The organism is Phytoamicus setariae (genome assembly GCF_016722925.1).
GTDB lineage: Bacteria > Pseudomonadota > Alphaproteobacteria > Rhizobiales > Rhizobiaceae > Rhizobium_E > Rhizobium_E setariae.
The window spans coordinates 226,123-339,594 of record NZ_JAEQNC010000002.1 but is presented as its reverse complement, the minus strand read 5'-3'; the positions used below and the strand labels follow the sequence as shown (position 1 = coordinate 339,594).

112 protein-coding genes and 1 tRNA gene (2 of these 113 cut by a window edge) are annotated in these 113,472 nt (G+C 59.0%); 43 read left to right on the top strand and 70 right to left on the bottom strand.

Annotated elements, in window-relative coordinates; all coding sequences use genetic code 11:
- From JJB09_RS04320 to JJB09_RS04310, 3 genes are all read left to right on the top strand, one after another.
- On the top strand, positions 1-591 hold the 3' portion of the coding sequence (locus JJB09_RS04320) for a Gfo/Idh/MocA family protein (protein WP_201653620.1). Its footprint begins 336 nt before the window's first position; only the last 591 of its 927 coding nucleotides appear in the window; its start codon lies beyond the left edge, outside the window; it ends in the stop codon at positions 589-591.
- An 85-nt stretch (positions 592-676) separates the two neighbouring features.
- On the top strand, positions 677-1,186 hold the full coding sequence (locus tag JJB09_RS04315; RefSeq protein ID WP_201653617.1) for a TadE/TadG family type IV pilus assembly protein: 510 nt from the start codon (positions 677-679) through the stop codon (positions 1,184-1,186).
- 20 nt (positions 1,187-1,206) lie between these two features.
- The gene (locus JJB09_RS04310) at positions 1,207-1,779 is read left to right on the top strand and encodes a TadE/TadG family type IV pilus assembly protein (RefSeq protein WP_201653614.1); all 573 of its coding nucleotides are present in this window, start codon (positions 1,207-1,209) and stop codon (positions 1,777-1,779) included.
- Positions 1,780-1,798: 19 nt separating this feature from the next.
- Here the strand turns inward: JJB09_RS04310 and JJB09_RS04305 are convergent, their stop codons facing one another.
- From JJB09_RS04305 to JJB09_RS04295, 3 genes are read right to left on the bottom strand one after another with little or no spacing between them, the layout of a single operon-like run.
- Entirely contained in the window at positions 1,799-2,272 is a 474-nt protein-coding gene (locus JJB09_RS04305) for a GNAT family N-acetyltransferase (protein ID WP_201653611.1), read from the bottom strand.
- Between the two features lie 6 nt (positions 2,273-2,278).
- Positions 2,279-2,725 carry a DNA polymerase III subunit chi gene (locus JJB09_RS04300; protein WP_281431815.1) on the bottom strand — a complete coding sequence of 149 codons (447 nt, stop codon included), beginning with the start codon at positions 2,723-2,725 and terminating at the stop codon, positions 2,279-2,281.
- An 11-nt stretch (positions 2,726-2,736) separates the two neighbouring features.
- On the bottom strand, positions 2,737-4,239 hold the full coding sequence (locus tag JJB09_RS04295; RefSeq protein WP_201653608.1) for a leucyl aminopeptidase: 1,503 nt from the start codon (positions 4,237-4,239) through the stop codon (positions 2,737-2,739).
- A gap of 358 nt (positions 4,240-4,597) precedes the next feature.
- Between JJB09_RS04295 and JJB09_RS04290 the strand changes: the two genes are divergently transcribed.
- The 6 genes from JJB09_RS04290 to rsmA all read left to right on the top strand — a co-directional run bounded on the left by JJB09_RS04290 (position 4,598) and on the right by rsmA (position 12,084).
- Positions 4,598-5,767 carry an LptF/LptG family permease gene (locus JJB09_RS04290; RefSeq protein ID WP_201653605.1) on the top strand — a complete coding sequence of 390 codons (1,170 nt, stop codon included), beginning with the start codon at positions 4,598-4,600 and terminating at the stop codon, positions 5,765-5,767.
- Positions 5,764-6,852 (top strand): LPS export ABC transporter permease LptG, encoded by a 1,089-nt coding sequence (lptG, locus tag JJB09_RS04285; RefSeq protein ID WP_201653602.1) that lies wholly within the window; start codon positions 5,764-5,766, stop codon positions 6,850-6,852. The genes JJB09_RS04290 and lptG overlap by 4 nt, the downstream gene beginning before the upstream one ends.
- Positions 6,852-9,200 carry an LPS assembly protein LptD gene (locus JJB09_RS04280; RefSeq protein ID WP_201653599.1) on the top strand — a complete coding sequence of 783 codons (2,349 nt, stop codon included), beginning with the start codon at positions 6,852-6,854 and terminating at the stop codon, positions 9,198-9,200. Before lptG ends, JJB09_RS04280 begins: the two co-directional genes overlap by 1 nt.
- An 82-nt stretch (positions 9,201-9,282) precedes the next feature.
- Positions 9,283-10,230, top strand: a complete 948-nt coding sequence (locus JJB09_RS04275; RefSeq protein ID WP_201653596.1) for a SurA N-terminal domain-containing protein — start codon at positions 9,283-9,285, stop codon at positions 10,228-10,230.
- Positions 10,231-10,232: 2 nt separating this feature from the next.
- A complete protein-coding gene (gene pdxA / locus JJB09_RS04270) occupies positions 10,233-11,267 on the top strand; it encodes a 4-hydroxythreonine-4-phosphate dehydrogenase PdxA (RefSeq protein WP_201653593.1) in 1,035 nt (344 codons plus the stop codon).
- A complete protein-coding gene (gene rsmA / locus JJB09_RS04265) occupies positions 11,254-12,084 on the top strand; it encodes a 16S rRNA (adenine(1518)-N(6)/adenine(1519)-N(6))-dimethyltransferase RsmA (protein WP_201653590.1) in 831 nt (276 codons plus the stop codon). The genes pdxA and rsmA overlap by 14 nt, the downstream gene beginning before the upstream one ends.
- 102 nt (positions 12,085-12,186) lie before the next feature.
- Here rsmA and JJB09_RS04260 read toward each other — a convergent pair whose 3' ends face one another.
- The 10 genes from JJB09_RS04260 to JJB09_RS04215 all read right to left on the bottom strand — a co-directional run bounded on the left by JJB09_RS04260 (position 12,187) and on the right by JJB09_RS04215 (position 23,948).
- On the bottom strand, positions 12,187-12,543 hold the full coding sequence (locus tag JJB09_RS04260; protein WP_201653587.1) for a cupin domain-containing protein: 357 nt from the start codon (positions 12,541-12,543) through the stop codon (positions 12,187-12,189).
- Positions 12,544-12,592: 49 nt separating this feature from the next.
- Positions 12,593-13,975 carry an NAD(P)/FAD-dependent oxidoreductase gene (locus JJB09_RS04255; RefSeq protein WP_201653584.1) on the bottom strand — a complete coding sequence of 461 codons (1,383 nt, stop codon included), beginning with the start codon at positions 13,973-13,975 and terminating at the stop codon, positions 12,593-12,595.
- A gap of 27 nt (positions 13,976-14,002) precedes the next feature.
- A complete protein-coding gene (locus JJB09_RS04250) occupies positions 14,003-15,115 on the bottom strand; it encodes an ABC transporter ATP-binding protein (RefSeq protein ID WP_201653581.1) in 1,113 nt (370 codons plus the stop codon).
- Between the two features lies 1 nt (position 15,116).
- Positions 15,117-15,908: an ABC transporter permease gene (locus JJB09_RS04245; protein WP_425523679.1), complete on the bottom strand. Its 792-nt coding sequence runs from the start codon at positions 15,906-15,908 to the stop codon at positions 15,117-15,119.
- Entirely contained in the window at positions 15,908-16,726 is an 819-nt protein-coding gene (locus tag JJB09_RS04240) for an ABC transporter permease (protein WP_201654182.1), read from the bottom strand. Before JJB09_RS04240 ends, JJB09_RS04245 begins: the two co-directional genes overlap by 1 nt.
- Before the next feature lie 119 nt (positions 16,727-16,845).
- A complete protein-coding gene (locus tag JJB09_RS04235; RefSeq protein WP_201654179.1) occupies positions 16,846-17,919 on the bottom strand; it encodes an extracellular solute-binding protein in 1,074 nt (357 codons plus the stop codon).
- Between the two features lie 28 nt (positions 17,920-17,947).
- Entirely contained in the window at positions 17,948-18,628 is a 681-nt protein-coding gene (locus JJB09_RS04230; RefSeq protein WP_201653578.1) for a helix-turn-helix domain-containing protein, read from the bottom strand.
- Between the two features lie 130 nt (positions 18,629-18,758).
- The gene (locus tag JJB09_RS04225) at positions 18,759-21,974 is read right to left on the bottom strand and encodes an efflux RND transporter permease subunit (protein ID WP_201653575.1); all 3,216 of its coding nucleotides are present in this window, start codon (positions 21,972-21,974) and stop codon (positions 18,759-18,761) included.
- A 3-nt stretch (positions 21,975-21,977) separates the two neighbouring features.
- The gene (locus tag JJB09_RS04220) at positions 21,978-23,249 is read right to left on the bottom strand and encodes an efflux RND transporter periplasmic adaptor subunit (RefSeq protein WP_281431814.1); all 1,272 of its coding nucleotides are present in this window, start codon (positions 23,247-23,249) and stop codon (positions 21,978-21,980) included.
- Positions 23,250-23,423: 174 nt separating this feature from the next.
- A complete protein-coding gene (locus tag JJB09_RS04215; protein WP_201653572.1) occupies positions 23,424-23,948 on the bottom strand; it encodes a DUF1269 domain-containing protein in 525 nt (174 codons plus the stop codon).
- Between the two features lie 460 nt (positions 23,949-24,408).
- Between JJB09_RS04215 and JJB09_RS04210 the strand changes: the two genes are divergently transcribed.
- A complete protein-coding gene (locus tag JJB09_RS04210) occupies positions 24,409-25,407 on the top strand; it encodes a calcium-binding protein (protein ID WP_201653568.1) in 999 nt (332 codons plus the stop codon).
- Positions 25,408-25,528: 121 nt separating this feature from the next.
- Here the strand turns inward: JJB09_RS04210 and gmk are convergent, their stop codons facing one another.
- The 7 genes from gmk to fabD all read right to left on the bottom strand — a co-directional run bounded on the left by gmk (position 25,529) and on the right by fabD (position 32,060).
- The gene (gene gmk / locus JJB09_RS04205) at positions 25,529-26,176 is read right to left on the bottom strand and encodes a guanylate kinase (RefSeq protein WP_201653565.1); all 648 of its coding nucleotides are present in this window, start codon (positions 26,174-26,176) and stop codon (positions 25,529-25,531) included.
- A gap of 3 nt (positions 26,177-26,179) precedes the next feature.
- On the bottom strand, positions 26,180-27,067 hold the full coding sequence (locus tag JJB09_RS04200) for a YicC/YloC family endoribonuclease (protein WP_201653563.1): 888 nt from the start codon (positions 27,065-27,067) through the stop codon (positions 26,180-26,182).
- Between the two features lie 66 nt (positions 27,068-27,133).
- Positions 27,134-28,303 carry an endolytic transglycosylase MltG gene (gene mltG, locus JJB09_RS04195; RefSeq protein WP_201653560.1) on the bottom strand — a complete coding sequence of 390 codons (1,170 nt, stop codon included), beginning with the start codon at positions 28,301-28,303 and terminating at the stop codon, positions 27,134-27,136.
- A 118-nt stretch (positions 28,304-28,421) separates the two neighbouring features.
- Positions 28,422-29,684: a beta-ketoacyl-ACP synthase II gene (gene fabF / locus JJB09_RS04190; RefSeq protein ID WP_201653557.1), complete on the bottom strand. Its 1,263-nt coding sequence runs from the start codon at positions 29,682-29,684 to the stop codon at positions 28,422-28,424.
- Positions 29,685-29,792: 108 nt separating this feature from the next.
- The gene (locus tag JJB09_RS04185; RefSeq protein WP_201653553.1) at positions 29,793-30,029 is read right to left on the bottom strand and encodes an acyl carrier protein; all 237 of its coding nucleotides are present in this window, start codon (positions 30,027-30,029) and stop codon (positions 29,793-29,795) included.
- A 326-nt stretch (positions 30,030-30,355) separates the two neighbouring features.
- Positions 30,356-31,093, bottom strand: coding sequence for a 3-oxoacyl-[acyl-carrier-protein] reductase (fabG, locus tag JJB09_RS04180; protein WP_201653550.1), 738 nt, complete (start codon positions 31,091-31,093; stop codon positions 30,356-30,358).
- Positions 31,094-31,118: 25 nt separating this feature from the next.
- Positions 31,119-32,060: an ACP S-malonyltransferase gene (fabD, locus tag JJB09_RS04175; RefSeq protein WP_201653547.1), complete on the bottom strand. Its 942-nt coding sequence runs from the start codon at positions 32,058-32,060 to the stop codon at positions 31,119-31,121.
- A gap of 173 nt (positions 32,061-32,233) precedes the next feature.
- Between fabD and JJB09_RS04170 the strand changes: the two genes are divergently transcribed.
- The 8 genes from JJB09_RS04170 (at position 32,234) to JJB09_RS04135 (ending at position 40,354) form a co-directional block, all read left to right on the top strand.
- A complete protein-coding gene (locus JJB09_RS04170; RefSeq protein WP_201653544.1) occupies positions 32,234-33,280 on the top strand; it encodes an aldo/keto reductase in 1,047 nt (348 codons plus the stop codon).
- A 179-nt stretch (positions 33,281-33,459) separates the two neighbouring features.
- The gene (locus JJB09_RS04165; RefSeq protein WP_201653541.1) at positions 33,460-34,149 is read left to right on the top strand and encodes a sulfotransferase family 2 domain-containing protein; all 690 of its coding nucleotides are present in this window, start codon (positions 33,460-33,462) and stop codon (positions 34,147-34,149) included.
- Positions 34,150-34,639: 490 nt separating this feature from the next.
- Complete coding sequence (gene rpsF, locus JJB09_RS04160) at positions 34,640-35,080, top strand: 30S ribosomal protein S6 (protein WP_201654173.1); 441 nt, start codon at positions 34,640-34,642, stop codon at positions 35,078-35,080.
- An 11-nt stretch (positions 35,081-35,091) separates the two neighbouring features.
- Positions 35,092-35,340 carry a 30S ribosomal protein S18 gene (gene rpsR, locus JJB09_RS04155; protein ID WP_201653538.1) on the top strand — a complete coding sequence of 83 codons (249 nt, stop codon included), beginning with the start codon at positions 35,092-35,094 and terminating at the stop codon, positions 35,338-35,340.
- A 185-nt stretch (positions 35,341-35,525) separates the two neighbouring features.
- The gene (locus JJB09_RS04150) at positions 35,526-36,500 is read left to right on the top strand and encodes a DUF2232 domain-containing protein (RefSeq protein ID WP_201653535.1); all 975 of its coding nucleotides are present in this window, start codon (positions 35,526-35,528) and stop codon (positions 36,498-36,500) included.
- A 13-nt stretch (positions 36,501-36,513) separates the two neighbouring features.
- Positions 36,514-37,089, top strand: coding sequence for a 50S ribosomal protein L9 (gene rplI / locus JJB09_RS04145; RefSeq protein WP_201653532.1), 576 nt, complete (start codon positions 36,514-36,516; stop codon positions 37,087-37,089).
- Positions 37,090-37,345: 256 nt separating this feature from the next.
- Complete coding sequence (locus JJB09_RS04140; protein ID WP_425523684.1) at positions 37,346-38,623, top strand: cyclopropane fatty acid synthase; 1,278 nt, start codon at positions 37,346-37,348, stop codon at positions 38,621-38,623.
- A gap of 231 nt (positions 38,624-38,854) precedes the next feature.
- The gene (locus tag JJB09_RS04135) at positions 38,855-40,354 is read left to right on the top strand and encodes a replicative DNA helicase (RefSeq protein WP_201653527.1); all 1,500 of its coding nucleotides are present in this window, start codon (positions 38,855-38,857) and stop codon (positions 40,352-40,354) included.
- A gap of 45 nt (positions 40,355-40,399) precedes the next feature.
- On the opposite strand, the gene JJB09_RS04130 is transcribed toward JJB09_RS04135, so the two are convergent.
- The 3 genes from JJB09_RS04130 to JJB09_RS04120 all read right to left on the bottom strand — a co-directional run bounded on the left by JJB09_RS04130 (position 40,400) and on the right by JJB09_RS04120 (position 42,327).
- Positions 40,400-40,702: an AzlD family protein gene (locus JJB09_RS04130; RefSeq protein ID WP_201653524.1), complete on the bottom strand. Its 303-nt coding sequence runs from the start codon at positions 40,700-40,702 to the stop codon at positions 40,400-40,402.
- On the bottom strand, positions 40,699-41,394 hold the full coding sequence (locus tag JJB09_RS04125; protein ID WP_201653521.1) for an AzlC family ABC transporter permease: 696 nt from the start codon (positions 41,392-41,394) through the stop codon (positions 40,699-40,701). Before JJB09_RS04125 ends, JJB09_RS04130 begins: the two co-directional genes overlap by 4 nt.
- Positions 41,395-41,466: 72 nt before the next feature.
- Entirely contained in the window at positions 41,467-42,327 is an 861-nt protein-coding gene (locus JJB09_RS04120) for an AraC family transcriptional regulator (protein WP_201653518.1), read from the bottom strand.
- Positions 42,328-42,476: 149 nt separating this feature from the next.
- On the opposite strand from JJB09_RS04120, the gene JJB09_RS04115 reads away from it, so the two are divergent.
- The 4 genes from JJB09_RS04115 (at position 42,477) to pssA (ending at position 44,714) form a co-directional block, all read left to right on the top strand.
- Positions 42,477-42,704, top strand: a complete 228-nt coding sequence (locus JJB09_RS04115; RefSeq protein WP_201653515.1) for a type II toxin-antitoxin system CcdA family antitoxin — start codon at positions 42,477-42,479, stop codon at positions 42,702-42,704.
- A complete protein-coding gene (locus JJB09_RS04110) occupies positions 42,704-43,003 on the top strand; it encodes a CcdB family protein (RefSeq protein WP_201653512.1) in 300 nt (99 codons plus the stop codon). Before JJB09_RS04115 ends, JJB09_RS04110 begins: the two co-directional genes overlap by 1 nt.
- Positions 43,004-43,127: 124 nt before the next feature.
- Positions 43,128-43,826 (top strand): phosphatidylserine decarboxylase, encoded by a 699-nt coding sequence (locus JJB09_RS04105; protein ID WP_201653509.1) that lies wholly within the window; start codon positions 43,128-43,130, stop codon positions 43,824-43,826.
- Between the two features lie 18 nt (positions 43,827-43,844).
- A complete protein-coding gene (gene pssA, locus JJB09_RS04100; RefSeq protein WP_201653506.1) occupies positions 43,845-44,714 on the top strand; it encodes a CDP-diacylglycerol--serine O-phosphatidyltransferase in 870 nt (289 codons plus the stop codon).
- Here pssA and JJB09_RS04095 read toward each other — a convergent pair.
- The 8 genes from JJB09_RS04095 to JJB09_RS04060 all read right to left on the bottom strand — a co-directional run bounded on the left by JJB09_RS04095 (position 44,706) and on the right by JJB09_RS04060 (position 56,345).
- Positions 44,706-46,844 (bottom strand): AMP-binding protein, encoded by a 2,139-nt coding sequence (locus JJB09_RS04095; RefSeq protein ID WP_343228980.1) that lies wholly within the window; start codon positions 46,842-46,844, stop codon positions 44,706-44,708. The two genes, pssA and JJB09_RS04095, sit on opposite strands and share 9 nt — an antisense overlap.
- A 110-nt stretch (positions 46,845-46,954) precedes the next feature.
- Complete coding sequence (locus JJB09_RS04090; RefSeq protein WP_201653502.1) at positions 46,955-47,689, bottom strand: SDR family NAD(P)-dependent oxidoreductase; 735 nt, start codon at positions 47,687-47,689, stop codon at positions 46,955-46,957.
- Between the two features lie 11 nt (positions 47,690-47,700).
- Positions 47,701-49,179: an amidophosphoribosyltransferase gene (purF, locus tag JJB09_RS04085; protein WP_201653499.1), complete on the bottom strand. Its 1,479-nt coding sequence runs from the start codon at positions 49,177-49,179 to the stop codon at positions 47,701-47,703.
- A 48-nt stretch (positions 49,180-49,227) separates the two neighbouring features.
- A complete protein-coding gene (locus tag JJB09_RS04080) occupies positions 49,228-49,845 on the bottom strand; it encodes a CvpA family protein (RefSeq protein WP_201653496.1) in 618 nt (205 codons plus the stop codon).
- Positions 49,846-49,938: 93 nt separating this feature from the next.
- The gene (radA, locus tag JJB09_RS04075; RefSeq protein ID WP_201653493.1) at positions 49,939-51,342 is read right to left on the bottom strand and encodes a DNA repair protein RadA; all 1,404 of its coding nucleotides are present in this window, start codon (positions 51,340-51,342) and stop codon (positions 49,939-49,941) included.
- Between the two features lie 244 nt (positions 51,343-51,586).
- A complete protein-coding gene (locus tag JJB09_RS04070) occupies positions 51,587-51,733 on the bottom strand; it encodes a DUF1127 domain-containing protein (RefSeq protein ID WP_201653490.1) in 147 nt (48 codons plus the stop codon).
- Between the two features lie 384 nt (positions 51,734-52,117).
- On the bottom strand, positions 52,118-54,007 hold the full coding sequence (locus JJB09_RS04065; RefSeq protein ID WP_201653487.1) for an ABCB family ABC transporter ATP-binding protein/permease: 1,890 nt from the start codon (positions 54,005-54,007) through the stop codon (positions 52,118-52,120).
- 106 nt (positions 54,008-54,113) lie between these two features.
- The gene (locus tag JJB09_RS04060; RefSeq protein WP_201653484.1) at positions 54,114-56,345 is read right to left on the bottom strand and encodes a LysM peptidoglycan-binding domain-containing protein; all 2,232 of its coding nucleotides are present in this window, start codon (positions 56,343-56,345) and stop codon (positions 54,114-54,116) included.
- Between the two features lie 159 nt (positions 56,346-56,504).
- On the opposite strand from JJB09_RS04060, the gene JJB09_RS04055 reads away from it, so the two are divergent.
- Positions 56,505-57,116, top strand: a complete 612-nt coding sequence (locus tag JJB09_RS04055) for an LOG family protein (protein WP_201653481.1) — start codon at positions 56,505-56,507, stop codon at positions 57,114-57,116.
- Positions 57,117-57,128: 12 nt separating this feature from the next.
- Here JJB09_RS04055 and rarD read toward each other — a convergent pair whose 3' ends face one another.
- Together rarD and JJB09_RS04045 are read right to left on the bottom strand one after the other, a co-directional pair.
- Positions 57,129-58,052, bottom strand: coding sequence for an EamA family transporter RarD (gene rarD, locus JJB09_RS04050; protein ID WP_201653478.1), 924 nt, complete (start codon positions 58,050-58,052; stop codon positions 57,129-57,131).
- Positions 58,053-58,160: 108 nt separating this feature from the next.
- Positions 58,161-59,066 (bottom strand): LysR family transcriptional regulator, encoded by a 906-nt coding sequence (locus tag JJB09_RS04045; RefSeq protein ID WP_201654168.1) that lies wholly within the window; start codon positions 59,064-59,066, stop codon positions 58,161-58,163.
- A 103-nt stretch (positions 59,067-59,169) separates the two neighbouring features.
- Here JJB09_RS04045 and JJB09_RS04040 point away from each other — a divergent pair, with 103 nt between their 5' ends.
- A complete protein-coding gene (locus tag JJB09_RS04040; protein WP_201653475.1) occupies positions 59,170-60,342 on the top strand; it encodes an MFS transporter in 1,173 nt (390 codons plus the stop codon).
- 27 nt (positions 60,343-60,369) lie between these two features.
- Complete coding sequence (locus JJB09_RS04035; protein ID WP_201653472.1) at positions 60,370-61,404, top strand: aldo/keto reductase; 1,035 nt, start codon at positions 60,370-60,372, stop codon at positions 61,402-61,404.
- Positions 61,405-61,511: 107 nt separating this feature from the next.
- On the opposite strand, the gene JJB09_RS04030 is transcribed toward JJB09_RS04035, so the two are convergent.
- The 11 genes from JJB09_RS04030 to cysS form a co-directional block, all read right to left on the bottom strand.
- Positions 61,512-62,537 (bottom strand): leucine-rich repeat domain-containing protein, encoded by a 1,026-nt coding sequence (locus JJB09_RS04030; protein ID WP_201653469.1) that lies wholly within the window; start codon positions 62,535-62,537, stop codon positions 61,512-61,514.
- Positions 62,538-62,678: 141 nt separating this feature from the next.
- Positions 62,679-63,272, bottom strand: coding sequence for a YdeI/OmpD-associated family protein (locus JJB09_RS04025; RefSeq protein ID WP_201653466.1), 594 nt, complete (start codon positions 63,270-63,272; stop codon positions 62,679-62,681).
- A gap of 104 nt (positions 63,273-63,376) precedes the next feature.
- A complete protein-coding gene (locus JJB09_RS04020) occupies positions 63,377-63,808 on the bottom strand; it encodes a hypothetical protein (RefSeq protein ID WP_201654230.1) in 432 nt (143 codons plus the stop codon).
- A 31-nt stretch (positions 63,809-63,839) separates the two neighbouring features.
- The gene (gene cimA, locus JJB09_RS04015) at positions 63,840-65,459 is read right to left on the bottom strand and encodes a citramalate synthase (RefSeq protein WP_201653463.1); all 1,620 of its coding nucleotides are present in this window, start codon (positions 65,457-65,459) and stop codon (positions 63,840-63,842) included.
- Between the two features lie 99 nt (positions 65,460-65,558).
- A complete protein-coding gene (gene pip, locus JJB09_RS04010) occupies positions 65,559-66,518 on the bottom strand; it encodes a prolyl aminopeptidase (protein WP_201653460.1) in 960 nt (319 codons plus the stop codon).
- Positions 66,515-67,012: a GFA family protein gene (locus JJB09_RS04005; RefSeq protein WP_201653457.1), complete on the bottom strand. Its 498-nt coding sequence runs from the start codon at positions 67,010-67,012 to the stop codon at positions 66,515-66,517. Before JJB09_RS04005 ends, pip begins: the two co-directional genes overlap by 4 nt.
- Positions 67,009-67,527, bottom strand: a complete 519-nt coding sequence (locus tag JJB09_RS04000; RefSeq protein WP_201653454.1) for a GFA family protein — start codon at positions 67,525-67,527, stop codon at positions 67,009-67,011. The genes JJB09_RS04005 and JJB09_RS04000 overlap by 4 nt, the downstream gene beginning before the upstream one ends.
- Positions 67,524-67,991 carry a GFA family protein gene (locus tag JJB09_RS03995; protein ID WP_201653451.1) on the bottom strand — a complete coding sequence of 156 codons (468 nt, stop codon included), beginning with the start codon at positions 67,989-67,991 and terminating at the stop codon, positions 67,524-67,526. The genes JJB09_RS04000 and JJB09_RS03995 overlap by 4 nt, the downstream gene beginning before the upstream one ends.
- Positions 67,981-68,409: a type II toxin-antitoxin system VapC family toxin gene (locus JJB09_RS03990; protein ID WP_201653448.1), complete on the bottom strand. Its 429-nt coding sequence runs from the start codon at positions 68,407-68,409 to the stop codon at positions 67,981-67,983. The genes JJB09_RS03995 and JJB09_RS03990 overlap by 11 nt, the downstream gene beginning before the upstream one ends.
- Positions 68,406-68,645 (bottom strand): antitoxin, encoded by a 240-nt coding sequence (locus tag JJB09_RS03985; RefSeq protein WP_201653445.1) that lies wholly within the window; start codon positions 68,643-68,645, stop codon positions 68,406-68,408. The genes JJB09_RS03990 and JJB09_RS03985 overlap by 4 nt, the downstream gene beginning before the upstream one ends.
- A gap of 58 nt (positions 68,646-68,703) precedes the next feature.
- On the bottom strand, positions 68,704-70,113 hold the full coding sequence (gene cysS, locus JJB09_RS03980; protein WP_201653442.1) for a cysteine--tRNA ligase: 1,410 nt from the start codon (positions 70,111-70,113) through the stop codon (positions 68,704-68,706).
- A 396-nt stretch (positions 70,114-70,509) separates the two neighbouring features.
- Between cysS and JJB09_RS03975 the strand changes: the two genes are divergently transcribed.
- A complete protein-coding gene (locus tag JJB09_RS03975; RefSeq protein WP_201653439.1) occupies positions 70,510-70,680 on the top strand; it encodes a hypothetical protein in 171 nt (56 codons plus the stop codon).
- Positions 70,681-70,683: 3 nt separating this feature from the next.
- On the opposite strand, the gene JJB09_RS03970 is transcribed toward JJB09_RS03975, so the two are convergent.
- The 4 genes from JJB09_RS03970 to JJB09_RS03955 form a co-directional block, all read right to left on the bottom strand.
- Complete coding sequence (locus tag JJB09_RS03970; RefSeq protein ID WP_201654165.1) at positions 70,684-71,292, bottom strand: LysE family transporter; 609 nt, start codon at positions 71,290-71,292, stop codon at positions 70,684-70,686.
- A 117-nt stretch (positions 71,293-71,409) separates the two neighbouring features.
- Entirely contained in the window at positions 71,410-72,048 is a 639-nt protein-coding gene (locus JJB09_RS03965) for an FMN-binding negative transcriptional regulator (RefSeq protein ID WP_201653436.1), read from the bottom strand.
- A 138-nt stretch (positions 72,049-72,186) separates the two neighbouring features.
- Positions 72,187-72,666 carry an SRPBCC family protein gene (locus JJB09_RS03960; RefSeq protein WP_201653433.1) on the bottom strand — a complete coding sequence of 160 codons (480 nt, stop codon included), beginning with the start codon at positions 72,664-72,666 and terminating at the stop codon, positions 72,187-72,189.
- A 476-nt stretch (positions 72,667-73,142) separates the two neighbouring features.
- Positions 73,143-73,916 (bottom strand): SOS response-associated peptidase, encoded by a 774-nt coding sequence (locus tag JJB09_RS03955; RefSeq protein ID WP_201653430.1) that lies wholly within the window; start codon positions 73,914-73,916, stop codon positions 73,143-73,145.
- An 86-nt stretch (positions 73,917-74,002) separates the two neighbouring features.
- Here JJB09_RS03955 and JJB09_RS03950 point away from each other — a divergent pair, with 86 nt between their 5' ends.
- The 7 genes from JJB09_RS03950 to JJB09_RS03920 all read left to right on the top strand — a co-directional run bounded on the left by JJB09_RS03950 (position 74,003) and on the right by JJB09_RS03920 (position 78,096).
- Positions 74,003-74,467 carry an NUDIX hydrolase gene (locus JJB09_RS03950; protein WP_246748569.1) on the top strand — a complete coding sequence of 155 codons (465 nt, stop codon included), beginning with the start codon at positions 74,003-74,005 and terminating at the stop codon, positions 74,465-74,467.
- Positions 74,468-74,486: 19 nt separating this feature from the next.
- Positions 74,487-74,921, top strand: a complete 435-nt coding sequence (locus tag JJB09_RS03945) for a TIGR02301 family protein (RefSeq protein ID WP_201653427.1) — start codon at positions 74,487-74,489, stop codon at positions 74,919-74,921.
- A 104-nt stretch (positions 74,922-75,025) separates the two neighbouring features.
- Complete coding sequence (locus JJB09_RS03940) at positions 75,026-75,283, top strand: hypothetical protein (RefSeq protein ID WP_201653424.1); 258 nt, start codon at positions 75,026-75,028, stop codon at positions 75,281-75,283.
- 14 nt (positions 75,284-75,297) lie between these two features.
- Entirely contained in the window at positions 75,298-76,068 is a 771-nt protein-coding gene (locus tag JJB09_RS03935) for a hypothetical protein (RefSeq protein WP_201653421.1), read from the top strand.
- A gap of 62 nt (positions 76,069-76,130) precedes the next feature.
- Positions 76,131-76,973 (top strand): CAF17-like 4Fe-4S cluster assembly/insertion protein YgfZ, encoded by an 843-nt coding sequence (ygfZ, locus tag JJB09_RS03930; protein ID WP_201653418.1) that lies wholly within the window; start codon positions 76,131-76,133, stop codon positions 76,971-76,973.
- A complete protein-coding gene (locus JJB09_RS03925) occupies positions 76,970-77,581 on the top strand; it encodes a YfbR-like 5'-deoxynucleotidase (protein WP_201653415.1) in 612 nt (203 codons plus the stop codon). The genes ygfZ and JJB09_RS03925 overlap by 4 nt, the downstream gene beginning before the upstream one ends.
- Positions 77,582-77,583: 2 nt before the next feature.
- Positions 77,584-78,096: a tyrosine phosphatase family protein gene (locus tag JJB09_RS03920; RefSeq protein WP_201653412.1), complete on the top strand. Its 513-nt coding sequence runs from the start codon at positions 77,584-77,586 to the stop codon at positions 78,094-78,096.
- A gap of 111 nt (positions 78,097-78,207) precedes the next feature.
- Here the strand turns inward: JJB09_RS03920 and JJB09_RS03915 are convergent, their stop codons facing one another.
- Entirely contained in the window at positions 78,208-78,789 is a 582-nt protein-coding gene (locus JJB09_RS03915) for a calcium-binding protein (RefSeq protein WP_201653409.1), read from the bottom strand.
- Between the two features lie 306 nt (positions 78,790-79,095).
- On the opposite strand from JJB09_RS03915, the gene JJB09_RS03910 reads away from it, so the two are divergent.
- Entirely contained in the window at positions 79,096-81,393 is a 2,298-nt protein-coding gene (locus tag JJB09_RS03910; RefSeq protein WP_201653406.1) for a Tex family protein, read from the top strand.
- Between the two features lie 182 nt (positions 81,394-81,575).
- Here JJB09_RS03910 and JJB09_RS03905 read toward each other — a convergent pair whose 3' ends face one another.
- The 10 genes from JJB09_RS03905 to rpoZ form a co-directional block, all read right to left on the bottom strand.
- Positions 81,576-82,574, bottom strand: coding sequence for a glutathione S-transferase family protein (locus tag JJB09_RS03905; RefSeq protein WP_201653403.1), 999 nt, complete (start codon positions 82,572-82,574; stop codon positions 81,576-81,578).
- A 172-nt stretch (positions 82,575-82,746) separates the two neighbouring features.
- Positions 82,747-83,670: a GTPase Era gene (gene era, locus JJB09_RS03900; RefSeq protein WP_201653400.1), complete on the bottom strand. Its 924-nt coding sequence runs from the start codon at positions 83,668-83,670 to the stop codon at positions 82,747-82,749.
- Positions 83,671-83,682: 12 nt separating this feature from the next.
- The gene (gene rnc / locus JJB09_RS03895) at positions 83,683-84,402 is read right to left on the bottom strand and encodes a ribonuclease III (RefSeq protein ID WP_201653397.1); all 720 of its coding nucleotides are present in this window, start codon (positions 84,400-84,402) and stop codon (positions 83,683-83,685) included.
- The gene (lepB, locus tag JJB09_RS03890) at positions 84,399-85,184 is read right to left on the bottom strand and encodes a signal peptidase I (RefSeq protein ID WP_201653394.1); all 786 of its coding nucleotides are present in this window, start codon (positions 85,182-85,184) and stop codon (positions 84,399-84,401) included. The genes rnc and lepB overlap by 4 nt, the downstream gene beginning before the upstream one ends.
- Positions 85,185-85,251: 67 nt before the next feature.
- Complete coding sequence (acpS, locus tag JJB09_RS03885; protein WP_201653391.1) at positions 85,252-85,650, bottom strand: holo-ACP synthase; 399 nt, start codon at positions 85,648-85,650, stop codon at positions 85,252-85,254.
- Positions 85,651-85,794: 144 nt separating this feature from the next.
- Positions 85,795-85,959: a DUF3563 family protein gene (locus JJB09_RS03880; RefSeq protein WP_201653388.1), complete on the bottom strand. Its 165-nt coding sequence runs from the start codon at positions 85,957-85,959 to the stop codon at positions 85,795-85,797.
- 205 nt (positions 85,960-86,164) lie between these two features.
- Positions 86,165-86,626, bottom strand: a complete 462-nt coding sequence (locus JJB09_RS03875; protein WP_201653385.1) for a DsrE family protein — start codon at positions 86,624-86,626, stop codon at positions 86,165-86,167.
- A gap of 27 nt (positions 86,627-86,653) precedes the next feature.
- Complete coding sequence (locus JJB09_RS03870; protein WP_201653382.1) at positions 86,654-87,256, bottom strand: hypothetical protein; 603 nt, start codon at positions 87,254-87,256, stop codon at positions 86,654-86,656.
- A 133-nt stretch (positions 87,257-87,389) separates the two neighbouring features.
- Entirely contained in the window at positions 87,390-89,621 is a 2,232-nt protein-coding gene (locus JJB09_RS03865; RefSeq protein WP_201653379.1) for a RelA/SpoT family protein, read from the bottom strand.
- Between the two features lie 105 nt (positions 89,622-89,726).
- Entirely contained in the window at positions 89,727-90,128 is a 402-nt protein-coding gene (gene rpoZ / locus JJB09_RS03860) for a DNA-directed RNA polymerase subunit omega (RefSeq protein ID WP_201653376.1), read from the bottom strand.
- Between the two features lie 499 nt (positions 90,129-90,627).
- Between rpoZ and JJB09_RS03855 the strand changes: the two genes are divergently transcribed.
- Positions 90,628-91,209 (top strand): LabA-like NYN domain-containing protein, encoded by a 582-nt coding sequence (locus JJB09_RS03855; RefSeq protein ID WP_201653373.1) that lies wholly within the window; start codon positions 90,628-90,630, stop codon positions 91,207-91,209.
- Positions 91,210-91,273: 64 nt separating this feature from the next.
- Here JJB09_RS03855 and smpB read toward each other — a convergent pair whose 3' ends face one another.
- On the bottom strand, positions 91,274-91,753 hold the full coding sequence (gene smpB / locus JJB09_RS03850; RefSeq protein ID WP_201653370.1) for an SsrA-binding protein SmpB: 480 nt from the start codon (positions 91,751-91,753) through the stop codon (positions 91,274-91,276).
- 1 nt (position 91,754) lies between these two features.
- Positions 91,755-92,639 carry a 4-hydroxy-tetrahydrodipicolinate synthase gene (gene dapA / locus JJB09_RS03845; protein ID WP_201653367.1) on the bottom strand — a complete coding sequence of 295 codons (885 nt, stop codon included), beginning with the start codon at positions 92,637-92,639 and terminating at the stop codon, positions 91,755-91,757.
- A 220-nt stretch (positions 92,640-92,859) separates the two neighbouring features.
- Between dapA and JJB09_RS03840 the strand changes: the two genes are divergently transcribed.
- Together JJB09_RS03840 and JJB09_RS03835 are read left to right on the top strand one after the other, a co-directional pair.
- Positions 92,860-94,983 (top strand): lytic transglycosylase domain-containing protein, encoded by a 2,124-nt coding sequence (locus JJB09_RS03840; RefSeq protein ID WP_201653364.1) that lies wholly within the window; start codon positions 92,860-92,862, stop codon positions 94,981-94,983.
- Positions 94,984-95,068: 85 nt separating this feature from the next.
- Positions 95,069-95,929: an alpha/beta fold hydrolase gene (locus JJB09_RS03835; protein WP_201653361.1), complete on the top strand. Its 861-nt coding sequence runs from the start codon at positions 95,069-95,071 to the stop codon at positions 95,927-95,929.
- 58 nt (positions 95,930-95,987) lie between these two features.
- On the opposite strand, the gene JJB09_RS03830 is transcribed toward JJB09_RS03835, so the two are convergent.
- Positions 95,988-97,076: a porin gene (locus JJB09_RS03830; protein ID WP_201653358.1), complete on the bottom strand. Its 1,089-nt coding sequence runs from the start codon at positions 97,074-97,076 to the stop codon at positions 95,988-95,990.
- Between the two features lie 553 nt (positions 97,077-97,629).
- Positions 97,630-98,712: a porin gene (locus JJB09_RS03825; protein WP_201653355.1), complete on the bottom strand. Its 1,083-nt coding sequence runs from the start codon at positions 98,710-98,712 to the stop codon at positions 97,630-97,632.
- Positions 98,713-99,385: 673 nt separating this feature from the next.
- Here JJB09_RS03825 and JJB09_RS03820 point away from each other — a divergent pair.
- Positions 99,386-99,475, top strand: a tRNA-Ser gene (locus JJB09_RS03820).
- 367 nt (positions 99,476-99,842) lie between these two features.
- On the opposite strand, the gene JJB09_RS03815 is transcribed toward JJB09_RS03820, so the two are convergent.
- From JJB09_RS03815 to JJB09_RS03790, 6 genes are all read right to left on the bottom strand, one after another.
- The gene (locus JJB09_RS03815; RefSeq protein ID WP_201653352.1) at positions 99,843-100,097 is read right to left on the bottom strand and encodes a YMGG-like glycine zipper-containing protein; all 255 of its coding nucleotides are present in this window, start codon (positions 100,095-100,097) and stop codon (positions 99,843-99,845) included.
- A gap of 392 nt (positions 100,098-100,489) precedes the next feature.
- Positions 100,490-102,463, bottom strand: a complete 1,974-nt coding sequence (locus JJB09_RS03810) for a copper amine oxidase (protein WP_201653349.1) — start codon at positions 102,461-102,463, stop codon at positions 100,490-100,492.
- A gap of 50 nt (positions 102,464-102,513) precedes the next feature.
- Positions 102,514-103,644 carry a class II histone deacetylase gene (locus JJB09_RS03805; protein WP_201653346.1) on the bottom strand — a complete coding sequence of 377 codons (1,131 nt, stop codon included), beginning with the start codon at positions 103,642-103,644 and terminating at the stop codon, positions 102,514-102,516.
- A gap of 77 nt (positions 103,645-103,721) precedes the next feature.
- A complete protein-coding gene (locus JJB09_RS03800; RefSeq protein WP_201653343.1) occupies positions 103,722-105,128 on the bottom strand; it encodes an aldehyde dehydrogenase family protein in 1,407 nt (468 codons plus the stop codon).
- A gap of 112 nt (positions 105,129-105,240) precedes the next feature.
- Complete coding sequence (locus JJB09_RS03795) at positions 105,241-106,164, bottom strand: helix-turn-helix domain-containing protein (protein WP_201653340.1); 924 nt, start codon at positions 106,162-106,164, stop codon at positions 105,241-105,243.
- A 174-nt stretch (positions 106,165-106,338) separates the two neighbouring features.
- The gene (locus tag JJB09_RS03790) at positions 106,339-107,775 is read right to left on the bottom strand and encodes a coniferyl aldehyde dehydrogenase (protein ID WP_201653337.1); all 1,437 of its coding nucleotides are present in this window, start codon (positions 107,773-107,775) and stop codon (positions 106,339-106,341) included.
- A 263-nt stretch (positions 107,776-108,038) separates the two neighbouring features.
- On the opposite strand from JJB09_RS03790, the gene msrB reads away from it, so the two are divergent.
- From msrB to JJB09_RS03765, 5 genes are all read left to right on the top strand, one after another.
- The gene (gene msrB / locus JJB09_RS03785) at positions 108,039-108,539 is read left to right on the top strand and encodes a peptide-methionine (R)-S-oxide reductase MsrB (protein WP_201653334.1); all 501 of its coding nucleotides are present in this window, start codon (positions 108,039-108,041) and stop codon (positions 108,537-108,539) included.
- A gap of 34 nt (positions 108,540-108,573) precedes the next feature.
- A complete protein-coding gene (gene msrA, locus JJB09_RS03780) occupies positions 108,574-109,308 on the top strand; it encodes a peptide-methionine (S)-S-oxide reductase MsrA (RefSeq protein ID WP_201653331.1) in 735 nt (244 codons plus the stop codon).
- Between the two features lie 177 nt (positions 109,309-109,485).
- Positions 109,486-110,592 carry a calcium:cation antiporter gene (locus JJB09_RS03775; RefSeq protein ID WP_201654159.1) on the top strand — a complete coding sequence of 369 codons (1,107 nt, stop codon included), beginning with the start codon at positions 109,486-109,488 and terminating at the stop codon, positions 110,590-110,592.
- A 102-nt stretch (positions 110,593-110,694) separates the two neighbouring features.
- Positions 110,695-112,170, top strand: a complete 1,476-nt coding sequence (locus JJB09_RS03770; RefSeq protein ID WP_201653329.1) for a protein adenylyltransferase SelO — start codon at positions 110,695-110,697, stop codon at positions 112,168-112,170.
- Between the two features lie 98 nt (positions 112,171-112,268).
- Positions 112,269-112,688 (top strand): hypothetical protein, encoded by a 420-nt coding sequence (locus JJB09_RS03765; protein ID WP_246748568.1) that lies wholly within the window; start codon positions 112,269-112,271, stop codon positions 112,686-112,688.
- A 96-nt stretch (positions 112,689-112,784) separates the two neighbouring features.
- On the opposite strand, the gene cydB is transcribed toward JJB09_RS03765, so the two are convergent.
- On the bottom strand, positions 112,785-113,472 hold the 3' portion of the coding sequence (gene cydB / locus JJB09_RS03760) for a cytochrome d ubiquinol oxidase subunit II (RefSeq protein WP_201653326.1). It continues 317 nt past the right edge of the window; 688 of the gene's 1,005 nt are visible here — the last part of the coding sequence; the start codon falls outside the window, past its right edge; it ends in the stop codon at positions 112,785-112,787.

Genomic DNA, 113,472 nt, shown 5'->3' with positions numbered 1-113,472 from the left:
CTGTTTGCCAGCTGGCATTCCCGCTACGCACCGGCTGTCGAGCAGGCCAAGACCTACATCGCAGCCTCGCCGCTGAAATCTATGACGGTTACCTGGAAAGAGGATGTGCGCCACTGGCATCCCGGCCAGGCATGGATCTGGGAACCGGGTGGGCTCGGCGTGTTCGATCCGGGCATCAACGCGCTGTCGATCGTCACCCATATCCTGCCGAAGCCAGTATTCCTGACGGAAGCAACGCTTGAATTCCCGGAAAACCGCGCGGCCCCGATTGCGGCAAGCCTCACCTTTGGCAATGCCGACCGGCTGGTCGTCAACGCCGTGTTCGATTGGCGCCAGACTGGCAAACAGAGCTGGGACATCGAAGCGGAGACGGAAGCTGGAAATATGCGGCTGGCAGACGGTGGCGCAAAGCTGTTCATCGACGGTGCGCTGGCCTACGAAGCACCGGAAGAAGAATATCCGAATCTCTATCGGCGCTTCGCTTCAATCGTCAAAGCCGGGACCAGCGACGCCGACATCTCGCCGCTGACCCATGTCGCCGACGCATTCATGCTTGGACGTCGCAAGATCGTCGAAGCCTTCGAGGATTGACGATGAGCGGCACGAAGCCGCTTAACCTGCTATCAAGGCTTCGCTGATATTGTCCGGACAGTTTTTGCGCCGGAGTATTGGCCGTATGAGGGCATTTCGTCGATACATCGACAACCGGGAGGGCAGCACGGCGATAGAATTCGCCATTCTCGCTCTGCCGTTCCTGGTGTTGATCTTTGCGATCATCGAACTTGCGGTGATGTACTTTGTCGATTCGGGCCTCGACGCAGCCCTTCATAAGGCCGTGCGACAGGTCCGCATCGGCACCGCAAAAACTGCTGCCTGGGACATCAATAAATTCAAGACTGCCGTCTGCACCGACTTGTCCTATTCCTTCTCCTGCAATTCCAATCTCAAGGTTCGCGCCACCGTCATCACCGACATGAACTCCGTGACCCGCGTATCCGGCAGCATCGGCGGCACCTACAACGTTGTCGAGGATTTCAACATCGGAGACTCCGGCGACTACGTGCTGGTCCAGGCCTTTCTGCCCTGGGATCCGGTCATCAAACTCTACCCGATATCGAGCGGCCGGCTCACCGATGGCAGGTACGTTTTGGCCACAGCTGAACTCTTCAAGAACGAGCCTTTCTGATGCGGAATCGATTGCGCAAGATGACGAAAGTTGATTTCGGCGGTTTCAGGACAGCGGCACGCGCCCTTCCCGCGGACCAGCGGGGCGTATCGGCAATCGAGTTCGTGCTTATCTTCCCGATCCTGATTGCACTACTCGCAGGAACGGTCGACATCGGACAGGCCCTGATGGTCTCGCGCAGGGTGAACCTCGTTGTCAGCACATTGGGGGACATGGTCTCCCAGCAGTCGTCCTGGACATCCACCAACGTCGGCGCGATTGTTGCCGGCACGGCCACGATCATGCAGCCTTTCGATTCGGCAAAGCTGAAAATCGAACTGGCGGTCGTGGATATCGCCAGCGACCTGTCGGCAAAGGTCAACTGGTCGAAGGGCTACAATACCGCAGCGCTGCTCAAGAACACTGCCTCGCCGGTGGCAATTCCCAAGGAGATTGCTGAAGTCGGTGTCCAGTTGATTGCAGTACGGGCAACGTACGAGCTCGATACGCCATTTTCGAAATTGCTGGCGCCGGTTACCGGCGTGACCACCTATCATTACGACAAGACCTACATCATGCGCCCGCGCAACAAGGACACGGTGACGCTGGACTGATCCCCCGCAACTCCGGCACTTACGCGCGCAGGATCTTTTCCATGATGTAATTGTGAATCTTCACCTTGCGATAGGTGAAGTCGTGGCGGCGAATAAGTGCAAAACCCTTGTGCGCGAAGACCGGCCGGGCCAGTTCGCTTGCCTCCACGAAAAGCCGCTCGATATTGCACCTGCGCGCCTCCGCCTCCAATGCGTCATAAAGCTTCGACACGGCGCCCGTGCCGACGTGTTCGGGAATGCAGAAGAGATGAAAGATGTGGCCGGACCGCTCGAGGTGGCCATAGGCAATGGGATTGTCATTCTCATCGACCGCGACCAGCAGAATGTTGCCGCCATCCGCACGGCGCCTATAAACATAGGCTCGCGGAACCTTGGGCGCCCAAGCAGCGACTTGCTCCTCGGAGTAGCCCCGTAGCGCCGCCTCGCGCACCGATCGATAGAAGATAGTGGCAAGGCGCTCGGCATCGTCGGGACGGAAAGGCCGTACGAGCATGGAGAGCTACGCCTTTTTTTCCCAACGACCTTCAGGGTTTTGCTGCCAGTAGGAGAGCGAATGACCTTCGCCCTTCAACTTTTTCCACTGACTGCGCGCAAGGCCAAGCTGGCCTTCGTCATAGCCATCGAACATGAACACCACTCGCTCGTAGCCTGCCAGATCCGGCGGCTCGGCGCCATCGACGAGAAACCTGACTGCGGCTGCATTGGCGTTGGCGCCAGTGGTCGTGATCAGGACCGGCTGGGCGTCGGCATGCGCTTCGCCTTCGGTACCGTGAGGCAGAAAGCTCTCTGCACGCCATGTCCATAGATGCGCGTCAAGGGCAGCGCTCCGGTCCTGATCCACCGTCTGCACGACAACGCGCCACTTCCGTTCGACACTCTTTTCCAGCAACGCCGGAAGCGCATCTTCCATCTTCGTTTCCGTCAGATGGTAGAACAGGATGTCCAAGGCCGTTTCCTTCAGTTTTCGTAGTTGCTTCGAACCAGTTCATCGAGCAGCCGCACACCAAATCCCGACCCCCAGGACTGATTGATCTCGTCGCTCGGCGAGCCCATCGCCGTCGAGGCAATATCAAGATGAGCCCACGGCGTATTACCCACAAAGCGCTTGAGGAACTGCGCTGCGGTAATCGCTCCGCCCTGGCGGCTCCCACCGGTATTCCTCATGTCGGCAAACCGGCTGTCGATCATCTTATCATATTCGCGGCCAAGCGGCATGCGCCACAGTCGTTCATTGGCATTGATGCCGGCAATCAGAAGATTGGTCGCAAGCATGTCGTCATTGGCGAACAGACCGGCATGATAGGAGCCTAAGGCCACGCCGATCGCACCGGTAAGCGTCGCAAGGTTGATCATGAAGGCCGGCTTGAAGCGTTCGTTGCAATACCACAGCGCGTCGCAGAGCACGAGGCGACCTTCGGCGTCGGTGTTGATGATTTCGATGGTCTGGCCCGACATCGAGGTCACGATGTCGCCGGGCCGCTGGGCATTACCGTCCGGCATGTTTTCCACCAGACCGATAATTCCGATCGCATTGACCTTGGCCTTGCGCGCGGCCAGCACATGCATGAGGCCGGTAACGGCGGCCGCTCCACCCATGTCGCCTTTCATTTCCTCCATGCCTGCAGCAGGCTTAATGGAAATGCCGCCTGTGTCGAATACGACGCCCTTGCCGACAAAGGCATAGCTCTTGTCCTTCGGCTTGGCACCCATCCATTGCATCACGACAAGCCGTGGCGGACGCACCGAACCCTGGGATACGCCCAGCAACGCGCCCATGCCGAGCTTGCGCATTTCCTTTTCCGTGAGGATCTCAACCGCAACGCCAAGCGCCTCCAGCTCTTTTGCTCTCGCCGCGAATTCCGACGGACCGAGGACATTCGGCGGCTCGTTGACGAGATCGCGCGCCAGCGTCACGCCATCGGCGACTGCTGAGACAACCTCGAACTGTCTTTTGGCGGCAGTCGCGACCGACGTCACCACCGTCACCTTTATGGGCGATTTGGGCCCCGGATTTTCCTCGTCGGTCTTGACCGACTTGTACTTGTCAAAGCGATATGCCCGCAGCGTCATACCCAACGCGAAATCCGCGACTTCCTTGGCGGTAACGGTGAAACCGGGGACATCCAGATAGATCCAGACCTTGTCGGAGCCATCTAGCGACGCAGCCGCCACGCCTCCCGCTTTCAGCCAGTCGTGTCCGATCATATCCGCGGCTTTGCCCAATCCGATCCCGATCAGCCGGTCCATGGTTATGCCCGCTGGTGTAATGAGATCGAGGCGACTGTGCTTGGCAGCCTTGAATTTGGCAATCCGCGCTGCCTTGCTGAATGCTCCGGCCGGATCGACCAGATCCGCGTTCGCAATCGTTATCTGGTCCTTATCCGCAGCCGCCAGCACGACTGCGGTTCCGGCAGTTTGTTTTGCGGAACGCACGAACGAAAATTCAAAACGCGATTTCATGAAGACACCCGGCAAGACACTAAACTCTAACGTGAATCAGCATCAATAGTTTTGGATTGCAAGCGCAAATGGCACATGGCTGCGCAAATGCTCCGAGTTTCGTGATGGATCTCAACATTTTCTCTGAATATGACACAGTATCGCAAAATTTCCTCCAGTTTTCGCGCAATTTCGCTCACTACCCTGGCCTACAGGACGTCTTGAGACCTATCCACCGAGGCGTTTCGCAATCCTTGCTGGCAACAAAAGCGTGTGCACGGGCAAGCTTGATCGCCTGGCCGCTTGAAAGCCGCCGACAAAAGTGCCAAATCGGCTGCCATACGTTGACCCGCGCGAAAAACCATTTTTTGGATGCTGCATGACATTGCTGGAATCCTACATATTCCGCCGGGTCTTCCGGATGTTTCTGGTGGCACTGGTACCAGTGCTCGCCATCATCTGGACGACACAGGTTCTGTCGCGCATCAACCTGGTGACGGACAGCGGCCAGTCGATCGGCTCGTTCGCGATGCTTGCCACCTTTATTCTGCCGACAATCATTCCTGTCGTGCTGCCCTTCGCATTGATCATCGGCGCGACCCAGACGCTCCAGACAATGAACAATGACTCGGAATTTGCGGTCATCGACGGGGCGGGAGCAGCGCGCAAGACGATTTACAAGCCGGTGCTGCTCGTTGCGAGCCTGCTTTGCGTCGCGTCCTTCACAATCGACAATTTCGTCGAACCCGTATCCCGCCTCGGCATGCGCAAGACGATTGCGGCAACCTATGCCGACCTTCTGTCGTCCGTGATCGAGGAGAAGGCGTTCCGGAAAATCGACGACGGACTTTACGTGCAGATATCCGAGCGCCTCAAGGGACGAGTCATGCGCGGCCTGTTCGTGGCGGACTCGCGAGATCCCCGGTTCGAGATGCTCTATTATGCGCGCGAAGGCGCTGTCGACGAGGGCGGCGGCACGCTGATCATGAAGGACGGCGAGATCCATCGCAAGGCTTTGGACAGCTCGGTATCCATCATCCATTTCGATTCCTATTCCTTTGACCTCTCGGAGCTTTCAGAAACCCGCGGCCAGGCAAAGTTGCGCGCCACCGATCGCGATCTCGCCTTCCTCTTCAATCCCAATCCGAAAGACCCGGACTATATGGAGAAGCCGCAGGAATATCGGGCCGAACTGCATCGGCGCCTTACCGACTGGTTTTTCCCGGTGACGTTCGCACTGATCTCGCTGGCGATCGCAGGAAGCGCACACTCCCACCGCGAGCGCACAATCCATCCTCTCATTCCCGCGCTGGGCGTGGCCTTTGCCGTACGCTGGGGAGCGTTTTTCCTGGCCAACAGGATTGAAGCGTCGGCGTCGGCGATCGTGTGGCTCTACGTGTTCGTGATAGGGCTGAACCTGCTGCTGATTGCCGGCATCGTCCGCAATTCCAGGCACCTCGGAAAACGCAGCCTGATCGCCGATTTCTCCGAGTGGTTGGTTGGCCGCATCCGCCAACTCGCCCCCCGCAAGGAGGACCTGCAACAATGATGACGGGTACCCTCTTTCGCTATTTCCTCAAGCGGCACCTCTCCACCATCTTCTGGTTCTTTCTCGGCGTGGCCAGTCTGGTGTTCCTGATCGACTTCATCGAGAACTCGTCGCTGCGGGGCTCGGTACCAGGCTTCACGCTGCTCGACAGCCTGTACCTGACACTCGTGCGGATGCCGCTGATTCTGCAGCAGACCGTGCCGTTCATCATGCTTCTCGCCGGGATAACCACGCTGGTAACGCTCAATCGGCGCCAGGAAATGGTGGTCACCCGTGCGGCGGGGATTTCCGTGTGGCAGTTCATGATGCCGTTTGTGACGGGCGCCATGATAACGGGCCTGCTCGCGCTGTTCGTGCTCAACCCTATCGCCGCCGCAGGGATGCGTGTCGCCCAGCAGGTCGAATCCAGCGCAAAGGCTGCCAAACAACTCGGCCGGCGAAACCAGACAATCCCGTGGCTCCGCCAGATCACCTCCGACGACGACGTCGTCATCGGTGCGATGAACGTGGATGAAGGCGGCACCCTGCTTCGCGATGCCGTCTTTATCCACTTCGGGCCCGAGGGCCGAATCATCCTGCGACAGGACGCAGCCACAGCAAGTTTGAAAGATGGTTACTGGCTCCTTAACGAGGTCAAGGTGACGCGCCCAGGCGAGATTCCGGAAGCGCTTGATACGGTACAAGTCCGTACCAATCTGAAACGAGAGTTCGTACAGGAGCGTCTCTCCCGTCCTGAAACCGTTAGTTTCCTCGGGCTTCCGCAGAAGATCGAAGCTGCCAGGTCATTTGGCGTCTCGACATTCGCACTCGAAACACAGTTTCATTCGCTGATATCGATGCCGTTCCTGCTGGTCGCCATGACTCTCATTTCGGCAACAGTGTCGTTAAAATTCAGTCGCTTCAACCAATCCCAGTCCATGATTTTCGGTGGCGTCTTCGCAGGCTTCGTGCTTTATGTGGCTACCGTGCTTATTAAAGCATTCGGGAGCAGCGGTGTTGTTCCTCCGTTCGTTGCAGCCTGGATTCCAGTCGTGGTCGCAATGTTTCTTGGGACGACGTTGTTGCTGCATCAGGAGGACGGTTAGTGGCGGTAAGCAACCGCAAATTCGCAAGCAATCTGAGGGCGACCCTTCTTACGGGGGTGGCGTCGCTTGGGATAATTGCGTCTGCATACCAACTTGCGCATGCACAGACAGCGGATTATGCACCCGAAGCGAATATTCCCGAAGACGCCAAGCTTTTGCTAACGTCCAAGGAACTTATATACGACCGTGACAACGAGAAGATCGTTGCCGTCGGCGGCGTACAGATCAACTATGGCGGCTACAAGCTGGTCGCCAAGCGCGTCGAGTACGACCAGAAGACGGGCCGCATGATGGCGCTTGGCGAGATCGAACTGATCGAACCCAGCGGCAATCGTCTGTACGCAGACAAGATGGATGTAACCGACGACTTCGCCAACGGTTTCATCAACTCGCTCAGGATCGAAACAACCGACAATACGCGCCTGGTCGCGCTCAAGGGACGGCGGGTCAACGCCGACGAGATGATTCTCGAGAAAGGCGTCTATACCGCCTGCGAACCTTGCAAACAGCATCCTGAAAAGCCGCCGCTTTGGCAAGTGAAGGCAGAGCGCGTCATTCAGAATGGCACGACGCATACGGTCCGCCTCGAAAAAGCGCGCTTCGAACTGTTCGGCAAGCCGATTGCCTATATTCCGGTGCTCGAAGTTCCCGATCCCACCGTGAAGCGGAAGTCCGGCTTCCTCTTTCCGAAGATGAGTTCGTCCCAGAACCTGGGCTTCGGGCTTACCATTCCCTATTACCAGACGATCACGCCGCATATGGACGCGACGCTGGCAATCACTGGCTACACGTCGCAGGGCGCGCTGATCAACGCGGAGTTCCGCCAACAGTTCAAGCAGGGCCTGCATACGTTGCAGATCGCCGGCATCGACCAGATGAACCCGAACAAGTTCACCTCCAATACGTCGGACGCCGACAACACACAGCGTTACGGCGTTTCGTCCAAGGCGGAGTTCAAGATCAATCCGCGCTGGACTTTTGGCTGGGATGCGCTCCTGCAGTCGGACAACAATTTCGCCCGCACCTATTCGTTGTTCAATTCGGATGACCCGATCCATACCAACCAGATTTACCTGTCTGGCCTTGGACGCAGGAACTCCTTCGACATGCGCTCGTTCTACTTCGACGTCCAGGATGCGACCCTGAGCAGCGCGGATGAACACAAGCAGGCGATCGTCCATCCGGTCACGGATTACAACTACATTCATCCTCAATCGGTGCTCGGCGGCCAGCTGAGCGCGACGATGAACTTTACCAGTCTGACGCGCACGACGACGGATGCGTACGACGTGGTCAACAACAGGCACGTGACTGAGCGTTTCCGCGGCCTCGCCGGCTCATCCAACCGTTTCACCACGGAAATGGAGTGGAAGCGGACCTTCATCGTGCCGGGTGGACTGGTGCTGACACCATTGCTTGCCGCGCGTGGAGACGGGTTCCATCTGGATACCAACTCGCCGTCTTCGGTCTATACCGGCGATTACTATACGGGTACGGACACGACCCGCTACATGATGACTGCCGGCATCGAGGCGCGTTACCCCATCCTGATGACGTCGGCCAATTCCAGCCATATCTTCGAACCAGTCCTACAGGTCTATGCGCGACCCGACGAGCAACTGGCCGGCGGCCTTCCGAACGAGGATGCCCAGAGCCTGGTCTTCGATGCATCGACGCTTTTTGATCGCGACAAGTTCTCCGGTTTCGACCGGGTAGAAGGCGGCACACGCGCCAATCTGGGTGTCCGATATACCGGCACTTTCGATAATGGCTACACCGTGCGCGGGGTGTTCGGGCAATCCTACCAGCTTGCCGGCGAGAACTCCTTCGCCAGCCCAGACCTTGTCAATGTCGGCATCAATTCCGGCCTGGAAACGACTCGCTCCGACTATGTCGGTGCGGCTGGAGTTGAAATACCCAATGGCTTGTCCCTGTCGCTCGGCGGCCGGGTCGACCAGAAGAGCATGAAGGTACAGCGGGCTGATTCGACTGTCGGCTACAACAGCAGTTGGCTGCAGTCGGAAGTGACTTACTCGCAGATCGCCGCGCAGCCGGACTATGGATTTCCGACCACCAGCAACGAAATCCAGACGACAGGCGCTGTCAAGCTCAAGCAGAACTTTGCGCTCTATGGCTCCATGACCTGGGATATCGATGACAATGTCATCAGCCGACGCGGCGTCGGGTTTGCCTATGACGATACCTGTACGGTCTTCTCGATCGCCTTTACCCAGGAGCGAGACATTTATGATACCTCGGCGAATGACTGGCAGATCGGCGCGCGCCTGAGTTTCAGGACGCTTGGAGACATCAACGTCGGCGAAACCACTCTTCCCACCTTCAATTGACATTGTTTTGCCGCAAGGAATGTGCAATTCCACATGCCTTAGGTACTTGCTACGTCATGGATAGATTTTAAGAGGTTCGCGTATGATGTCCGGGATGACCAATTTGCGTTCGCTGTTCGTCGCCGTCGCATCGCTGGCGATGGTTGCCGTCGCGATGCCGCAGGCAGCCGTCTCCGCCAGCAACTCGCAGATCCGCGCGATTGTCAACGGCGTCGTGCTTACGAGCGGCGACGTTGCCAAACGCGTCAACTTTCTCAAGCTGCGTCAGACGCGGGGAAACCTGCAACAGTTAGCACGTGACGAACTGGTCAACGAAGTGCTGATGCGCGAGGAGATCATCCGCACCAACAACTCCGTCAGCACCGATGATGTCGATGGAGCATATGCGCGCTTCGCCAAGAACAACAACATGAGCACCGATCAGTTGACGAAGCTGCTCGGCCAGGCCGGCATCGGCGCCGAGCACTTCAAGGGCTACATCGGCGTCCAGATGAGCTGGCCACGCGCCGTCCAGGCACGCTTTGGCAGTTCGGGCCTCTCCACATCGGATTTCATCGCGCGGCTGAAGGATCAGGGCGGAAAGAAGCCGACAACCACGGAATACTTCCTGCAACAGGTGGTTTTCGTCGTACCGGATTCCAAGCGCGGCAAGATCCTCGGCAAGCGCAAGTCCGAGGCCGAAGCCTCCCGCAAGCGCTATCCCGGTTGCGAGCAGGCCAAGGTTTTTGCCGCGACAATGCATGATGTGTCGATCCTGAACATTGGCCGCGTGCTGGCGCCGCAGCTCCCCGATGCCTGGAAGAAGGATATCGAGAGCGCACCCGAAGGCGGCACCACTGCAGTCCAGGTGACCCCTAAAGGCGTCGAATATCTCGCTGTCTGCAAGAAGCGCGAAGTCTCTGACGACTTTGCCGCCCAGATCGTCTATCAGGCCGAGGATCTCCAGAAAGCCGAAAAGGACGGACAGGATCCCAACAGCAAGAAGTATCTGGAAATACTGCGCAAGCGTGCCCAGATCGACCTCCGCTGATCATGGTGGCAGACGCCTTTCCACCGCTTGCATTGTCCCAGGGCGACCCCGCCGGCATCGGCCCTGATATTGCCTTGATGGCTTGGGCTGCCAGAACCACGCAGTTCATACCGCCGTTCCTCTACATTGGCGATCCGGATGTACTCACTGCGCGCGCGCGCATGTTGGGGATCGAGGTATCCACCACTGAATCCGACGCCGAACGCTGTGCTGCAGCATTTGCCGACAGCCTGCCGTTCACCCGGATTTCTGCCGGTTCTCCAGTCGAAGTTGGAAAGCCGGGGGCCGGCTCGGCCATCGGCACGATCGCCGCGATCGAGCACGCAGTCGAATTGACCGTCGCCGGCAAGACGTCTGCCGTCGTGACCAACCCGATCGCCAAATCCGTTCTCTACGAAGCCGGCTTCAAGTTCCCCGGGCATACCGAGTTTCTCGCCGACCTTGCTGCCAAAGCGTTCGGCTCGCCCGCCATCCTGCCTGTCATGATGATTGCGAGCCCGTTGCTGCGCACCATTCCGGTCACCATTCATATCCCGCTCAGCGAAGTGCCAGGCGCATTGAGCGAAGACCTTATCTATCAAACTTGCAGGATCGCCGCGCATGATCTTTCGGTGCGATTTGGCATCGCAAGCCCGAGAATAGCGGTTTCCGGACTCAACCCGCACGCGGGCGAAGACGGCGCACTCGGGCACGAGGATTCCGCGATGATTGCACCTGCAATAGCGCGATTGAGGGCCGACGGCATCGATGCATTCGGCCCGTTGCCCGCAGACACGATGTTTCATGAAGCAGCGCGACAGACCTACGATGTCGCCGTCTGCATGTACCACGACCAGGCACTGATACCGGCCAAGGCGCTCGGCTTCGACGACGGTGTCAATGTCACGCTCGGTTTGCCCTTCATCCGCACCTCGCCGGATCACGGCACGGCTTTTTCACTGGCGGGTACGGGCAAGGCGAAGCCGACCAGTCTGATAGCCGCCCTGAAGATGGCCGACGCCATGGCGCGCGCAGGAGATCAAAATGGCCGCGCTTGATGGTCTGCCGCCGCTTCGCGAGGTGATTGCGCGTCACGGCCTGGATGCGAAGAAATCGCTTGGTCAGAATTTTCTGCTCGATCTCAACATCACCCAGAAGGTTGCCCGCAATGCCGGCAAGCTGGACGATGCGACCGTCATCGAGGTTGGCCCCGGGCCCGGCGGGCTGACGCGCGCATTGCTGGCCCTCGGCGCCAAAAAAGTGATCGCCATCGAGCGCGATCCGCGCTGCCTGCCTGCGCTCGCGGAAATTTCGGCTCATTATCCGGGACGCCTGATGGTCATCGAGGGTGACGCGCTGGCGATTGACTTCTCCACGCTGGCGCCAGCGGGCGAACCGGTCAAGATCGTCGCCAATCTGCCCTACAACATCGGGACGCAATTGCTGGTCAACTGGCTGACCATACCATGGCCGCCGTTCTGGCAATCGCTGACGCTGATGTTCCAGAAGGAGGTCGGCGAACGGATCGTTGCCGAAGCCGATGACGATCATTATGGACGGCTGGGAGTTCTTTGCGGCTGGCTGACCCATTGCGACATGATGTTCGACCTGCCGCCGCAAGCCTTCACCCCGCCTCCCAAAGTCACATCGACGGTGGTCCATCTGGAACCCCGTGCCAATCCCCTGCCCTGCGACCTCGGCAAGCTGGAGCGGATCACGGCTGCCGCATTCGGCCAACGCCGGAAGATGTTGCGGCAAAGCCTCAAGCCTGTCGGCGGCGAGGTCCTGCTGGAAAAAGCAGGCATCGACCCGAAACGCCGTGCCGAAACGCTTTCGGTCGAGGAATTCGTCCGGCTCGCCAACCTGTTACCCTGATCATAACCCAATATCGTGAGCGACAGCAGATGCTGGCGGTGCCTTGCCATCAGCATGGAAAGCCTGTCGGGGATGAAGCTCCCGACAGGCCCGATTGTGCGCTCAGCCCTTGAACTGCATGAAATACAGCTTCCGGGTTTTCTCGTGGATCGTCCATTCGCCCTTCCAGCCGATGGGCAGGACGAGAACTTCTCCGGGGCCAACTTCTTTCGTGGTGCCGTCGCTGTTGTGCAGCGAAACGCGGCCGGAAACGATGTGGCAAATTTCGGAATTCGTTTCACGCGCGGCGGTGAAACGGCCGGGCGTGCATTCCCACACGCCGACCTCGACGAGGCCGTCGTCCGACGTCCAAAGTGTGTGGCTGGCTTCCCTCTGGTCGCCCTCGATAGACGTGGCCTTGGGGAGCGCTTCGCCGAGATCGATGGTGGCGAGGTGAGCGAAGGTCTGGAAATTGATCATGGACATATCTCTGATTTATTTAAGGAAATACTAGATGTGGACGCCGACATTAGTGACCGGTCAGGCGGTCGGCAAGGGCGGCCAGTTTCGAAGTTTGTGGCAAACCCGCTTCTTCGCGTTCATCGGCAATGCGATAGAGCTGGTACATCGAATGGACACCCAGCCAGCGCATTGGTTCCGGTTCCCATTTGCGCACCGATCGATTGACCCAGGGCAGCCGCGTCAGTTCGGTCTCATTTCCGAGGACGAGATCGCGCAATGTGCGGCCGGACAGATTGGAACTGGAAACGCCGAGCCCGACATAGCCGCCGGCCCAGCCGATGCCTGTTTGCCTGTCCAGGCCAGCCGTGGTGCACCAGTCGCGCGGCACGCCAAGCACGCCGCACCAGGCATGGTCGATCCGCACGCCCTTGGTCTGCGGCAAGAGGCGCGTCAGGATCGCTTGCAACTGCGCGATCGTCGCCGCCTGGGTCTGGCCACGAACATCCGTCTGCGATCCGAAACGGTAGGGAACGCCGCGGCCACCCATGGCGATCCGGCCTTCGCGGGTGCGCTGTGCGTAGCAATAGGCATGTGCCATATCGCCCAGCAACTCGCGCCCTTGCCAGCCGATATCCTTCCAGAGCGCATCCGAAAGCGGCTCCGTGACGATCAGAGCGCTGTTCAACGGCAGCCAGAGGCGCTTGTGGCCGGGGATGCCGGCAGTGAACCCTTCGGTGGCGCGGATGATGATCGGCGCCCGGATGACGCCGCGATTGGTCGTCACCCTGCCCTTCTCGATGCCGAGCACGGTTGTCTGTTCATAGATCGGAACGCCAAGACGTTCCACGGTAGCCGCAAGGCCGCGCACAAGCTTTGCCGGCTGCACCCGGGCCGCTCCATGCTTGACGACGCCGCCCTGCACATTGTGGATGGCGATCCGCTGCCTTGCTTCCTCGGCGCTCAGAAAGTCGACACGGTCGGAATTGTCCCAGGCGCTGAACTCTTTGTAGTATTCCCGCAAGCGGTCTAGCTGGGGCTTGTTGGTTGCCACCTGCAGATTGCCGGCACGAACGATGTCTGCATCGATCCCCTCGGCCTCAGTCACTGCGATTACTTCGTCGACGGTGCCGGCCATGGCTTTTTCCATCGCAATGACCGCACCGCGGGACGACGACTTCAGATATTTTTCACGCGACCAGCTGAAGCCGCCCGAAAGCCAGCCGCCGTTGCGGCCGGATGCGCCGAACCCGGCGAATTCCTTCTCGACCATGGCAATGCGGATCGATGGATCGGCCTTTTTCAGGTAGTAGGCGGTCCACAGTCCGGTATAGCCGGCACCGACGATGCAGACGTCGGCATCCCTGTCGCCGGGCAAGGGCGGCCGATAGCCTGGTGTCCCTCCGATATCTGCATACCAGAAGGAGACGTTTCCGTTCGTTGCCGCATTCATTGTCGAATTCCATATGCTGAGATGAGTTCAGGTAAGATTGATGTCGGCGCGACCGTCATCGGCCAACAGCTTGATGTCATGGGCTGAAAAGGTGACATCCACCTCCTCGCCGATCGAAAATCCAGGTTCTTCAAGAGAACTCCGGATGATCGCTGCCGATCCGTCCTTCAAGGTCACCTCGTATTTCGAGCCGGAGCCGAGATAGATCGCCTCGTTGACGCGACCGCGCAACCGGTTGTTGCCAGATGGCACCGCAGTGCCGGGCTTGCGCAACAGCAGCTTTTCCGGCCGCAACAGCATCACCGGCTTGCCCTCGCCGCCCAGGCGCTTGGGCGCAACGATCGTGTCACCGCCTATGTTCAAGGCGGTTTCTTGTCCCGAAGTCTCGGAGGTGCCGCGCAGGATCGTCGAGTCGCCGATGAACCGGCCGACAAACAGCGTCTCTGGTTCGTCATAAAGACGCCGACCGGTGCCAATCTGTTCGATGCGCCCCTGGTTGAAGACGGCGATGCGGTCGGAAAGAACCAGCGCCTCCTCCTGGTCGTGGGTAACGTAGACGAACGTGGTCCCGAGTTCGCGATGGATGCGTTTGATCTCCAGTTGCAGCCATTCACGCAGCTTCTTGTCGAGCGCGCCGAGCGGTTCGTCCATCAAGAGCAACGGCGGATCGAACACGATGGCACGCGCAAGCGCCACGCGCTGCTGTTGGCCACCCGACAATTCGCTCGGGTAACGATGGGCGAAATCGGCCATCTTGACCATATCGAGGGCGCGGGCAACGCGGCTGTCGCGCTCTGCCTTTTCCAAACCACGCAGCGTCAGCGGATAGGCGACGTTCTTGCCGACAGTCATGTGTGGAAACAGCGCATAATGCTGGAAAACCACACCGATATTACGCTTGTGGGCCGGCAGGCCGACGACGCTTTGCCCCCCGATGCGCAACTCGCCGGAGGAGATTTCGGTAAACCCTGCGATCATGTTCAAGGTCGTCGTCTTGCCGGACCCGCTTGGGCCAAGCAACGTCATGAATTCGCCGGGCTCGATATGCAGGTTGACGCCATCGAGCGCGACGAAGCTGCCGTAGCGCTTGGTCGCCCTGTCGATATCGATTGCAGCGCCGCGTCCGCTGGTGGGTGCCATGTCAGGTCCTCTTCTGCCGCGCACCGATAAGGAGCCCGACGGTGATCAGAAGCGTTGTCGCAATAAAAAGGATGGTGCCGACGGCAGCGACCGTCGGATCAGCATCCCGGGTGATGCTGGTGAAGATCTGCACGGGCAGCGTCTTGAGATAGGGGCTGGTGATGAACAACGCCACGATGATCTCGTCGAAAGACGTCACGAAGGCGAACAGCAGACCCGAAAGCAGGCCCGGCGCGATGAGCGGCAACGTGATCGTCCGAAACGTCGTCAGCCGGTTTGCGCCGAGGCTGGCGGCCGCCGTCTCCAGCCGCTTGTCGAACACTTCGAGACTGGCCGACACGGCGATCAGCACGAAGGGAATGGCAAGCATCGTATGTGCCAGAACGAAGCCCGTCACCGTGCCGACAAGCTTCGTGTCGAGATAGACGGCATAGATGCCGATTGCCAGCACGACACCTGGAATGACCATCGGCGTGATCAGCAAGGCCCGCAACAGCCCGCTTGCCGAACTCTTCATCCGGTCGAGACCGAAGGCCGCCAGCGTACCGAGCACGGTGGCGAGCACCGCCACCAGGGCCGCGACCCTGAGGGAGTTGAAAAAGCTTGTCGACCATTCGGGGTTGGAAAAGAAATTCTGGTACCATTGCCAGGAAAAGCCGGACGGCGGAAAGGCCAGAGACTTCTTTTCGTTGAAGGAAATCGGGATGATTACCAAAGTCGGCGCAAGAAGCCAGACGGCCACCAGCAGGCAAATCAGACCGAGCAGGATACGGGTGGGAAGCGCCATCGGCATCAGGATCTCGCAGCCTTCTTGTAGCGCTGGCGCATCAGCGGTGCGGCGAGCGCCAGCAAGATGAATGTCGACACCAGCAGCACGACGCCCATGGCGCCGCCCCTGCCCCAATTGAGCAGACTGAGCACCTGGGTCTGTACCAATGTGGAAAGCATGGTACTGCGCGGTCCGCCGAGAAGCGCAGGCGTGATATAGAAGCCAAGCGACAGGATGAAGACGATGATGGCCCCGGCATAGACGCCCGGCAGCGACAGCGGCAAATAGACATCGAAGAACGCCTTGCCGGGCCGGGCTCCAAGGCTGCGGGCCGCCTGCAGCAGGCGCAGGTCGATGCCCTTCATCACGGAATAGAGCGGCAGGATCATGAACGGCATCAGCACCTGCGCCATGCCTATAACGACCCCTGTCTGGGTACGGATGAGCTTCACGGAAGAGAAGCCGAGCGCCTTCAGTATCGTGTTGATGACGCCCGAATCCTGCAGCAGGACCACCCAGGCGAGCGTGCGCACGACACCGCTGACCCAGAACGGCACCAGCACGCACAAAATGAGAATGAGGCGAAGCCGCGGGCCGACGGCGGTCATCGCATAGGCGTAGGGATAGGCGCAGATGACACAGACGACCGTCACCCAGGCGGAAATCGTAAATGTCCGTTGCAGCACCGTCAGATTGACCGGCGTACTGAAGAACCAGACGTAGTTCTGAAATCCCCATTGCGGATCTTCAAAACTGCGCAGCACGATGATCAGAAGCGGATACCCCATGACGGCAAACAACAGCAACAGGGCTGGCACGGCCAGCCACACGGACTGCCGCATAAACAACCGCCACAGCGCCGCTGTTGCGTTGGCGCCGGGTGCCGGGGCCGGCTTGGCGCCGACCCCGTCTTGCTGGTTCTCCGAGAGACCGTTCACGGACATCTGCCGCCGTCCCGGGCTTAGTTGCCGGCCATAAGGGCGGACCACTTCTCAGCGGCGGCGGGGAAGTTGGCGACCCAGAACTTGATGTTCTGCTGGTAGCCCTGCTTGATCCGCTCCGGTGTGTTAGTGAGGAAGGCCTTCGTCACTTCGTCAACCTCGGGCTTTGAATCCAGATTGATCGGCGTGTAGGACGTCTTCTGCGCCAGAATTTCCTGCGATTTCTTCCCGAGATAAGCGTTCAGCAGGGCGTAAGCGGCATCCGTATCCTTGACACCGACCGGGATGGTCATCTGGTCCATCACCACCATCCAATCCTGCCAGACCGGCGTATAGGCAGCGCCATTCTTGACAGCGGTCATGGCGCGGCCAGTCCACATGATCACCATGTCGGCCTCGCCGGACTCCGCCAGCTGCTGGGATTCTGCACCGGTCTTCCAGTAGATCGTATCGGGACCCAGCGCCTTGATCTTGGCGATGCCACGATCGATGTCTTCGGGTTTCATGTTCTCGACCGAGCCGCCGTCGGCGAGAATTCCCTGTTCGATCAGGCCGCCGATCGGATCGCCGCTGCCATCAATAGCGCGGACGCCCGGAAACTTCTCCGTGTCGAAGAAATCCTTCCAGTTCTTCGGCGGGTTGTCCTTGTAGGTGTCGTTCTTGTACATCAGCACGACGCCGTAATTCATGGCCGGCACGCTGCATTCCCCCACTTGGTTGGGCGGAATCTTGGAGATGTCGAGCTTGCTGAAATCGAGTTTCTGGAACAGCGTGCCGCAATGCACGTAAGGCGGAAGGTCGGCGGTATCGACCACGTCCCAGGTCACATTGCCGGATTCGACCTGTGCCTGCAGCTTGGCGATTTCCGTTGGGCCGTCGTTGAGCAGCGTCACGCCGGATTTGTCGACGAACTCCTTGAGCGCCGCCACCTGGCCGTCCTGATAGATGCCGCCGTAGGAGACGAACGTCAGCGTCTTGCCCTTCAGCGAGCCTTCCGCAACGTCACCGGCGACAGGCTTGTCCTGCGCCAGTGCCGAGCTTGCCATCAAAATCGTTGCCACTGCCGCGGCAACGCCGAACCGGATATTTCCCATCATGATTTGGTTCCCTTTGTTATTTGATTTAATTATGAGACTCGCTGTCTTTTCCCTCCCCGGCCGCGAGCAGTTTCCGGGGGATATACTGGTCGAGTTCGACAACGCCGCTGGTCGGCGGCGAGATGATCCACAGCACTTCGGCGCGTTCTGGCCCGACGTTCCTGGTCTTGTGCGGGGTGGTTGTCGAATATTCGATACTATCGCCTTCGCGCAGGACGAACTGCTCAGATCCAAGCGTCAGTTCCACTTCGCCGCGCAGCACGACAAACATCTCGTTGGTGCCGCCGTGAACATAGGCATCCTTGCCGGTCGACTCGCCCGGGCCGAACTCGCCGCCATAAACCTCGAACTCGCGGATCGGACGGCTGGACAGGATCGTCTTGCGATAGCCCACACTCGGCGGCAGAGCCGGACGGTCCGCCCTCCTGATCACCTGATGCAGAGAAACCTTTCGGTCTTCGAAAAGATCCGCGATACCGATCGCCAGTGCGTTGGCGATACGCATAAGCGTGTTCGTGTTGACGCCGCTCAAGCCCCGCTCGAGCTGGCTAATGAAGCTGGCAGTGGTGCCGGTCATGTCCGCCAACTGACGGAGCGTCAAACGTCGAGTGGTCCGGAAAGCCTTGATCCGCTGTCCGATCTCCGAGGATTTATGCGCCTCGTCTTCGCGTCTATCGGCTATACCGGCGTTGTTCAAACGCGTCATCCCCGTTCACTTAACAGCCTATTAAGTGAATTCACTGCTGGCAAGCGGAATCGAGGACGATTTCCCGGTATTTCTGTTTTGGCGGCATGGGCGTTTACAGGCGCTCGCTCCCTTGCTTGCCAAATCCGGATCAAAGCTTGTCGGGTTCGGGCAGCAGCGTCGTGGCGTCTGCGCTATCCTGTTCGGGCACGGGTTTGTCGTCTTCGGTGTAAAGTGGCTGGCCGAGGATTCTGGCATGCGCCCACTCACGTAGCCGTTCCATGACCACATAGAGCATCGGTATGAGGAAAACGCCGATCGCGGAAGCGGCTATCATTCCGCCGAACACCGAGGTTCCGACCGCGCGCCGGCTCGCAGCTGCCGCACCGACAGCAACGACAAGCGGAACCAGACCGAGAATGAAGGCGAAGCTTGTCATCAACACGGGACGGAACCGCTGGCGGGCGCCAACGATGGCGGCCTCCGTAAGTGGCATGCCTTGCTCTCGCCGCTCTTTGGCGAACTCAACGATCAGGATGCCGTTCTTGCTGGCGAGCGCAATCAGCACCACGATACCGATCTGGGCGTAGATGTCGTTTGCCAGTCCCGTCCACCACAGGCACACAAGGGCGCCGACAATACCAGCCGTGACTGCCAGCAGCACCCCGACCGGGATTGTCCAGCTTTCATATAGGGCGACCAAGAACAGATAGGCGAACAATACCGCCAGCCCCAGAATGATCCCGGTCTGCCCGGAAGCCTGCAGTTCCTGCAGCGCCGTCCCTGTCCACTCGTATCCGTATCCGCGTGGCAAAGTGGCTTTTGACAATTCCGCCATTGTAGCCAGCGCCTCACCGGAGCTTATGCCGGGGGCCGCGTTGCCACTGATGCTGGCGCTTCGATAGTTGTTGTAGCGGGTAATGAACAACGGTCCGAGTTGCTGCTCGACATCGATCAGCGATCTCAACGGCACCATATCCCCATGTGTTGAGCGCACGAAGATGCGATAAATATCCTCGATGGTCTTCCTGTCTTGTTGCTCACCTTGAACGATAACCTGCCATGTCCTTCCCAACGAATTGAAATTGTTCACGAAATACCCACCTAGCGTCGATTGCAAGGCATTGAATACCGTGATCGGAGACACGCCCAGGCTCAATGCCTTGTTGCGATCGAGCTTCAGAAAAAGCTGTGGCGTGTCGGTCGCAAAGGTTGTGAACACGCGCGACAGCTTCGGATGCTGATTGGCGGCAATGACCATCGCGCGCGCGACCGATGCCAGTTCCTGGGGCGAACGCCCTTGCTGATCCTCCAACTGATATTGGAATCCGCCCGAGGATCCCAGGCCGATGATCGGCGGCAGATTCAAGGTGATCACCACGCCATCGCGGATGCTGGCTGTTCGCCGGTTCATTTCACCCATCACATCGAAAGCCGTGATCTTCTCCTTCACCCGCTCGTCGAAAGGCTTCAGCGCGATAATCAGCAGGCCGGCATTCGATTCGGCCAATCCATCGATGAAGCTGAACCCAGTCACGCTGGTAACGTCGGCGACACCGGGGATGCTTTTTGCAATGTCCTCGATCTTGGAGACGACGGCCGAAGTGCGGCTCTGCGAGGCCGCAGCGGGCAAGTTCACTTGTGCAAAGAACAGACCCTGATCTTCTTCCGGCAGGAATCCCGTCGGGGTAACTGTGTTCAGATAATAAGCCGTGCCTCCGAACAGCGCGACCAGCAATATAGACAGGAAGGCGACACGGACCAGGCGGCGTACCACGAAGGCATAACCGTCGCTGACCTTTTCGATGCTATGCGACAGTTTGCTGAGCGCACGGCCATAGAGACCCGGACTGGGGCCGTGCGACTGCTTGAGCAATACGGCGCAGAGCGCCGGGCTCAATGTCAGTGCATTGATGGCCGAAATCACCATGGCGACCGAAACGGTTACAGCAAACTGGGCATACAGCGCGCCGGTAATACCGGGTATGAACCCGACCGGCACAAACACCGAAAGCAGGACCAATGTGATGGCCACGATGGGCGCAGTGATTTCTCGCATCGCCTGCTTGGTCGCCTCCTTGGGAGGCAGACCTGTCTCGGCCATAACGCGTTCGACGTTCTCGACAACGACGATCGCATCGTCGACGACGATGCCAATGGCCAGAATCATGGCAAACAACGAAATCGTGTTGGCTGACAAACCGGCCACCAGCAGCACTGCGAAGGTCCCTATCAACGACACCGGCACGGCGATCGTCGGTATCAGCGTGGCCCGGATGCTGCCGAGGAAGATAAAAACCACGACCACGACCAGGATGAAGGCCTCGAAAAGCGTCTTGATCACTTCATGGATCGTCGAGGAGACGAAAACAGTGGTGTCATAGGTAATCTTGTAGTCGAGGCCGGCGGGAAAATTCGGCTTCAGCGCTTCCATTGCGGCGCGAACGCCGGCGGCAGCGGCCACGGCGTTGGAGCCGGGTGCTTGGTAAACGGCGATGACAGAAGCCGGCTTGCCGTTCAGCCGCCCGATGCTGTCGTAAGACTGCGCCGCAAGCTCGACGCGCGCTACATCGACCAGCCGTACAAGCGAGCCATCGGGGTTGGCGCGCACGATGATCTGCTCGAACTCCTTGATATCGGTCAAACGTCCCTGGGTCGTCAGATTGAGCTGGATCTGCTGTTGATCCGTCATCGGTGGCGCGCCGAGGCGACCGACGGCGGCCTGCACATTCTGGCTGCTGACAGCACTGATGATATCATCGGGCGTCAGTCCGAAACTGCTGAGGGCATCGGTCTGGTACCAGATGCGCATGCTGTAGTTCAGTGTGCCGAAGGTCTGAGCCTTGCCGACGCCGGAGACACGAGCGAGCCTGTCCACGACATTGATGATGCCATAATTGTTGAGGTAAAGCTCGTCGTAGCTGCCATCAGGGGAATAGAGCGTGACGATCTGGAGGAAGGCCGACGATTGCTTCTGCACGGTAACACCAAGCCGCGTCACCTCCTCCGGCAGGCTCGCTTCTGCGAGACTAACCCGGTTCTGCACGTTGACGGTGTTCAGATTAGGGTCTGTGCCAACAGCAAAAGTGACTGTCAGCGTGTAGGAGCCGTCGTTGCCGCTGGTTGAGCTCATATAGAGCATGTCATCCACGCCATTGACCTGAGCCTCGATCGGCTGGGCGAGGCTGGCTTCGACAACTGCGGCGTTGGCTCCCGGATAGCGTGCCGTCACCGACACTTGCGGCGGCACGATGTCGGGGAATTGTGCGACGGGTATGGTCGTAAGCGCGATCATACCGGCAAGGGTAATGACGATCGCAATCACGATAGCGAAGCGAGGTCTATCGACGAAGATGGACGACAGCATCCGTTAATCCCCCACAGGTGAAACTGCGCCACCTGCGGGGACGCTTACGCCAACAGGCTCCGGATCCACCACCTGGCCGGGGCGGATACGTTGGAGGCCGTCACTGATGACGACGTCACCCTTTTTGAGACCGGATTGAACGACGACGTCGCTGCCGACCGTTTGTCCTTGTGTGATCGGGCGCTGAGCAACTTTGTTGCCTGCCTCGACCACCATGACATAGTTGCCGCTCTGATCCGTCAGGACTGCCTTCTGCGGGACCACCAAGGCTTCGACCGGCGCCTTGCTTTCAGCGAACACCTGGACGAACTGACCGTCAAGCAACGTATTCTTCGGATTGGGAAACTTCGCCCGGATAGTCACCGTGTCGGTGTTGGGATCGACTTTGATACCTGTGAACTCGATCGTGCCGGTTTGGGGATAGGCCATGTTGTTGCCAAGCTTGAGGTGGATGGCAATGTTTTTGGTGGTCGCGCTGGCACGATCGCCGTGGGTGAATTCCAGTATTGTTCTATCGCTCACAGGAAAGGTCACATAAATCGGATCCTGGCTGACGATCGTCGCCAGGGATCCGCTGCTCGGGCCGACGAGGGCCCCGATGCTGAAGTTGGTTATTCCGATACGGCCGTCGAAAGGCGCGTGAATGTCGGTGTAGCCCAGGTTGATCTTTGCCTGATCGAGAGCAGCCTTTGCCTGAGCGACGGTTGCCATGCCCTGTTTCTCGGCAGCAATGCGATCGTCCAGCAGCTCGCGAGAAACGGCGTCCGTCTTGATCAGCAGTCGCGCACGATTGGCCTGGATTGTCTGATTGTTGGCGTCAGCCTGTGCTTTTTCCAGGTTCGCCTGAGCCGAAACAACGGATGCCTCGTAGACGTCCTTCTGGATGACGAACAACAGGTCACCCGCCTTGACCATCTGGCCCTCGGTAAACTCGCGCCGGGTGAGGAAACCATCGACACGTGCCATCAGGTTTACATTGTCGATCGCTTCGACGCGTCCCACGAAAGTCTTGCCGGGATTGGTTGGCCGAGCGGCAACTTCCACAACGCCCACAGATAACGGCGGCATTTCAACCTTGGGTTTATCTTCGGCTTTTTCGCTGCAGGCGGTCACAAGCGGCAGGAAGATGAGCGCCGCCACCAAGGCGAGCAAGCCTCGCAATACTGGCCACCCAAAGGCAGCATATCCGCTACTACTCCGCCCAAAACCTTCCGCCATGTTGCTGACCGCTCGGGTCGCGGGCTCATTGTTTTGGTTGTTCGACGCAAATGCCATCAATCCTCTCCCGGTGCACGATGCAGTAGGTGACCAAAGCGGTCTCGGAAACGTTCGGCCCGCCTTTGACGGTGGCCGTTCGGCGATTTCATCGTTCAGGATAGGGCTCAATCCGAAAGTTGACAGGGCGCCTATCGGGTTCAGCTTGATCACGGCAACTTGCCGATCAGATATTCACGGTTGGGTGGCAGCTTTATCATCCGTGCCGCTTGCCACCTGGCCCGCAATGGCCTCCCGAAGAGCAGCCTCGGCTTTGCCGTCAAGCGATGTGCGCACGACCGTGCCTCCGATACCTTCGAGGTCGGCGAGAACCTTGTCAGCCGTCATCTTGCGGATCAGCAGGAAGAGGCCGCCCATACCCGGCTGCAGGGCGCTTGCGGCATCCTTCATGAACGCGTCGTTGATGCCGTAGTCCGTAAGCTTGCCGCCGAGTGCGCCCGATGCGGCGCCAAGGGCGGTACCGACAAGTGGCATCAGGAAGATGAACCCGATGAGAGTTCCCCACAGGGCACCGGAAACAGCGCCCGTCGCGGTTGGATTGAGAAGTTGGTTGAGTTTGACGCGGCCGTTTTCGTCCTTGACGACGACCACCGCGTCCTCGAGTTCAATCAGGTACTCTCGTTGGAGACCGAGGACCTTTTGACGAACTTCTTCGGCCTTCTGTTCACTGGGAAATGCGATGAAAACAAGATCGCTCATTGCCGTTCACTCCCTAATTCAACAGTCGTTTCCTTAGGCGTTTTGTCCTGCAACCTTGCGTAAGGTACCGCGTGACCCCATCACGCTACATGCCCGGTCCTTTTTCTGTCAAGCATCGCGCTGCGCTAATATGACGTGCGACAAGACCCAGCGAACTGGAACTGGGTAGCTGGATGGTCTCCGGGATTGGAAGAGCCAGCATGAAGAAGTTGCGCTAAAGGTCGACAGCCGGGCGCCAGTCGCTGCAAAGCAGCCGGCGCGCAGCAGAGAGCCCACCATCAAAATCGTTGCCGTCGCTACGGCAATACCGAACCGGATTTTTCCCATCATGACTTGGATGGCTTATGCGGCACCTTAAAACGTTCCGTCGGCAACCTCAGCCGAATCAATCTCTAGTTGACTCAATAAAATTTTAAGCTTTATTGTGAATACGCGACGCATTTTCATGGGAGACGTGAATATGGCGACATTCAACGCGTACAAATCTTTCGACTTGCAAAGTATTGATATGAGTTGGCTTGTTGATAATTTCTATAGCAGATCAGTAAAAGAAAGCAGCAACGACATAATTGACGGCATAACCTACGAAGACAAAGCAGACATATTTGCTAATGATGGATCTTCCTATCTTGGCTTGCGATATTATGGAAACATGACTTTCGGCACTGGTCTGTGGGAAACTGGCGGCACCGTTTCACTTATCGTATCAGTTGCAACGGATAGTACGTTGAGTTTTGATGAGATCGTGTGGTCGATGGGCAACGTTGAGATATCGGCGATCGACCTCGAGGCTGCGCTTCTAACCCCAAACACTTTCGACGAGCATGACTTGATACGTGCTGCGTTGGCCGGTGATGACGACGTAAATCTCTCCGATTATATGGACATTTTTGACGGCATGGGCGGCGACGATCTGATTAACGGCGGGGGCGGCGACGATCAACTGAATGGAGACGATGGTGACGATACCATCAATGGAGGTTCGGGAAATGAATTCATCGATGGAGGTTCCGGAAATGATTTCGTCTCGGGGGACGTCGGGCTCGACAGTTTGTACGGTGACTCGGGTCAAGACATCATGCTTGGAGGTTCCGGAAAGGACACGATGTCAGGTGGCGAAGACAATGATGAGTTCCGCTTCACGTCGCAGCTTGATTCCGGCAACAAGGCATCAACAGCGGACATAATCACCGACTTCAAGCACCGTTTCGATGAAATCGACGTACATGAAATTGATGCCAGCGTCATCCGCGGGGGCGAGAACGCATTTATTTGGCGCGGGACCGGCGCGATTTCCACATCGACTCACGGCGAAATCAGATTTCAGAAATTTAACAACGCCGGATCGTCTAATGACTACACGATGATCTATTTCGATACCGACAAAGACAAGGCAAGTGAGTTCCTGATCAAGCTCACGGGACTTGAGAAACTTGACGCGCACGATTTCATTCTCTAGCGCTGAAGGGCACGATGCTCGCATGCCGCAATGACATCGCAGCAAGGTGCACTACGGTGAAGTGCCCCTGCGCTTCGAGCGTACCTTGGCCGGGTATTCATCGTTCAGCTCTGCGTGTCGCTCAGCTTACCAGCGTGTTGACGAAATCAAACAAACCGTGCCGGCGATCGCGGCGGAGCCGTTCGGCTTCGACGATGGCGCGCACAGAGCTGTAGGCGCGATCGAGATCATCGTTGACCACGACGTAGTCGTATTCGCGCCAGTGCTCGATCTCGGCGCGCGCATTGGCTAGCCTCGTGGCAATCACTTCGGCCGAATCCTCGGCCCTGCGGTTCAGCCGCGACTGAAGTTCTTCCATCGTCGGCGGCAGAATGAAGATCGAGACGACGTCAGCCGGCATCTTGTCCTGAAGCTGCTGGGCGCCCTGCCAGTCGATGTCGAACAACATGTCCTGGCCTTGGGCCATTGCGACCTCGGCGGCCTCGCGCGGCGTGCCATAGAAATTGCCATGCACTTCGGCCCATTCGAGCAGGGCATCACTCGACTTCAGCCGCTCGAATTCCTTGTGCGACACGAAGTGATAGTGCACGCCCTCGATCTCGCTGGCGCGCCGCTGGCGCGTCGTCACACTGACCGACAGCTTCATGCCGATCTGGGCTTCGAGAATGTTGCGGGCGATCGTCGATTTGCCCGCGCCGGATGGCGAGGAGATAACCAGCATCAAACCGCGCCGCGCAATCGTCACGGCATTTGCACCTGGCTTCGCCATATCCTACTCCAAATTCTGGACCTGTTCCCGGAACTGGTCGATCACCACCTTGAGCTCGATGCCTGCTGCAGTGACCGCCGCACTGTTGGATTTAGAACAGATCGTGTTCGATTCGCGATTGAATTCTTGCGCCAGAAAATCAAGCTTGCGGCCCACAGGTCCACCGATGGCAAGCAACTCGCGTGCCGCAGCCAGATGCGCCTTGAGCCGGTCGATCTCCTCGCGGACGTCCGCCTTGGTGGCAAGCAGCGCCACTTCCGCATGCAGCCGATCCCTGTCCAGTCCACCCGGCGCGTCGATCAGAGAAGCAATCTGGGCTTCGAGCCGCGTCCGGATCTGTTCGGGCTGCCTGGATGGATCGGCTTCCACGAAACCGACCAGCTTCTCGATCGCATCGACCTGCGAGCGCAAGACGATATCGAGGGCTGCGCCTTCCGTTTCACGCATGCCTCGCATCGCATCTGCCGCTTTCTCAAGCCCGGAACAGACATCGCGATCGAGGGCGGCAATCATTGCCGGGTCATCTGCGATATCTTTGAAATCGACGATGCCACGAATGGAAAGCAAAGTATCAAGACGGATCGGCGACGGATCGATGATGCCAGCCAGTTGATCCCGAAGCGCCAGCACGGCATCGAGCGCTGGCTGGTTGATCTCTGCCTGAACCCTGCTTTCCACAGAACTGACCGTCAGCGATGCCTGAACATTGCCGCGCGCAAAGTGTGACGACATGATTTTCCGGCACTCGACTTCAAGGCGTTCGAAGCCATTCGGAAATCGAAGGCGAATGTCCAGCCCCTTGCCATTGACCGAACGTAGTTCCCACGCCCACTGGTAACGGCCACTCTGGCCGTCCAACCGAGCAAATCCCGTCATGGACTGCAATGCCATATTTGTCCCCACTCCGCAGAAATCCAACCAAGACACCGGACGCAAGCCCGGCATCGCGTCAGGATATCAGTTTTCCGGCGTTGCGCTTTCGGTGGCAGCCTTGTTGTCCGCCTGAATCTTCCGCCAGCGCTTCACATTGGCATTATGCTCTTCGAGCGTCGTCGCAAAAGCATGGCCGCCCGTGCCGTCCGCCACGAAATAGAGATAGTTGGTGCGGGACGGGTTGGCGACGGCTTCGAGCGCAGCCCTGCCCGGATTGGCAATCGGTGTCGGCGGCAGGCCCTTGATCACATAGGTGTTGTAGGGCGTTTCCTTATCAATATCGGACTTGAGAATCGCACTGTCGGCTGGCCGGCCGTCGCCACCGTAGAGACCGTAGAGAATGGTTGGATCGGACTGCAGCCGCATCCCCTTCTTCAATCGGTTGAGGAAAACCGATGCGACCTGCGGACGTTCATCGGATTTGCCGGTTTCCTTCTCGACGATGGATGCGAGAATCAGCATCTCCTCTTTCGTGGCGATCGGCAGATCGGTGTCGCGCTTGTCCCAGACTTCATCGACCAGCTTCGCCTGGGCGATCTTCATCTGCTCCACAACGTCTGCGCGCTTGTAGCCACGGGTGAACTTGTAGGTTTCCGGACGGAGCGATCCTTCCGGCGGCAGCTCGACGGGCAGATCGCCCTCGAGCACCGGGTCGGTCGAAAGCTTGCGGAAGATTTGCTTGACGGTCAGGCCTTCCGGGAGGGTGACCGCGTACTGGATCGATTTGCCCGACCGCAGCAACTCCATGACATCGAGCATCGAGGAATGCGCCTTGATCTCGTATTCGCCCTGGCGAAGACCCTTGTCGCCGAACAGGAACAGGCTGACAGCATTGAAGACGCGCGCCTGGCTGACGATGTCCTTGCGCTCGAGGCTGATGCCGACCTCGTTGATGCCAGCACCGCTGCGGACCAGGAAAGTCGTATCGGTCTCAAGCGGACCCGGAGCTCGATATTCATGAAACGCGTAGTAGACCAGCGCAACCGAGGCGACCGTCAGCAACGTTATCATGCTCATGACGAAATTCAGGAAAATGACCAGCTGGCTCCGTGCCTCGCGGGAGCGACGCGGCGGCGACGGGACCTTCTCTGGACGCAAAGCCTCTTTCGGGGATTTCGGAATGATCCGTCCCTGTGCCGCCCCGTTTTCCTGGCGGCCGAATTGGCCTTCGTTTGTCTGGCTAGGATCGGTCACTCATATTCCTCAAATCAAGACTGAATCACAAAGTGTAACCGGCACTCACTAGTACGGCATTACGGCAAAAGCTGGAATTTCATTCGCGGTCCAGTCCATGAATGGACCGCGAGTGCTGTCAATTCGAGTAACGCTTCAGAACCAGCGAGGCGTTGGTTCCACCGAAGCCGAAGGAGTTCGACAGGGCGACATCGATCTTGCGCTTGCGGGCAACCTTCGGCACGAGATCAACAGCGGTCTCGACTTCCGGATTGTCGAGATTGAGCGTCGGCGGCGCAATGTTGTCGCGAATCGCTAGCGTCGAGAAGATCGCCTCGATGGCGCCGGCAGCACCCAGCAAGTGGCCGGTAGCGGATTTCGTCGACGACATCGATGCCTGCGAAGCATGTTCGCCGAGCAAGCGCTCGGCCGCGCCGAGCTCGATCGTATCGGCCATGGTGGACGTGCCATGGGCGTTGATGTAATCGATATCGGAGGGCTGCAGCCCTGCCCGCTTCAGTGCCATGCGCATGCAGCGCTCGGCACCCTCGCCGTTCTCGGACGGCGCAGTGATATGATAGGCGTCGCCCGAAAGACCATAACCGACCACTTCGGCATAGATCTTGGCACCACGCGCCACAGCGTGCTCCAGCTCTTCAAGAACGACAATGCCTGCACCCTCGCCCATGACGAAACCGTCACGGTCCTTGTCGTAAGGTCGCGATGCCTTCTGCGGCTCGTCGTTATACTGGGTGGAAAGCGCCTTGCAGGCCGCGAAACCGGCCAGTGAGATACGGCTGACAGGCGATTCAGAACCACCAGCGACCATCACATCGGCATCACCGAGTGCGATAAGTCGGCTTGCGTCGCCGATCGCATGGGCCCCAGTCGAACATGCGGTTACGACCGAATGGTTCGGACCGCGCAGCTTGTGGCGGATCGAGACCTGGCCGGAAACGAGATTGATCAACCGGCCGGGAATGAAGAACGGGGAAACGCGGCGGGCACCCTTGTCGCGCAGCGTATAGCCTGCCTCGACAATTCCCTCGACGCCGCCGATTCCGGAACCTATCAACACGCCGGTCGCGATCTGGTCCTCGTCGGACTTTGGATGCCAGTCGGCATCCTTGAGCGCCATGTCGGCGGCCGCCATGCCATAGACGATGAAAGGATCAACCTTGCGCTGCTCCTTCGGCTCCATCCAGTCGTCGGCATTGTAAGTTCCGTTCGAGCCATCGCCGAACGGCAAGCGGCAGGCGATCTTTGCAGGAAGATCATCCACCTCGAATTCCGTAACCTTGCGGGCGCCATTCTGCCCAGCAATGAGATTTGCCCAGGTAACTTCCGCGCCACAGCCAAGCGGGGTCACCATGCCAATTCCCGTGATTACGACACGTCTCATGGCCTGCCTCCACCCTTATGCAATCTGCTATTCAAATCCAAAATGCGAATGCGAGAACGCGACCATCCCCGCGCCAAAGGCGCCAACGATGATCGCGTTTTCGAATGATCAGGCCTGAGCCTTGGTGATGAACTTGACTGCGTCGCCGACGGTCAGGATCGAGTCAGCAGCATCGTCAGGGATTTCAACACCGAATTCTTCTTCGAACGCCATGACGAGTTCGACCGTGTCCAACGAATCTGCACCGAGATCGTCGATAAAGCTGGCGGCTTCGGTAACCTTGTCGGCTTCCACGCCAAGATGGTCAATCACAATTTTCTTTACGCGTTCTGCGATGTCGCTCATGTCGTTTTCCTCGACCTTCGTTCATTTCTTCGCGCCATGACGGCGTCAATAACCACGTTTGAGACCGCCACCCGTCCTGGAACGTTCGGCTGCCCCGTTTAACTGCTCTCACTATCAAAATCCAGCCTAAACCGATTTTATAGCGGCCGAGCCTGAAAGAGACGGCACTCAGTCTTCTGCGGCTTAACACGGTTTGATTCCCGCGCAAAGCCAGAAAATGAGCCTTTCCCGCCTGTTCAACACCCTATTGGAAAGGGTTTTGCCCGGGTATTTCACGGATTGCAGTGAGCCCTACCTGGAGGCGCTGACCCGCAATTCCGCAACCTTCAAAGCATGGCCATGCCACCGTTGACGTGTATGGTATGGCCGGTAATGTAGGATGCCTCCGATGACGCGAGGAAGCAGACGGCCGAGGCAACTTCCGCACCCTTGCCCATCCGATTCATCGGAATCTTGAACAGCATGCCATCGCGCTGCTTGTCGTTGAGCTTTTCGGTCATGGCCGATTCAATGAAACCGGGTGAGACGCAATTGGCCGTTATGTTGCGCGTCGCGACTTCGGCTGCGAACGCTTTGGTGAAGCCTTCCATGCCAGCCTTCGAAGCGCAGTAATTAGCCTGCCCCGGATTGCCGATCGCACCCACAACCGAGGTGATGTTGATGACGCGGCCGTAGCGGCGCTTCATCATCGGCTGCGTGAGTTCACGAGTCAGCACGAAAGCGGCCGTCAGATTGATATCCAGAACCGTCTGCCAATCCGCATCGCTCATCCGGATCATCAACTTGTCATTGGTGATGCCGGCATTGTTGACGAGGATATCGACACCCCCGAGTTCGGCTTCAGCCTTGGCGGCAAGCGCCTTGACGGCATCGCGGTCCGTGAGATTGGCCGGCAGGATCTTGACCCGGTCGCCGAGTTCGGCGGCCAGGGCCTGCAGCTTTTCCTCGCGGGTGCCGTGAAGGCCGACGATGGCGCCCTGCGCATGTAATTGGCGGGCGATTTCCTCGCCGATGCCGCCCGAAGCGCCCGTTACCAGCGCCTTGCGGCCAGTCAGATCGAACATGTTCGTTATCCCTATATCAAAATGGTTAGAGCAATGCGCAGAGGGCCGTTTCGATATCGGCGGGCGAATTGACTGCGATGCCGGTGACCGACTTGTCGATACGGCGAACCAGACCCGTCAGCACCTTGCCGGAACCGATCTCATAAAGCGTCGTAACGTCGTTCTTCGCAAACCACTCAACGGTTTCGCGCCAGCGAACCTGGCCCGTCACCTGCTCGACCAGCAGCGATACGATTTCAGACGCCTTGGTGACCGGAGCGGCGCGCACATTGGCAACAACAGGAACAATCGGGTCCCTGGCATCGACCTTGGCAAGCGCTTCGCGCATCGCCTCGGCGGCGGGCGCCATCAGCGAAGAATGGAACGGCGCAGACACCGGCAACAGGATGGCGCGCAACGCCTTCTGCTCCTTCGCGAGCGCCGCAGCCTGCTCGACAGCCGCCTTTTCGCCGGAGACGACCAGTTGGCCACCGCCATTGTCGTTGGCGATCTGGCAGGAACCAAGCGATGCCACCGATGCACAGATCGCCTCGACCGCGGAATGCTCAAGACCGATGATCGCGGCCATCGCGCCCTTGCCGGCAGGCACCGCTGCCTGCATTGCATTGCCTCGGATACGCAACAGTCGCGCGGTATCGGCCAGTGTGAATGTACCGGCCGCGCAAAGCGCCGAATATTCGCCAAGCGAATGGCCGGCGACATAGGCAACCTTGGCCTTGAGGTCGAAGCCACGGGCTTCCAGCACGCGGATCGCCGCTATCGACACTGCCATCAGCGCCGGCTGGGCGTTTGCGGTCAGGGTCAAGGACTCTTCGGGCCCGTTCCACATGACGGATGTCAGCTTTTCGCCGAGCGCTTCGTCGACTTCTTCAAAGACTGCGCGAGCCTCCGGGAAGCTGTCCGCCAGTTCCTTGCCCATGCCAACGGACTGACTGCCCTGGCCGGGAAACGTGAATGCGACCGCCATTGGGGTCTCCCTTCGTGACTTTTTCTTTCCCCATTCACACAATCTTGCAATGAGTCAAGCTTCGTGGCCTCGCTACCAACCGGTTTTTGCGGCAAAAGTCTGACCATTCTCTCTTGCACCGCAACAAAATCGGCCTACATTGCGGCCCACTTTTCCCAAACAAGGTATTTCCCATGAAGTTCAAGCCACTCGGCCGCACCGGCATCTCCGTTTCCGAAATCTGCCTTGGCACCATGACCTGGGGCAGTCAGAACAGCGAGGCCGAAGCGTTCGAGCAGATGGACTACGCAACGCAAAACGGCGTCAACTTCCTTGATACGGCCGAACTCTATCCGACCACCCCAGTTTCAGCCGAAAGCCAGGGCCTGACCGAAGTCTATATCGGCAACTGGATGAAGGCGCGCGCCAATCGCGACCGGGTTATCCTCGCAACCAAGATCTCCGGCCCGGGCCGCGACTACATCAGGGGCGGCGTCCGGATGGACGGCGCGGAAGTGCGCAAGGCGCTCGACCTCAGCCTCAGCCGCCTGAAGACCGATTACATCGACCTCTACCAGTTGCACTGGCCGAACCGCGGCCACTACCATTTCCGGCAGAACTGGACCTATCATCCGGAAAAGCAGCCCGCCCGCACCGAAGTCATCGACAATCTGCACGACATTCTCAGCGCCCTGGGCGACGCCGTCAAGTCTGGCAAGGTTCGCGCAGTTGGATTGTCAAACGAAACCGCGTGGGGCGCAATGCAGTTCCTGAACCTGGCCGAGAAACACGGCCTGCCGCGTATGGCGTCGGTGCAGAACGAGTACAACCTGCTCTACCATCCGCACGACCTCGACTTCGCCGAGCTTTCGCATCACGAGGATATAGGCCTATTGTCCTATTCCCCGCTTGCTGCCGGCATTTTGAGTGGCAAGTATCTCGGCGGAGCTCGGCCGGCGGGTTCGCGCGCCACCATCAATCCCGATCTGGCTGGCCGGCTCAATCCGCACCAGGAACCGGCTGTTGCAGCCTACGCCGAGATCGCCCGGCGGCACGACATCGATCTCGCGGCAATGTCCCTCGCCTGGTGCCTGACGCGTCCGTTCATGACCTCCGTGATCATCGGTGCAACCAGCATGCAACAATTGAAGACCAACATTTCCTCCAAGGATCTGGCGCTTTCCGATGAGGTGATCCGCGACATCCGAAAGGTCATACGGCAATATCCTATGCCCATCTGACCGGCGACGTCCCGCGCCCGCTGACGATACGCGACAGATCCGGCTCTCCTCTTGCTCGGGGCATTGACCCAACCGACAGTGGCAAGCATCATGGCATGATCAGCAACGTCTCGACGCACCGTCGGGACGTGCGATTCACGCTAGATTTGCGCCACGAGCGATGAAGGGGAACGCAGCCGATGACAGCGAAATATGCATTCTTGCATATCAGAAAAACGGCAGGCAGTGCATTTCGCGAGGTGCTGCAACAACATAATCGTCTATCGTCAGAAAACCGCATCCGATATCTCAGCCACGCCCAAACCCTTCAGAAGATTGCAGAGGCCGACACCACGGCCAACCTAATCTTCATCGTGCGCGATCCCGTGAGTCGATTCGTCTCCGGCTTCAATAGTCGCCTCAGAAAGGGCAAGCGCGGCGACAAGTCCTGGCGGATGCGTGAAGAACGCGCCTTTTCCCATTTTTCCACACCTAACCAGCTGGCAGAGGCCCTGAGTTCATGGAACCCATGGCGCCGGATGATGGCCAAGGAAGCGATGAAGGGAATTCCACACCTTAAAAAGCACCTCACTGACTATGTCGGACCGATCCCGCTGCTCGAACGGGAGAAGCATCGAATTTTCTTCATCGCATCGCAGACCCATCTCAACGATGATTTCGAGGTTCTGCGGAAGATTCTCGGCATCGACGAAGCGATCGCCCTTCCGACCGATCCGCAGGTGGCGCATCGCGCGCCCGACACTGTCGAACGTACCTTGTCGGCAAAGGGCGAAGCAAACATCCGCCATCACTATCGAAAAGATTTCGAAGTCTATGAATGGTGCATGCAAAGACGTTCGGAACTGCTCGCCCTCTATAAGTCGAAGTAGGCGGGCCGGAGCAAGAACGACGGTTGCATTGGCTGGTCCCAGGTGGAGATCCTCGTCGGAGCGCCTCCGGCGGGCGTTGAAAAATCACAGACGCGTGTGGCTGATAGAGCGTAACAGCGTCCTTTTCGACCCTGACGGCTTGGTCCAGGCTGAAATCGCGAAAGAGAAGGCGTTCAAGGGCGCCTATGGTGCAGGCATTATCAACATGCGGCTTTTCCAATAGTGCGGCCACCCCTTGCATTTGCCGCGTTTGCCTGTATAAGGCCGCTCATCAAACATCCGGTCAATTGGCTGGTGGCTGTACGGAAGGCCGGTTTCGGATAGAAACCGCCAGGGAACCAGAGGGTTCCGGCTTCCCGTGTCTCCGCTCTCGACCGTACCGAACAAACGCTTTTCTTGCCCCGCGGCATTGCCGCAAACAAAGAACAGTCGTTGAGGCTTGGCGCCAAACCGGATGGGATTGATGAAAACGCAAGAAAGGCAAAGTTTCATGGCTCTCTATGAACACATTTTCCTTGCCCGGCAGGACATCGCAGCTACGCAGGTCGACGCACTCGTCGAAACCTACAAGGGCGTGATCGAAGCAGCCGGTGGTAAGGTTGGTCGTATCGAGAACTGGGGCCTCAAGTCCCTCACCTACCGCATCAACAAGAACCGCAAGGCCTTCTACGTCCTCATGGACGTCGATGCCCCGGCTGCCGCCATCCAGGAAGTCGAGCGCCAGCAGCGCTACAACGAAGACATCCTGCGCTTCATGACCGTCAAGGTCGAAGCACACGAAGAAGGCCCGTCCGCCATGATGCAGAAGCGCGACCGCGACGACCGTCCGCGCCGCGAAGATGGCGACCGTCCGTTCCGTCCGCGCCGCGAAGACGGTGACCGTCCGCCGCGTCGTGACGGCGACCGCCCGTTCCGCCCGCGTGAAGCTTAAGGAGAACCAAAATGGCTGACACCTCTTCCGCTCCGGCACGTCGCCCGTTCCATCGCCGTCGCAAGACCTGCCCGTTCTCGGGCCAGAACGCGCCGCGCATCGATTACAAGGACGTCAAGCTCCTGTCGCGCTACATTTCCGAGCGTGGCAAGATCGTTCCGTCCCGCATCACTGCCGTCTCGCAGAAGAAGCAGCGCGAACTGGCTCAGGCCATCAAGCGCGCCCGCTTCCTCGGCCTGCTGCCTTACGTCGTAGCGTAAGGCACGCCAGCGGAGCTTGACTCTGCGGCAAGCTGACTCTGGGGAAGGCGTATGCGCCTTCCCTTCTCCCTTCCGCGATGGGCGCGGATCGGAAACCCAAAATCCCATGTTGGGGACCTGAGACGTAAGTTCAGGAAACTCCCCTAACTGCCTCATTCGATTGAATGGACAGGACAGCGAGACCGATGAACGCACCGAAAAATCCGATCCTGATCGGCATCATTGCCGGATTGGCGTCCGCCATTTTGTTGGCGGCGGCGGGCTATGCGTCGCTTTTCGGCGTCATCCTGATCATCGCGGCCCTGGCTTCGGTCTTCATTGCCGGCCTCGGTTACGGCCTTGCCTCTTCTCTGGCTGCCGTTGCTGCTGCGGCTATTGCCACGGCCATTGTCTATTCGAACCCGATGAGCTTCGTGTCGATGGGCCTGATGCTGTTTCCAGCCGTGGTGATGAGCTATCTCGCCAATCTCGCGCGGCCCGCCACAGAATTGGGCGGCCCCGACACAGCCATGGCCTGGTATCCGCTCTCCGATATCCTGCTGGCCGCCGCCATATTGACCGCGATCGCGACTGCGGTGACCCTGCTGCTGAACTCCGATATCGACGCCATTTACGGAATTCTGGCCGACACCGCTCTGGGCATGGTGCAGGAAATCAATCCGGAGCTTCCCGCTGGCAGCGTCACCAAGGAACAGCTTGTCGGCGTTTTCCAGATCGCACTGCCGCTCCTGCAGAGCCTGCAAATGGTGATCGCACTGTTTGCCGGGTTCTATGTCGCTGTTCGCATTCTCACCGCAGCCGGCCACAGCGCTCGGCCCCGCGAAGACGTGCGCGTCAGCTTGCGGATGAACCGCCTGTCGATCGGCGTGTTCATGGGCGGTATCCTCCTGATGTTCGGCGGCGCAAAGATCGAGGTGATCGGCGCTGCCCTGGCCGGTGCTGCCGCAGGCGGCTACCTGCTGTCGGGCTTCGCCATTATCCACAACGCATTGCGCGACAAAGGCTGGCGGATGCCTGGGCTGATCCTGCTCTACCTGCTGACACTCATGCTGCCGATTATCCCCGTCCTGCTCGTCATAGCAGGCGGTCTCGCCAATCCGCGCCGGGCGATCGCCCTGACGCCGACCAAACAAACCCCAACTCCAACCAATCACCCCTGAAAGGACAACTCCAATGCAAGTCATTCTCCTTGAGCGTGTCAACAAGCTTGGCCAGATGGGCGAAACCGTAAAGGTTCGCGACGGCTACGCACGTAACTTCCTTCTGCCGATGGGCAAGGCGCTGCGCGCCAACGCCGCCAACAAGGCCCGTTTCGAATCCGAGCGTGCGACGCTTGAAGCCCGCAACCTCGAGCGCAAGAGCGAAGCCCAGAAGATCGCCGACAAGCTCGACGGCAAGACCTTCGTCATCATCCGTTCCGCTGGCGAAACCGGCCAGCTCTACGGTTCGGTCGCCGCTCGGGATATCGTTGATTCGCTGTCTGCCGAAGGCTTCCTGATCGGCCGCAACCAGATCGACCTGAACACCCCGATCAAGACGATCGGCCTGCACACCGTCGAACTGCACCTGCATGCGGAAGTCGTGGTCAATGTTGCGTTCAACGTTGCCCGCTCGGCCGACGAAGCCGCTCGCCAGGCAAAGGGCGAAAGCCTGACGTCGGCAGACGCGATCTACGGCGTCGACGAAGACGCTCTGAAGCCGGAAGATTTCTTCGATCCGAACTCGGTCGAAGACGAAGACGAAATCTGATTTTTCGTCGGGTTTCCCGACGCACATTTCAGACCGACGCCTCCTGCCAACCGCAGGGGGCGTTTTTTTGTGCCATTAACCATAAAATCCGTTTTTTTATCAATTGTGATTTCACTGACATAAAACCTTCTTTCATCTGGTTGAAAAACACTTTCTTTTTGCTAAGTTTACCAAACATTAACATTTCGTAACGTGCTGCCTGACGGCGTCGCGATGCCGTTTAGCCAGCAAGCCAAGTGCGTGTGGTGCTGACATGTTGAACGCGATAATGGACCGCTTTATTTCCACGATCATCCGCCGCGGCAATCTTGCCGTGACCTTTGCAAACGGCAAGGTCAAACGATACGGCGACGCGACCGGAAGCCCGATTCACATTCGCTTCAACACCAACACGGCCCAGCGGCAGATCCTTACCAACCCGGAATACTACCTTGGCCATTGCTATGGCGAAGGCTCGCTCGATATCATCGAAGGGGATATGTACGGGTTGCTCGAAGCCATTTACACCGGCAATCCGGATGGTGAGTTCGAATTCAAGCCTTGGATGAAGGCGCTAGCAGCCGTCCGCTACCGGTTCCGCCACTTCCGGGAAAACAATGTCACCACGCGGGCGCGCGCCAACGTGCAGCATCACTACGACCTTACCGGTGCACTCTACGACCTTTTCCTCGACAGCGATCGACAATATTCCTGCGCCTATTTCGAGACGCCGGATGCCGATCTCGAACAGGCCCAGCTTGCCAAGAAGCGTCATATCGCCGCCAAGATGGTGATGAGCCGCCCGGGACTGTCGGTACTCGATATCGGTTGCGGCTGGGGCGGCATGGCCATCTACCTTGCCCGCTTCCTCGGCGCCAAGGTCAAGGGCGTAACGCTCTCCGACGAGCAATTGGCCGTTGCCCAGAAGCGTGCGCAGGACGGTGGCTTCAAGGACAAGATTCGATTCGAATTGCAGGATTACCGGCATGTCGAGGAGCAGTTCGACCGGATCGTTTCCGTCGGCATGTTCGAGCATGTCGGCCGGCCATTCTACGACCAGTATTTCCAGCAGTCGGCAAAGCTGCTGAAAAAGGACGGCGTGATGCTGATGCACACGATCGGCCGTACCGACACGCCTACGGCGACCAATCCCTTCATCGAGAAGTATATTTTTCCCGGCGGCTACATCCCTGCCCTTTCCGAAGTGATGCCGGCCATCGAGCGCGCCGGACTGAGGGTCACCGATATCGAGATCCTGCGGCTGCACTACGCGGAAACATTAAAGGCCTGGCGCGCGCGTTTCATGGCTCGCCGGGAGGAAGCAAAAGCGCTCTACGACGAAAAATTCTGCCGGATCTGGGAGTTCTATCTGGCTTCATCGGAAAGCGCCTTCCGCTGGCAGAACCTGGTGATTTTCCAGTTCCAGCTCGCTCATGACCTGCACGCTGTCCCGCTGACGCGAGACTATATCCAGACCGCCGAGAATTGCCTGAAGAACATCGAGCAGAAGCAGGGCGCGGGCGCCACATCGTTTCCACACGCGGCGGCAGAATAGCGTGCCCAATTGATAGCGAAAGATGGCCTGCTCTTTTGACGCAGGCCGTTTTGTTCTATTTTTACCTCAGTCGAATCATTTCGCACTGAACGTGGCTGAATGTTATCCACGCCCCGTTCAATCCTGTGGACATCGGTAAGAGTTAACGGCTTGGCAACAATCGTCTGCGCAAAGACCGTGGCCGCGCTATAGGATCGGCATCACAATACAGACCGTTGACAGGCAGGACCTATGAAGGACGCAGCGCGTAAACTGAGCGCCATCAGCAATACGGACGCAACACCGCACTATCGCGAAGCGCCCAACAATATCGAAGCTGAACAGGCCTTGCTTGGCGCAATGCTTGTCAACAACGACGCGTTTTATCGAGTGTCGGACTTCCTCAAGCCAATTCATTTCCACGAAGGGCTGCATCGGCGCATCTTCGAGGTTGCGGGCGACATCATCCGCATGGGCAAGACCGCCAATCCGGTCACGATCAAGACCTTCCTCCCCTCCGACGAGAAAGTCGGAGACATGACGGTCGCTCAGTACCTGGCGCGACTCGCCACCGATGCGGTTTCGATCATCAATGCCGAGGATTATGGAAGGGCGATCTACGATTTGGCGCTGCGTCGCTCGCTGATTACCATCGGCGAAGACATGGTCAATATCGCGTTTGACGCGCCGCTCGACATGCCGCCACAAACACAGATCGAGGATACCGAGCGCCGGTTGTTCGAACTTGCCGAAACCGGCCGCTACGACGGCGGCTTCCAGTCTTTCGCCGATGCCGTCGCGCAGGCGATCGACATGGCAGGCGCAGCCTTCGAGCGGGACGGAAATCTGTCAGGCATATCCACGGGCATCATGGCGCTCGATGCCAAGATGGGCGGCTTGCAGCGGTCGGACTTGATCGTACTCGCCGGACGCCCCGGCATGGGCAAGACCTCGCTTGCCACCAACATTGCCTACAATATCGCCGCGGCCTACGAGCCGGAAATCTTGCCTGATGGTTCGTTCAAGGCCAAGAATGGCGGCGTCGTCGGCTTCTATTCGCTGGAAATGTCCGGCGAGCAGCTCGCCACCCGCATCATCTCCGAACAGACGGAGGTCTCCTCCTCCAAGATTCGCCGCGGCGACATCACCGAGGCCGATTTCGAAAAGCTGGTCGGCTGCTCGCAGATGATGCAGAAGATCCCGCTGTTCATCGACCAGACCGGCGGTATCTCGATTGCCCAGCTTGCGGCCCGCGCCCGCCGCCTGAAGCGCCAGCGCGGCCTTGACGTCCTGGTCATCGACTACATCCAGCTGATGACCGGCTCGAAGAAGTCAGGTGAAAACCGCGTGCAGGAAATCACCGAAATCACCACGGGGCTGAAAGCGCTCGGCAAGGAACTCGCTGTGCCCATCATCGCGCTTTCACAGCTGTCGCGTCAGGTGGAAAGCCGCGAAGACAAACGGCCGCAGCTCTCCGACCTCAGAGAATCGGGCTCGATCGAGCAGGACGCCGACGTCGTCATGTTCGTGTTCCGTGAGGAATACTATGTGAAGAACCTCGAGCCGCGCGATCCCGACGATCCGAAATATGCCGAGTGGGAACAGGAGTTCGACAAGGTCAAGGGTACGGCGGACGTCATCATCGCCAAGCAGCGTCACGGACCGACTGGTACCGTCAAGCTCGCCTTCCAGTCGGAATTCACCCGGTTTACCGACCTCGCCGATCCGAGCTTCAACCAGTACGAACATTGACCTGACATCACGCCGCAATTGCGGCGTGACTTCATTTCAGGGGTTTCACAATCCCACCGCCCTCAGCGCAACCACCGACAGCACGCCGATCACCACGCAGGCCAGCAATGGCAGCCTCAGCGCGGCGAGTGCCGTGACTGCGCAGGCGATGGTTTCCGCCCAACCCGTGGCGAGCGCAGTCGGTGCGATGACGGCCATCAGCACCGCCGGCGGGATGGCATCAAGCGCCTCGCGCGCCTGCGGCCCAATCGTGAGAAAGCGCAACAGGAAGGCGCCCGAAACACGGGTCAGTGCCGTGGCTGCCGCCATCGCCAGGATGGCCAGAAACGTCTGGTAATCGAGGCTCATTGGGTCACCAGGCGTCTGAAGCTGCCGTTCAGGAGTGCGGCCAGAAGCCCTGCTGCGGCACCGGCTGCGATATACCATGCGCCCGGCACATGTTGATGAACCACGATGGCGGCGGCCGCACTCGCGATCAGCACCAAGCCCGTCGCCGGTCCTTTCCAGAAACTCATGACCAGCACGATGAAAACTGCGGGAAAGGCAAAGTCGAGCCCGATCACGGCGGGATCGCCGAGGAAGGCACCGATCAATGCGCCTATCAGGCTGCAGACGACCCAGTTCAGATAAAACGGCACGGACAGACCCGCCCAGAATGCGGGGGTGAGCTTGCGTTTTGCCGCCCGCGCCTCCGACATTGCCCAATTCTCGTCCGCCATCACCAGCATGCCCAGATATTTCTGCCAAGGTGCGAATGCCTGCATTCTCCGACCGATGGAAGCACCCATCAGCATATGGCGGATATTGACCAGCAGGGCGGCAAAGCCGAGCGCCGACCAGGATGCCGGATGGGTCCAGATGTCCATGGCGACGAATTGCGATCCGCCAGCGAATACCAACGCGCTCATTAGTGTCGCCTCAAGCGGCGATAGCCCTTTTGACGCTGCCACCGCGCCAAAAACCAGCCCGATCGGTACGGCTGCGACGAGAATGGGGGCTATGGTTTTCACACCATCGAAAAATTCGGTTCGCCAGGTCATGTTTCCTCCAGAAGAGGACAGGCTTTAGCGTAGCCCGTCATGACCGTCTTGAACAAAAGTGCTCTGCAGAAATCAACCGTTGCGGTATGCAGCCGGCGTAATGCCGGTGCGGGCCTTGAAGTTCCGGGTGAAATGCGCCTGATCGGCGAAACCGCAGCAAAGCGCGGTGTCTGACGGGGTCATGCCCGACCGCAGCATTCGACGCGCCTGACGGATCCGGATATCGGTCTGGAACGCATGCGGTGTGATGAAATACTCTTTGCGAAAGGCGCGGATCAGATGCGCCCGGCTGAGGCCGGAAATCTCCGACAGCCTTTCCAGCCCGACGTCTTCCTGAAAATTGTCGGCGAGATAGTCTCTCGCACGTCGCAATCCGGTGCGGTCGATCGATTTCGGCGGCGCGATAATGACGCTTCCATACCGGGCAAACATCGAAGCGAGCACGCGGAACATGCCCACCTCCGCTTCCAGCGGATCGCATCCGGCCTCCATGGCCCGGTGGGCGAAGTGAAAGGCGCGCGCCAACTCCTGATCGTGCAGGAGCTGCCTTGAGAAGCTTGGAACACCGTGAAATGTCTTGCCCTTCACATCTTCGAGAATGCTCGTGAAGAGTTCGACATCCGGATAGATCATCCGATAGCGATAGCCCTCCGCCGCACCTGGCGTCCCGTCGTGGATTTCTCCCGGATTGAGGAGATAGAGCGCGCCGGGGCCGGTATATTCCCGTGCGCCACGGATGCTGGCAATCTGACACCCCGCCTCGATGGCGCCGATCGAAAATGTATCATGGGCATGCGGCGCGAATTCGTGGGTGATGAAGGTCGCGCTCATGCATTCCATGTTCCGGAAGCGTCTGTCCCTCCAGAAACTGGTCTTTTCCGCTGTCGTTACAGGCATGGCGTCGGTCGCCTGCCGTTGAGAGACACTGTGCATCACTCACGCTTAGCAAATGTCACGGCAATCGTCTTGAACAAAAATGCTGTACCATGCTGCTGTCGCTTGCCGTAGCGACCGAAGGGATGCCTTGGCATTTCCAAGTGATATGCGTATATTCATGCGCATATTATGCAAGGAGTTGTTCGATGGCATTGGAACGCAAGCCTGCCAATCTCAGCATCGATAGCGGCCTGCTGGAAGAAGCAAAGCAACTGAAGATCAACATTTCACGCGCGGCGGAGCAGGGTGTTCTGGACGCTGTCCGCAAGGAAAGAGAGCGTGTCTGGAAGCTGGAGAATGCCGAGGCGATCGCCTCGCTGAACGAGCATTTCGAAAAGGAAGGCCTGCCGTTTCCTGAATACCGAGGGTTTTGATGGCCCAGTACGATGTGTATCGGCGGCCTAGTAGCGCGCATTTGCTACTCGACGTACAAAGCCGACTGCTTGACGAGCTATTGACACGTGCCTGTATTCCCCTCCAGCTGAAAACAGCGTTTCTCAAGCCTGCCCCCCATCTAAACCCCGAATTCGAGTTGGAGGGCTTAAGCTACGTATTGATGACGCATTACATAGTGTCCGTTCCCGCGCGAGATTTGCGATCTCCGATCGCCAATCTCAAGAACGACGACATCAAGATTACCCGCGCACTCGACATGCTTTACCATGGTTTCTGACCCTTAGCCGCCATTATCCCCATGCGATGCCTGTCTTGAGGAACCGATCACATCGAACATGGTTGAAGCCCGCACTATTTCGCGGTAGGCCGTGTGCAACAAAAAACAAGGAGAAATCGGATCCATGAGCCTCGTTCATACGATCAAGAGCACATTTGTACCGATCCATCGGGAAGGCCACAAATTCATCCTCGCCTTCTTCGTCGCATCCGTCATCCTCGGCTTTCTCTGGATGCCGCTGTTCTGGGTCGGCATGGTTCTGACAGCCTGGTGCACCTACTTCTTTCGCGACCCCGAGCGCATGGTCCCGCAACAGGACGATTGGGCCATCAGCCCCGCCGATGGCAGGGTCTCGCTGATCGCCATGACCGTACCGCCAGCCGAAATGGCGCTTGGTAACGAACCGATGCTGAAGATCTCAGTGTTCATGAATGTCTTCAATTGCCATGTGAACCGGGCCCCGATGCGCGGAGAGATCGAAAGCATCGTCTATCGCGAGGGCAGGTTCCTTAGCGCCGATCTCGACAAGGCGAGCGAAGAGAATGAACGCAACGGGCTGGTGATCGCCACCGAACGCGGCCGTATTGGCGTTGTGCAGGTGGCCGGCCTCGTGGCGCGCCGTATCGTCTGCTGGTCGACGCCGCGCGCCTCGCTTGTGGCCGGCGAACGTTTCGGCCTGATCCGCTTCGGCTCGCGGCTCGACGTCTACCTGCCGGATGGCTTTACGCCCCGCGTAACCGTCGGGCAGACTGCGATTGCCGGTGAAACCATCCTGGCCGAATATGACGCCGACAAGGGACCCGTGCTCAGCCGCCGCCTCTGAGCCAGAAAGAACAGAACCATGGACAGCGCCGCAACGCCCCCGGAAATGCACGACAAGGACGACAACGCCCGAGGGCCGCGCCTGCGCGAAATCCCGCTCAGGATGCTCGTCCCCAACCTGATCACGGTGCTCGCCATCTGCGCCGGCCTCTCCGGCATCCGCCTGGCCTTCGAGGGACGCTACGAGCTCGCCGTGTCCATGGTGCTGCTGGCAGCCTTTCTGGATGGTATCGATGGCCGTGTCGCCCGGATGATGCGGGCGACCTCGAATTTCGGCGTGCAGATGGATTCACTCGCCGATATCATCAATTTCGGCGTCGCACCCGCGCTGGTGCTCTACGTCTATGTGCTGGACCAGGCCCGCTCCATCGGCTGGATCGCAGCGCTGATCTATGCGATCGCGGCGGGGCTCAGGCTCGCACGCTTCAACGTGATGACCGACCGTCCGAACAAGCCGAAATGGCTGTCGGAATATTTCGTCGGCGTTCCGGCCCCCGCTGGCGCGCTTCTGGTCCTGCTGCCGGTCTATGGCGGATTTCTCGGGCTCGAAATGACGCGCACCTTCGGTTATATCTCGGCCGCGTACACCGTCGGTATAGGCTATTTGCTTGTCTCGCGTATTCCTGTCTGGTCCGGCAAGGCACAGGGCGTAATCCGGCGCGAGAATGCGCTTCCCTTCCTGCTCGTTGCCGTTCTCTATGTCGCCCTGCTGATGAGCTACACTTGGGAAGTGCTGGCCGTAACCTCGGTACTCTATCTGTGCACGCTCCCCTTCGGCGCTCGCCACTGGCAGAAGAAGTATGGCAACCTGCCGTCGTCAGAAACCGATGTCGAGGAAGGCATCATCCCTGACGTCAAACCCACCGCCGATGACGACCGTTCACATTGACGGCAACGCGGAGACCAGCCTCGCAGTTTCCGCATAGTTGACCTTGCCGCTGCCAAGCACCGGGATCTCGGCGACATGCACGATGTCGTCAGGCAGCATCAACTCGCTGGCGCCATAGCGCTTCGAGTAGGCGATCAATTCCTGGCGCTGTGCTGGCTGCTGGGTGGTGACGAGCACAATCCGCTCGCCACGCCGCGTATCGGGAACAGAAATCACCGCGTGCCGGCCTTCCGGCCACAATTTCTGCACCATGATCTCGACTGCGCCGAGTGAGACCATTTCTCCGGCGATCTTTGCAAACCGCTTTACCCGTCCCCTGATGGTGATGAATCCGCGCTCGTCGACCGAGACGATGTCACCGGTATCGTGCCACTTGCCGCCGATTGGCTGGAGCGCACCGGGAGCATCAGCCAGCATATAGCCTTGCATGACGTTGGGCCCGGCGATGAACAAGCGGCCAGCGCCCTCGATCCCCTCCACCGGCTCGAGCCGCATTTCCATGCCTGGCAGCAGGCGCCCAACCGAACCGTCCTTGGAGAAGCATGAAGAATTGACCGCGACGACGGGGGAGGCTTCGGTCATGCCGTAACCTTCGACGATCTCGGCCGTGAAGCGCTCCCGGAATATCTTGCGCGTCTCGGGCTTCACCGCTTCGGCGCCCGCCACAATCAGCCTGACGCTGTCGAAATCACCGTCCTTGGCCGCTCGACCATAACCCATCAGGAATGTGTCGGTGCCGAACATCACCGTGGGCTTGGCCTTTCTCGCCACCGACGGGACCAGCTTGTAGTGCAGCGGCGACGGATAGAGAAACAGCCTTATCCCGTAGAGCAGCGGCAGAACCATTCCACCCAGAATGCCGAAAGAATGAAACAACGGCAGGACGTTGAACAGGCTGTCGACCGGAGAAATGTCGACCCGGCATTCGGCCTGGGCTGCATTGGCGATCAGGTTGCGCGACGACAGCACCACCCCCTTCGGCATCCCTTCGGAACCGGACGTGAAGAGAATGACGGCCGCATCTTCCGCCTGCGTTGGTGTGACGGGTTTGCGCCGATGCAGCCATGCGCGGACTTTCTCGATGAAGTCGATGTCCTTGCGGATGTCTTCGAGATAAACCAGCGAGGTGCCATTTTCGGTCATGCTCCGCACCAGTTCCTCGAGCCCGGCTTTCTCGACAAAGGCCCGCGAACTTATGACAATCCGGATCGCGGCTATATTGATAGCCGAGACCACGGCGCCAGGGCCTGCCGTATAATTCAGAAGTGCGGCCGGCCGGCCGGCGGAAAGCAGCCCAACCGTCGTGAGAACCACACCGTTGGAATTGGGCAACAGCACGCCCATTGCTTCCCCCTTCCGGGACAGGGCAGCAAAACGTGTCGCCAGCAATCGGGCGCCGACGAGCAACTGGCTGTAGGATAGCTTGCCCCCGAGCGCGTCCTCCAGCATCTGGCGTGACGCACCGAATTGCCGCGCCGCACCACTCAGCGCCTCGAACAACGTCTGGGAAAGATTGACCGAACGAAACTTTGCCGAAGCCATCCCATCGAGGAGCTGATCGACCAGATGGCTATCATTGGAATCGCCCAGGACATAGGCCGGTGCAGCGGTAACCAAGATCTGCGGCAGCAGGCTGCGCGGCGCCCTGTTCCGGTCCCACAGCGAGAAGAGTGATGTGCGCGTGCCCCGAACAAAAATCGGAAGAATGCGCGCGCCGGTGTCTCGAAAAACTACTCCGGCCCGGTTCAGGAGTTCCAGAACCTCGGCGCTTGGTTCCACCTCTTTCGGCCCATAGAGGCAGACGCGGCCGCGCCCAGCCAGCACGGACTTGATCAGAGTCAGGTATTGCGCGGGGTTGTCGTCCAATCGAACATGAAACGTTCCGAGCGGCAGAAAGGTCTTGAGAAGCCTCCGATCAAGGCGCGATTGCGTCGAAACAAGATAGACGATCGGACCCTTCAGGTCGGCAGCTTGTTCGAAGCCGTGATAACGGACGCCATAGACGAAGCGGAAAAAGGTGTAGCCCAGCGCCTGAGTATAGGTAAGGCCGGTAACGGACTTCTGGCGCATTGCCGAGACAGCCCATGCGACGATCGCCGCACCGATGACGGCCAGTATCGCATTTACCACGTTGTTCCTCCTTCATGCCTTCTCAATCGGCAATCTGGCAGAAAACGAATTCGCATAGAAGAGTTGCAGCCAAACAAACCTGTTGGCTGCTTAACACGATGTCGGAAAAACTAGGGCTGCGTATATTCGGCGAAACGCTGCTCACGCACGAGGTAGAGCTTGCCGGTTTCGTTCATGTCTGGCCCGGCCAGCCCCGCAATGACCCGAGCAACCTCGTGTGGATGCGGCAGCGTTTCCGGATCTTCGCCCGGATAGGCTTGCGCACGCATTGCGGTCCGCGTACCGCCCGGATCGACGCTGATGACCTTGAGCGGCAGGCGTTCGATTTCGTTAGCCCAGGTGCGGGCCAAAGCCTCTACGGCAGCTTTCGAGGCTGAATACGGACCCCAGAACGGCTTGCATCTGTGGGCCAGACTGGAGGTGAGGATCAACGCCCTGCCCTGATCGGATTTCTGCAACAGCGGATCAAGCGAACGGATCAGGCGCCACGTTGCCGTCACGTTGACGGTCATCACCTTCTCGAAAACCTTGGCTTCGACATGGCCAATCGGCGAGATCGTACCGAGCACGCCGGCATTTGCGACCAGAATGTCGAGCTTTCCCCAACGTTCAAAAATAGCTCCGCCAAGCGCGTCAATGGCATTCATGTCAGCCAGATCGAAGGGAACCAGCGTCGCGCTGCCCCCAAGCGCCTTGATCGAATCGTCAAGGTCCTCAAGACCACCAACCGTACGTGCACAGGCGATAACATGCGCTCCGGCGCGGGCAAGCTCAAGTGCTGTGAAATAGCCGATGCCGCGCGAGGCGCCGGTTACAACCGCGATGCGGCCAGAGAGATCAAGCATTCGGTAATCCGTTATCCATTCGAGGCAAGAAGGTCGAGCGTACGCATGGTGGAAAAGCCCTGCTGGTCTGTCAACTGGGTCGGGTACTCGCCAGTGAAGCAGGCATCGCAGAATTGCGGACAGCTGTTGTTGCGCGAAGGCTCGTTGACGGCCCTGTAAAGGCCATCGATTGTCAGGAAGCCGAGGGAATCCACCTTGATGTAGTTTGCCATCTCCTCGATGGACATACGCGAGGCGAGCAGCTTGGACTTCTCAGGCGTGTCGACCCCGTAGTAGCACGAAGACATGGTCGGTGGCGACGCGATGCGCATATGCACTTCCTTGGCGCCAGCATCCCTCACCAGTTGCACGATCTTTTGCGACGTCGTGCCGCGAACGATCGAGTCGTCGACCAGCACAACGCGCTTGCCTTCGATGGTGCGGCGGTTGGGATTGTGCTTGAGCTTGACGCCCATATGCCGGATCGAGGCCGTCGGCTGGATGAAGGTGCGGCCGACATAGTGATTGCGGATAATGCCGAGTTCAAACGGCAGTCCGGATTCCTGGGCAAATCCGATCGCTGCCGGGACGCCGGAATCCGGAACCGGGACGATGACATCTGCGTCGACCGGGCATTCGCGCGCCAGCTCGATGCCGATCTGCTTGCGGGCTTCATAGACGTTGCGACCATCCAGTACGGAATCGGGACGGGCGAAATAGACATATTCGAAAATGCAGAAGCGCGGGCTCGGCTTTTCGAACGGGAACGAGCTTTCGATGCCCTTATCGGTGATCGAGACGACTTCGCCCGGCTTGATGTCACGCACGAAGCGCGCGCCGATGATGTCGAGCGCGCAGGTTTCCGAAGCAAGGATGTAGGCGCCGTCGAGATCGCCCAGCACCAGAGGCCGGATACCCAGCGGATCACGAGCGCCGATCATCTTCTTCTGCGACAGCCCGACCAGCGAATATGCGCCTTCGAGCTGGCCGATCGCGTCGATGAACTTGGCCAGCATATCCTCTTCCTTGCTCATCGCAATGAGGTGGAGGATCGTTTCGGTGTCGGAGGTCGATTGAAAAATCGCGCCTCGGCGCTGCAGATCATTTTGCAGTGTCAGGGCATTGGTGATGTTACCGTTATGCGCGACCGCAAAGCCGCCGCCGGCAAGTTCGGCGAAGAACGGCTGAACATTGCGAAGACCCGCGCCGCCCGTCGTAGCATAGCGGACATGGCCGATGGCGCGGGAGCCGGGAATGCGCTCGAGAACCGCCGGCTTGGTAAACGTATCGCCCACCAGCCCGACATGCCGCTCGACGCGAAACTGTTTGCCGTCATAGGAAACGATCCCCGCCGCCTCCTGTCCGCGATGCTGCAGGGCGTGAAGGCCCAGCGTAACAACAGCTCCCGCATCCGGTTTGCCATAAATGCCGAAAACGCCGCATTCGTCGCGGAATGCGTCGGCTTCGTTCTCGTCAGTGTCGACTTCCTGAGAAACGCTAAGATCAGTCAATGTCACGGCCTTTGGCTCGTTGGGGATACAGCCCGGAGATCCGGGACGCTACTGCTGCGGCGGCGTGGCGGTGTCTTCCGCCGGCGTCGCCGCATCGTTCGCACCATCGGCAGGCGGCGTCACTGCACCGTCCACCGGATTGGCATCATTCATCTTCTCTTCGATCTTCTTCCTCAGAAGCGCCGCGATATCTTCCGGCAGCGCCGCCTTCAGCTTCTCCCCGAGATCGTCGAGAAACGGCTTGGACTTTGCCTGCGCAATCCAAGCCGGATGGTTTGCTGGCGGCACCCATTCATTGAAGAACTGGACGGCCACCACAAGGATCAGAATACCGCGCGCCGCGCCAAAGATAAAGCCAAGTGTACGATCCAACGCACCGATTCGGCTGTCGATGATCATGTCGGCAATGCGCATGGTGATATAGGATATGACGATCAGCGCGATCAGGAAGATCACTGCGGCCGAAGCGATAACGGCAAACTTGTCCTCGGCGATGAAGTTCTTCGCATAGGGCACGCCGAGCGGGTAGAGCTTGTAGGCCGCATAGGCGGAGCCAAACCAGCTTACGACGGAAAGTACCTCGCGGGAAAAACCGCGAACCATGGCAAGAACAGCAGAAAAGAGAACAACACCAAGTACGATACCGTCAAAACCAGTAATGGGCATATATCTTTCTCCAATACGGCGAGACCGTCGCTCTGCCGTCATTCCGACGAGCCGCGGCACCATATAGCACCGCGCGCCCTTGAAACAAAAGCCTCAATCCTCGTCGGTTGAGGCCTGCCCCACAGGTTTCGAGCCCGCAATCCGCACAACCAGATCCATAAGACCCTCGATCGAGTTCCAACTGCCGGCCGTGGCCTTGGATAGTTCGGCCGAGCCGGAAGGCAAGACCGCTCTCTGGAAACCCAATTTCTCGGCTTCTTTAAGGCGAAGCCCTGTGTGACTCACAGGCCGTACCGCACCAGACAGGCTGATTTCGCCGAAATAGACGCAATCATGCGGAAGAGCAAGACCGGCAAGCGATGAAACCAGCGCAGCGGCGATGGCAATATCGGCTGCTGGCTCGGAAATCCGGTATCCACCGGCAACGTTGAGGTAGACGTCGTGGTTGCCGAGTCGCACCCGGCAATGCGCTTCGAGCACGGCCAGGATCATCGCCAGCCGACTGGAATCCCAACCTACGACCGCGCGGCGCGGCGTACCGAGCGAGGTCGGCGCCACCAGTGCCTGAACCTCGACGAGAACCGGCCGCGTGCCCTCGATGCCGGCAAACACCGCCGCACCCGGTGCCTTGGCGTTGCGCTCGCCGAGAAACAGCTCGGACGGATTGGCCACTTCGCGCAGGCCGCTGTCGGACATTTCAAAAACGCCGATCTCGTCGGTTGGACCGAAGCGGTTCTTGACCGTGCGCATGATCCGGTAATGGTGGCCGCGATCGCCTTCGAAATAGAGCACTGCATCGACCATGTGCTCGACCACGCGCGGACCGGCAATCTGGCCGTCCTTGGTGACATGGCCGACGAGCACCACCGTGGCCCCCGTGGTCTTGGCAAACCGGATCATTGCCTGCACGCCGACCCTGACCTGGGTGACGGTACCGGGTGCAGCATCCGCCACGTCGCTCCAGAGCGTCTGGATCGAATCGATGATGACCAGATCCGGCCGAGGTCCATCGGCAAGCGTCGCCAGGATATCCTCGACATTGGTTTCGGCGGCCAGCAGCACGCCGGTGTCGGCGGAATTCAGCCGCTGGGCGCGCAGCCTGACCTGCGCGACCGCCTCTTCGCCCGAAACATAGATGACCCGGTTGCCGCGCCGCGCCAGCGCCGCCGCTGCCTGCATCAGCAAAGTCGACTTGCCGATGCCGGGGTCGCCGCCGATCAGCAGCGCCGAGCCGCGCACGAAACCACCACCCGTGACACGATCCAGTTCGGCTATGCCGCTTTCGATGCGCGGAGCATCCTCGATCTCGCCCGACAACGTTGTCAGGGCCACAGCCCTGCCCTTCTTCGGAGCCTTGGCAGGACCGCCGCCGATGCCGCCGGTCGGGTCTTCCTCGATGATGGTGTTCCAGGCGCCGCAGCCGTCGCATTTGCCCACCCAACGGGAATGCACGGTGCCGCAATTCTGGCAGATAAACTGGGTTTTGGATTTGGCCATGATCGGCTGATTGCCCTTCAGGATTCGCGCTTGATGTCCTTCCAAATCACATAGCGAAAAGAGAACAAACAGGCAACCCCGACAAACTTGCCTTCTAATGTGCAGGAGAACAGGTTTGCTTGAAGGGCAAGGAGCCAGATTACCTCGAAATATGAAAGTCCGGCTGAACCGGGACTATCGTGTCAAGCGAGAATCAAAACGCCCGCCATGTGGGCGGGCGCCAGAATGCTGTTGTGCGAGGCAGTCAGCGCGTTGCGGTAGTCCGCGCAAAAGCGTGGATTTCATCCCGCGTAATGCCGATATCCTGCAGTGCGCGTCGATCCAGACGACCGAGTTCGGCCACAGTACGGCGATATGCGATCCAATTGTTGACACTACGTACGACGCTCATGACGATCCCCTTTCCCGGGTTCATTTGACGTCGGCGACTGCATTGCTATCCCGGCGTCTTCGATACCCCTGATATGGAGAGCCGGGCGCGATATAGCAGTGGCAAAACCCTCACGACACCCATGCGTTTAACGCATAGCTTCGATACTAGCCACGGCAGAACTGAAATTGACATCAGCGAAAGACCATTGCCCGATACATCTCCGTGCAAGGTCTGAGTAAAGCTCTTAGGCCGCGGCAGCCTGAAAAGCCGGCTGCGCGAAGATGATGACGTCGCAGTGATCGATGGCAAGGTATTTGCCGATCCTGGCGGACTGCACAACGTCCAGGGGCGCCCTCATCCGAGAGCGCCCCTGGCAAACACACAGATGACTGATCCGAGCAATTACTCCGCGGCTGGAACGCCGCGCGTCACAACGCCAAGATCGTCGGTCTCGCGCACCTTCTTGAGCGTCTCCTCGGCCTGTGTCGCCTCCAATTGACGGTTCCACATGGAGGCATAGAGGCCGTTGCGTGCGAGCAGATCCTGATGCTTGCCGCGCTCGGCAATGCCGCCGTCCTTGAGAACGATAATCTCGTCGGCACCGACAACCGTCGACAGGCGGTGGGCGATGACCAGCGTGGTGCGGTTCTTCGACACTTCGTCGAGAGCTGACTGGATTTCCTGTTCGGTATGGGTATCGAGCGCCGAGGTCGCCTCATCGAGGATCAGGATCGGCGGCGATTTGAGAATGGTGCGGGCAATCGCCACGCGCTGCTTTTCGCCACCCGACAGCTTCAGGCCGCGTTCGCCGACCATGGCCTTGTAGCCTTCGGGCAGCGACTTGATGAAGTGTCCGACCTGGGCGATGTCGGCGGCGCGCTCGACCTCTTCCTGTGACGCCGACGGCCGGCCATAGCGAATGTTATAAGCGATCGTGTCGTTGAACAGCACCGTGTCCTGCGGCACCATGCCGATGGCGGCGCGCAGCGACGTCTGCGTCACCTCGCGCACATCCTGGCCGTCGATGGTGATCGTACCCTGCTGCACGTCGTAGAACCGGTAGAGCAGCCGGGAGATCGTCGACTTGCCGGCACCCGACGGCCCGACCACGGCGACAGTATGGCCGGCGGGAACATCGAAGGAGATGCCCTTGAGGATCTGCCGGGCGGGATCATAGGCAAAATGCACGTTGTTGAAGGAAATCGCACCATTGGCGACCGCGAGCGGCCTGGCATTCGGCGAGTCTTCGATCTCCGCATCGACTTCGAGCAGATCGAACATCGATTCGATATCCGTCAGACCCTGACGAATTTCGCGATAGACGAAGCCGATGAAGTTGAGCGGGATTGCAAGCTGGATCAGCATGGCGTTGATAAAGACGAAATCACCAATAGTCTGTTCCCCGCGCTGCACCGCAAGACCCGACATCACCATCATGATCAGCGTACCAATCCCGAAAATCACCGCCTGACCGAAATTGAGCCAACCGAGCGACGTCCAGACCTGGGTCGCTGACTTTTCATAGCGCGCCATGGATGAATCGAAGCGCTTGGCCTCCATATCCTCGTTGCCGAAATACTTGACGGTCTCGAAGTTGAGCAGCGAATCGATCGCCTTGGTGTTGGCGTCGGTGTCGGAATCGTTCATCGCCCGGCGGATGTTGATGCGCCAGTCACTCGCCTTGACGGTAAACCAGATGTAGATCCATACGGTCACGGCGGTGACGAGGAGATAGGAAAGTCCGTAGCCCCACCAGAAGATCACGGCCGTCAGCAGAAATTCGATCAGCGTCGGGACCGAATTGAGGATGGTGAAACGGACAATCGTCTCAATGCCCTTGGTGCCGCGCTCGATAACCCGCGACAGCCCGCCGGTACGGCGCTCGAGATGGAAGCGCAGGGACAGCTTGTGCAGGTGCACGAAGGTCTTGTAGGCGAGCTGACGGACCGCATACTGCCCGACCGAGGCAAACAGCGCGTCGCGCAACTGGTTGAGGCCGGCCTGTGCTATGCGCGCAATGTTATAGGAAACGACCAGCGCAATCGCGCCCGCCATGAACAAGGGCAGAATGCCTTGCGCGTCGATCTTGCCGTTGAGCGCGTCGGTCGACCACTTGAAAAAGTATGGAACCAGCAGCAGCACAGCCTTGGCGATCAGCAGGAACAGCGTTGCCCAGACCACCCTCATCTTGAGATCGGGCCTGTCCGATGGCCACATATAGGGCCAGAGGTTGACGATCGTCTGCAGAGTCTTGCCGGATTCGGAGGAAACCGTTTTGTCTTTGCCCGCCATGTCTATGTCACCGCTTTAGAATGTGAATAGCGGCGACCCCATTGGAGCCGCCGCTTTAGATGCAAATAGGTCCGTGATCGGGATTCTACAACGCCCCGCGCTCGTTTTATTCCAGGCCAAGACGCTTGCGGTGCAATTCTTCCGCATTCACCAGTGGCTTGTCCGGAACATCGAATACCTGCCCAGGCAGGATGCGGTCCGGATCGGTGATCTGCTTTTCGTTGGCGAGGTAGATCGTCGTGTAACGCACTCCCTTGCCATAGACGCGACGCGAAATCTGCCAGAGCGTATCGCCGCGCCGGATAATGACCGAGGCCTCGCTCGGCTTGAGCGGCGCCTGCTCGATCACTTTGGGCTGGTCCGGTGAACCAGCGCCTTCGGCCGAAACTTCGGCATGCGCTGTCTGGCTGGCCGTATCGACCGCCGTAGTGCCGGCAGCTTCCTGCGTCGATCCGGCAACCTGACCGGACTGTGACGATTGCTGCGTGGCCGGCTTGTCGCTCGCAACGACATTGGTTGCGGCGTCCGGCTGCTTGGCATCGGCTGGCGCCGCAACAGCAGGCTTTTTCTGATCGGCAGCAGCAGTCTGCATAGACGGGGCAATCGCGGAGCTGACAGCATCGTCGATCTTGTCGAGCGCGGTCTTGACCGCTCCGGCATCCTTCGGCAACGACTTGAGCAGCGCCAGCGCCTTGTCGGCTTCGGCGGCCGTCTTGGCCGCGATATCCTTCGCCAGCTCGCCGGCATTGTCGGCAAGTTTGATCTGCGACAGGGTTTTCAAGGCAATTTCAGTTGAGGACCGAGCCGCGGCAAGTTCCTCTACAGTCGGCGTTTTGCCGTCCGCATAGAGATTCTTCAGCAGGGAAATCGCCTTGTCCGCCTCCAGCCGCGCCTTGTCATACGCACCATCTGCAAGCGGCTGCATTTCGAGACTACCGGGCGTGGTTGTGTCGCTCGCCACCGCAGCCAACTGATCGCCTTCGGGTCGGAAGAACGGCACCGATGCGCGGAACTCGACCCTGGCGCCATCCGCAGCAAGCACATCGGCGCGAATGGTATGATTGCCAACCGCAAGCGGCAATTTGTTGTCTGCGACGAAGCGGCCATTCTTGTCGGCGATTACCTCGGAAACAAGCTTGTCATCCGCATAGACCCGCACAGAGGCATTCGGCTTGGCAGCGCCCGCCACGAAGATCTTGTCGCCTTCGATCTCGACTGCACTCACCTGCACTTCAGGTGCGCCCTTATCAACCCTCGCTATCGCCGCCGATTCCAACTGTTCGGCCTCGCCGTTCTTCACTATCGGCGCAGAGTTGGCCAAGTCCCCGGAAGCGGCCGGGAGTTCCGGCGTCGCAGCTGAAGCTCCGGCATTATTGGTAACGGGCTCAGCAGGCAGGCTCTTGGCAACGTTCTCAGCCAGTTCGGACTCAGTCTTGGCCTTCGGCGTCGTCAGGATACGGGACGCTTCACCCGGCTTCGTCACCATGGCAAGAAGTTCGCCGCCCTTGTCCTTCGGCACGGAAACAGTGGCGATTTCCTCGGAAGTCAGTTTCTTGCCGTCCTTGGAGGTTGCTTCAAGCACAATCTGGTGATCGCCCGCACCGAGCGGGTTGTCGAGCACGGCGACGAAATCGCCAGTCGCCCCAGCCTCGGTCGACGCGATAACCTTGCCCGCGTCGAGAATGGCCAACCTGGCGCCCGGCTCAGCGGAGCCGGCAATCAACGTGGAACCATCCGGCTCGACACGCAACACATCAAAAGCCGGCAGCTTGGCACTCGCGGCATCATCCGGCTTGCCGGCCATCTCGCCGCCTTCGAACATCGAAGTCAGGCCAGACTTCATCCCGTCAAATGCTTTCCTGGCGCCGTCAGCATCGGTCGGCATCGCCTCAATGGCGGCGAGCGCCTTTTCTGCGCCAGACTGGGCCTTGGCGATCAATCCAACCATTGCAGCATCAGCACCTTCAGGCGCCTTGATCGTGCTGGCCTGTTTCAAGGTGGCGATAGCCTTGGCCTTGGCTGCGGTAATCTGTTCCGCAGTCGGCGCCAGGCCCGCATCGAACAGCCCCTGCAACTCTGCGGCAGCAGCCTCGGTATCCGCTTTCAGCCGGGCCATCTTTGCCAGCGTCTCGGTCTTGGCAGCGTCCGTCAGTGCCTGCGCCGTGTCCTTGGCCTTCCCAGCCGCATCCTCGGTTTGCACGGCTGCGTCGCCAGCCTTCTTTGCGAGCTCTTCGCCGGTCTTGTCGGCGCGCATTTGCGGCAGCACAACAAAGAACATCAGCAATGCTGCAGCGGCGACAACAAACAGTGCGACCCAGATGGCGCGGTTTTTCTTCATCATCTATCTCCGAGCGGCGAGATTCCGCCATTCCCCACCTTAGGTGCTATCGGTTTCCTGCTTTATTCTCAAGCGGTAGAGCCGTTTGCGCCCCATACAAACGGCACTTTTCCTTCATTTTTCTTGACTGTGCAGACGCAGCATAGTCATCTCGATCCCATGCAAGCAGATATTGTCCCGATTCGATCCATATGCGTCTACTGCGGTTCCCAGCCCGGTCGCGATCCGTCCTATATGGAAGCAGGCCGCGCGCTTGGCCGCTCCATCGCTGCACACGGGCTCAGGCTCGTCTATGGCGGGGGCACGCGCGGCATCATGGGCGCTGTCGCCTCGGGCGTGATGTCCAACGGCGGTAAGGTCACCGGAATTATACCAGAATTCCTGATGGACAAGGAAGCTTCCAGGCACTCGCTGTCAGAACTGACCGAACTTGTCGTTACCGAGGACATGCACCAGCGCAAGCACCGGATGTTTCAGGAGGCCGATGCCTTCGTTACGCTGCCGGGCGGCATCGGTACGCTGGAAGAAATCGTCGAGATCATGACCTGGGGCCAGCTTGGCCGCCACCGCAAGCCGATGGTGTTCGCCAACATCAACAATTTCTGGCGCCCGATGCTGGAACTTCTGGACCATATGTCCGAAGAGGGATTCATTCACACGGCCCACCTCGTCAAGCCGATGGTGATCGACGACATCGAGGCGATCGTTCCGGCCATCATCGCAGCCGGCAGTTCCGACGAAGGCGAGGAAACTGTCCTCTCCCGTATGTAAGCCCTGACCTGTTCAGGCTTTGGCGGGCCTGCGAAACAGCATCGGCAGCGAATAGACGGCCAGTGCGGCCCAGATCAGGCAAAACGCCACCAGCTTGGTGTTGCCGAACGGTTCATCGAACACGAAGACCGCAATGACGAAGACCATGGTCGGGGCGATGTATTGCATGATGCCGATGGTCGAGAGCTTCAGCCTTTTGGCACCATTGGCGTAGATCATCAGCGGCACCGCGGTCGCAACGCCCGAGAATAGCAACAGCCAGGTATCGTTGTTGGACAGCCCGGTGAGGAAATGACCGCTGCCGGTGGATTCCGCATAGATGATATAGGCAAGCGCCGGGATCGTCAGGATCAACACTTCCAGGAAGAATCCCTGATTGGGGCCGATCGGCAGCGTCTTGCGGAAATAGGCATAGAAGCCCCAACTGAAGGCGAGGCCAAGGGAGATCCACGGCAACCCGCCCGCATCATAGGCAAGGATCGCCACAGCGATCGCGGCCAGTCCAATGGCGATCATCTGCGGTCCCCGGAGCCGCTCGCCGAGCAGCAACGCGCCGATGACCACGGAAATCAGCGGATTGATGTAGTAGCCGAGCGCGCCTTCCAGGGCGTGGCCGGAGCCGATAGCATAAACATAGATCGACCAGTTGACGGTTACGAACGCCGCCGTGATGCAGGCCATACCCAACATCGCCGGGTTCATGATTGCCTTGCGGACATCCGCGGTGCGCCCGATGGCCACGAGCACCAAGCCGGCGATCGGCAGCGACCAGATGATCCGGTGCGCCACGACTTCGGCTGCGGGAATATGCCCAACTTCATGCAGATAAAGCGGCAGCACGCCCCAGAGCAGATAGGCCGTCAGGGCAAAGAGAAAGCCGGGCAGCGTATCTTCATTCGTGTTTGCGGGCTTTCCCGCTGAATCCGACGCAGCCATCGTTCAATCCTTCCGCTTTTTCAGCGGTGTATTTTAACAGGCGGGCACAGACCAATTCATTCCCAGAATGGGTTGATCAATGGAACGAAAGTGACCCCTGCGCAAATATCACGAAACCCTGCCGAACTCGGCGAGATAATCGAGCATCACGCGCATCCGCGCCGGCAGCTGGCCACCCTGGCCGACATAAACGGCATGGAATGCCTCCATCTCGGACATGATGCGATCCGGCAGGATTTCCACCAACCGCCCGGCCTCAATGTCGGCGCGCACACTGAATCCAGCCAACCGGGCCATGCCGACGCCTCCTATCGCCATGTAGCGCAACGCCTCGCCGTCGCTGGCCTGCACTTTCGACTTGGCGGAAATCGTCTCGGTTGCGCCGTCCTCCATCATCCGCCAGCCCTCGGACGCCCTGACATAACAGAAACCCAGCCTGTTGAGCCGGTTGACGTCGGCAATCGTGCGGGGATGCCCCATGCGGGCGAGATAGGCAGGTGAAGCCACGGTCATCAGTCGCGTTTCGCCCAGCTTGCGAGCCACCAGTGTGGAACTGGCAAGCTCGCCGGCGCGAATGGCGATATCGGCGCGCTCGGCCAACAGGTCGACAACCTTGTCGGTCTGGATGAGATCGACCGATATACCGGGATAGCGCGCCAGGAATTCCGCCAGGATCGGCGCCAGCACGTGGGTGCCGTAGGAAGCGCTGGTGTTGATGCGGATGCGCCCCACCGGCTGCTCGGCCGACGCAGCGCTACGTTCGGCCTCCTCGATATCGGCCAGGATGCGCAAGGCCTTCTGATGAAAGACCGCGCCTTCCGGCGTCAGCAGCAGTTTGCGCGTGGTGCGATTGATAAGCCGCGTGCCCAGTCGCGTCTCCAGTCGCCCGACCAGCTTGCTGACCGCCGACGGCGTCATGCGGAACTCGCGGGCCGCTGCGGAAAATCCGCCCCGCTCGATGACCCGGACGAAGACCTCCATCTCGCCGGACCGGTTGATGTCGATGCGTGCCATGGTGTGAATTGAACTCACAAATCCTTTTACTTCCGGCATTCTAGTTCACAGGCGCCAGACTGTCTATCTCAGCGGCATCAGAACCGTTTCCAAGAGAACCGACATGCCTCTCGCTCTTTATGCCCTCACCGCCGGTGCCTTTGGCATAGGCGTCACCGAATTCGTCATCATGGGATTGCTCATCGATGTCGGCCAGGACCTTCATGTCTCCATCGCCGCCGCCGGACTGCTGATCTCGGGCTATGCGCTCGGCGTCGTTGTCGGTGCACCGGTCTTGACTTCGATCACCAACCGCTGGCCGCGCAAGACCACGCTTCTCGGTCTGATGGCGATCTTCACGGCAGGCAACCTCGCTTGCGCGCTGGCCCCGACCTATGAATTGCTGATGGCCGCCCGCCTGCTAACCGCACTTGCCCACGGCACGTTCTTCGGTGTCGGCTCGGTCGTCGCCACCGGCCTCGTCGCCCCCGACAAGAAGGCCTCGGCAATCGCGGTGATGTTTACCGGACTGACTGTTGCCAATATCCTCGGCGTGCCCGCCGGCACCTGGCTCGGCCAGCAATTCGGCTGGCGCACGACCTTCTGGGCGGTAACCGTGATCGGCCTCGTTGCCTTCGCCGTCATCGCCGCCCTGGTGCCGAAGGACAAGACAGCGCCCGAGGCCTCCGACTGGAGGGCCGATCTCAAGGCCATGGCTCGCCTGCCCGTTGTGCTCGGCCTTGCCATGACCGTGCTCGGCTACGCCGGCGTGTTTGCCGTCTTCACCTACATCGCACCCGTTCTGACCGAAATCACCGGCCTTTCCGATGCTAGCGTCTCGCCGATCCTGCTGGTGTTCGGCGGCGGGCTGGTGCTCGGAAATCTCGTCGGCGGCAAGCTTGCCGACCGCAACCTGACCGCCGCCGCCGTCGGTACGCTGACCGCCCTGACGATCACGCTCGGCCTGATGACCTTTGCGCTGCACGACAAGATCGCCGCGATCGTCTTTGTCGGCCTGCTGGGCGCCACCGCCTTTGCCACGGTCGCACCGCTGCAGGTCTGGGTGCTGCAGAAGGCGGAAGGCGCTGGCCAAAGCCTGGCCTCGAGCCTCAACATCGCCGCCTTCAATCTCGGCAACGCCATCGGCGCGTGGGTCGGCGGCATCACCATCGATCACGGCCCGGGCCTTGCCTACACGCCTGTCATCGCCATGATCTTCCCGCTCATTGCGCTGGGGCTCACCGCAATTGCCCTCCGCCTGGATAGCAGCCGGGCAGCCCGCACGGTCACGGCCTGATCTCCCCTCCCAAGAAAGGAAAATCCCATGGAATATCGTCAACTCGGAAAATCCGGCCTCAAGGTTCCTGTCCTCAGCTTCGGCGCCGGCACATTCGGCGGCTCCGGTCCGCTGTTCGGCCACTGGGGCAACACCGATGTTCAGGAGGCCCGCCGCCTCATCGACATCTGCCTCGAAGCCGGCGTCAATCTCTTTGATACGGCGGATGTCTATTCAAATGGCGCTTCCGAAGAGGTGCTTGGTGAAGCGATCAAGGGACGCCGCGAGCAGGTGTTGATCTCAACCAAGACGTCGCTGCCGATGGGCGATGGGCCCAACGACTATGGCTCCTCCCGTTCGCGCCTGATCAAGGCCACCGAAGATGCCCTGAAACGGCTCGGCACCGACTATATCGACCTGTTGCAACTGCATGCCTTCGACGCGGCAACGCCTGTCGAGGAAGTGCTTTCGACACTCGATCAGCTCGTCCGCACCGGCAAGATCCGCTATATCGGCGTTTCGAACTTCGCCGGCTGGCAGATCATGAAATCACTTGCCGCCGCCGACAGCCACGGTTACCCCCGCTATGTCGCCAATCAGGTCTATTACTCGCTGGCTGGCCGCGATTACGAATGGGACCTGATGCCGCTCGGTCTAGACCAGGGTCTCGGCGCGCTCGTCTGGAGTCCGCTCGGGTGGGGCCGCCTGACAGGAAAGATCCGCCGTGGCCAACCGATGCCAGACAAGAGCCGGCTTCACGACACCGCCGCCTTCGGCCCACCTGTCGATGACGAAAAGCTCTTCGGCATCGTGGACGTGCTTGATGAAATCGCCGCCGAAACCGGAAAATCGGTGCCACAGATTGCGCTCAACTGGCTGACCACGCGACCGACCGTCTCCTCGGTGATCGTCGGCGCCCGCAACGAGGAACAACTCCGCCAGAACCTCGGCGCGATCGGCTGGAGCCTGACGACAGAGCAGATCAAGCGGCTGGACAAGGCGAGCGCGACAACGGCACCCTACCCGCATTTCCCGTACTATCGACAAGAGGGGTTTGCCCGGCTGAACCCACCGGTGGCGTGACCTCGGGTTCAATCTACAGCGTCATCGCCACGATTCATGGAGCGGCCCTGCCGCTCCATTATATGCGGGCTGGCCGGGCGGCCATGGGAGGCAGATTGTGTGGCGGATCATACCCATTGATCGATCTCCCCAGCCAAATTTCGTTTGGCAAGAATATCCCTCGCTTCGTCGTTCCATTTATTGCTCCCCGAATACAGGGCGACAGACTGTGTCGTCGAGGGCCAGTTCCGATCACGTAAAGCGTCCAGATCGAGGGCTACACGCGAAGCGCGAAACTCCCGAAGCTGATTCTGTGCATCCAGCCCTGGCAATGCCGCCAAGTTCTTGCAGTTGATCAGCCACAGCCGCTCCAAGTTCGCTCTGTTCAGGCCCAACTCTGTAAGTCTTAGCTGGTCCTCGATATGCAAGGTTGAGAGCGCTGGAAAACGAGACAGATCGCCCATCGTGGCTAGGCCTCGGACGCGCACGATTTTCAAAATCTCGACACTCTTGCTCGACAGATCGTCGATGTCGTCGCGCCCTCCCAGGATCAGCGTCAATTCTTTCAGGGGCAAAATGGCGTCTATGAAATCCAATCGTTGTTTCTTGGCAAAAGCACTGAGCGTCAGCCATCGCAGCCGAGGCAGGCCTTCTATGGCGTGGATGCCTTTGGAGTGGCCATTAATGAAAAGTTGGTCCAGCGACTTGCATCGGGCCAGGGATGACAGGTCAAAGTTTCGCTTGCGGTTTTCGCTGAGGAAAAGCCGCTCCAGGTGGCCAAGGTCGATCGTGGTGAGGAAGTCGGGGCGATCCAGCTCGAATACCCCGAAGCTCAGATACTTCAACTTTGGAAGTCGGCCAATTTCGTCTTCGTTGTCGATCCAGGAAAGGCAATCGACCGCGAGGTTCCGAGTTTCAGGCAGAAAGCGCAGGAACGCGGCATCGAACCGTGCGCCGTAGTGTCCGTAAAACCTGACTTGAAGGCGCTCCCCCACCAGTCGGCAAGCTTCATTCAGAGTTTCCAGAAGCGCAGGTGTGTAAGCTTCGGATTTGCTGAACTGAACAACCAATTGTCCGTCCTTATCGCATACGTCCGCGACCTCCCGCGGCGAAAGCGTTTCCGGATCGGTTACCCGACCGCTATCTATTTTCATAATATTCGCCGTTCGTTCAGTGGGCATAGGACGTCTTCAGAATAGGGCCTACAGGACTTCGGCAGCTGCGATACTAACTCGAATACATGCTGGTCGCCATGTCCGCATATTGCGCTAAGGAGACGGGGGCGACAGAGCTTTCTAATCGTCCAGTCCCTTGCCTGACAGAATTTGCGGCACGCATTTCTCGATCCTGGTTTCCCGCGTCTTCGATTGCTTTGCCGAGGAAAAATGCAGGAGGTAGGCTCTCTGCCGCCCCGGGGTCAGCGCCTCGAAAGCCTTCTTCAGGTCCGGCAACTCTACGAGCTTGCTTTGGAATTCCTCCGGCATCGAAAACTCCGACGTTTTCTTGAGCTCCACCTTAAGACCGGCCTTTTCCACCTCGATGGCGTTATGGATATAGTCCTTCAAGACATTATCCATCGAAGCGATCTGCTCGAGGCTTGTGAACCGGATCTGTCGCGCCGCCTGCACATTGTCCGTCTGCTGGACCAGAATGCCACCCGGATCCTTCATCAGGGCGCCTTTGAAGAAGAGGTAGGCGCAGTAGTCCTTGAAGCCGTGGATCAGCACGACATTGGTGCCTTCAAGGCTGTAGCACGGCTGGCCCCATTTCAGCTCCTCGGTCAGCCCGCAGTCGAACGCGATCTTTCTCAGCTTCTCGAATTCCCCGCGCCAGCTTTTGGCCGTCTCGAGGAATGCATCGACTTTGGGGTTGAGATCGGCCTTCGACATGCATTGCCTTTCATATCCGGAATTTCATCGGTCACGCAGCGTATCCTGCAACGCATGGATGCTAGCAGGGAAAGGCGGAGGATTGCAATTCGCCCGCCGTGTCTTCAAATCGCGAGCAGTTCCTCTTGCTCATCCGTTGCCAGCAACGCGAACGAACCAACGTGCGAAGCACCTTTTGCGAAAGCAAGGACCGCAAGGATACTCCTGGTTAGCAAAGCATCGTCCGAGGCAAGAATTTCTGAAGCCCCCTTCTCAGCAAGTTTGGTCAGAGCCGCAAAATATGGCATTCCTGCCGATGGAGAAAGTTCTGGATTTCCGTCGTCAAGGCGGCACTCGTCTATTGTGGCCACAAGCGCATAGGCATTCCAATCTCGAAAATCGAGTTCGACCGCAATCCGAACGATCTCCGGAACTGCGGCGTAGGATGCCGTGCCGACGTCTCCCTGATGGTGGAGATTATTCCAGAGTTCCTTCCAAGCCGCATCGACGTCGCCTGTTTCAAGTCTGCGCAATGCCGGCATGGGATCGTAGGACACTTTGTAACCGCCTGTTAACACCACGTCCACCTCACTCCGCAGCGATCTGGCCGGCCTGATCCCGATTCTTCATCAGCTTGTAGATGATCGAATCCATCAGCGCCTGGAACGATGCGTCTATGACGTTGTCGGATACGCCGACGGTCCACCAACGGGCGCCGGTCGCGTCGGTGGATTCGATCAGGACGCGGGTCACAGCCGCGGTGCTGCCGTTGAGGATGCGCACCTTGAAGTCGGCGAGCTCGAGATCGGCGATTTCCGCCTGGTATTTGCCGAGATCCTTGCGGAGCGCGATGTCGAGCGCGTTGACAGGGCCATGGACACTTTCGGCGACCGACATGATCTGTTCGCCGTCGATCTTGACCTTGACCACCGCTTCGGACACGGTTTTCAGGTTGCCGTTGGCGTCGAAACGGCGCTCGACCATCGCCCGATAGCCCTCGACCAGGAAGAATTCCGGCACCGAACCGAGAATGCGGCGTGCCAGCATCTCGAAGCTCGCATCCGCTCCCTCGTAGGCATAGCCGGACGCCTCGCGATCCTTGACGACACCGATCAGTTGGTCGAGCTTCGGATCGTCCTTTGAGACGACGATCCCGCGGCGCTTGAGCGCGTTGATGAAGTTGGACTTGCCGCCCTGATCCGACACCATGACCTTGCGCAGGTTGCCCACCGTTTCGGGCGGCACATGTTCATAGGTGCGCGGGTCCTTAAGCAAGGCGGAGGCATGGATGCCCGCCTTGGTCGCAAACGCCGATGCACCGACATAGGGCATCTGATGATCCGGCGAGCGGTTGAGCATCTCGTCGAAGGCATGGCTGAGGCTCGTCAGTTCCTGCAGCTTTTCCGCATCGATGCTGGTCTCAAAACGCTCGTTGAAGGCCGGCTTCAGCACCAGTGTCGGGATGATCGTCACGAGGTTGGCGTTGCCGCAGCGCTCGCCGATGCCGTTGAGCGTGCCCTGCACCTGCCGCACACCCGCTTCGACGGCGGCGAGAGAATTGGCGACCGCCTGTCCGGTGTCGTTGTGGGCATGAATGCCGAGGTGGCTTCCCGGAACGCCCGAAGCGATCACGGCAGCGACGATCTCGCGCACTTCCGAGGGTTGGGTGCCGCCGTTGGTGTCGCAGAGCACGATCCAGCGCGCTCCAGCTTCATAGGCGGTCCTGGCGCAGGCCAGCGCGTAGCCGCGATTGTTTTTGAAGCCGTCGAAGAAATGTTCGCAGTCGATCATCGCTTCCTTGCCGGTGGCAGAGACGGCCTTCACCGACTGGTCGATGGACTCGAGGTTTTCCTCGTTGGTGCAGCCAAGCGCGACTTTCACATGATAGTCCCAGCTCTTGGCCACCAGACAGACGGCGTCAGACTTCGATTGCAGCAGGATCGCCAGCCCGGGATCATTTGAGGTGGACACGCCCGCCCGCTTGGTCATGCCGAAGGCAACGAAGTGCGAGCGGGTCGTGCGCTTCTTCTCGAAGAATGCGGTGTCGGTGGGGTTGGCGCCGGGATAGCCGCCCTCGACATAGTCGATGCCGAACGCATCCAGCATGTTGGCAATGGCGATCTTGTCCTCGACCGAAAAATCGATACCGGGCGTCTGCTGCCCGTCGCGCAAAGTCGTGTCGAAGAGATAGATGCGTTCGCGTGTCATCGTCATTTCTTTCAAGTTCGAAACTGCATTCCATGTCTGCCCCTCCCCCTGACCCTCTCCCCGCGAACGGGGAGAAGGTGGCGGCAGCCGGATGAGGGGCTACCTGGCCTTCCCGGCATACTTGTCGGTCGCCGCTATCAGCGCATCGAGAATTCCCGGTTCCGAATAGGCATGCCCCGCACCCTCGATCAGCCTGAAATCAGCTTTCGGCCACGCCTTGTGCAGCAGCCACGCATATTTCGCAGGGCACGGCATGTCATAGCGGCCATGGACGATCGTGCCGGGGATATCGGCCAGCTTGCCGGCGTCGCGCAGCAATTGGCCTTCGTCCAGCCAGCCGGCATGGACGAAGAAATGGTTCTCGATGCGGGCAAAGGCCAGTGCGAAATCGTCTTCCCCGAATTTGTCCGATGTCTCGGGTTCCGGCAGCAGTGTAATCGTCTCGCCCTCCCAAAGGCTCCAGGCACGCGCCGCCTTGATCTGTTCGGCCCGATCCGTGCCGGTCAGCCGCCGACGATAGGCGGCCATCATCTCATGGCGCTCATCCGCCGGGATCGGCTCGACGAAACGCTCCCATTTGTCGGGAAACATTTCCGACACGCCGAATTGATAGTACCAGTCGAGCTCCGCCTTGGTGAGCGTATAGATGCCGCGCACGACGAGTTCGCTAACATGCCCCGGATAGGTTTCGGCATAAGCGAGCGCCAGCGTCGAGCCCCACGAGCCGCCGAACACCAGCCATTTTTCCGCGCCGATCATCTGGCGCAGCTTTTCGATATCGGCCACCAGATGCCAGGTGGTGTTGTTCTCCAGCGAGGCGTTCGGCGTGGATTTTCCGCAGCCGCGCTGATCGAACAGGATGACGTCGTAGAGCTTCGGGTCGAAGAGCCGGCGATGCGTCGGCGAAAATCCGCCCCCCGGGCCGCCATGCAGGAAGACGGCTGGCTTGGCGCCCTTGGTGCCGGAACGCTCCCAATAGACCTTGTGGCCGTCGCCGGTGTCGAGAAAGCCGGTCTCGAAGGGTTCGATTTCGGGGTAGAGTGTCCTGAATGCGCTCATGTCGTCTTCTCCGGTGGCCATGCCTGGGTGTCGTGATCCGGGTGCTGGTGGTTGGTGACGCGGATAGCCTGATAGCGGCTATGCTCCTCCTCGGTGGCGTCGCCGCTTTCGGGCGCGCGCAGGTTGGGCAACTCGTCGAACCAGGGCATGTGGGCGTAGATGTCGGATTGCCATGCCGGCTTGACGAGATCCGGCCGGTCGAGCGCGCCAAGCACGATCTCGGTCGTCTTGCTGCCGATGGTCTTGTAGAAAAGTGGGGTGCCGCATTTGGCGCAAAAGCCGCGCTCGACGACTTCAGAGGATTTGAACCAGGTCGGCGCCCCCCGGGTGATCGTCAGCTGCAACTCGTTGACCGAACCGAGCGGCATGAAATAGTTGCCCGCCGCCTTCTGGCACATCCGACAGTGGCAGATATGCGCATTCGACGGTATGCGCTCGGCGCGATAGCGCACCGCGCCACACTGGCAGCCGCCTGAAAATGTTGCTGTCGTCATACGCCTTCCTCCTTCGGCCGCCAATGCTCGGCCTCGGCATCCACTCTCGGCTCCCAGCCCGTCGTGTCATGGTCCGGATGCTGAAAAGTCACAAGATCGCTCAGAAATGGCGCACTCTCCAGATCGTCCATCGTGTCGTGGCCCGCAAGCTCGTGCAGCTGATCGACAAATGGTATCTTCGCCTCAATGCCGAACTGGACCACGGGCGGCAGCCGGCCAGGCACATCGAAAGCGCCGATCGCCAGCCCGATCCCATCGGGTGCTTCATAGGAAAGCGGCGTGCCGCAGTTCTTGCAGAAGCCGCGCAAGACGTAGTTGGAGGAACGAAACATCTTCGGCCTGCCGCGCGTCCAGGCGAACTTCGCCGCACCGACAGAGACAAGCGGCGCATAGAAAGCGCCGAACGCCTTCTGGCACATGCGGCAATGACAGATCGACGCTTGGCCCGGCTTGCCCTCAAGGCGGAACCGCACCGCCCCGCATTGGCAGCCGCCGGTGTGGACGTTCGCTATCATTTCTCCTCCTCCGGCCATTTGGCCGTATCGTGGTCGGGATGCTGGTAGCTTTCGATGGAATCGAAGAACGTTTGATAGGGCTCGCCCTCGATGACCGGCTTGTCGAAAAGCCGTTCGATCCATGGCAGGCGCTGGGCATGGTTGACTTGCACCTGCGGCTCGAGCTTTTCCGGATGATCGAACGCGCCGATGGCCATTTCGATGCCGCCGGCATGGCGATAAGCGAGCGGTGTACCGCAGCGCTGGCAGAAACCGCGATGCACCTTGTTGGAGGATTTGTACCAGCTCGGCGCGCCGCGCGTCCAATGGAGATGCGCCTGGTCTGCGGTGACGAAAGCGCCGAAAAACGACCCGAACGCCTTCTGGCACATGCGGCAATGACAGATGGACGGGCGGCCGAGCTTGCCGGCACTAAAGCGCACCGCCCCGCACTGGCAGCCGCCGGACATGGGTTCACTTATCATCAACGCCGTCCCTCTCTATCCAGTTTTCGACTTTCAGGCCTTCGACACGCGAGAACTCGCGGACATTGTCGGTGACCAGCGTGAGATCCAGCGAGAGTGCATGAGCGGCGATAAACAGGTCGGTCGTGCCGATCGGGCTACCCCGCCTTTCCAAGCCACAACGCATGGCCGCATAGGAGACAGCTGCGGAATCGTCGTAGTCGAAAAGCTGGATTCGACTGAGCACGTCCTCGATTGCATCAACAAGCCGAGCGGACCCTCTTTTCAACGCGCCATATCGCATTTCGGAAGCCACGATCGAGCTGACACAAATAGCCTCGATGCCATAATGGCGAACTTTGCGACTAACACCGCCCCTCGGATTCTTGAGGAGATCGGAGACTATGTTGGTATCCAGCATGTAAGCGCAGGACGTCATAAGTTGACATCCTCTGGTGGTGCCTGCCTTTCATCGAGATCAGGAAAGTCCTCGTCCCAAGGCTCGATCATCGCCAGCCACTCCAGTAGATCGGTTTTCTTCACCGGCTCCAGGATGATTCGATCGCCTTCCTTGCGCATGATCACCTCGTCGCCAGGAAACTCGAACTCGACGGGAATGCGAACGGCGCGGTTACGGCCATTCCTGAAGACCTTCACATGACGTTCCATTCCCATCGTCGGCTCTCCTATTTGGCATATGCCGAAGCATATGCCTTGATATGGCAAAGCGCAATCACCGCTTCACCTCCCACGTCGTCACGCGTTCTCCCGTCGCCGGGTCCTTGCCGTCCTTGAGCTGGATGCCCTTGGCAAGCAGATCGTCGCGGATCTTGTCTGCTTCGGCGAAGTTTTTGGCTTTCAGCATCTCAAGACGCAGTTGAATGATCGATTCAACGCCTTCGCTCAACGCCTCTGAAATCTCCTGCTTTTTCGGTACGATTCCGAGCAGCGCAGCACTTGCGGCAAAGGCCGCCGGATCGGAATGCGCCAGACCATGCAGAGCCTGAACAGCCGCGACAGTGTTGAGATCGTCCGCCAAGGCGACGAGCACGCTCTCATGGGGCTGTGCCGCGCCGACATCACCTGCCGGCCATTTTGCCAACAGCCGCTCGGCCTCTTCCAGCCGCTTGATGCTGAAATCGATCGGTTCGCGGTAATGGGTCATCAGCATGGCAAGGCGTAGCACGTCGCCCGGCCACTGGCGGCCGCCGAATTTTTCGGTGTGCAGTAGCTCGTAAATCGTCACGAAGTTGCCTTCGGACTTCGACATTTTCCTGCCTTCGACCTGGACGAAGCCGTTGTGCATCCAGACATTGGCCATCACATCAGTTCCGTGGGCGCAGCGCGACTGGGCAATCTCGTTTTCATGATGCGGGAAGATCAGGTCCAGACCGCCGCCATGGATGTCGAAGACCTCTCCGAGATGCGCAGACGCCATCGCCGAGCACTCGATATGCCAGCCGGGCCGGCCGAAGATGGCGGTTGTGGCTCCCTCGAAAGTGAACTCGGCCGGCCAGCCGGGCTGATCGGCCGCAGATTCCTTCCACAGCACGAAATCGGCCGGGTTCCTCTTGTGCGCTTCGACCGCCACGCGGGCGCCGGCCTGCTGGTCCTCCAGCTTGCGCTTGGAAAGCTGACCGTAATCAGGCATCGAGCCGGTGGAAAACAGCACTTCCCTGCCGTCGCCGCCGGTCACCACATAGGCATTGCCGCGATCGATGAGCTGCTGGATGATCCTGATCATGCCGGCGATGTGTTCTGTCGCACGCGGCTGGTGGTCGGGCTCAAGGCAGCCAAGTGCCTTCACGTCCTGCTGGAATTGCTGCTCGGTCTTTTCCGTCACCAGCCGGATCGCCGCATTGAGCTCCATGCCGGGATAGTCGCGCAGCGCGCGGGCATTGATCTTGTCATCGAGGTCGGTGATGTTTCTGATATAGGTGACATGGTTTTCGCCATAGACATGCCGCAGCAGCCGGTAGAGCACATCGAAGACGATGACCGGTCGGGCATTGCCGATATGGGCGAAATCATAGACGGTGGGGCCGCAGACATACATGCGGACGTTGGCCGGATCGATCGGCGAAAACGGCGTCTTTTCGCGCGTCAGCGTATTATAGAGCTTCAGTTGCGGCGCATCGGCCATAGATCTCTCCCGGGGCATACCGACAAAACACCTAACCCGGCTGACCGGGGCGTTTTGAGCTCTTGGTATGTCAGGAGACGAAAACGGCCGGGCCAGCTTTGGGCTAGCGAATAATGTTCCGGCAAATGCAAATTATCGTTTTCATGGCGCTCTTATCGCGCGTTCCACGATTTCGGTCAAGATCGGCAGGGGCTGCGGATTCGAAAATTGCGCGCGGACCGTGATGCCAGTTGACGTCACCACCCTCTTCAGGCCGTGTTCCCTGCGTGACAGATTTCCCACAAGCGCACGTTATTGTTGAAGATGAAAAGAAGCCTGGTCGGCACGCCATGCTTTTGTCCCAATCAAATGGGCATAAGCGAGTCAAGCAAGACTTCACAACATGGATTAGGGAACATGATGAACCCCATTGAAAAACGTAAACAAAACATTAACGATCTTCTGTCGAACTACCGACCGCTTGGCCCGCGCGACCTGCTGGCCGCCGCGCTGATGCTGCAGGCCGGCAAGGACGCCAAGGCCGAGGAAAAGATCGAGGAAAAGCCAGCCGGCAAGGCCGCCGCCTGACGCTCAAAGCAACCTCTGGACGAGGCTGATGGCAAGCAATGCCATCACGAGACCAATGAGAACGTCGAGTACCCGCCACGCGGCGGGTTTGGCAAATACCGGTTCAAGCAGGCGCGCGCCATAGCCGAGGCCGAAGAACCAGACGAAGGAGGCGACAGCCGCGCCCGCGCCATACGCAAAGCGCGCCGATCCTTCATAGGCCGCCGACAGGCCGCCCAGAAGCACGACCGTATCCAGATAGACATGCGGATTGAGGAAGGTGAAGGCAAGGCATGCCGCCAGCGCCGCACCCAGGCTGCCATCGCGGATTTCCGCCGCCTTCATTGCTGTCGGATGGAGCGCGCGCTTAAAGGCAATGAGCGCATAGGCGGCCAGAAACAGCGCCCCCCCGATCGTCACTGCATTGATCAGCGCCGGCGCCTGGGCGATCAGCGTGCCAAGACCCGCCACCCCCACCGCGATCAGCGTCGCATCCGACAGTGCGCAAATCAGACAAAGCACAAAGACATGCTTGCGCAAAAGGCCCTGCCTGAGGATGAAGGCATTTTGTGCGCCGATGGCAATGATAAGCGAGGCTCCGAGCAGCAAGCCGGAGAGCGAGGCATTGAGAATGGGGGACATGGTATTCCGGACAATAAGCGTGGCGGGCCTTTTAGCCGCGAATCAATCCATTTGTGAAGTGGTCGACCGTCCGTTCCGCTTAGCCCACCAAGCCAGCCATCGATACACTTAGCCGCCGAACGTCTTCACCAATCCGGCCATATCTGACGCTGCGACATTGCCCTCCGCCTCAAGCCCCTGCACAACGCCTGTTCGATCAGCGGCCGGGCGGTTCTGGCTGACCTTCCATTTGCCCTCGATGGCGGTGATCTCGATTTCGAGACCGACAATGCCCCGGATCTGGGCGTCAATGAAATTCTGCGGTGCATCGTCGACCGCCCACGGTTGCTTGCGCCCACCCTCTTGGGACTGGGTCAACTCGCGAATCTGCTGCGCAAGCCACGCAGCGTCTTGGTGCACGGTGACGTTGCCGCGCACCTGTACAATCGCATAATTCCATGTTGGCACGACCTTGTGGTTTTCCTCCTTGGTCACATACCAAGACGGGGTGATGTAGGCGTCCGGCCCCTGAAATATCACCAGCGCCCTGCCCGTCTCGGCCAGAATCTTCCACTGCGGATTGGCGCGGGCGACATGCGCCTTCAAGGTGCCCATCGCCCCCCGGCCTTCGTCGAGCAACATCGGAATGACATTCGCCTCAGGCTCGCCATCCGGGCCGGTCGCAATCAGGGTCGCCAGGGGATGGGCGCGCATCAATGCATGCAGAACATCCGTGCGTTCTTCGCGGAAATGCGGTGGCTGGTACATCGTTCGACCTCAAAATAGCTGCGATAGTCTATACAGCGGAGCGTGAGGCGAACAAGTCGGTCTTTCATCGCGGTTGGGACAACTCTGCTCGAGGTGCGCCGCCCGGCCGGGCCAGGCGGCGACCAAATGCAGGATTAGTCAGAGCGTGAGTGCCCGCTCACTTTCATTCATCGGCTGACCGACATTCGGCCGCCCCTTGCCCGTCGCAATCAGGCTCCGCAGGCTGCCGTTGATATAAGTGGTCCAACCGTCTGAACAGATATCGTAACACTCGTATTCCGGAACGAGACCCTGGTGCGTCACCCGTACCTCCGTCTTGTCGCCTTTTTGGGCGATATCGAAAGCGATGCTCGTGCCCTTCCACTCGGTTTCGTCCTTTGTGAAGCTGAAGTAGTTGTCCACGATGAACCAGCCGACCTTCTTGCCGGGGACCAGTTCCGTTACTTTCACTTTGCAAAAATGGACGTCCTTGTAGCGATAATCAAACACCTCGCCGAGCTTGTCGGTGCTGCCATCGATTTCTTCCGACCACCATCCGCGAACATTGTTGATGGCAGCGAAAACGGCCTCCGGCGTCTGGTCGACCGTAAAGTTGGTGGTGAAGCTGTGCTCTGTCATGGATATCTCCTGTTTTCAGTTTGAGGTGTGGCCTGCCCCGCAAACCTCGCGCACGACGTCAAACGGATGGGCTCAGTCAGGACTGCAGTCTACGGTCGTATTCAGTGCGCGGCGTGAAGAACGGACCGGTTTCAAGTCATGTTATTCAACTGTATGGTTGAATATAGGCGAGCACAGTCAGAAAGTCAACCAATCGGTTGAATGATTGAGTGAAGCTTTTGAAAAGGCACCGAGCTCCGGCGTCCGGTCGAGGCAAAATCTCGAATAATCATGGGGATGCATGCCGGTCGCCTGGCCGGTCCAGCTCGCACTTTCACCCCGCCAATCAAGCTTCGGTGGGTGCGCCAGCGACCACACCCGTGCCCTGCCTGGTGAATTGGTGTTTCGGTCCGCCAATGCGGACAAGGAGGCGTGAGCGTTCGATGAGCTATCTACCGGCTGGTCCCGGCTTGGTTTTGCAGAATGTGCAACTGACCTCAAAACAGGTTCATCTGACCATCGTCATTGCCACCAGTCTTCTTCTTCGCCTTTGGAGCCGGAACCGGCATTGCGTCAATACGGACCTGCAGTTCCGGGCCGACATTGGCAACCCTGTTGACCAGATCGGAGACCGGGATCGCCTCGAACAGATCCTCGTCCGGCGGCGTCAACAGGTCGGTGACATGCCGGGGCTCCTGCGTCCGGCAATCCAACCAACGCTCGTAATCTTCAGGCGCGATCACCACCGGCATCCGGTCGTGGATCGACATGAATTTTTCGTTCGACTGCGCCGTCAGAATAGCGCCAGTGTCGACCTCGGACCCATCCGCCGATGACCAGGTCTCCATCAGGCCCGCGAAAGCGACAAGGCCCCCACCCTTCGGTCTGACCCAGTAAGCCTGGCTCTTTTCGCCACTCTCTTTCGGCGGCCGATGCCATTCATAGAATCCGGAGGCCGGAATCAGTATCCTGCGATGGCGCATGGCCACCTTGAACGACGCCTTGCCGATTGCCGTTTCGGACCGCGCATTGATCAGAAGCGGAAACTCGCGGGGATCCTTGACCCAGGAGGGTGTCAGCCCCCATCGTATCAACAGCGCCTTGCGCGTCGGCAGATTGGAGCCGGGCTCGGTAGCGTCCCCGGCAATGATCGCCAGAATTGGCTGGGTGGGGGCAATGTTGTAGCGGGCCGGGAAATCCTCGATCTCCAGCAGGGCGAGAAGTTCCTTGACCTCTTCGGGTGTTGCCGTCAGCGCAAATCTTCCACACATGGAAATGATTTGGCATTGCACCCTCTGTCCGTCAATGTTGAGATATCGATTAAGCTCATTGCAGTGATTTGTTCCGGAACGTCCATATGACCTCAAACCAGCAGGCGACCATGACAGCGTTGGAGGATACGACAACGACCATCGAGCCCGCCTCCTCCGCGATTCTGATTCGCGACGGCCGCATCCTGATGATCCGCAGGAAAAACCCACCCTCCTACGATATGTTCGCCTTCCCCGGCGGGAGGGCCGAGACGGGCGAAGAACCCGCGCAGACCGCAATCAGGGAACTGGAGGAAGAAACCGGAATTCGCGGCCATTCACCGCAGCTGTTTGCCTTTTACGACCTCACGTCGGAAAATCCCGGACGGCATTTCCACCTCAGTGTCTTCCTGGTCCAAGCGGATGCAGGCGAGAGCGCCGAGGCTCGCGACGATGCGGCCGATGCCGGCTGGTATACGCCCGCAGAGATTCGCGCGCTCAACGCGCCCGAAAGCGTCAAGGAATGCGCGGACCGAATCGAATCAGAACTGCTCGGCAGCCGATCTGCCTGACGCCAACGAGGTTTTCCCCATGTTTCTGCGCGGCCTGCTGCTTTCCCTGACCGTATCTGCGCTTTTCCTGCAAACGACTGCCGAAACAGGCGCAGCGGAGAAGAAAAAGGCTGAAGAAAAGCCGGCCGCACCTGCGCCGGTCGAGGAAAAGCCCGCCCCTTATGACGACCGCCTGTTGCGGATGGCAGAGATCCTCGGGTCCGTGCATTACCTCCGAAACCTGTGCAACGGCCGGGAAACCGAGTGGCGGCAGCTGATGACGGACCTGCTTGCGGAAGAGACTCGCAACGAGCCCAAACGTGCCGCGGCGTTGACAGCCGGGTTCAACAGAGGCTATCGCTCGTTTGCTGCAACCTATACCAAATGCACGCCTCAAGCAGTCGCGGCTGAGGGGAAATATCGTGCCGAAGGTGCAACACTCGCCAGTGAAATTGCCGCCCGCTTTGGAAATTAACGATAAATTAACCTCTTTTCATTGCGCCCCGTGTCGTTTTGGGAAAACCTTGCTAAAGGTATTAACCGACCGGTAATGATTGGCCGACTGCAGGGATGATGATGATGGAAGCTAGCCTCAAAGAAATCGACGACATGATCGTCCATGAGAAAATGCAGGCTGCCTGGGAGTCCCAGACAGAGGTTTGGGCTGAGGGCCGCGCCGACGGCATCGAGCCGGAGATCATTGCCGAAGCTGCCATCTGCTTTGCCATGCAGGAAACGATTCGCCTTCTCGGCGAACAGGGCGCAGAAGCGCTTCTGGAATCGCTGCGGGAACGTATCCTCGCCGGCGAGTTCTCGCCCAACAGGACGATCCAGTAAGGAGAATGCCAGAAATGACGGGCTTGAGGCTTCCCTCCTCGCTTCGCCATGCTTTGCCGACGATTGCCGCCACACTGTCGCTGACATTGGCCTTGTCAGCACTCCCGCATGCCGGATACGCATTGACTGAGCCGGAGAAAAACCAGCCTGTCGTCAACGACAAGGCTGACAGCCCCGATGCCCAGCCGGACCCCGATGCTTCCGAAGATGAACTGCTCGAGGAGCAGAAGCAGGGCATTCCCATGCCCGACGGCCTCATCAACAAGAAGAACGACAAAACTGTCGTGCCTGACGACAAGGCTGACGCGCCCGAAATTCCGACTGAATTCATTCACGACCTCTCCAAGCTTCCCGAGCCGGTGAAAAAGCTGCGTGTTGCGCTTGTCGAAGCTGCCGCTTCCGGCGACATCGAACGCCTGCGGCCTCTCATGGGAACCGGCGAGGAACAAACGCAGATTTCCATCGGCGATGCCCCGGAAGATCCGATTGCCGCGCTCAAGAGCCTGTCCGGCGATCCGGACGGCCGGGAGATCATGGCCATCCTGCTCGACATCCTGTCGACGAGTGCCGCGCATATCGACAAGGGAACCGCCAACGACCAGTATGTCTGGCCCTACTTTGCCGAAAAGTCGCTCGATGCGCTGACGCCGCCGGAACAGGTCGAACTCTATCGCATCGTCACTGCCTCCGATGTCTCCGACATGAAGGAATTCGGCAGCTACAATTTCTACCGCATCGGCATTTCGCCGGACGGCAAGTGGAAATTCTTCGTGGCGGGGGACTGACCCGCCACTTGCCGATCCGGCCCGGCGCGACTACCTGTTGGAAAACAACCGGAATCGCCCCCATGACCGCCGTATCGATCGAAAACCGCAGCCTCGTCATCGTTTCCGGCGAAGAAGCTGAAAGCTTCCTTCAAGCCATCGTCACCACTGACCTCAGCCTGGTCGGCTCGGGAGAGGCATGGCCCGGAGCGCTGCTGACGCCGCAGGGCAAGATCATGTTCGAGTTTCTGATCGGGCGGACCGCGGACGGACTGGTGCTCGAAGCTCGGGCAGAGGATGCCGATGCGCTGATCAAGCGCCTGATGCTCTACCGCCTGCGGGCAAAGGCCGAAATCCGCAAAGACGCGACCACAAGCGTCACGGCAAGCTGGGACGAACCGGCCCCTAATGACGCCCTCAGGGACATGCGTTTTGCCAAAGCGGGCGTGACGCTCTACCGATCCGCCAGTGGCACCGATGGCGCAACTCCTTCCCTCTACCACACGCTTCGCATCGTCAACGGCATTTCCGGCGGCGGCGAAGACGGCGCGATGACCGACTATTTTCCCCACGACCTGCTGATGGACAAGAACGGCGGATTGTCGTTCCAGAAGGGCTGCTATATCGGCCAAGAGGTCGTCTCGCGGATGCAGCATCGTTCGACGGCGCGCCGCCGGCTGGCGACGATCTCCTCAGATTCGCCGCTTCCTGAAGCCGGTTCCGCCATTCTTGCCGGCGAACGCGAAATCGGCACGCTGATTTCCGTCGAAGGCACCCACGGGCTCGCCGTCATCCGTATAGACAAGGCTGGGTCAGCGCTTGCAGAAGGCGCGACGATTTCGGCCGGCGGCCAACCCGCCACACCTATTCTGCCCGGCTGGACAGGTCTGGAGTTTCCCGCCAACACGGACGAAACGGCATCATGAGCCTGCACCCCGCCAAGGATACTCGCGCCTGGCAGAGAATGCTCTCCGGACGCCGGCTCGACCTGCTCGATCCCTCGCCTCTCGATGTGGAACTCTCCGACATCGCCCATGGGCTGGCGCGCGTGGCACGCTGGAATGGGCAGACGCATGGCGAGCACGCCTTTTCCGTCGCACAGCATTGCCTGGTCGTGGAGACGATCTTTCGGGCGCAGGCTCCCGACGCAAGCCCTGACGCCCTGTTGATGACCCTGCTGCACGATGCACCGGAATATGTGATCGGCGACATGATCTCGCCCTTCAAGGCGGTGGTCGGCGGAGGCTACAAGGCGGTCGAGGCGCGGCTCGAAGCAGCTATCCACCTGCGTTTCGGCCTTCCGGCGCACCCCACCGCCACGCTCAAGGGCGCCATCAAGAAGGCCGACCAGAACGCAGCCTATTTCGAGGCGACGGCACTTGCCGGCTTCACTCAAGCCGAGGCGAAAAAATTCTTCGGCCAACCGCGCGGTATCAGCCTCGACATGCTCGAGATGACTCCGATGCCGACCATGGAAGCGCAGGCGCGGTTTGCCGAGCGGTTCCACTCGATCGATGCGATGCGGAGCAATTGAAAATGCCGACCATCATCGTTTCCCCACTCAAAACCATCGGCGAGATGGCCGGCCGCCATCAATCACGCGAAATGATCAGCCTGATCGCCGAGAAGCACGACTTTCACCGACCCGGGATTATCGACCCGACCCGCCATCTGACGGTCACGGTCAACGATATCGCCTTTGCCGGCAAGGATGGGCTGATCGCGCCAGCCGAAGCGCATGTGCAGTCCATCATCGATTTTGTCCGTGGCTGGGATCAGGCAAATCCATTGCTGATACATTGCTGGATGGGCGTTTCGCGTTCACCCGCCGCCGCGCTGATTGCCGCGCTCGCGGTGGAGCCGGATATAGACGATGACGAACTCGCAAGACGGCTGCGCGCTGCCTCGCCCCAGGCGACACCGAACACACGGCTGGTGGAAATCGGCGATGCGATGCTCGGTCGGTCTGGGCGGCTGATCGACGCGGTCAAGGCGATCGGCCGCGGCAGCGACTATGTCGGCGAGGCACCTTTCAAGCTGGAATTCTAAAGCATGTTGCGCAAAAGTGTGCAGCGGTTTTGCGCTTAAAACATGCGCCAAAACAAAGAGCTAAAGCGCGACAAGCGAATCCCAAGGATCGCGACGCGCTTTAGGCACGGCTCAGAAAATGAAGTGGTCTTCGTTGATCTGTCTTAGGCGCACGTTTTCGATGATCAACGTGTCGCCGCTGTCGAAGGCAATATGGACGTCGCCGTTGCGTTGCGACATGTAGGGCACGAGATCGTCATAGGTCGTGATCATCACGCCATCCGTCCCGGCTACCGCCATACCGAGATAATCGGCATTTCTTCCCTTGACGGTAAAATCCTTGACGATGTCGAGATCGCTGCCGCGCCCGGTCAGGTTGTTGGTGAAGAAAACGAAGGAGTCCTTGCCCACGCCTCCCCGGAGTATATCCCGGTCCATGCCGCCGTAGAGGATATCGTTTCCGGAGTCTCCGTATAGCCTGTCCTTGCCCTCTTCGCCTCTCAAGTCATCGTAGCCCGCACCACCGTGGATGATGTCGTTGCCCTGGCCGCCATCGACGAGATCCTGCCCTGCGTCGCCGTTGAGCCTGTCGTTCCCCGCCAAGGTGACGATGATATCACTCCCCGCCCTGCCGGAGTAATAGTAGTCATCATTCGTGCTTGCGTAGAAAGTATCGTTTCCTGGCGTTCCGTTTTTATGAATCACTTTGCGCATGCCATTCTCCCACTGCGAGAACGTTGGCCATTGCTTCAAACAAGCCCGGATCGATGCTTCTATCGGGCCGATCAAGGTGTCAGTTTGGGATTCAGAGGAAGCCGAGGCATCCTTCGTTCAGTAAAGCAGAAAAGGCAGAATGTTTCGAGACAGTCGATGTCATCACAATGGACGATGGCGCATCCGTATCACCAGCAGACCGACCCGCCCCAAATCCACGAGGCTTGTGGAATTCCACCCCTGCCCTTTCATTTTCAGCCGGGATGACTATGTTCCGGCCAAGCCAAATTACATGAGACGATGCCCATGCCCGCTGATATGAACCGCCTAGCCGCCATCATCGCCGCCGAGATCAACGCACGGCCCGCGCAGGTGACCGCCGCCGTCGGGCTGATCGACGAAGGTGCAACCATCCCCTTCATCGCCCGCTACCGCAAGGAAGTCACCGACGGCCTCGACGACACACAGCTGCGCAATCTCTCCGAACGGCTGGTCTATCTGCGTGAAATGGAAGCGCGGCGCGACACGATCCTCGATTCGATCGTCGGTCAGGGCAAGATGACCGACGAGCTGAAAGCCAAGATCCTTCAGGCCGACACCAAGTCGGTGCTTGAAGACATCTACCTGCCCTACAAACCCAAGCGCCGCACCCGCGCCCAGATCGCCCGCGAGCGGGGGCTGCAGGGTCTTTCGGACGCCATCCTCGCCAACCGGCAGGCCTCTCCCCAGACGCTTGCCGAAGGCTTCGTCAAGGACGAGGTCGCTGACGTGAAAGCCGCGCTCGAGGGCGCACGCGATATCATCGCCGAAGACCTGTCCGAAAATGCCGAACTGCTCGGTCGGCTGCGTACCCACATGCATGGACGATCCCAGCTGGTCGCCAAGGTGGCCGACGAAAAGAAGGAGAATGCGCAAAAATTCTCCGACTATTTCGATCACAAGGAATCCTGGTCGAAGGTGCCCGGCCACCGCGCGCTGGCCATGCTGCGCGGCTGGAACGAAGAGGTGCTCTCCGTCACCATCGAAACCGATGCCGACGATCCGTCGCCGGTCAAGCCCGCCGAAACCATCGTGGCCGCGGCGCTCGACACCCGCACGTCCGGTGCTGGCGACACGTGGCTTAGGGATGTCGCGGGCTGGGCCTGGCGCGTCAAGCTCAACTCCTCGCTGTCGCTGGAACTGATCCGCGACATGAAGGAACGCGCCGAGGAAGAAGCGATCCGGGTTTTTGCCCGCAACCTCAAGGATCTACTGCTGGCCGCACCGGCTGGCATGCGCACGGCGATCGGGCTCGATCCCGGCATCCGCACGGGCGTCAAGGTGGCTGTGGTCGACCAGACCGGCAAGCTGCTGGATACGGCAACCGTCTATCCCTTCCAGCCGAGAAACGACCTGATCGGCGCACAGGCGGAAATCGCCTCGTTGATCCGCAAGCACAAGGTCGATCTGATCGCCATCGGCAATGGCACCGCCAGCCGTGAAACCGAAAAGCTCGCCGCCGACCTGATCGAGAAGCTGCCTGCACCCAAGCCCGTCAAGGTGATCGTCTCGGAAGCCGGCGCATCGGTCTATTCGGCCTCCGAACTCGCCGCCAAGGAATTTCCGCAGCTCGACGTATCGCTGCGCGGCGCGGTGTCCATCGCCCGGCGCCTGCAGGATCCGCTCGCCGAACTCGTCAAGATCGAGCCGAAATCGATCGGCGTGGGGCAATACCAGCACGATGTCGACCAGGGCAAGCTCGGCCGGTCGCTCGATGGCGTGGTGGAAGATGCGGTGAATGCCGTCGGCGTCGACCTCAATACTGCATCGGCGCCGCTGCTGGCGCGCGTCTCCGGCCTCAACACGACGCTGGCGACCCAGATCGTCACCTATCGCGACGAGAACGGCGCCTTCAAGAGCCGCCAGGAACTGTTGAAAGTGCCACGGCTTGGCGCGCGCACGTTCGAACAGTGCGCGGGCTTCCTGCGCATCTCGAACGGCAAGGAGCCGCTCGACGCCTCTTCCGTCCACCCCGAAGCCTATGGTGTGGCGCGCAAGATCATCAATGCCTGCGGCCGCGACCTGCGCGCTCTGATGGGCGACAGTTCGGCGCTGAAGGGGATCGATCCGCGTCAGTTCATTGACGAGAAGTTCGGCCTGCCGACCGTCAAGGACATCATCTCGGAACTGGAAAAACCGGGCCGCGACCCGCGTCCGGAATTCAAGACGGCGACCTTCGCCGAGGGCGTCAACGAAATCAGCGACCTCAGGCCCGGCATGATGCTGGAGGGCACGGTGACCAATGTCGCTGCCTTCGGCGCGTTTGTCGATATCGGCGTTCATCAGGACGGGCTGGTGCACGTCTCCGAGCTCGCCGACAAGTTCGTCAAGGACCCGCATGAGATCGTCAAGGCCGGCGATATCGTCAAGGTACGGGTGGTCGAGGTCGACGCCAAGCGCAAGCGCATCGCGCTGTCGATGAAGAAGGAAAGCTCCGGCCCCCGCGAACCGCGTGAGGACCGCAATCGCAATTCCGCGCCGGCGTTCAAACAGAGCCCGAAGCCGCAAGCACCCAGCCAGGGCGCATTCGGGGCGGCGTTGATGGAAGCGATGAAGAAGAAGTGATGCTTCCGGCACTGTCCATACCGTAGAACGTATCAAGGGCCGAGTGGCGCGGCAGCCCCCTCTTCTCCCCGGCGGGGAGAAGAGCCGAGCGAATGCGAGGCGATGTGGGGTACCTTTCAACACGTGGTGAGGCCCCTCATCCGGCCTTCGGCCACTTTCTCCCCGCTCAGGAGAAGAGGTCGTTAACCTGCAAACACTCCCCTTCCCACCAACCTGTCGCGATCATGCGGGCGGTTAAAATCGATCTCCGGGCCCTTCGGCACGATCTTCGTCGGATTGATGTGGGCAATGGAATAGTAGCCGCGCTTGATCTGATCGATCTTCACGGTCTCTGAGATACCCGGCCACTGGTAGATCTCTCGGGTATAGGCTGACAGGTTGGGATAGTCCTCCAGCATGCGGATATTGCATTTGAACGCACCGCAATAGGCGGAATCGAAACGGATGAAGGTCACGAACAACCGGATATCGGCTTCCGTGAGATATTCGCCGGCGATATAACGATGGCTTTGCAGATGGCCTTCCAGCTTATCGAGCATGTCAAAAACGGCACTGACCGAAGTCTCGTAAGCGTCCTGGGTTTTGGCAAAACCCGACCTGTAGACGCCGTTGTTGACGGCATCGTAGATCAGCGCATTCCAGATATCGATCGTCGGGCGCAGTTGCTCCGGATAGAAATCGAGGGTGTTACCTGTAATGCCATCAAAGGCCGAGTTCATGATCCGGATGATGTCGGCCGATTCATTGTTGACGATCCGGCCTTCCTTGCGATCCCAGAGGACAGGTACAGAGACCTTGCCGGTGTAGTGCGGCTCGCTTGCCGTGTAGAGCTGGTGCTGGAACGAGATTTTCTCCACCTTGCTGCCGGCGTCCTGCGGAATTTCGTATTCCCACCCGTTGTCGCCGATCATGGCGCCAGAGATCGAAACCGGAATAACATCCTGCAGCCCCTTGAGGTTGCGCATGGCAAGCGTCCGCGATGCCCAGGGGCACAGATAGGAGACGAACAGCTGGTAGCGTCCCGCCTCGGCAGGCAGACCCGGCTGCCCATCCGGGCCAGGTCGGCCATCCTGCGTAATCCAGTTATGGAATTTTGTGGGCTCACGATGAAATGCGCCGTTCTTCATTTCGGACGCGGCGACATCATCCTTGATCCATTGTCCATTCACGAGCTGCGGCATGCTGCGTCTTCCTGCTTTGATCTTGTCCTTGTCTTGGCAGGAAGATGCCCTTGCGATCAGGCAAGCGCAATGCCGTCAAAGGTTGACGGATTGTCAAGCAAATGAGATTGCAGCGAGCAGCGAAGGGAACTGTTCCAGAAAACGATCCCCCAAGCGCCGGCATGTATGTTTGTCAGGGTGTGAAATCGAGACCCATCTCGCGGAAGCGCTCGGGATCGTCGCCCCAGTTCTCGCGAACCTTGACGAACAGGAAGAGGTGCACCGGCTGCTCGAGGATTTCGGAGATTTCCTTGCGCGCCGCCATGGAGATCGCCTTGATGGCATCGCCATTCTTGCCGAGTGCGATCTTCTTCTGGCTGTCGCGTTCGACATAGATGACCTGTTCGATGCGAACGGAGCCGTCCTTGCGCTCTTCCCACTTTTCCGTCTCGACATGCGAGGCGTAGGGCAGTTCCTGGTGAAGACGCAGGAACAGTTTCTCGCGGGTGATTTCCGCGGCCAGCTGGCGCATCGGCAGATCGGAAATCTGGTCTTCCGGATAATACCACGGCCCTTCCGGCAGCAGCGCCGACAGATAGTTCATCAGGTCTTCGCAGCCCGAACCGTTCAGCGCCGAGATCATGAAGGTGGCTTCGAAGTTTACCTGTTCGTTGGCAGCCTGTGCGAGCGCCAGAAGGTCTTCGCGCTTGACCTGATCGATCTTGTTGAGGATCAGGATCTTCGGTTGCTTGACCTCCTTGAGGCCTTCGAGGATCTTTTCCGCATCGCCCTTCAGGCCACGCTCGCTGTCGATCAGAAACGCGATGACATCGGCGTCCTTGGCGCCGCCCCAGGCCGTGGTGACCATGGCGCGGTCGAGCCTGCGGCGCGGTTTGAAAATACCCGGAGTGTCCATGAAGACGATCTGCGCCCGGTCATGGATGGCGATCCCGCGGATGATTGCACGCGTCGTCTGCACCTTGTGCGAGACGATGGACACCTTGGCTCCGACAAGCCGGTTGACCAGCGTCGACTTGCCGGCATTCGTCGCGCCGATCAGCGCCACGAAGCCCGACCGCGTCGGGGCTAATGCCGCGACTGTTTCATTTTCACTCATACTCATATCCAATCAGTTTTCGGACGTTTCAGGCGTCCAGATGCCTTCGCGCTCCAGCATCTTTCGGGCGGCGACCTGTTCGGCCGCGCGCTTGGACCGATCGATACCAGTTTCGGGCGCGATGCCCGCAATCTCGACCACGACGGTAAATTGCGGCGCATGGTCAGGGCCGCTTCTGTCTTCGACGCGGTAGGTCGGTGCAAAGCCGAACTTCTGGTGCGTCCACTCCTGCAATTCCGTCTTGGCGTCCCTGCGCATTGGTTCAGGGCTAGTCGCACGCTCCGTCCACTGCCTGATGATGAAGCCACGCGCGGCTTCCAGTCCGCCGTCAAGGTAGATCGCGGCGATCAGGCTTTCGACCACATCGGCGCGTACATTCTTCATACGCTGTCCGGTGATCTTTTTCAAATCGGCGCCGGTTCTGATGAAGCGATGAAGCTCCATGCTGTCGGCAACGTCGGCGCAGGTCTCGGCTGACACCAACTGGTTCAGCCGAACGGAAAGCTCGCCCTCGCCCGCTTGCCTATAGGTGGTGAAAAGCAACTCGGCAATGCAAAGCCCGAGAACGCGGTCGCCCAGGAACTCCAGCCGTTCGTAGTTGCCAGCCTTGGAAACGCGCGCACTCGAATGGGTTATGGCCCGGTCGAGCCGCTCCTTGTTTTCGAAGACGTATCCAACCAGCCGTTCGAGGCTCTCCCGCTCTTCGCCGGACAGGGCCGATTTGCGGCTCATTTGATACCCTTGAAGAAGCGTTCGTAACGCAGGTTCGCCGGCCATTTCCAGATATGCAGGAACGGCGTGTCGTTGCCGAGCGAGAAGATGATGAAGCTCGCGCGACCCACCAGGTTTTCCTCCGGCACATAGCCGACGCTAAAGCGGCTGTCGGAAGAGTTGTCGCGGTTATCACCCATCATGAAGTAGTGCTTTTCGGGCACCGTGAACACCTGGGTGTTGTCGCCTTCGCTGTTGGGATAAAGATCGAGCGTTTCGTAGCTGACGCCGGAGTCGAGCGTTTCGCGATACATCGGAACGTGCTCGTACTTGTCGATGCTGACCTGGACACCAACACCAGCGGTATCGGAATCGTTGGAATTGAACTCGCCATCAGCCACGCGCGGAACCGGCTTGTTGTTGATGTGAAGGACGCCATCGATCATCTGGATCTTGTCACCGGGCAGACCGATGACGCGCTTGATGTAGTCGATCGACGGGTCTTTCGGCAGGCGGAATACCACGACATCGCCGCGCCCGGGTTCGCTGCCCATGATGCGGCCCTTGAACCACTCGGGATTGTAGACCGGCAACGAATAGCGCGAGTAGCCATAGGAGAATTTATTGACCAGCAGATAGTCCCCGATCAGCAGCGTCGGGACCATCGAGCCCGAAGGGATGGTAAAGGGCTGAAGCAGGACCGTGCGAATGACGGCTGCGAGCAGGAATGCCTGAAAAAGCACGACGATCGTTTCCCAGAAGGCGTTCTTTTCTTCTGGCTGTTTCTGTTCGCTCACGCTCATTCAAACCTCTTGCGTCAATTTTGGAGGACTCTCTAGCTTTTTCCGGCATCAACGGCAACCGGCTTCGTCACACCGGCAACGCCTCGATGATGACAAATGCCTGGGCCAGCGGAAAATCATCTGTGATGGTCACATGGATGAGAGGCGCATGGCCGGCCGGCATGAGAGACATCAGCCGTTTTTCGGCGCCTCCGGTCAATTGCATCGTCGGCTTGCCGCTCGGCAGGTTCACGACACCCATTTCCCGCCAGGCAACCCCCATGGACAATCCGGTCCCCAGCGCCTTGGAGCAGGCTTCCTTCGCGGCGAAACGCTTCGCATAGGAGGCGGCCCGGTTTTTCCGTCCATCGGACTTCTTGCGCTCGATATCGGTGAAGCAACGGTTCACAAAGCGCTCGCCAAATCGTTCGAGCGTCTTTTCCACGCGCCTGATGTCGATGAGATCGCTACCAATGCCGACGATCATGCCACGTTTCCCGATCTCTTGCTCTATTGCAAGCATGTAGACCCGAAACGGCGTACTGAACAGGTGTCCGTGCAAAAAATAAAGGCTGGCACGCAGGCGCCAGCCTCTTCATCGGGGGACCTGCCCCCATATTGGCCCGAACACTTAGAGCAGGCCGAGCGAGCGATGGCGGAACATGCCGCGATCGATCTGACGCTGACGGTATTCGAGGTCGACACGGTCGGCGCTGGCATTCAGGTAGGCCATTTCGCGCTCTTCGATCGACGGGCCGCGCAGCTTGTGGGCAATCTTCGATACATAACCAAACATTGTAGTTCCTTTCTTTCCGAGTTCCCTCCCTCTTCACATCCAAAGATAAGCTCTTTGTTGCAATGCACAAGTTTCGTTTCCAGTGTGCTGCCATGCAACAACGGCATACCTCTTTGAAAATTGGTCACATTTTCGTCATATCAAGCCAAAGAATTGGGCAAACGCCATGCATCCAATGCAATCGCTGTCAGACGGTAATCTCCCGTTAAGGTCTGATATAGAGATAACCCTGCTGTTGCAGGTCGGCGATGCGGACGACACCGCCCTCGTCGGCGATATCGAATTTGCCCAGCAAGTCGCCGGTCTGAAGCTTTAGTGCCTTCAACGTGTTGCCGCAGGCAACGAAGGATACGCCATCCACCGCTCGCATTTCTGTTTGCCGCCGCAGATCCGGACTGGCGCGCGACGCGCGAAATGCAGCAAGGGCCGGCCCATGGATGACCAGCACGATCTTTACCTTCTCCGGGCCGCCCTTGCCGTCGATGTGGTTCTTGATATTGCCCATGACGAAGTTGACGCGGGTCGGTTCGGAAAGGTGGTAGACGACTTTCTGCACGGGGTAGACTGGAGTATTCGCACCTACCGCCTCCGGCAAGGCAGACACAGCCGCGCCGCCGGCAAGACCTGGCAAGAGACGGAGGAAGATTGAGCGTCGCGAAAAGAGCATGGCGGTTTCCTTTGCCGATGCGGTCATTCAATGCGTGATTGCACCCTTGAGAACCCTGCCCTTGAGATCGTCATCATAGATCACCGCCGCGCAATCCTTGAGCGCCGTGCGATCGAGGCGGAAGAGCTTGTCGTCGGAGCCGAAACGGGCCGCATTGGGCAATTCCGCATCAGTCTCATCGCCGGTCTCGGCGGGGTCGAACAGGCGAACGCTTTCCGGTATCTCCACCAGCAGCGACATGTCGTTCTTCACGCGAACGCCGAGATGTCCGCCATCGCATTCGACGCCACAACCGAGCGCCGACTTTCCCTCAGCGTTGACACCGCAACTCCCCGAAACCTGAAAGGGCTTTTCGAGTTGGCGGAAATTTACCTGCATGCTGAGACTGTAGTAGGGATCAGAGCCTTCCTGCTTACTCACATAGACCAACATGTCAGTGACATTCTGCTCGGGATGACCAGCAAGATGCGCCTTGGTGTAGTGCCTGACGAAACATGCATTTGCAGCCTCGATGCCGGGGTCTCGGCCAAAGATCCGGATGACATCAGACGCACCGTCGGCAAAGGCAGAAACCGGAAAAGCCATCAATATCGACGCAACGCGAAGGGCATTCGGGAAGGATTGGCGCATAAGAGGCTCCGGGCCGGCTCACAAGACAGACGAACTCTATTTCATGACGGCCGAGCGCGGAAGAGTATTCGCCGTCAGACGGGTTGGAGAGCAGAATGCGCATCTGCCCCACTCCGGTCAGAACAGAGAGCACTCAGTCGAAAACGCGCGTCACCGTCGAGATGCAATTGAGATCCTTCAGCTGCGCGATGATGTGGCTCAGTTGCCTGAGGTCCCAGACTTCAAGGTCGAATGCCATTTCGGTGAAGTCGGGAGCGACGCGCACCATGGACAGCGTGCGGATATTGACATCTGCCGTGCCAATCGCCTGCGCGACCGTGGCCAGCGTGCCCGGTTCGTTGATGGCATTGACCAGCACGCGCGCCATGAACCGAGACTTATTGGCTTCGTCGAGATCCCAGCGGATGTCGATCCAACGCTCCGGCTCTTCGTCGAATTTCTGCAATGCCGGCGCCTGGATAGGATAGATGGTAATCCCGTGCTTGCCGTCATGGATGCCGACGATCCGATCACCGGGAACCGCGCCAGACGGTGCAAAATGCACGTCGATATCGCTGCTGAGCCCCCGGAACGGCTGTGTTTGTTCATCGAGCCCATGCAGGACCTCGCCGGTGATGCGCGATTTCTGCCCTTCAGGAATCCTGAACATCATGCCGTGGGCGCTGCGGACGTTGAACCAGCCCTCCTCGACGGACTGGCGAACGGTCACGCGCTCATCCTGATAATCAGGATAGACGGCCTTCAGCACATCGAGCGAGGACATCTCGCCACGCCCCACGGCAGCAATCGCGTCCTCGACCTCCTTGTGACCCAGCCGGTGAAGCGCCGGCTTCATGATGTCGCGCGAAAACACTTTACCTGCACGCTCGAATGTCCGTTCGAGGATCCGCAGTCCGAGCCCGGAATATTGCTTGCGGATCGCCAGTCGGGTCGCACGCCGGATCGCCGAACGGGCCTTGCCGGTAACGACGATTTCTTCCCATGCCGCCGGCGGCACCTGAACGCCAGAACGGATGATTTCGACTTCGTCACCATTGTTGAGGCGGGTGACCAACGGCATGATCCGCCCGTTGATCTTCGCGCCAACGCAAGTATCGCCGACATTGGTGTGCACGGCATAGGCAAAATCGATGGGCGTGGCGCCACGTGGCAGCGCGATCAGCTTGCCCTTGGGGGTGAAACAGAACACCTGGTCCTGGAATAGTTCCAGCTTTGTATGTTCGAGGAACTCCTCGGGGTTATCGCCCTCGGCGAGCGATTCAATCGTCAAACGGAGCCATGAATAGGCGTTGGACTGCTTCGTGGTCGCGCCGTTGGTTTCCTGATTGGCCCCATCCTTGTAGAGCGAATGGGCGGCAATACCGTATTCGGCGATTTCGTGCATGCGCTGGGTGCGGATCTGCAGCTCGATGCGCTGGCGCGCCGGCCCGACGATAGTCGTGTGCAGCGACTGGTAGTCATTCTGCTTGGGATTGGAGATATAGTCCTTGAAGCGGCCCGGCACGACGCGCCAGCGCGTGTGGACGATGCCAAGCGCCTTGTAGCAATGCGGCACTTCGTCGACCAGCACGCGGAAACCGTAGACATCCGAAAGCTGTTCGAAGGAAAGCGACTTGGACTGCATCTTGCGGAAGACCGAGTAGGCCTTTTTCTGCCGCCCTTTTACAACAGCCTTGTCCAGCCCGTTGGCGGCCAGTAGTTCGGTCAGCTCGGTCTCGATCTTGCGGACCAGATCGGCGTTGCGCTCGGATAATTCCTCAAGCCGCTTGGAAATCGTCCGGTGCGCTTCCGGATTGATATGGCGGAAGGACAGCTCCTCCAGTTCGTCACGCATATCCTGCATACCCATGCGGCCGGCGAGCGGCGCATAGATGTCCATCGTCTCCTCGGAGATGCGCGCGCGCTTCTCCGCGCTCATGTGGTCGAGCGTGCGCATGTTGTGCAGGCGGTCGGCAAGCTTGACCAGCAGCACTCGGGCGTCGTCAGAGATCGCCAGCAAAAGTTTGCGCAGGTTTTCGGCCTGCTTGGCCTTGCGGGAAACGAGATCAAGCTTCTTGATCTTCGTCAGTCCCTCCACCAGCCGGCCGATATCCTCGCCGAACAGCCGGTCGATCTCGTCACGGGTCGCGGTGGTGTCCTCGATCGTATCGTGCAGGAGCGCGACCGCTATGGTCGACTCGTCCAGATGCATGTCCGTCAGGATTGCTGCGACTTCGAGGGGGTGAGAAATGTAGGGGTCGCCGCTGGCGCGCTTTTGCATGCCATGTTTCTGCATGGCGTAGACATAGGCTTTGTTCAGCAGTGCTTCATTGACGTTTGGCTTGTACTTTTGAACGCGCTCGACGAGCTCGTATTGCCGCATCATTGAAAGGCTGCTCCAACAAATTAAAATAAATCAGGCGCCGATCATAAGACCGACGCCTGAATTCGCAATCTGCTTACCGGACTTCCGGCAACTTATTGGCAGAAATCAATAGTCGTCGTTCTTTTCCGGCGGAACCAGTCCTTCGATACCGGCCAGAAGCTCCTCTTCCGACATCTGGTCGAAATTGATGGTTTCCGGCTGTTCGTCGTCCATGTCGGCGCTGTCGGCCTGGGCTTCGCCCGGGATCATCGCCGATGCATCGGGTTCCGGCTCGTCGACTTCCACATGCTTCTGCAGCGAATGGATCAGATCTTCCTTGAGATCGCCCGGCGACAGCATTTCGTCGGCGATTTCGCGAAGCGCCACGACAGGGTTCTTGTCATTGTCGCGATCGATGGTGATCGGCGCGCCCTGCGAAATCAGGCGGGCACGGTGGCTGGCAAGCAGCACCAGCTCAAACCGGTTATCAACCTTGTCAATGCAATCCTCAACTGTGACGCGGGCCATTGCCTGTCCTTATATAGTGTCATCGTGTCAGCTTATCCGGCGAGCCGATACAGGCTTCCCGCGACAATTTCAAGACATCAATGCGGCATTCCTTAAAAATCCCGTTACGGCACATGCCGGAAGGGGCGTGTGCAACAAACATAGCACGCTAGAAAAACAAATTGGAACCTATTTCGATGGTTGTAGTTTAATATTGCAGCCGCAGAGAATCCTCTTCGGCAGGCGAATTCCTGACCGCTCCAATAAGGGCTGAATGAGCAACCGCACAATCTACATGTAAGCGCAAACAATAGTTCGGAGATTCAAATCCGGCACAGTTTTATAAACGTATAATTTCCGAATGTTCTCGAATTTCCCCTTGGAAATGGCGCAATGGTACTCTAAAGGACGACTTATATGAATGATTCATAAAGTGTCCGGTTTGCTCACAGAGCGAGTCGACTGCTCGTGTCGCCTATTGAACGCAGCACACAAATCAGACAACCTAACAGGACGAAACATGTTTGATCCTCGCGAGAAAATTGCATTATTTATTGATGGCGCCAATCTATATGCCGCCTCGAAGAGCCTCGGGTTCGACATCGACTACCGAAAACTCCTCAAGGCTTTTCAGAAGCGTGGCTATTTGTTGCGCGCCTATTATTACACGGCCCTCATCGAAGATCAGGAATATTCCTCCATCCGCCCGCTGATCGACTGGCTGGACTACAACGGCTACAAGGTGATCACCAAGCCGGCCAAGGAATTCACCGATTCTCTCGGCCGCCGGAAAATCAAGGGCAACATGGACATCGAGCTCGCGATCGATGCGATGGAACAGTCCGAAGTTGTCGACCACCTGGTGATTTTCTCCGGCGACGGCGATTTCACGACGCTCGTCGAGGCGCTGCAGCGCAAGGGTCGCAAGGTTTCGGTCGTGTCAACCATGGCCACGCAGCCACCAATGATCGCCGACGACCTGCGCCGACAGGCCGACCACTTTATCGATCTGATGACCCTGAAGGGCGAAGTCGGCCGGGATCCCTCCGAACGCCCGGTTCGTCCAGTCGAGCCGGTGCACGACGATGCGGATGACGTCTGAACCTTCAACACAAATATGACTGGAAAAGAAAAGGCACCCCTGGGGGTGCCTTTTCTCGTTTCCGTTATCCGCGGTCGCGGAGCAACCGGCCCTTTTCACGGTTCCAATCGCGTTCCCTCTCGGTCTCGCGCTTGTCGTGCAGCTTCTTGCCCTTGGCAAGTGCAAGCTCGAGCTTTGCCCGACCCTGTTCATTGAAATAGACCTTCAATGGAATCAGCGTCATGCCTTCGCGGGAGATGCCGACGCGCAGCCGACCGATTTCCTTGGCCGACAACAGCAACTTACGCGGCCGACGCGGCGCATGGTTGAACCTGTTGGCTTGCAGATATTCAGGCAGGTAGGAATTGATCAGCCAGATCTCGCCATTTTCGTCGCTGGCATAGGACTCGGCGATGTTGGCCTTGCCCTCGCGCAACGATTTGACCTCCGTGCCGGTCAGCATGATGCCGGCTTCGTAGGTGTCGACGATTTCATAATTGTAACGGGCCTTGCGGTTTTCCGCGACAATCTTCCGGACCGTGCTCGGCCTGCCCTTGTGCGTCATATCAATTCATAAGAGCGGCATGGTTCAATGCAGCGTCGATCGCGGCTTCGGTGGCCGGCTCAAGGCCGGACACGAGCGGCGAACGAACCGTGCGGCTCATCCTTCCGAGTTTCGAGAGTGCATACTTGGCCCCGCAGACGCCTGGCTCCATGAAGATCGCCTTGTGCAGCGGCATCAGGCGGTCCTGGTATTCGAGGGCCCGGGCATAATCGCCGGCAAGCAACGCCGCCTGGAACTCGGCGCAAAGACGCGGTGCGACATTAGCGGTGACCGAAATGCAGCCGACGCCCCCATGCGCGTTGAAGCCGAGTGCTGTGGCATCTTCACCCGAAAGCTGGATGAAATCCTTGCCGCAGGTGATGCGCTGTTCGGAAACACGCTCGATCTTGCCAGTGGCGTCCTTGACGCCGACGATGTTCTTGTGGGCGGCAGCGAGCTTGCCCATCGTCTCGGGAGACATGTCGACCACCGAACGGGGCGGGATATTGTAGATGATGATCGGCGTCTTGACCGCCTCGGCAATCGCCGAAAAATGCGCGATCATGCCCTTCTGGGTGGGTCTGTTGTAATAGGGCGTGACAACCAGAAGCCCTTCGGCACCCGCCTTTTCAGCATGGCGCGCGAGCTCGATTGCCTCGACCGTGTTATTGGAGCCTGCACCCGCGATGACCGGCACGCGCTTGTTGGCCACCTCAATGCAGAGTTCGACGACACGTTTGTGCTCGGCGTGCGAAAGGGTCGGCGATTCACCCGTGGTGCCGACAGGAACCAGGCCGGCGCTGCCCTCGGCGATCTGCCATTCCACATGTGCGGCAAAAGCATCTTCATCGACGCTGCCGTCATTCTTGAACGGGGTCAAAAGTGCGGGAATGGAACCCTTGAACATGAAACAACTCCTGATCGGGCATTTTCAGCCCATGCTTTGGCCGCAATCCTCAATTACGGAAGCACGGACCTTATATAAGGCGGCATTTACCAGCAAGCGGATTTGAAGCGCTTCTATCCACCTTTTGGATCGGAGAAAAGGCGAAAACAACAATTTTTACCATCCGTTAACTGCGCTGCCGGCAAGAATTGCCGATGTGTTGGATGGCCGGAGCAACGGAATGAAACAAGCGCTCATTGCGATTGCTGTACTGGCTGCTGGCGGAGGCACCGTTTGGGCCCTGCTCGGCAGCCAGCCCGAACCGGTGGAAACGCTCCCCGACACATCCATCGCCACCCTGTCGATCAAATCCGACCGCATCGACAAGCCAGTCAAGGCACTGGCCGTCAAGCCCAGGCAACTGATGCTCGAACCATCAGGACTTGATGCCAATGTCGTTGCCAAGCCGAAAGCAGATCCGGTTCCAAGCGCGACTTTGACGCTCGGCCTCAAGGCACTGTCCATACGTGACAGCCTGAAAGCCATTGCTGCTCGCGATCAGCTAGCCCCCAACACAATCGAATGGAAAACGCTGACCTGGGCAATTGCGGTGTCGGGTCAAACAGCGGTGCCGGCCACCGAACTCGCGATGGCGCGCGGAGCGCTGGCGGACTGGCCCGCCCTCTCCGACATCGACACCAATTACGAGCAGGCGCTCTATCGCGAATACACCGATGCGCAACTGGCTCTTTCCGCTTTCGCCGACCGCCTGCCGCAGACACCGGAAGGCGCAATCATTCTTTCCCGCGCAGCACTCGCAACCGGGGACAAGGCCCGCGCCCAACGGATTCTCCGGTCGTTGTGGCACGACAAGATCCTCGACGCACAGATCGAAGACAAGGTCATCGCCGAGTTCGGCACGCTGCTTGACGGCAATGATCACCGCCAGCGGATGGTTCGCCTGCTGTTTGCCGAAAAGCTGTCCCAGGCAAAACGCTTTTCCGAAATGGCTAAATCGGAATCGCTCTACGAAGCTTTTTCCGCGGTTTCGCGAAAATCCAAGGATCGCAAGCAGTTGCTTGCTGCCGTCGACAAGAAATGGCGCACCGAACCTGCCTTTGTCTACGCATCCATCAAGTACTTGCGTCAGGCTAAACGGTTTGAAGAAGCAGCAACGTTGTTTGAGAAAATGCCTCGAGAAGCTGGTCTTCTCGGTGATCCCAGCGCCTGGTGGGTGGAAGCCAGAATCGTCAGCCGAGGGTTGATGGATGTCGGCGATGCAAAGGCTGCTTACCGGTTGGCGAGCGCGCACGTCGCTCAATCACCAACAGATATCGCAGAAGCCGAATTCCACGCCGGATGGTATGCCCTCCGCGGGCTGAAGAACTACAAGGATGCCGCGAGTCATTTCCGGGTACTGCTGCAATCGAGCGCCAGGGCGCACGACCAGGCGCGCGGCTACTACTGGCTCGGCCGCACTGCGCAGGCCAGCAAGACCGAAGATGCAAAGGTATTCTACAGCAAGGCGGCACTCTATCCCGCGACCTTCTATGGTCAGCTTGCTGCCGCAAAATTGAAGACGCCGATCATGCCTGCCGCGCGCTATCAGCAAGGGCTGGAGATCATGCTTTCTTTTTCCAGCAAGCCGGAGATGCAAGCCATTACCCTGCTTGAGAAAACGGGACAGGATGGCCGGGCCCGCCGCATGTACCTTGCGCTCGCACGCAGCCTCGAAAGCCCTAGCGAATTGCAGGCACTTGCCGAATACGCATTGAAGAAACACGGGCCGTCGCTGGCGCTGGCAATCGGCAAAGCCGCGCTCAAGCAGGGCCACGACCCTGGATTGGCGGCGTTTCCACTCGGCGCCATCCCGGAAACTGCCGACATATCCGGCGCCGGAAAAGCGCTCGCCTATGCAATTGCGCGCCAAGAAAGCGCGTTCAACCCGTCAGCTGTATCCCCAGCCAATGCCAAGGGATTGCTTCAGATTTTGCCTTCGACCGCCAAGAAGGTCGCGCAGAAGTATCAGTTGGCCTATGCGGAGGAAAAGCTGGTGGATGATCCCGCATTCAACGCCACGCTGGGGTCGCACTATCTGGGCGAACAGATCAGCAAGTTCGATGGCTCTTACGTGCTGACCTTCGCCGCATACAATGCGGGCCCCGGACGAATCCCGCAATGGATCAAGCGCTACGGCGATCCGCGCGGCAAGGATATCGACGCTGTCGTTGACTGGGTGGAAAATATCCCGTTCCAGGAGACGCGCGACTACGTCCAACGCGTCATGGAAAACTACCAAGTCTACAAGAGTCTGTTGAACCAGGAGGCGGATATCGCCGCCGACCTGACAGCCGGACGCCGGTAAACACCGGGTCCGAATCGCAAGCGGCCTTGACGGGCCGCGCTACTTGCGGGTTTTCTAGGCCAAATGCATCAGCAAAGGCCTAGCAATGTCAGAATCCCGGTTCCAACCTTTTCATTTTTCCTCCGACGATGGCTTGAAGCTTTACGGTCGCGACTATCCCTGCCCTTCTAGCTCCACTCCTCCGGTTGTCTGCCTGCCTGGCCTGACGCGTAACAGTCGGGACTTCCATTCTCTGGCCGCGAAACTTCAATCCGAGGGGCTTCGAATCATCACCCTCGACTATCGGGGGCGGGGGCAATCGGAGTGGGATCCGAACAAGGCTAACTACAACATCATGCGCGAGGCGCAGGACGTCCTCGCCGCACTCGACCATCTCGGCATCGAGAAAGCTAGGTTCATCGGGACATCGCGCGGCGGTCTGATTCTGCACATGCTGGGCAACATGGCGCCGGACCGAATTATCTCGATGATCTTCAATGACATCGGGCCGGTGATCGAGAGTGATGGGCTGCGGCATATCCGCGATTATCTCTCGGAAAAGCCGCCCTACCCTTCCCTGGGCGCGGCGATAGAATCACTCGTTTCGATACATCGAGCGGAGTTTCCGGCCCTGTCAGATTGTGATTGGCAGGATATGGCAAGCGCCATTTACCGGCAGACCGAACTCGGCTGGATAGTGGACTTCGATCCAGCCCTTGCCGAGCCATTGAAAACGATCGACTTTTCGCAACAGCTCCCGGATCTATGGTCGCAGTTCGAACTGCTGAAAGCCATCCCCTTGCTGGTCGTCCGGGGAGAACATTCGCGGCTGCTTTCAGAAAAGACCGTATCCGAGATGCTGGAACGCCACTCGAAGTCCTTTGCCGCTGTGGCATTGGGCCAAGGCCATGCGCCGCTGCTTCATCTGGACAGCATCTATGCGGCAGTCTCTCGGTTTCTAAAATGATTTCCTCAAAACAGAAAAGGCCCGGGAAACCCGGGCCTTTCCATCCAATCCGTAAGGATTAGAACGAGCGCTGGAAGCGAAGCATACCAGACTTGGTCTTCGGGCCATTGTCCTGATCGGAATAGGCGCCTTCGAGCAGAACGGAGAAGCCAGAAGCAACTTCCCAGTTCACGTCGCCAACGATACGCCAGCTGCCGTTATCCCACCATTGAATGTCCTTCGCGAGGGTAATAGTGTCGGTAACCTTGGCCTGGAGACCAACGATCGCGCTGAAACCATCGTAGTTGAAGTAGATGTTCTGGTCGCTGTTCGAGTAGAGGCCCATGACGCGGACGCCGAACATGCCGAAGTTACCAGCAACGAGCTTCTTGACTGCGAACGCTTCAGCCGATTCGTCGTAAGCAACACCACCGGCAACCTGCCAGTCGCCGAACGTACCGGACACACCGGCGCTTACGTCAGGCATGTACTTACGGCCGCGGTTCAGATCGTTGAGATCCTTGCCGCTGTGCGCTTCGCCGTTGTAGATAACGCCGTCAACGTCCGAAGTGCTGTAGTATTCGTCAGCATCGTTGTCGAGCGAGATGTAGGCCTTCCACGAACCGAAGTCGGCAGTGTAGCTGATGTACTGGCGAGAATCCGGGTAGTTCCAATCCGACGTGTAAACGCCGCCGTCATCCGTGAAGCCGCCGTAACCGAAGAACTTCGCCCACTGGCTGTCGAAGTTGCCGAATTCGAGGCCACCGATGCCGAAGGTGTAGTACCAATGCAGGTAGTCAGCAGCGCCGCCGCCAGAAATGTCGCTACCGTTGTTGTACTGTTCGCCCTGGATACGGATCCAGCTGTAAACCGTGCCCCACTCGGAGTCGTTACGAGCTTCGGCGTCGAGCTTGATACGACCATGGTTGTCGTACTGAGTGCTATCGCCACCAACCTTCTGGAAGCGCTTTTCGTAACGAACCTGGCCACCGATCTTGAGGCAGGTTTCGGTGCCGGGGATGTAGAAGTAGCCGGTGCCGTAAGCGTCGCAAACCTTAACGTATTCCATCGGTTCCGGCTCAGCAGCGACGACAGCGTCTGCAGCCTGAGCACCGGAAACAACTGCCAGAGCAGCTGCGGAGCCGAGAAGAAGGCTCTTAATGTTCATTTCTGACCTCCAGTCAAAACGTTTCAATCGGGTATGGGTCTTATTTTCGCTGAAGGACAGCATTCCCTGCCCCATCCCATTTTTGTTGAAGACATCGGGCTGGCCCGTCGCTTCGAATGTGATCATAGACGGGCGAACCGGTTACGCAACGCAGATCTGCACAAACGCAAACCCAATTCCCGTTCTTCAACACGCCATGTTACAAAAATGACACAAAATCGCCCTGCCCCGCCCAAAAGTTGATGGTTTCTTAAGAATTACTAACAGGACGTTAATAAAATCAGACACTTAAGTCGTACCCTGAAATCACTTGTGACCCCACGGCAGCTGCGAAACCGGCTAAATCCAGGCCCTCGGCGGCAGTCGGCGCCCGTTGGCGGTTACATTCCCAACGCCGCATCGACGACTTTGACGGATACAATCGGGGCTCACAAGGAGAATCGAAGATGCGGTTACGTGCGATTCCCTCGACGTAGATAGAGGCCTGGCAACGCCGATTCACAAAAAAGGCCCGGAGAACCGGGCCTTTCGTTGAGCGAAGCAGGATGAGCGATCAAAACTTGCGCTGGAAGCGCAGCATGCCCTGCTTGGTCTTCACGTCATAGCGATCGGCATAAATGCCTTCGAACAGCACGGAGAAACCGGAAGCAACCTTCCACTCCGCGTCGCCAACAATGCGCCAGTCTCCATTATCCCAGAACTGGATGTCCTTGGAGAGGATGACCGAGTCGGTCACCGTGGCCTGGAGGCCGAGGATTGCGCTGAAGCCATCGTAGTTGAAGAAGATGTTCTGATAACTGTCGGACCAGAAGCCGAGAGCGCGGACGCCGAACATTCCAAATTCGCCGGCGACGACACCCTTGACCGCAACCGATTCTGCGGATTCGTCATAGGCAACGTTGGCACCGACGAGCCAATCATTGAACTCCGTCGAGACACCAGCGGTCACGTCGGGCATATATTTGCGACCGCGGTTGAGATCATTGAGATCTTTGTCGCTATGGGACTCACCGCGATAGATTTTGCCGCCGACGTCGGACGTGTCATAATATTCGTCGGCGTCATTATCGAGCGACACATAGACCTTCGTGGAGCCGAATTCAGCGGTGTAGCTGACATACTGACGGGAATCAGGGAAATCGTCATCGGACTGGTAGATGCCACCATCATCGGTGAAACCGGTGCCGAGGAACTTCTTCCACTGGCTGTCCCAGTTGCCAAACTCGGCCCCGCCGATGCCGAAGTAATAGTACCACTTCAAGGCCGCCGCCGGATCGGAGCCGGCAGCATCGTTACCATTGTTGACCTGATCTCCCTGGAGACGAATCCAGCTATAGACGGTGCCCCACTCCGAATCGTTGCGCGATTCAACGTCGAAACGAATGCGGCCATGATTGTCATAGACGGAATCGGCATCGCCGGTTTTCTTGATGCGCTTCTCATAACGAAGCGTGGCGCCGATCTTCAGGCAGGTTTCCGTGCCCGGGATATAGAAGAAGCCTGTGCCATAGGCGTCGCACACCTTTACATATTCCATCTGCTCCGGCTCGGCCGCGACGACGGCGTCGGCAGCCTGGGCGCCGGATACGACCGCCAGTGCGGCCGCGGAGCCAAGGAGAAGGCTCTTGATGTTCATTTTCTGACCTCCAGAAATAAATACTTTTCATTCATGCTTGGTCACGAAAGCAACCGCCCCCGCATGAACATTGATTCCAGCTCGCAGGATCATCCCTGCTGCCGATGCGAAATTAGCTTTTTCGAACATCGACTCAATGGTAGCGCCCGCTAAAACATGTTCTTGCAGCTCTGAACAGAATGCAACGTTGCATTTATGCTACAATTTCTATGGATTATATGCACGGGAAGATGGCCGCTCGAAACTGATGTCTCGCCGGATACAAACCCAATTCAAGACAGGCACTTAGCCTACCCGGACGGCCGTGAGTTTTCGGCCTGCAAACGATCCTGCTACTGGCTCTGGCGAGTCATGGAATGAGGGATGGCAAGCAACTGATGTCGGGGCGTGCCTAGCAGTTCGGCAAGAAGCTTTTGTGACAAAACGACCTGCCTGGGCGAGACAGGAAATGTATTTTTCAAACACTGACGACCGGGAAGTGTTACACCTGTATTGAGAACCCTGCCCGGCGAGAGCCGCGAGATCCGCGAGATCCGCCGACATTCGGCGCAGTTATCTCGATCGGTATGCAGTGCTCGCAAAAGCAGTCGAAGCGACGGATTGCCGGGAAAACATCGACCACCATGAAAAACCGCTTGATTGCCCAAAGCAAACCACCTATCAGGGCGTCAACGGAGAGGTGGCCGAGTGGTCGAAGGCGCTCCCCTGCTAAGGGAGTATACCCGGAAGGGTATCGTGGGTTCGAATCCCATCTTCTCCGCCATCCCCTTTATTTAATTTAATTTTTTGACCAAATTATTCGGTTTCCGCAAACCGAAATAAGGCACGTTTTTAGACGCCTTCAGGCACTTTGCTGATTTTGTGCTGTAAATTTTCCGCACGCATTTTAGTCATCGGCAAGTGGATGGCGGCTTGTTTGCTAGAATCACCCCCTCGAATCCCGCCGGCCTCCTGGAATTGTGGTAGCGGGTCGGTACGCTGTGACACACCGACTCGCCTTCGCGCATGCCCTTTTCCTCCAGTGCGCGAGACAGTAGCGATGTTGCTGGCGACCGGCATCCACCGGCCAGCTTTGAATTCCCACAGTGTGGATAGTGGAACACACGCCGTTACGAAAGGTCGGGCTGCAGTTACCGGCAGCGAGCCTCGAACTTGCGACCATATCGATCCCGGTAGATACAATATCCGCGATGCTCGCGAGAGTGGCCAATAAGCGCGCCTGCAACGCCACCAGCCGCTGCGCCGATGGCCGCGCCTTGCCAGCTATTGCTGACAACGCCACCAATGATGGCGCCCGAAGTAGCGCCGATTGCGGTCCCTCGCTCCGTTTGCGTGCAAGACGCGAGGATACCAACCATTCCAAGCGCAATCATGAGCTTTCGCATGTTTTCGCCCTCCTTGAAAATACCAAGGACAGCATCTGCGCAATTATTCGGATTGTCTATAGTGCAGACGGATGGTTTTACACCCTACTCTCCCGCAGCTTCATAAATATCAAGGTCAAGTGGCCAACAGTTTCAATAACTTACGAAAAAAGGCGGGCATCTTTTCCGCCATCAGACCTTCATTGATTTCATTGAGTTTTTAGAGACTCGGTTTGGGTTTGTACCCAAGACTGTACCCGGAGGCTTTCGAATGTACTTCACGCGTCATGGCAACGGCCGGCAACATCAGTGTAGACTTCTGATGCAAGACCGAACCGTTGGAGCGGATGCCCAACGGTTCAAGTCTTCGTGAGCGGGCTGTCGTGGGCTGCGCTCGCCCATCTCGTGCGGCATCATTTCCGTAATGTCATCGCCGGATTATGGGCGAAGAAATTGTGCGGCATGATGTGCACCGTCTTCCATTCCGTCGACATGACAGGCCAGTCCTCCATGCGCGGAATGTGATGGAAACCAGCCGAGAACCAGGTGACGATATCCTTGCCCATCAGCGGTTTGTCGGCCTTGACCCATTCGGCAAGCGTGTCGGAACCGTCGCTCTGCATGGCATATTTGCCGCCCGCATAGCGCTGATCCGGATCGTAGACCGTGTTCCAGACGGAATATTCAATATAGGCGTTGCGCTTCATCGGCGGATCGTTGGCGAAATCGAACGGGCCGTAGGAAACATCGCCGTGATGGATCATGTAGGCCGGTTCATGCGCCAGATACCCCTCGCGGGCCGGGTCGGAAATCATGAAGTAGCGCGGCTGCATCGAAGACAGCTTGTAGCGCGCCTCGAGTTCCGTGTTGGGCATCTTGTGCTCGACCGTCCACATCGACTTGCGCGGGCTGGCCGGGTCCATCTTGGCCGGAACGATATCCATGGTCGAGAAATGGTTGACCGGCTGATCGACGTCGAAGTCGATGCGGAAGTTGAAGTAATGGTCATGGTTGGCCGCCACCAGATTCGGCGCGATCAGCGTGCCGTGGGCGGTATCGGCCTTGGCGGTCGGATCCTTCATCGATGTCGAGGCAACGCCCTTGACTGCATCGAGACCGGTCGCGCCGACATAGATGTTGACCTGGCCGTTCTGCTGCAGGCGATAATCGATGAGGTAATCGTAATTGCCGACTTCCGAGGCGGTACGCACCACCAGTTCCGTCGCAGGACGACCTTCGGCGGGAATGGGCTTTTCCGGTGTCTGAGCAAACACCTCGAAATGCCGCCAGGCCGGATCGCCGATGCTGCGTTCGAAGACGCAGATCGCGTTGGGGATTTCCAACGGATTGCCCTTGTCGTCGGCGATCGTGGCCGGCAGGAAGGTTGCATTGGCCGGGCAATCGATGCCTGCCGTCAGCGGGCTCAGAAACAGGCCGAAACCATATTCCCCGCTGTCCATGTAGGTGCGCCAGTACCAGCCTTCGGTCGGGTCCATGTAGGGTACGAAGACCTCGGAAAGATGCGCCTGGTAGATCACCGAACGCCAGGTGCCGCCGTCGTTGACGTCGAGATTGGAGATGACCAGGCCGGGGCGCTTGTCGACCCGGAAGTTGAGCCGCCAGATATCCCATTCGAGATGGCTGCCGTCGAGCTTGTAGTTGGGGCCGCCTTCCTGGGTCATCGTCACCTTGTTCATCTTCGGCCGCAGCGGCGTGCGGGCGGCCACTTCCTCTTCGGTGTAACCCCAATTGTCCTTGGGAACGTCAACCGCGCCGGTGTCGATCACGCGCACGACGCTCTTCTTACCGATGTCGTAGATGGCAAACAGTCCCTCGATCGGCTTGGCGTAGAAATTGGAGCCTTCGGGGACACGGTAGCAAGGCACCTTCATCAGGCGCGAATTCTTATATTCCTCGGTGAAAAAATTGCCGCCGGTCAGCGGCAGGCAGAATGCCTGCTCGGGCTTCAGCCCGCGCTTGGCAAGGCCTGCGACCATTTCGGGGTTGCCGAGGACGCCCTGCAGCGCGTCCATGAACTCGGTGAACAGCACCATCGGCTGACCCTTTATGGCCTCGTTGCTTTCAACTTTGCCCTGGGTGATGTTGACGATCGCCTCCTTGAAGCCGTCGGGGCTGGTGAACTGCACCATCGCCTTGCGGTCCAGCGCGTCACCCTGCTTCCATTTCAGCACGTCGGCCTTGGCGGGTTCCTTCAACTCGATCAGCGGGAAGAGCGTGTCGTCATTGGCGATCTTCCCGTCTTTCAGGATCTTGTTGATGCGCTGATATTCTTCCGCCGTCAGTCCGTCGAGCGGATGGGCGGATGCCGCCGACGCCATAAGCGAGAGCGCGAGCGCGGCGGTGGCAAGATGTTGTATTCGTTTCATATCCGTTCCCTCTTGATCTTTTCGGCGGACAGGCGATCCGCCGCTTCTTCTCATTCCGCGGGGATGGCCGCGGGGATCTTTGCCGCCACTGCCATCTCGTCGATCAACTGCTTCTGGAAGGCGACGACCCGCTCCGACGGCTGCTGGAGCGTGAAGAACTCCAGCTCGGGGTCGGCGACCGCGGTCGTCTCGCCGCTCAGTGCCTCCAGCAGGCCCTGGCCGCAGAAGGGCACATAAGCTTCCGAATAGCCGCCCTCGTGCACGACGACCAACCGGCCCTGGCACAACCTCGCGGCTGTTTCCTTCATCATCGTCGTCAGCGCGCGGTAACTGCCGCTGTGCAGCAACATGCGCGCCAGCGGATCGACGGCATTGGCATCGAGCCCGCTGGCGACGACGATGAGTTCCGGCCGGTATTGTTCAAGGGCCGGAATCACCATCTTCTCGAAGGCGTAGATATAGGCCTCATGACCGCTGCCGGCAGGCAGCGGAATGTTGAGATTGTAGCCGAGGCCTGCCCCTTCGCCGCGGTCCTCGGCACCGCTGTAGCCCGGCGGGAAGCAACGATCCTGATGGATCGAGATGGTCAGCGTATCGGCGCGACCATAGTAGATCGACTGCGTTCCGTTGCCGTGATGGACGTCCCAGTCGACCACTGCGACGCGCGACAGTCCGTGCTTGCGCCGCGCGGCTTCGATGGCGATGGGGATATTGGCGAGCAGGCAGAAGCCCATCGGCATATCGGCGAGGCAGTGATGACCGGCCGGCCGGCACAAGGCATAGGCATTCTCCATACGGCCGGAGAGCACCTCATCGATGGCCGTGCGCGCCAGACCCGCCGAAACCTGCGCAATTTCGAATCCTCCCTTGCTGAAGGGCGCGAGCATGCCGAGGTCGCCGCCGCCAGCATCGCTAGCGGACTTGAAGCGTTCGAGATAACCAGCCGGATGCACGCGCTGCATTTCCTCCCAAGTGACCGGTGAGGATTCAGGCATGACCAGTTTCGCGGTCAGGCCCGAGACCGTCGCAAGGTTGAGCAGCCGGCGCTTGGAGTCCGGCGTGTCGGCGCCGTAGCTCCCCGTCGGCGGCTGGACCCAGTCACCGATGGGTATGAAGAGCGACTGGACCCCTGTCGAATGCCAGAATGTGCGCTCGTCCGTATAGAACCCGGTTTTTCCCATGGGTATCAATCCTCCTGAATGATGCATCCTGTTGAACTTTTCAGCCTGCTGGCCCCGCAAATGCGGAACCTGCCTTCTCAGCTGAAAATCACCTGAATGTCGGTGTACTCCTCCAGTCCTTCCTCACCGAACTCGACACCGAGACCCGACGCCTTGACGCCGCCGAACGGCGCGTTCGGCTGTATGGCGCCGTGCTTGTTGATCCAGACCGAACCGCATTGCATTCTACCGGCAACCTTTTTCGCGGCTTCGATATCGGACGACCAGACGGATCCGCCGAGCCCGTTTTCGCTGTCGTTGGCCATGGCGATTGCGTCTTCGACATTGCTATAGGCAATGACCGGCAGAGCGGGGCCGAACTGCTCTTCGTCGACCAGCGGATCGCCATTGCTGAGGCCCGATACGATCGTCGGCGGGTAGAACAGTCCCTTGCCCGCTTGGCCGCCGAGAAGCACCTTGCCGCGCTTTGCCGCATCGGCCACCAGACGCGACACCTTGTCGAATTGCATGCGGTTCTGGATGGGACCAAGGATGCTGCTTTCGTTCATGCCGTCGCCGACCGGAATGTTGCGGGCAAATGCCACCAGCGCGTCGCAGACCGCATCATGAATGGATTCATGCACATAGAGGCGCTTCATCGCCGCGCAAGTCTGACCGTTGTTGATGAAGGCGCCCCAGAACAGGCCTTCGGCGATCGCTTGCGGATCGGCATCGGGCAGGACGATGGCCGCGTCGTTGCCGCCCATTTCCAGCGTCAGGCGCTTCATTGTCGATGCCGCGGACTGCATGATCTTCTGGCCGGTCCCGCACGAACCGGTAAAGACGATCTTGCGGATACCGGGATGGGCCGACATCGCTGCGCCGAGGTTGAACGCCTTGTCGTCGCCTGTGACGACATTGACCACGCCGGGCGGCAGCACTTCGTTGATGATCTCGACCAACCGCAGCGTCGAAAGCGGCGTATGGGGCGACGGCTTGATCACCACGGTATTGCCGGTCCTGAGCGCCGGCATGACGTGCCAGATGGCAATCATCACCGGAAAATTCCATGGCGTGATCGAGCCGACCACCCCGACAGGCTTGCGATGCAATTCCAGCCGACCCTGCTCATTGTCCTGCAACACCTTGACCGGCAGCGACAGGCCCGTCGTGTAGCCGGCCCAAGCGGCCGCGCCGCCCATTTCCCAGCGCGAACCAAGCCCATTGAGCGGCTTGCCCTGTTCGAGCGTAATGATCTCCGCCAATTCCTCGGCATGCTGCTGGATTTTTTCCGTCACGGCCGCGCAGGCGGCCTGGAGTTGCTCGTCAGACTTCGCAGACCACGATGGAAAGGCTGCATTGGCTGCGGCCACTGCAGCATCGAGATCTGCCTGCCCGAGATTCGGAGCCCGGCCTGCTTCCGCGCCAGTGGACGGATTGGCCACGACGAATGCGTCCGCTCCAGAAACGGGCTTGCCGCCGATCGTTGCACTGTATTGCTTCATTGTCCTTCTCCTCCCGTTGCATCCGCCTCAGGCGGAGCAATTCGTGTTGGATACTAGGACGTCAAATAGCCGGCGGCTTGGACAGAACCGTCCGGAGCTTTGGAGAATTCCGTCAATGGCAGCGCAAAACCGCACCCGGCGTCATGCCGTATTTCTTTCGAAACTCCCGATAGAAGTAGGAAAGGTCGTTGAAGCCGCAATCGAAAGCGATCGAGGCGATGCCATCGGCCTGCTGTCCCGGCTGGCGTGTCTCGAGACGCATCCGGGCGAGTTCCAGCCTCCGGCCAAGCAAACGATGACCCGGCGTCTCGCCAATCGGCTGGAAATGCCGTTGCAGCATCCGGTCGGAAACATTGAGACGGCCGGCCAGTTCGCGGGGCCCGAAGAAGGGGTCAGCCGCATGCCGTTCGATCAGCGCCAGTGCGCGCGACAGCAGCGTCTGCGTGACATTGACCGTCCCGCGCAGCCCCTGAAAATAGGCGCCCAGCAAGCTCAGGAACGCCTCGCTGAGCTGCGGTGACACGACCGGCGCAGTATACATCTTGGCGATGACCGCACGCATGGCAAGCCAGAGCGGGTCCTGCCGGTCGATTGGCACGCCACCGGTGCAGATATTACCGAAACGGGAAAGCATGTCGCTACGCGGCAGGTGCACGGAGATCTGGTTCGAACGCTCACCGCCGTAGTTGAATGAGGAAGGCCTGACCGAATCTACGATGAACATATCGCCGGGCGTCAGCATCGATGAGGTGCCATTCTGCTCGACCCGGCAGTGCCCCTCGTCCTGCAGCAGAAGAAACAGGTGTTCGCCCGGATCATGACGGATCGATTGCGAAGAGCGCTGAACGTGCTTTGCATCCAGCGCCACGATGGCGGTCTCGAACGTGCCGATGCGCCGCGTGGCGACGTCCCCGCACACCAGCCCCATATTCTTCACCATCGGTTCGAGCGTGAAGACGCCACAAACCTTTCGAATTTCATCCCTGATGATTTCGACCGGAACCGGATTGTGTATTGCCGTGACAAGCGACTGCATCCCTTCATCCTCCCCAAAGAATGTTGCCGCAAAGCTGAATGTTCGTGGTGGCTCCTCAACCGCCGGCGCTATAATTGTCTGACCGATCGGTTAAAGCAAGGCATGCGAGGATTCTTTAGCTGTTCAATCGCCAATGTTTTGCTGCTGTGCCGGGCGCTGGAGAAAATCTGCCGTTCAGCCGAAGCGTTTGAGGATCTTCAGAAGGAACCGGGAGAACCGACCATAGGGCGGGTAAAGGAGGCTACCGGCCGAGAGACGGGCTTGCAGGAATACCGGCTTTTCCTTCGACATGGCGCGGAAACCGAGCTCGCCGTGATAGTGGCCGTACCCCGACTGGCCGACGCCGCCAAAGGGCAACCCCTCCTGGGCGAGATGCACGATCGTGTCGTTGATCGTCACGCCGCCGGAAATCGTACCGTTCAACACCTTGTCCCTTGCCGCATGGTCCCTGCCGAACCAGTAAAGAGCCAGTGGCCGATCCCGCTTGTTGACGAAGCCGATGGCGTCCTCAAGCGTGTCGTAGCCGATTATCGGCAAGATCGGCCCGAAGATCTCCTCCTGCATCACGGCCATCTCGGCATTAACGTTCAACAGCGCCGTTGGCGCAAAAATCCGCACGGCAGTATCCGATCCACCCACCAATTCCACTGTCTTCGCACCTCTGGAAACTGCATCGGCAACCAGATCATTCAGCCGCTGGAAGTGTCGGTCGCTGACAATACTGGTATAGTCCGGGTTGCCGGCCGTCTTAGGATATTGCGCCTTTGCGCGTTCCGACAAATGGGCTGTGAACTCGTCCACCAGCGCCTTCGGCACCAGCGCATAGTCAGGAGCGACGCATGTCTGGCCGGAGTTCAGGAGCTTGCCCCATGCAAGCCGGTTTGCCGCGAGCTTGAGATCGGCCGAGGCATCGATGATTGCCGGCGACTTGCCGCCCAGTTCCAGCGTCACCGGCGTCAGGTTTCGTGCGGCCGCCTGCGCGACGATCCGGCCGACAGCTGTCGAACCGGTGAACAGCAGATGATCAAAGGGCAAGGTCGAAAATGCCTTGGCCACGTCAGGGCCGCCAGTGACCACGACCACTTCGTCCTCGGCAAAAGCTTGCGAGACCGCCTGCCTCAGCACATCGGCAAATCGCGGCGTCAATTCGGAAGGTTTCAACATGGCCCTGTTGCCTGCCGCCAGGGCGCCTACCAGCGGGTTCAGCACCAGTTGCAGCGGGTAGTTCCACGGCGCGACGATGCCGACGACACCGAGCGGCTGGATCATGATGCGCGCGCGGCCGGGCTTGAAGGTCCAGCTGACGCCGACATTTCGAGGCCGCATCCACGCGCGTAGGTGGCGCTTGGCATGGCGGATCGCGGCACGTGTCACCAAGGTTTCGGTGAGCGCCGTCACGATGTGCGAGCGAATGCCGAAATCGGCCGCGATGGCATCTGCAAAGCTTCGTTCATTTTGCACAATCATCCGGTCAAGACGGGCAAGACGATCGAGACGCAAGGCAATTACGGGATTCATATCGCGCTGGACGGCCGCCTTTTGGCGATCGAGCAGGACAGTGAGTTGTGTGTCGAGTGGCCGCTCTTCAGCAATTGCGGACAGCTTGTTCATGAACACCCGATCTCCCAGCACGAACCTTCCGCCGCCGGATGCGGCAGGACCTTTCCCGCATGGATACAAGGATCAGCCGCTCGCGTCAAAGTGGCCGTTTGGGCAGGGCGCAGCAACCGCAAAAACGGAACCGTTCAAGTTTTCGGGATCTGGCGTGTCGGTTATGTCAACTGCAATTGATTTCACAGTGATGCTGAAACTGTGCGACCTTGCGGCTCGTATCAAGGTCATTCGCCCGGTGCGAAATGACAAGGAGACCCGCGATGTTCCGACGAAGACAGATCCTGAAATCGGGTGCCATGCTTGGGGTTGTCGCCATGTTTCCCGAGACCATGTTTTCATTGGTCTCGCAAGTGCTGGCCGCAGGCAGCGACAAGGTCACGCATTCCGATGCGGAGTGGCAGAAATTGTTGACTGTGGACCAGTACCAGGTGCTGCGGCAGGCAGGAACGGAACGGCCCTTTACCAGCCCGCTACTTGACGAGCATCGCTCTGGCAACTTCAACTGCGCCGGTTGCGACCTGCCGCTCTTTTCTTCCAAAACCAAGTTCGATAGCGGCACTGGCTGGCCGAGTTTCTGGAAGCCGCTCAACAATGCAGTGGCAACCAAAGGCGACCAATCATTCGGAATGGTGCGGTCTGCTGTCGAATGTCGTCGTTGTGAAGGTCATCTCGGTCACGTGTTCGATGATGGCCCGCAACCGACAGGTCTGCGCTACTGCATCAACGGCGTCGCCCTCAAATTCGCGGCTGCGGCCGCCTGAGACATTGGCGACCAAGTCCGGAAAGGATACCGAAATGAACAAGGCTTCAATCGCCAAACTGTTTTTCGTCCGTTGGATGACACGCGGCGCGCTCGTGGCATCGTCTCTTGCCGTGGCACTCGCGCTTGCGCACCGGCCGGCAATCGCCGAGGAGGGTATCGTCATTCCAGCGCCTAAGCTTGACATGCAACGATCTGCAAAATTGGAAACCGCGGTGCTTGCCGGCGGATGCTTCTGGGGAATTCAGGGTGTGTTCCAGCATGTGACCGGCGTCGTCGACGCCACCTCCGGCTATGCCGGCGGCTCGAAGGCGGATGCCGTCTACGATATCGTCGGAACGGGCACGACCGGTCATGCCGAAGCCGTCAAGATCACCTTCGATCCGTCAAAGATCAGCTACGGACGACTGCTGCAAATCTACTTTTCCGCCTCCCACGACCCGACCCAGTTGAACCGCCAGGGGCCGGACAAGGGCACGCAGTACCGTACGGCCATCTTCCCAACCAATGACGAACAGGCGAGCGTCGCAAAAGCCTATATAGCCCAACTCGACAGCGCCAAGGTTTTTGAAAGACCAATCGTGACCAAAGTCGAACCGGGCAAGGCATTCTTTGTCGCGGAGGATTATCATCAGAACTTTCTCGAGCTCAATCCGACCTATCCCTATATCGCCTATGTCGACATGCCGAAGATCGAAAACCTGAAGCGTCTTTTCCCTGGGGAATACAGGCAAAAGCCTGTGCTGGTGAAAATCTCCACGGCCAACTGAGGCCAGCACGCTCGGCTGCCTGAAGCAACTGCGGTTGCGTCTCGACACGACGACCAAATCAGTTGTTAATAGGACGAAGAGAATGGTCGGGCCGCTCGCATGACCATCCCTCGAAGTCGGTTTCAGGCGGGCGACAAACAAGGACGACGATCGATGGCGGATGCGCTCGGCGGCAACATGTTGAGCAAGGAGCGCATTTTCGTTTTGCCCATCCTCGCCGGCGCAGCAGCCTATTTCTACGAGCATGACATTCTTGCTCATGGCAAGCTGGCAAGTCTGGTTGTCGCCGCCATTCTCGTCATCGCCATCGTGATCGCCTCGGTTCGCGTTGCCAAGCACGCCGAACACCTCGCCAAGCGTGTCGGCGATCCGTACGGCACGATGATCCTGACGCTTTCGGCAGTCCTGGTCGAAGTGATCGTGCTTGCGATCATGTTGATGGGAGACAGCTCGCCGACCCTGGTGCGCGATACGATTTACGCCGCCGTGATGCTCGACATCAATGGCATTCTCGGACTGGCCGCGCTGCTCGGCGGGCTCAGGTTCGGCGAACAGCCCTACAACAACGATTCCGGCAAAACCTATGGGGTGATGATCCTGACGGCCATGGGGATTTCCATGGTGGTGCCTGAATTCGTCCCCGCATCCAAGTGGCACTATTACTCAGCATTCACCGTCTGCGCGATGATCACGCTCTATGCGTTGTTCCTCCGCATGCAGGTGGGCGCGCACAGCTATTTCTTCAGCTATGCCTACACCGACGACATCGACGAGGACGAAGATGCCACTCCGGAGGCGCCGGCTCCCAAAATGCAGCCTGCCCCCGAGCTTCCCGCCGCGGTGTCCATCGGCATCATTCTTTTCGGGGTGGTGGTGATCGGTTTTCTCGCGGAGCTGATGTCGACACTGCTTTCAAGCGGCCTAGAAGGAACTGGCGCACCGCCGGCGCTGATGGCAATCGTGGTGGCTGCTATTTCGGCTGCGCCCGAAATATTGACGGCGTTGCGGGCAGCCCTGCGCAATCGCATGCAGGCCGTCGTCAACATCGCCATGGGCGCTTCGCTGTCGACCGTAATCCTGACGGTGCCGGTGATGGAAGCGCTCGCGCTGTTTACCGGCCAGCCGCTGACAATGGCGATGTCGCCGGTACAGACGGTCATGGTGACGCTGACGTTGATAGCCGCAGCCATCAACCTCAACGACGGCGAAACGAATGCCATCGAGGGGATGACGCATTTCGTTCTCTTTGCCACCTTCATCATGCTGACCGTCGTCGGTTTGTAGGTCTCTCCATCCGTTCCGCGCCGGTAAAGTGCACCCAGTTGCCGCACGGGTCACAGATGCTTATCTATAGGAAGACTGATTTGAGAGCCGAAAGCAGACGATATGTTGGGACTGAGCCATAGTTATTCGACCTTGCCAGAACGCTTCTTCGCGCAGGTTCTGCCGAGCCGCGTGGCAGATCCCCGGATGATCAAGTACAACAGGCAACTTGCCGCGGAACTCGGGCCGGATTGGGCGGCGCTGGATGATACCCAAGCTGCGGCAATCCTTGCCGGCAACGAGGTTCCAGAGGGCGCAAAACCCATTTCGATGGCCTATGCCGGGCACCAGTTCGGCTCCTTCGTGCCGCAACTCGGCGATGGCCGGGCGATCCTGCTGGGCGAAGTCGTCGATACAAAGGGCGTACGCCTCGATGTCCAGCTGAAGGGTGCTGGCCGCACGCCTTATTCGCGCGGCGGCGACGGCCGTGCCGCACTTGGTCCGGTGCTTCGCGAATATCTCGTCAGCGAGGCGATGCATGCAATGGGCATCCCGACCACGCGCGCGCTGGCCGCCGTCATGACCGGTGACCCCGTCTACCGTGAAATGCCGCTTCCGGGCGCGGTGCTGACGCGCGTGGCGCGCAGCCATGTCAGGGTGGGCACGTTCCAGTTCTTTGCCGCGCGCGGCGATACTGAAGGCTTGAAGGCACTCGCCGACTATGTGATCGACCGCCTTTATCCAGAGATCAAGGGCACGAAAAACCCCTCCCTCGCCTTGCTCGTGGCGGTTGCCACGCGCCAAGCGCAGCTGGTCGCGCAGTGGCTGCATATCGGTTTCATTCATGGTGTGATGAACACCGACAATTCCTCTATTTCGGGCGAGACGATCGATTTCGGCCCCTGCGCCTTCATGGAGGCTTACAACCCGACAACCGTGTTCAGTTCGATCGATCGGGGCGGCCGCTATGCCTATCAGAACCAGCCAGGCATCGCCCAATGGAACATGGCCAGATTGGCTGAAACGCTGTTGCCGCTGATTGATGCCGACATCGACAAATCGGTCGAGAGCGCCAATCAGGCCGTGATCGCCTTTGCGGAGACCTTCAATACGAGCTGGCTGGCCGGGATGCGCCGGAAGCTGGGCCTGCGGACGACCGAAGACGAGGACAAGGCGCTGATCGACGCTTTTCTCAATGTGCAGTTGGTCAACCGGGCCGACTTCACCCTAGCCTTCCGCCGTCTTTCCGACGCTGCTGAGGGGCCAGAATTTGAAGGGGCATTTCTCGCCCTGATGAATGAGGACCGCGCGTCTGCGAAAAACTGGCTCGCCAGCTGGCGGGCTCGGCTGAGCCGTGAGACGATGTCCGGGGAAGCGCGCGCCCGTGCGATGCACGCCACCAACCCGATTTACATTCCCCGCAACCACCTGATAGAGGAGGCAATTCAATCGGCCACGCAGGGCGCCGATTTCAGCCCGTTCGAAACGCTGGACACGGTGCTTTCGCATCCTTTCCGGGAAGACCCCGATGTGCCCGTGCGTTACACTTTACCCGCAGAACCGAACGAACGCGTGCTGCAGACATTCTGCGGCACCTGAGGCAAAACTCAGTCCTGTTATCTCAGCCCGTATCCACATTATCGGAACCATTGCGGTGATCGCGACGTTGACTCCGCGTGGTTAACAGGAGTTCTACCATGCACAATGTCGAAACACAGGTTCACCCAGAGCATGGCGGCAAGACTGGTTTTACCGTCGAATTTGTTGGCGATACGGGCGAAATCGTCTCAGTGTTCTTGCGTCAGGACGACGAGAGCAATCTCAATCGCCTGAACGCCATCGACAAGGCGCGCGCCTTGCTGGCACAAATGGGTTCGTTCGATGACAGCGCGTTCATCGATGCCGCATCGATCAGTTCTACGGACCACATGCGCAGTGCCCGCAGCGTAGGCGACACCTATACTATGGAAGAACAACTGGACGAGGGACTGGAAGGTTCGTTCCCCGCCAGCGATCCTGTTTCCATCACCGTCAGTACAATCTCGGGTGGGCACAAGCCAGACGAACAGCACAAAGCCATCGAACAGAAAACAGATGTCACCCCAGGAAAAGCTTGATCACCAGGCCGACCACACTGACGACGGCAACGCCGAACAGCCATAAACCGACAAACCAAAGAAGGCGCTTCACCGCGCCTTTTTCCGTCTCAACCATTAGTGATATCCCTCCTCCGGATCGACTTTCCCCCGGAAGACCCAATAGGAATAGCCGGTATAGGCCAGGATCAACGGCAGCAGAACGACCGCACCGACCAACAGGAAGGCAAGGCTCGATTCCGGTGCAGCGGCATCCCAGATCGTCAGCGACGTCGGCACGATATAGGGATAGAAGGATATGCCGATCCCCACATAACCCAAAACGAAAAGACCGAGCGCGGCCAGAAACGGCCGGCTGTCCCTATGGTTTTTGAGCCCGGTGAGCAGCAGCGCGAAACAGGCCGCGCAGAGCAACGGCACGACAATCGAGAAAATTGCCGTCGGCCAACCGAACCATCGTTGCAGATAGATCGGCTCGAGAAATGGCGTCCAAAGGCTGAAGATCGCCATGGCGGCAAGCGTGGCAATCGTCGTGACATAGGAAATCCGCCGCGCCTGTTCGCAGAGTTCTCCCGTGGTCTTCATCACCAGCCAGGTCGAGCCCAACAGGGCATAACCGACGACGAGCGCCACGCCTGTGGCGATCGAGAATGGCGTCAACCAATCCCACCAACCGCCCGCATAGGCACGGTTGACGACCGGAATGCCTTGAACCAGCGCCCCGAGTGCCACCCCTTGGGCAAATGCGGCCATGGTGGAGCCGCCGGCAAAAGCCCAATTCCAGAAGTTTTCCCATCGCCTCGTC

Bases quoted from the DNA above. Each gene is read 5' to 3' on its own strand.
- JJB09_RS04230 (WP_201653578.1), bottom strand. From the start codon at position 18,628: ATGACGCGTTTGAACAACGCCGGTATAGCCGATAGACGCGAAGACGAG.
- rarD (WP_201653478.1), bottom strand. From the start codon at position 58,052: ATGGCTGCGTCGGATTCAGCGGGAAAGCCCGCAAACACGAATGAAGAT.
- JJB09_RS04275 (WP_201653596.1), top strand. From the start codon at position 9,283: ATGATGTCCGGGATGACCAATTTGCGTTCGCTGTTCGTCGCCGTCGCA.
- pdxA (WP_201653593.1), top strand. From the start codon at position 10,233: ATGGTGGCAGACGCCTTTCCACCGCTTGCATTGTCCCAGGGCGACCCC.
- dapA (WP_201653367.1), bottom strand. From the start codon at position 92,639: ATGTTCAAGGGTTCCATTCCCGCACTTTTGACCCCGTTCAAGAATGAC.
- JJB09_RS04030 (WP_201653469.1), bottom strand. From the start codon at position 62,537: ATGAAAATAGATAGCGGTCGGGTAACCGATCCGGAAACGCTTTCGCCG.
- JJB09_RS04165 (WP_201653541.1), top strand. From the start codon at position 33,460: ATGACAGCGAAATATGCATTCTTGCATATCAGAAAAACGGCAGGCAGT.
- JJB09_RS04065 (WP_201653487.1), bottom strand. From the start codon at position 54,007: ATGGCGGGCAAAGACAAAACGGTTTCCTCCGAATCCGGCAAGACTCTG.
- gmk (WP_201653565.1), bottom strand. From the start codon at position 26,176: ATGGCGAAGCCAGGTGCAAATGCCGTGACGATTGCGCGGCGCGGTTTG.
- JJB09_RS03965 (WP_201653436.1), bottom strand. From the start codon at position 72,048: ATGTACCAGCCACCGCATTTCCGCGAAGAACGCACGGATGTTCTGCAT.
- JJB09_RS04005 (WP_201653457.1), bottom strand. From the start codon at position 67,012: ATGACGACAGCAACATTTTCAGGCGGCTGCCAGTGTGGCGCGGTGCGC.
- JJB09_RS04260 (WP_201653587.1), bottom strand. From the start codon at position 12,543: ATGATCAATTTCCAGACCTTCGCTCACCTCGCCACCATCGATCTCGGC.
- JJB09_RS03995 (WP_201653451.1), bottom strand. From the start codon at position 67,991: ATGATAAGTGAACCCATGTCCGGCGGCTGCCAGTGCGGGGCGGTGCGC.
- JJB09_RS03840 (WP_201653364.1), top strand. From the start codon at position 92,860: ATGAAACAAGCGCTCATTGCGATTGCTGTACTGGCTGCTGGCGGAGGC.
- JJB09_RS03795 (WP_201653340.1), bottom strand. From the start codon at position 106,164: ATGCAGTCGCTTGTCACGGCAATACACAATCCGGTTCCGGTCGAAATC.
- JJB09_RS03990 (WP_201653448.1), bottom strand. From the start codon at position 68,409: ATGACGTCCTGCGCTTACATGCTGGATACCAACATAGTCTCCGATCTC.
- era (WP_201653400.1), bottom strand. From the start codon at position 83,670: ATGAGTGAAAATGAAACAGTCGCGGCATTAGCCCCGACGCGGTCGGGC.
- JJB09_RS03830 (WP_201653358.1), bottom strand. From the start codon at position 97,076: ATGAACATTAAGAGCCTTCTTCTCGGCTCCGCAGCTGCTCTGGCAGTT.
- JJB09_RS04305 (WP_201653611.1), bottom strand. From the start codon at position 2,272: ATGCTCGTACGGCCTTTCCGTCCCGACGATGCCGAGCGCCTTGCCACT.
- smpB (WP_201653370.1), bottom strand. From the start codon at position 91,753: ATGACGCACAAGGGCAGGCCGAGCACGGTCCGGAAGATTGTCGCGGAA.
- JJB09_RS04110 (WP_201653512.1), top strand. From the start codon at position 42,704: ATGGCCCAGTACGATGTGTATCGGCGGCCTAGTAGCGCGCATTTGCTA.
- JJB09_RS04045 (WP_201654168.1), bottom strand. From the start codon at position 59,066: ATGGCACGCATCGACATCAACCGGTCCGGCGAGATGGAGGTCTTCGTC.
- pip (WP_201653460.1), bottom strand. From the start codon at position 66,518: ATGAGCGCATTCAGGACACTCTACCCCGAAATCGAACCCTTCGAGACC.
- lptG (WP_201653602.1), top strand. From the start codon at position 5,764: ATGATGACGGGTACCCTCTTTCGCTATTTCCTCAAGCGGCACCTCTCC.
- JJB09_RS03835 (WP_201653361.1), top strand. From the start codon at position 95,069: ATGTCAGAATCCCGGTTCCAACCTTTTCATTTTTCCTCCGACGATGGC.
- rsmA (WP_201653590.1), top strand. From the start codon at position 11,254: ATGGCCGCGCTTGATGGTCTGCCGCCGCTTCGCGAGGTGATTGCGCGT.
- rnc (WP_201653397.1), bottom strand. From the start codon at position 84,402: ATGAGCCGCAAATCGGCCCTGTCCGGCGAAGAGCGGGAGAGCCTCGAA.
- JJB09_RS04170 (WP_201653544.1), top strand. From the start codon at position 32,234: ATGAAGTTCAAGCCACTCGGCCGCACCGGCATCTCCGTTTCCGAAATC.
- JJB09_RS04025 (WP_201653466.1), bottom strand. From the start codon at position 63,272: ATGTCGAAGGCCGATCTCAACCCCAAAGTCGATGCATTCCTCGAGACG.
- JJB09_RS04240 (WP_201654182.1), bottom strand. From the start codon at position 16,726: ATGCGGCAGTCCGTGTGGCTGGCCGTGCCAGCCCTGTTGCTGTTGTTT.
- acpS (WP_201653391.1), bottom strand. From the start codon at position 85,650: ATGATCGTCGGCATTGGTAGCGATCTCATCGACATCAGGCGCGTGGAA.
- JJB09_RS04105 (WP_201653509.1), top strand. From the start codon at position 43,128: ATGAGCCTCGTTCATACGATCAAGAGCACATTTGTACCGATCCATCGG.
- JJB09_RS04210 (WP_201653568.1), top strand. From the start codon at position 24,409: ATGGCGACATTCAACGCGTACAAATCTTTCGACTTGCAAAGTATTGAT.
- JJB09_RS03855 (WP_201653373.1), top strand. From the start codon at position 90,628: ATGTTTGATCCTCGCGAGAAAATTGCATTATTTATTGATGGCGCCAAT.
- JJB09_RS03875 (WP_201653385.1), bottom strand. From the start codon at position 86,626: ATGCTCTTTTCGCGACGCTCAATCTTCCTCCGTCTCTTGCCAGGTCTT.
- JJB09_RS04115 (WP_201653515.1), top strand. From the start codon at position 42,477: ATGGCATTGGAACGCAAGCCTGCCAATCTCAGCATCGATAGCGGCCTG.
- JJB09_RS04220 (WP_281431814.1), bottom strand. From the start codon at position 23,249: ATGGCATTTGCGTCGAACAACCAAAACAATGAGCCCGCGACCCGAGCG.
- JJB09_RS04090 (WP_201653502.1), bottom strand. From the start codon at position 47,689: ATGCTTGATCTCTCTGGCCGCATCGCGGTTGTAACCGGCGCCTCGCGC.
- JJB09_RS04120 (WP_201653518.1), bottom strand. From the start codon at position 42,327: ATGCACAGTGTCTCTCAACGGCAGGCGACCGACGCCATGCCTGTAACG.
- JJB09_RS04080 (WP_201653496.1), bottom strand. From the start codon at position 49,845: ATGCCCATTACTGGTTTTGACGGTATCGTACTTGGTGTTGTTCTCTTT.
- JJB09_RS04035 (WP_201653472.1), top strand. From the start codon at position 60,370: ATGGAATATCGTCAACTCGGAAAATCCGGCCTCAAGGTTCCTGTCCTC.
- JJB09_RS04290 (WP_201653605.1), top strand. From the start codon at position 4,598: ATGACATTGCTGGAATCCTACATATTCCGCCGGGTCTTCCGGATGTTT.
- JJB09_RS03925 (WP_201653415.1), top strand. From the start codon at position 76,970: ATGAGCCTGCACCCCGCCAAGGATACTCGCGCCTGGCAGAGAATGCTC.
- JJB09_RS04250 (WP_201653581.1), bottom strand. From the start codon at position 15,115: ATGGCACCCACCAGCGGACGCGGCGCTGCAATCGATATCGACAGGGCG.
- JJB09_RS03825 (WP_201653355.1), bottom strand. From the start codon at position 98,712: ATGAACATCAAGAGCCTTCTCCTTGGCTCCGCGGCCGCACTGGCGGTC.
- JJB09_RS04135 (WP_201653527.1), top strand. From the start codon at position 38,855: ATGAAGGACGCAGCGCGTAAACTGAGCGCCATCAGCAATACGGACGCA.
- ygfZ (WP_201653418.1), top strand. From the start codon at position 76,131: ATGACCGCCGTATCGATCGAAAACCGCAGCCTCGTCATCGTTTCCGGC.
- JJB09_RS04225 (WP_201653575.1), bottom strand. From the start codon at position 21,974: ATGCTGTCGTCCATCTTCGTCGATAGACCTCGCTTCGCTATCGTGATT.
- JJB09_RS04070 (WP_201653490.1), bottom strand. From the start codon at position 51,733: ATGAGCGTCGTACGTAGTGTCAACAATTGGATCGCATATCGCCGTACT.
- rpsR (WP_201653538.1), top strand. From the start codon at position 35,092: ATGGCTGACACCTCTTCCGCTCCGGCACGTCGCCCGTTCCATCGCCGT.
- JJB09_RS03800 (WP_201653343.1), bottom strand. From the start codon at position 105,128: ATGAAGCAATACAGTGCAACGATCGGCGGCAAGCCCGTTTCTGGAGCG.
- JJB09_RS04310 (WP_201653614.1), top strand. From the start codon at position 1,207: ATGACGAAAGTTGATTTCGGCGGTTTCAGGACAGCGGCACGCGCCCTT.
- JJB09_RS03945 (WP_201653427.1), top strand. From the start codon at position 74,487: ATGTTTCTGCGCGGCCTGCTGCTTTCCCTGACCGTATCTGCGCTTTTC.
- JJB09_RS04235 (WP_201654179.1), bottom strand. From the start codon at position 17,919: ATGGGAAATATCCGGTTCGGCGTTGCCGCGGCAGTGGCAACGATTTTG.
- JJB09_RS03955 (WP_201653430.1), bottom strand. From the start codon at position 73,916: ATGTGTGGAAGATTTGCGCTGACGGCAACACCCGAAGAGGTCAAGGAA.
- JJB09_RS03790 (WP_201653337.1), bottom strand. From the start codon at position 107,775: ATGAACAAGCTGTCCGCAATTGCTGAAGAGCGGCCACTCGACACACAA.
- JJB09_RS03865 (WP_201653379.1), bottom strand. From the start codon at position 89,621: ATGATGCGGCAATACGAGCTCGTCGAGCGCGTTCAAAAGTACAAGCCA.
- JJB09_RS03870 (WP_201653382.1), bottom strand. From the start codon at position 87,256: ATGCGCCAATCCTTCCCGAATGCCCTTCGCGTTGCGTCGATATTGATG.
- rpsF (WP_201654173.1), top strand. From the start codon at position 34,640: ATGGCTCTCTATGAACACATTTTCCTTGCCCGGCAGGACATCGCAGCT.
- JJB09_RS03880 (WP_201653388.1), bottom strand. From the start codon at position 85,959: ATGTTTGGTTATGTATCGAAGATTGCCCACAAGCTGCGCGGCCCGTCG.
- JJB09_RS04130 (WP_201653524.1), bottom strand. From the start codon at position 40,702: ATGAGCCTCGATTACCAGACGTTTCTGGCCATCCTGGCGATGGCGGCA.
- JJB09_RS03815 (WP_201653352.1), bottom strand. From the start codon at position 100,097: ATGCGAAAGCTCATGATTGCGCTTGGAATGGTTGGTATCCTCGCGTCT.
- radA (WP_201653493.1), bottom strand. From the start codon at position 51,342: ATGGCCAAATCCAAAACCCAGTTTATCTGCCAGAATTGCGGCACCGTG.
- JJB09_RS03935 (WP_201653421.1), top strand. From the start codon at position 75,298: ATGACGGGCTTGAGGCTTCCCTCCTCGCTTCGCCATGCTTTGCCGACG.
- fabD (WP_201653547.1), bottom strand. From the start codon at position 32,060: ATGGCGGTCGCATTCACGTTTCCCGGCCAGGGCAGTCAGTCCGTTGGC.
- JJB09_RS03940 (WP_201653424.1), top strand. From the start codon at position 75,026: ATGGAAGCTAGCCTCAAAGAAATCGACGACATGATCGTCCATGAGAAA.
- JJB09_RS03920 (WP_201653412.1), top strand. From the start codon at position 77,584: ATGCCGACCATCATCGTTTCCCCACTCAAAACCATCGGCGAGATGGCC.
- JJB09_RS04200 (WP_201653563.1), bottom strand. From the start codon at position 27,067: ATGGCATTGCAGTCCATGACGGGATTTGCTCGGTTGGACGGCCAGAGT.
- JJB09_RS04040 (WP_201653475.1), top strand. From the start codon at position 59,170: ATGCCTCTCGCTCTTTATGCCCTCACCGCCGGTGCCTTTGGCATAGGC.
- JJB09_RS03975 (WP_201653439.1), top strand. From the start codon at position 70,510: ATGATGAACCCCATTGAAAAACGTAAACAAAACATTAACGATCTTCTG.
- pssA (WP_201653506.1), top strand. From the start codon at position 43,845: ATGGACAGCGCCGCAACGCCCCCGGAAATGCACGACAAGGACGACAAC.
- cysS (WP_201653442.1), bottom strand. From the start codon at position 70,113: ATGGCCGATGCGCCGCAACTGAAGCTCTATAATACGCTGACGCGCGAA.
- JJB09_RS04315 (WP_201653617.1), top strand. From the start codon at position 677: ATGAGGGCATTTCGTCGATACATCGACAACCGGGAGGGCAGCACGGCG.
- JJB09_RS03805 (WP_201653346.1), bottom strand. From the start codon at position 103,644: ATGGGAAAAACCGGGTTCTATACGGACGAGCGCACATTCTGGCATTCG.
- JJB09_RS03770 (WP_201653329.1), top strand. From the start codon at position 110,695: ATGTTGGGACTGAGCCATAGTTATTCGACCTTGCCAGAACGCTTCTTC.
- JJB09_RS03960 (WP_201653433.1), bottom strand. From the start codon at position 72,666: ATGACAGAGCACAGCTTCACCACCAACTTTACGGTCGACCAGACGCCG.
- JJB09_RS03985 (WP_201653445.1), bottom strand. From the start codon at position 68,645: ATGGGAATGGAACGTCATGTGAAGGTCTTCAGGAATGGCCGTAACCGC.
- JJB09_RS04060 (WP_201653484.1), bottom strand. From the start codon at position 56,345: ATGAAGAAAAACCGCGCCATCTGGGTCGCACTGTTTGTTGTCGCCGCT.
- JJB09_RS03765 (WP_246748568.1), top strand. From the start codon at position 112,269: ATGCACAATGTCGAAACACAGGTTCACCCAGAGCATGGCGGCAAGACT.
- msrB (WP_201653334.1), top strand. From the start codon at position 108,039: ATGTTCCGACGAAGACAGATCCTGAAATCGGGTGCCATGCTTGGGGTT.
- JJB09_RS03810 (WP_201653349.1), bottom strand. From the start codon at position 102,463: ATGAAACGAATACAACATCTTGCCACCGCCGCGCTCGCGCTCTCGCTT.
- JJB09_RS03905 (WP_201653403.1), bottom strand. From the start codon at position 82,574: ATGCCGCAGCTCGTGAATGGACAATGGATCAAGGATGATGTCGCCGCG.
- JJB09_RS03910 (WP_201653406.1), top strand. From the start codon at position 79,096: ATGCCCGCTGATATGAACCGCCTAGCCGCCATCATCGCCGCCGAGATC.
- JJB09_RS04215 (WP_201653572.1), bottom strand. From the start codon at position 23,948: ATGAGCGATCTTGTTTTCATCGCATTTCCCAGTGAACAGAAGGCCGAA.
- JJB09_RS03915 (WP_201653409.1), bottom strand. From the start codon at position 78,789: ATGCGCAAAGTGATTCATAAAAACGGAACGCCAGGAAACGATACTTTC.
- JJB09_RS03950 (WP_246748569.1), top strand. From the start codon at position 74,003: ATGACCTCAAACCAGCAGGCGACCATGACAGCGTTGGAGGATACGACA.
- cimA (WP_201653463.1), bottom strand. From the start codon at position 65,459: ATGACACGCGAACGCATCTATCTCTTCGACACGACTTTGCGCGACGGG.
- JJB09_RS04000 (WP_201653454.1), bottom strand. From the start codon at position 67,527: ATGATAGCGAACGTCCACACCGGCGGCTGCCAATGCGGGGCGGTGCGG.
- JJB09_RS04055 (WP_201653481.1), top strand. From the start codon at position 56,505: ATGCAAGCAGATATTGTCCCGATTCGATCCATATGCGTCTACTGCGGT.
- fabG (WP_201653550.1), bottom strand. From the start codon at position 31,093: ATGTTCGATCTGACTGGCCGCAAGGCGCTGGTAACGGGCGCTTCGGGC.
- JJB09_RS04255 (WP_201653584.1), bottom strand. From the start codon at position 13,975: ATGAATGCGGCAACGAACGGAAACGTCTCCTTCTGGTATGCAGATATC.
- rpoZ (WP_201653376.1), bottom strand. From the start codon at position 90,128: ATGGCCCGCGTCACAGTTGAGGATTGCATTGACAAGGTTGATAACCGG.
- lepB (WP_201653394.1), bottom strand. From the start codon at position 85,184: ATGAGCGTGAGCGAACAGAAACAGCCAGAAGAAAAGAACGCCTTCTGG.
- fabF (WP_201653557.1), bottom strand. From the start codon at position 29,684: ATGAGACGTGTCGTAATCACGGGAATTGGCATGGTGACCCCGCTTGGC.
- rplI (WP_201653532.1), top strand. From the start codon at position 36,514: ATGCAAGTCATTCTCCTTGAGCGTGTCAACAAGCTTGGCCAGATGGGC.
- JJB09_RS04125 (WP_201653521.1), bottom strand. From the start codon at position 41,394: ATGACCTGGCGAACCGAATTTTTCGATGGTGTGAAAACCATAGCCCCC.
- msrA (WP_201653331.1), top strand. From the start codon at position 108,574: ATGAACAAGGCTTCAATCGCCAAACTGTTTTTCGTCCGTTGGATGACA.
- JJB09_RS04245 (WP_425523679.1), bottom strand. From the start codon at position 15,908: ATGCCGATGGCGCTTCCCACCCGTATCCTGCTCGGTCTGATTTGCCTG.
- JJB09_RS04295 (WP_201653608.1), bottom strand. From the start codon at position 4,239: ATGAAATCGCGTTTTGAATTTTCGTTCGTGCGTTCCGCAAAACAAACT.
- JJB09_RS04185 (WP_201653553.1), bottom strand. From the start codon at position 30,029: ATGAGCGACATCGCAGAACGCGTAAAGAAAATTGTGATTGACCATCTT.
- JJB09_RS03775 (WP_201654159.1), top strand. From the start codon at position 109,486: ATGTTGAGCAAGGAGCGCATTTTCGTTTTGCCCATCCTCGCCGGCGCA.
- JJB09_RS04150 (WP_201653535.1), top strand. From the start codon at position 35,526: ATGAACGCACCGAAAAATCCGATCCTGATCGGCATCATTGCCGGATTG.